We start from the raw sequence: 115343 nt of genomic DNA, 5'->3' as shown, positions 1-115343 counted from the left end.
ATAAAGCAGTAAAGCCGAACTTGTTCATGCGCATTGGCATGTTCGTCAAGCAAACTATCGATGAAACGCGCAAGGTTGTTGCTCCTCATGGCAAAGAGTTGTTCGCTTGGTCTATAGCTGTGTTCATATTCGTTGTATTCTTAATGGCTTTCGTAACCTGCATGGATCTTGGCTTAGGCAAGTTCGTAATGTGGTTGTTCGGCTGAGTTGAAATTTTGAAGGTGTATAAAATATGACTGATGAGTTCAATCCCGAAGAAGCAGAAGCTGTAGAAGTTGCAGATGCTGTAGAAGATGTTGAAGCCGTAGATGCAGCTCCAGTTGACGATGCTGATGATGCCGCTGCCGCTGAAGCCGCTGTTGCATCTCTTGATGCAGATAACACTGAAGCTGAAGCTGGCGCAACTGATTCCGAATCAACTGAAGACGATCCAACTGATGCCGGCGCAATTGCTGTAGCTGAGTTTTCTAAGAAGCTGCGCACTTTGGAAGGCAAGTGGTATGTGCTTCACACTTACTCTGGCTATGAGAAGCGCGTAAAAACTAACGTTGAATCTCGTGTGCAGAACTTTGGTTTGGAAGATAAGATTTTCCAGATTGAAGTTCCAATGGAAGAAGTTGAGAAGCATACGGAAAAGGGTAAGAAAGTTATTACCCGCGTGCGTGTGCCAGGTTATGTGCTGATTCGCATGTGGCCGGATGAAAACGCTCGTCGCATTGTGCGCGAAACTGAGGGCGTGACTGGTTTCGTTGGACCTTCTAGAGAGCCAGCTCCATTGAGCCGCAAGGAAGTTGTGGCAATGATGGCTCCTATGATTGCTTCCGAAGCTTTGAAGAATGCTGGAGATAAGCCTGCAGCTGCACGTAAGCGCAAGGTTGAAGTTGCTTACAAGGTTGGCGATCAGGTTACTGTTACAGACGGTCCATTCTCTACTATGGCTGCTGTGGTTTCGGACGTGGAGCCTACAACTCAGAAGCTTACAGTGTTGGTTTCCATCTTTGGTCGTGAAACTCCTGTGGAGCTTGGTTTCAACCAGGTTGAGCCGATTGTTTGAGCTGAAATCCTGAGCAGAAGTCTTAAGCCGAAATCTTAAGTTTTTATAGCTTTCACAAACCGGGGCGCGTTAATTTGCGCTCCGGTTTTGTTTATTTACTGAGCCATGGCATATTTTGTGAATATTTATAGGTAGCCTCATATTAAGCATGTATGTGAAAATATGTTGCTGCTAAATTGTTAAGAATTGCAGCTGTCGTAATGCAGCGTGTCGCGAAGATGTGGCATAATAGGAAGGCTTGTGACTGGAGGAGTAATCCGCTAGCACAGCACAGCAATACAAGATGCGGGAGGATGCTGCAAAACGGCTTTATATCAACGTTTGTAGCAACCGTTTGAACCGCTTGTACAAGAAAGAAGAACCATATTATGGCTCCGAAAAAGAAAGTCTCCGCGCTTATTAAGCTCGAGATTCAGGCTGGTAAAGCAAATCCAGCCCCACCACTGGGTCCAGCATTAGGCTCCCACGGCGTGAACATCATGGACTTCTGCAAGGCCTATAACGACCAAACGAAGGACAAGATGGGTCAGATCGTCCCAGTAGAGATCACCGTTTACGAAGATCGTTCCTTCACCTTCATTTTGAAGACCCCACCAGCCGCTGCTTTGTTGCTTAAGGCTGCTGGCATTCAGAAGGGCACCGAGAATCCATTGACTCACAAGGTTGGTTCTGTGACCAAGGCTCAGGTGCGCGAAATCGCCGAAATTAAGATGCCTGACCTCTCCGCACGTGACGTCGAGGCCGGTATGAAGATCATCGCGGGCACCGCTCGCTCGATGGGTATTACCGTTACCGACTGAAAGGGAGTGTAGAAATGGCTAAGCGTTCTAAGAAGTATCGTGAAGCGGCTGAGAAGATCGACCGCAATAACCTGTACACCCCAGCTGAAGCTATTGCTTTGTTGCAGAGCATGCCAAAGCACGCTTTCGACGAGTCCGTTGAGGCTGTTATGCGCCTTAATGTGGATCCTCGCAAGGCTGATCAGTTGGTCCGTGGCGTTGTGAACTTGCCAAACGGCACCGGTAAAACCGCTAAGGTTTTGGTGTTCGCTCGTGGTCCAAAGGCTACTGAGGCTCAGGAAGCTGGCGCAGACATTGTTGGTGATGACGAGCTTATCGAAAAGGTTGCCGGTGGCTTCCTTGACTTCGATGCAGTCGTTGCAACCCCAGACATGATGGGTAAGGTTGGCCGCTTGGGTCGTGTTCTCGGTCCTCGTAGCTTGATGCCAAATCCAAAGACTGGCACCGTGACCATGGATGTTGCCAAGGCTGTTGCCGACATTAAGGGCGGCAAGATTGAGTTCCGCGTGGATCGCCAGGGCAACCTGTCCTTCCTCTTCGGCAAGCTCTCCTTCGATGCCAAGGCTCTTGAAGAAAACTTCAAGGCTGTTGCAGACGAAATCCGCCGTTTGAAGCCAAGCACCATTAAGGGTCGTTACATTACTAAGGTAACTGTGACTTCCACGATGGCTCCTGGTATTCCAGTGGATATTGCAAGCATCGCTGCCTGATTTATTGCTGAATTTATTGCCTGCGTAATTTTGCGCACAATATAATTAAGCGCTAAGGCTTAAACGCTGAAAATGTGCTCTTTTTGAGTTACGTTTTCAGCGTTTTTTTTTGTTACTTATGTCGCTGCGTTTCTGCATTAGTAACAAATAAATGGTGTTTTGTGTTGTTATTGCAGTAGACAATCTGCGCTAGTAACGAATAATTGCGATTTAGCGTTGTTATTGCAGTAGACAATCTGCGTTAGTAACGAATAGGTGACGAGAGAGGTTGCGGCGCGTGTGGTCTTCGCGCGTGTCGCGGGGAAAGCGGCGGTTTTTCAAGGGTTTGCGGGCGGTGCGGGGGAGCTGCCGCGAGTTTCCTGAGAGTTTTCTGAGAAAAATCTTTGAAAATCGTGAAATAGTATTTTTTACGATTAAACAGTGCTGTTTAGCGTATTTTTTGTGGTTTTATGCGCTTTTACTTGAATATTTTTGTAATTTTGTTGATGGTTTCTGTGTTGGATGCATATTTTTGCTCTTGACTTTTTCGAACGGGGGGGGGGTATGTTAATAACAGCTTTCAGCTAGATACTCTATCTGAAAGTTATCCACAAGAGATTGATTTTGTGGGTTTATGTTTTTCACTGCGTTTTAAGCGTGGTGGAGAAGAAGAAAGGAAAATATTATGTTTAACAAGAAGGCTATCGCCGCACTCGCTGCTGGCGCCACCCTCGTTTCCGGCTTGGCTTTTGCTGCTCCAGCAATGGCTCAAGATCCTGATTTTAGCCCATTGCTCGTGCAGGATGTTAATGCTGCTAAGGTTGCTAAGGCTAAGGAAGATCTCAAGAAGGATCAGAAGACTCTCGATGATGCTAAGAAGGATCTCGAGGAGAAGCAGAAGGAATTGAAGACTGCTGAGGCTGAAGAGGCTGCTAAGAAGACTGCTCTTGATAACGCCGATGAGGCTGGTAAGGATGCTGCTCAGACTGCTTACGATCAGACTAAGGGAGCAACCAAGGCTAAGAAGACTGCTGTTGAGAAAGCTAAGAAGGCTGTCACTAATGCTCAGAATAAGGTTGATTCTGATAATGATGTGATTAATGCTGGTAAGCCATCTAACACCACTCCAACCACTCCAACCACCCCAACCACTCCAAAGGATGATAAGAAGCTTGATCTTATTAATCTTTTGAAGGGTGGCGATGAGCCATCTGGCGCTACCATGGTTTCCCCATTCGGTACCAGCACTCTTTACACCAACTACAAGGGTTTGACCGCTGAACTTATCAAGAAGGGTATCACCAACATTGCTGCTTACGATGCTCTTCTCGACAAGCTCGAGTTCGGTTTGAAGCAGTCCGGTTGGGCTAACATCATTAAGAACTTCGGTGGTGACAACTGCGCTTACTTGGCTAAGCTTCGTCGTCAGCTCCAGAAGGCTGTAAAGCACTACGGCCACGTTGAGGCTGCTGTGAAGGATATCCTTGCAGAGCTTAACGAGGATTACAATGATGCTAAGGCTGCTGAGGATTGGGATGCAGCTAAGGTAATCAAGGGTAAGATTGCTCAGGCTAAGGGCTTGCTTGAGGTTGCTCATCACAACCGCACTCGCGCTGAAGCTATCTTGGATTCCGCTAATGATCACGCTCGTGATTTGAGCTGCGATACTGGCGCCAAGGATGTCTTGAAGGCTCTCAAGGGTGCTAAGGCCGACAAGAAGGCTGACAAGAAGGCTGATGCTAAGAAGGCTGCTCCATTGGCTAAGACCGGTGCTGTTGTAGCTTTGGCTGCTGTTGCTGCTTCCGTGCTTGCTGGCATGGGTGTTGCTCTCCGCAAGATTCGTCACTAAGCTGTTAGCACACTAAGTGTGCTGATCGTTTAATGATTTGTTTGTGAGCGTGCCGTATGTGAGTATGGTGCGCTCACTTGTTAAATCTTTCACTCAACGTGCTGCAAATGCTGTTTAGTGTTTTGCGGCGGGTTTGCTTTCGGGCTTTTGCATGATTCTACTGTTTTGCCAAATCTCTTTCTTCACGGTAGTGTTGTGCGCCGGTTTTCGATGGCGTGACTGTTGAGTGTTTGGCTGGCTTGTTTGTTAGGGAAACGAGTCGGTTTTGTTAAAGGGCTTGGGTTTGGTGCTACTAGGGGCATCAGGCTCCAGGCCCTTTCTTTTTATGTGTCTGCTTGCTGTGGTGTGAGTACTGCTTGCTGTTGCGATGCGACCAAAACGACTAAACTGTGAGTAGTTTATGTCGCCTGCGCTTTTAGTGACCAACTTGTCTAGCGGTTTACTTGCTTGCTTACTCATCTGCTCACTAATCTACACATCTATCTACCTATCTAATTAACAATCCTCCAACAAGCCTATTTACTCTTCCTGCTTCTCATGTTCTTTTTTATACTTGAATCATTAAATAAAAAATAAATAGTTTTGTTAAATTTGTGTTGGGCTATTTTAGTTGTGGATGGGGGTGTTTTATGTTAAAGACAGAGCAACTTATAGATAAACTAAAAAATAAGGGTGTTGCTTTTCAAGAATGTACAGTTGAGGATGCTGTTTCATTTTTGAATGAGCATAATTATTATGTTAAAGTTACTGCCTATAAGGCAAATTTTCATAAGCATAATGGTAAATATGTGGGTCTTGATTTTATGGCTCTAAAAGATTTATCTACTATTGATATGTATTTACGACGTTGGATTATTAGTGCAAGTCTTAGCGTGGAACATTCTTTAAAAGTCAATATATTAAAAGATATACAAGAAAAAAATATTGATGAATTCAATATAGTAAGTGAATATATTGCAAAATATCTTCGTATTATAGCAGAGCTTGATAATAGACGATCTACTGCGTATGTGAAAACCCTATTAGGTAAGTATAATCACCCTAATTATCCTATATATGTTTTTCTAGAAGTGATTCCATTTGGAGAATTTGTTAATTTTTATAAGTATTACTGTGCAAAGTATGAATATGATGGATTTAATTGTACATTGCTGGACAATATAAGAAATATACGGAATGCTGCAGCTCATAGCAATTGTGTTATTCATGATTTAACAAATAAAGCTGGGTTTTACAATAATTATTTAGTTTCTCGAGTTGTTAAGTTGTTGGCAGGTGTGAAAAAGAGAACTATTCAAGACAGGTTGAAAAATAAATGCGTGCAAGATTTTATTTCGCTGCTTATTGCGGTGGATGATGTTATAAAGAGTGAGGATTTAAAGAATCATTGTTTACAGGAAATCAAGGAATTGTTTGACGGTAGGATGGTTAGGAATAAGGATTTGTACAAGTCGTCTACGTCATTGCAGCAGATGTATATTTTTTGTAAAGAGATTGTACATAATGTACAGCCATCATAGTAATTTATTGAATACGATTTGAAAACGAAAGTTTTGCGGGCGATGCATTTATGCGTCGCCCGATTTTTTTGATTATTCCTGAATTGGTTAGTGGTATTTTTGCTGGAGGTGCGTATGACAACAATCTTTAACGTGGCATCGTACATCCTTGATATTACTGGAACTATTACCACTATGAAGCTTCAGAAGTTAGCTTACTATTCGCAAGCGTATTCTTTGGCTACTACTGGATATCCGTTATTTGACGAGGATTTTCAGGCATGGAGGAATGGCCCTGTTTGCCCAGAATTATTCGCGATGCATCGCGGGAAGTTTTTGATTCGTAAAGGTGAGCTTGTAATTCCCAATACTGAGAAGCTTCAGGATAATTCTTTAACAGATGTCCAAAAGATTCTTGTGGAAAAGGTATGCGAAAAGTTTGCTGGATATTCTGGTAGTGATTTGAGTGCTATGACGCATAGTGAAGATCCATGGAAGAATGCTTATGATGGTGCTAATGGTTCGGCAATATGCGTTCAAAAAATTACTAAAGATTCTTTGAAAGATTACTATTCAACTCATAATTTTTTGCGGTAAGCGTTGAGTAGTTTAGGTCGCGCGTCTTTATTATTGTGCACTTCGTTTAGTGCGAATCGCGAATGCGGCCAATTGTTATTGCCGTTTGCAGCACATAAGCTGCGCGCGGATCCGTCGCATCCCAACCTGTAGTTTGCGCAACCTTACGCAAACGGTATCTCACAGTATTTGGATGCACATTCAGCTCGTGCGCAGTCTGATCAAGAGCGCCGCCAAAACGCAAGAACATATCAATCGTTTCAAGAGTTGGATCATCACTACTGTATGGCGCCAAACTTTGATACACCTTGTTATACAAAGTATTAAAAGCAGTAGAATCGCCAATAAGCGCGCGTTCTGGAAGCACGTCATCAGTATGAATAACCTGTGGCAAATGTTTAATCGCCGGCGCAACAGCAATCGACGCAAGAGTTGCGGTAAGTTCGGAAGAAATCTCACTAACTCCTTCAACTAAACTACTTACGCAAATAGGCTTTTTAGAAGGAGCAAACACGCTGCAAATCTTCTCTAAAGCTTGTTCGCTAGGTTCTTCACGCACGGCAAGCAAAATAATATGCGAAGGCGTAGCAAAGGCAGCGGAATCGTTAATATTTTTAGCAAAAGACTTAGTTGCCTGCCATGCTTTAGAAATGCGTTGCAATGCGCTACTTTGCACGCGCTCAACAATAGCGTCGTAGGCGTTGCAGCTTCCGAGTTGCGGCCAAATATTGCGACGTAAAGCATCCGTATTGTCGGCAGGAGCTACGGGAGCTGGTTTTCGATTTGGGCCGTCGTCCGGAGTGATTTCCTTGCCAAAAGTTCCGGCAATAATAACTATTTTTGGAAAGTCGGGCCACTGAAGCAAATGCATAAAAGCGTCAATTCTAGAATCGCAAATGCCGTTCATTAAGCAAGTTGCAATTAAAGTGTGCAGACGAAGGCGCATAGCTGAGTCGAAAATTTGGCCGTCGCGAGTGTCAAAAATGCCAAAGTCGGTGGATTTAGGAGCGCTAGGTAGGGGAGTAAAATGCGGGGCGGAGTTTGCGGAAGATTGAGTATCTTTGACTTTAGCGTCTTTGCTTTTATTATCTTTGTTCTGATTTGCAGAAAGCCTATGCCACAAATGGTGACGATGCTTTTCTTCATTAGATTTGGTTTCTGCAATAGCATTTTCAGTCTGATTGGTTGCAGTCTGATTGGTTTCAGTCTGGCTAAATTCAGCCTTATTAGTTTCAGCTTGGCTAGCTTCAGCCTTATTAGTTTCGTAAGATTGCACGCTGGCTAGAAGCGAGAGAAAATCAAGATCTTCAGAAGGTACGAGTGAAGCGCGCTCGCTGCTATTTTGCGCAAACTGCTGTGTATGCTTCTCGTCCATCTTGTGCCTTTAACTCTAAACATTCTTTACCATTATAGCGCGTGCGAGTAGAAGTATCTCTCCAAAAAGTAAGAGCAACAAAGCAGAAAGCAAAAGCAATAGGCAGCATGTGACGCTCAAAATTATTCGCAGGTGCCAAAATCATTACTCCAATAAGCAAAGCCAAAGGCATATGCCACAAAACCGTGCGCCAGCGGCGAAGAATAATTTCCGCAACCCCAATCAGCAGCGTTGCAATAACAAAAGTATTTCCGTGAATAGGCCAGCCGATAACTGGAATATCGCTCCAAGTGCTTATGGAATCTGCAAAGTCTGTGCGGAACTGAGGATTCCAGTAGCGAATCCAATCGGAATTGCGAATATTATCCGTGTTAATATAGTATTCTGGACCAACGTATGGGCGGTCAAAAATATCGAAATAGCCGTAAGATTTCGCAAGAAAAGCATCCGTTGCCACAAGCGGACTATGTGTTACCATTTGCCACCATGCAATATTTAATTTGCTAATATTTTCGCGACTAACGTAGCGCCAGCGGTAACTTACTTTCTTTGATTGCAATCCGGAAGATTTTACAGGGTCGGCATCGTAAGGCTTGTATGCTTCGGCGGTTTGATCGAGGTTAAAAATAGGTGCAATAATGCGTTTTGCGCTTTTAGGAATGCTGTGTGGGTCGAGTTTTGCAATGCGCGCGATTTGCTGCAATTGCACGCCGCGGCTTTCAATAGGGTCGCCATTAATAATTGCGCCACTAGAAATAAGAAGCAGCAGAGCGCCGTGAATAATAATTGTTGGAAGCAAAATAGTGCAGAGCCACAGACGCCAGCGTTTGCGCATGAATATAAGCAGAAGCACGCATTGTATAAGTAGAATATACCATGCATATTTTGCGGCAATAAGCATGACGCATACAGAAATAAGAAGCTCTAAAACGGTGTGCCAATTGGGTTTTGTGTAGTTTTGTGTAGTTTTGCTGGAGATTGAATATGCGCTGCTTGTGTTTGAATATGCGCTGCTGAGTTCATAATTTATGCCGAACCACCACAGGAATGCGAAGGCAAAAAGTGGCGATTTTGTGAGCGCAATTGTGGAGCACACAACAAGCGGGCTTAGCAAGAACATTAGTAAGACGGCAAATCTTGCGAACGTTGGGGTTTGCTGCGATTGCTGGGATTGCTGCGATTGTTGCGATTGTTGTGCTTGCACAATTTTTAACCAAGGTCTATTTAAGAAGCGATTCGCGCTCGCTGCAACGCACCAAGCTGCAAATACAAACTGTATAAAAGCTAAAAGTATAATTCCGGCATCGTTGGAATCGGTAAAATATCGTGAAACTGCGGTTGTAGCACCGTAAATAACGGTTAGCACAATGTTGTGCTGATCGGTTAAATACGTTGGCTTCGAAGGCCAAAGGTAGTGAGCTGTGGGGTAAATGTCCATTGGAACGAAGCTAAAGAAGCCAATATAGGGCTGATTTAAGCCGGTAACCTGATTCCAAGCCCAACTGTACTCGCGAATTTGCGAGCAGATATCGGCGCCGTACGCGGCAAGCAAAGTGACTGGAGCCCAAAGCCAACCTAGGAAGAAAGTGAGGAAAAGATTGCGGCGATTTCGTGTGGAATGCTTAATAAACCAGAGTGCGGCGTTATAAAAACGCTTAGAAATGTTGCGAATTAGGCGGCAGATTGCGGATGTGTGGTGCTTTTTTCTAAAAATCGACTTAATCCACGCCCCAAAACAGCTGTATTGCTTAGGAAAAGCCGCATGCTTGCCGTAATAAACAATCGTCCACAAAATAATCGCGTATATTGCGAACGCGGCAATAAAAATCAGCGCGTTAATCCAAGAAAAATCAGTAATAGAGCCTAAATGAACCTTAATATCTTGGTTGCGAAAGATTGGGCCGAGGCTTGTGCAAAGTGCAAGAATAAAGCAAAGTATGGTGGAAAGTGCAGCGCATGCTATGCGGAAACATTTGCCGTGTAGTTTTCCGGCGTTTGTTGTCGTTTCGGCGTTATTCGGAAACATTTGCCGTATTATTTTCCGGCAATTGTTGTCGCTTTGAATGTTTTTGACCACATTTGCCGTATTATTTTCCGGCGTTTGTTTCTGTTCTGAATGTTTTTGACCACATTTGCCGTGTAATTTTACGGCGTTTGTTGTCGTTTTGGCAGATTCGCAGGATTCGCTACGCGTGCTACGTGCGTTACGTGCGCTATTCATAATCAACACCTGCTTAAAAAATTTAATAAAACTGCACATATGCTTATTAAATCTGGCTTGTCTGTACATTTCGACGCACCAGAGCATAAGCATATAATCTGATGTAAATTATACCTATGACTACTTTTTCTTCGCAAAGTGTGGCATTGATGCCGCGCACGTCAAATGTAGCAGATTTAGTAAAATATTTCGCAATCACGGATTCTACGCAAAATATTGCGCGCGAAATCATACAAAAAGGCGAAATAATTTCGCGAGATGACGGAAAACCAACAATATTTGCGATTGTTGCAGACGAGCAAACAGCTGGTCGCGGCAGGCTTGGACGCGCGTGGGTGAGTAGGCCTGGGGAAAGTTTTTTGGTATCTTTCGTAACTTTGCTGCCAAAAACTATAGTTATGGACGAAAGCAGAAACGGCTGGTTGCCAATAATTGCAGGACTTTCGGCGCGAGATGCTCTGCTGGAAACGTTCCGAGAATATAAGAGTTCGCCGATTCATGCGGATGCATGCGCGCTTAAACTTAAATGGCCAAACGACGTATTTTTGCACGACTGCAAAGAGGGCGGAATCTTAACAGAAATTGTGGCTGATCCAAGCAAGGATGATGTTGTTGGAGTAGTTTTTGGAATCGGATTGAATTTGCATGTGCCGCAAGAAGTATTGCCGATTAAGATGGCAACTTCGCTGCAAATGCACATGAGCGGGCTGCCGAAAGCTATAGAATTGCGTGATGCGATTGCTGCAAAAATCGTTACTGGATTGCGAGTGAGATTATGCGATTTTATTCGTGATTATCCAAGTAATTGCGCCGGTTTACTTAAAGGATTAAGCGATGTGTGCTGGACTCTTGGTCGCAAAGTGAATGTGCATCCGGTTGATGGAAGCATTGTGACAGGAACGGCTGTGAAAATTGGGGAGGATGCGTCTCTTACGATTCGCAAAGATTCCGGCGAGGAGATTGTGGTAAAAAGCGGCGATGTGCAGGCCGTTGCGTATGAAGAGTGAGATTTAAAGAAAGCAGACGCGATGACTTGCTTTCTGCGCGCGTGTCTATGGTTGGTTGTTTTCGGACATTCGTGCAGTCGTCGTTCTGCGCTAGTGTCTCATTTTGCTTGTTTTGAGACACTGGTGCAGATGAGTTACTGCGCACGTGTCTGAAGACCGTAGTAGTGAAACATTTGCCGTATTATTTTCCAGCGTTTGTTGTCGTTTTGGACATATTTGACCACATTTGCCGGAGTTTTTTCCCGGCGTTTGTTGTCGTTTTTGTGTTTTGTGGAAACATTTGCCGGAGATTTTCCGACAAATGTTCCCGTTTAGAGTATTTAGATTTATTCGTTACGCGCGCTTTTTGTTAAGTGCATTGTACAAGCCGGAGCAAGCCGCGCTCGCAACAAAAGCCTTAATCAAATCGCCAATCATGAAGATAATTAAGGTTGCTGCAGCAGTAGAAAGTGGCATGCCGGTAAGTAAGCTCTGACCAAAAATGCCGAATGCGTAAATCACAATCGTGCCGATTATGGAAGCAACTGAGTAAGTGCAGAAGCGTGCGAAAGTCTTCTTAAACGAGCGTTCCGGCATCATTGCGTCAAGAGCAACGTCGAATACGCGCTTCAAAGCGGCAGTTGCAGCCACGCCAAAAATAAAGCCAACGAGGAAGCCAGCAGTAGGACCTACGAATACGGCCCAGCCGCCCTTAAATCCAGCGAACACAGGCAAACCTGCAGCGCCCAAAGCCAAATACATTACAACGGAAGCAACGCCCTTGCGCCAGCTCAAAGTCAAACCAATAATGCACAAAACAAGAGTCTGCAACGTAATCGGCACAGGAGTAATAGGCAAATAAATTGCGCCTGCCATAGTAGAAAGTGCCAAAAGCGCTGTTAGAAGAACCGGCTTAGCAAGCCAAGTTGCGGCTGCCTTTACTTTACTAACGGTTGCATTAGATGTTGCAGTTGCAGTTGTTGCTGCATTATTTTGATTCATGTTAGTCATGAAAACCTTCTTTTGGTTATTGCCGGCATGCTTTGAGTAGTTTGCAACTTAAGTATTTCGCTACTCAAGACTTAAGCCTTTGCCGGCTGTTTTCCGTTTCGCTAATCACAATACGTGCCACAAAAATCATGTGCATTGGAGAAGTGTACAAAATTTTGCTCTAGCTTTTGTGTATGTCGGCTCATACGTAAACGCAACTTTTCTAATATCTTGTAACGTATGGTTACGAATATCAAAAAAATTCTCATCGCAAACCGCGGTGAAATCGCTTTGCGAGTTATTCGAACGGCTCACGAAATGGGCATTTCTACTGTTGCAATTTACGCGCCGACTGATCGAAACGCGCAGTTTGTAGAAATGGCAGACGAAGCGTACGCACTTTCCGGAGACACGTATCGCGACACTTATTTAAACGAGGACGCAATTCTTGACATTATTAAAAGAAGTGGCACGGATGCTGTGCACCCGGGTTATGGTTTTCTTTCGGAAGTTGCGTCTTTTGCGAAGAAAGTCAACGATGCTGGAGTTATTTGGATTGGTCCTCGTCCAGAAGCGCTTATTGATTTGGGAGATAAGATTACGGCTCGTCGAGTGGCTGTGCGCGCGAAAGTGCCTCCAGTTCCGGGAATTTCTGAGCCGGTAAAAGATATTCGAGAACTTTTAACTTTTGCGCAAACACACGGCTATCCTGTGATGATGAAGCGCACGGATGGCGGCGGCGGACGCGGCATTACAGTCGTTCGTAACGACGACGAGTTGCGAGGCTTTTATATGAATCACGACGCTCTTCAGGGCGGCGACTTAGACGAATATTTTATTGAGCGTTTTATTGACAAGGCTCGCCACGTAGAAACGCAGTGCGGCCGCGACGCTCACGGAAATTTCACCGTATATTCCACGCGCGATTGCTCGGTGCAGCGCCGAAACCAAAAGCTGGTTGAGGAAGCTCCGGCACCGTTCTTGACTGACGATGAAAAAGATCAGCTTTACCGATATTCTCGTAACCTATTTGAAGCTGTTGACTACGTTGGTCTTGGCACGTGCGAATATATGGTGACTTCTCAGCATAAAGTCTATTTCCTCGAAGTTAATCCGCGATTGCAAGTTGAGCACACGGTTAGTGAGGAAGTTAGCGGGCTTGATTTGGTGCGCGAGCAGCTCAATATTGCTGACGGCGGCGAGTTGACTAAGGATCCAGAGCCTCGCGGACACAGCTTTGAACTTCGTATTACTTCGGAAGATCCTGCTACTAATTTGACTCCAAGTTCCGGAACTTTGACGAAGATTAAGTGGCCTTCCGGACCTGGTATTCGCGTCGATTTTGGTGTTGAAGTTGGAGACAATATTTCACCAAAATTCGATTCCATGATGGGCAAGCTTATTATTACTGCGCAAAGTCGCGAAACCGCTGTTGCTCGCGTGCGTCGCGCTTTGAAGGAACTTTGTATTGAGGGCGTGCCAACTCCAGCAAAACTTTTTGAGCAGATTTTTAACGACCCTGAGTTTACTGCGGAAAATCACAGTTTTGACGTGTCTACTAAGTGGATGGAACGCAAGTATTTGAACCGCGTTCCTGCAGCTTCCTTGGGTGGCCAGCCTGCTTCGCTTGTTTCTGGAAAGTCTGTGGATGAATCCGAAAATAAGCAGCCTGCAATGGAATCCTTCATTATTGAGGTTGATAATAAGCGCGTAAAGCTTACAATTCCGCAAGATATTGTTGACAATTTGACTGGCTCGGCGCGAGTTTGTAGCGTTTCTAGAGCTTCGCAGCCTCTTCGCGGACGTTCGCTTCGCGGAAGTACTCACAAATCTGAGGAACAAAAGCAGATTCCTGGCGTAATTGCAGCGCCTATGCAAGCTGTTATTACGCGCGTGAATGTGGCTGAAGGTCAGCAGGTTGCCAAGGGTGATTTGCTTGTGGTGCTTGAGTCTATGAAAATGGAAAATTACGTTTACGCTCCTGCAGCTGGTACTGTTACCGGAATTTTTGTGGGGCCTGGTGACGGCGTGGAATCGGGCGCAAAGCTTGTGACGATTGATCTTGCTGGAGATAAAAGCGCGGATAAAAGCGCAGAAAAATCTTCCGAAAAAAGCGATGAAAAGTCGGAAGGAGAGCAGAAATGAGCACTTTAGCAAAAGAAAAGTCTGAAATTTCTGGAACTTCAGAGAAAACAGTTAATAGCTCTTCTGTTAATAGCTCTGCTGACGCAACAAACTTGCAGCCTCGTCGCGGAAAAGCAGCTGTTCAGCACGCAGCACAACTTGCTCGTGATGCAGAACAAAAAGCTTTAGAGCGTCAGCACGCAAAAGGTAAAAGCACTGCTCGCGAGCGTCTCGACTTGCTTTTTGATACCGGCTCATTCGTGGAAATCGGACGTTTTAACGGCGGTGACATAAATAACGACGTTGCCGGATGCGCTGTAATCACCGGCTTTGGCGAAGTTTATGGCAGAAAAGTTGCAGTTTACGCTCAAGACTTTTCTGTGCGCGGCGGAACTTTAGGCAAAGCTGAAGGCGAAAAAATCTGCCATCTTTTGGACATGGCTGTTGAGCTTCGCGTGCCAGTTGTGTCAGTAATTGATTCTGGCGGCGCTCGCATTCAAGAAGGCGTTAGCGCGCTTATGCAATACGGTCGCATCTTCAAAAAAACTTGCGAAGCAAGCGGCTTGATTCCGCAAATCTCAATTATTCTAGGCCCTTGCGCTGGCGGCGCTGTGTACTGCCCTGCGTTGACAGATTTTATTATTATGACGCGCGAACATTCGAACATGTTCGTTACCGGTCCGGATGTTGTTAAAGCTGCAACCGGCGAGGCTATTAGCATGGACGATTTGGGCGGCGGACTTGTGCATAACGCAACTTCCGGCGTCGCTCACTATTTGGGCGAAGATGAAGCGGACGCAATTGACTACGCTCGCACAATTCTCGCTTACTTGCCATCTAGCTGCGAAGTAGAGCCTCCAACTTTTGCTTATGCTGCAACGCGCGCGGATCGCGAAACTGCTCGAGAGTTGGCAAGTATTGTTCCGGATAACGATCGTCAGCCTTACGATGTGCTCGACGTGATTCGCAGAATAGTTGATTACGGCGAGTTTGTACAAGTGCAGGAATTGTATGCTGCGTCTGCAGTGGTTGGTTTCGCTTGCATTGAGGGGCATCCTGTTGGAATCGTGGCAAATCAGCCAAAAGTGAACGCGGGTATTTTGGATGTAAATTCTTCCGAAAAAGTTGCGCGGTTCGTGCGATTGTGCGATGCGTTTAATTTGCCTGTTGTGACTTTGGTTGATACTCCAGGTTACAAGCCTGGTTCGGATCAAGAGCACGCAGGAATTATTCGCCGAGGTGCAAAAGTGATTTATGCGTACGCGAATGCGCAAGTTCCGCTTGTTACTGTGATTTTGCGCAAAGCTTTCGGCGGAGCTTACATTGTGATGGGCTCGAAGTCGATGGGTGCGGACGTAAATTACGCGTGGCCAACCAGTCAGATTGCAGTTTTGGGTGCGCAAGGTGCTGTGAATATTATTCATCGTAAAGATTTGCAAAAAGCTAAAGAGCGTGGACAAGACGTTGCGGCTCTTAGAAAACAGCTGGTTGACGAATATGAAGCGACTACTGTGAACGCAAATCTTTCGCTGGAAACTGGTCAGATTGATGCGATGATTGATCCGGAGCAGACTCGCGATATGATTGCGGGCTCATTGAAGCTTTTGCGAAGTAAAAAGCGCGTTTCTAGAACTGGCAAGCATCACGGAAATCAGCCAATGTAGAAATCTACAGAAATTACAGAAATCTACAGAAATTACAGAAATCGCAAAACTTATAAAACTTATAAAAATTTATAAAACTTATTCAAATCGACGAGAAGGAACTACTATGACAACCTACTTTTTCGACCAACTCGCTAATGATCCACACGCACTCGTGTTTGCAGGGCAGTCAACTCCGTGGGTTGAAGCTTTGCGTGAGCTTAGTTCAGACGAAGAATTAAACGCAGAACTTCACGAGTATGAAGCAGGCGCAAAAGCTTTACTCGCGCCAATTTATGCCGAGCTTTTGGCCAACGCCGGCGGCGACATAAACGTGTTTGACGCGCTAGAAAATAAGCATATTAATGCTGCAAACGCGCTTCTTAGTGTTCCTGGAATTACGCTTGCACAGTTCGGTGCAGTGCGCGACTTAACAAATCTTGGATACAACTTTGAAGTAAACAAGCCGTGCGCAGTTTTGGGTCATTCTCAAGGCGTAATCGCAGCAGAAATTGTAAAAGCGCGACTGAAAGCAAAATCTTGGCAGAAGGCTCGCGCTCAAATCGAAGAACTTCTTGCAATCGCATACTTAATCGGAGCTGCAGGGGATCGCGAATCTCGTATGCTTGAAATTACTGGAGATGGTGAGCGCACTCCAATGCTGTCTCTTAAAGGAGTTACTAAAAAGCAGGCAGAAGCCTTGATTTCCCGCGTAGAGCGCACGCGAGGAGAAATCTCAATTGCTGTTAAAAACGCTTACAATCACGTTGTTATTGCAGGCTACCCAGAAGATATGGAAGCTGTTGCAAACGAAGCGCAAAAAGAAACAAAGCGTTCGCAAAAATTGCGCGAAATGAAAGTTCGCGGCGGAGCCGTGTTTGCGCCGGTTGCCGAATATTTGGATGTTACTGTGCCATTCCATTCGCCAATGCTTCAATCCGCTGTTGAGCAGGTAGTAGAGTGGGCTAGTGAGGCTGGTTTGAACACTACAGTTGCGCGCGAATTGGCTGATGCTGTGCTTGTAACTCCTGTTGATTGGGCTGCGCAAATTGGCGAAGTTTTGGAGCAGAACGATGCGCGTTCGCTTTGGATTTTAGATATGGGCCCTAGCGAAGTGCTTGGAAAGCTTACGGGAGTGCTTGTGCAAGGTACGGGCGCTGGAGTTGTGGAAGCTGCTACAATGCGTTCTCGCGCCGAGCTTTCAACTGCTGACTCTGCTTCTGAGCTTCAACGCACCGGCTGCTGGGCTGATTTTGCGCCTCGAGTAATCAACACTCCTTCCGGACGCAAAGTTCTTACTAAATTTAGCAAGCTTACCGGCAAAGCTCCTGTGCTTCTTGCTGGTATGACACCAACAACAGTAGAGCCGGAAATCGTTGCTGCAGCAGCAAATGCAGGCTATTGGGCTGAGCTTGCTGGCGGCGGTCAGGTAACTGCGGAAGTTTTCGATCGCCATATGAAGTCGCTTGAAAATCAGCTTCGTGAAGGCGCAACTGTTGAATTTAACGCCATGTTTATGGATCGCTACCTGTGGAATTTGCAGTTTGGTTCGAAACGAATCGTAGCAAAAAAGAGGCAATCTGGTGCTCCAATTGATGGCGTAGTTATTTCTGCTGGCATTCCAGAACTTGACGAAGCTAAGGAATTGGTAGCGTCTTTGCAAAAGGACGGATTCCCTTACGTAACTTTTAAGCCGGGAACAGTCGACCAAATTCGTCAAGTTGTGCGAATTGCTAAGGCGGTTGCTCCTGCCACGATTATTGTGCAGGTTGAAGGCGGTGCTGCAGGCGGCCACCATTCGTGGGAATCTCTTGACGATTTGCTTATGACAACTTACGCACAAGTGCGTGAATGCAATAATTTGGTGCTTGTTGCAGGCGGTGGTATTGGCACTCCTGAGCGTGCTGCAGACTACATTTCTGGCGAGTGGGCAAATGAATACGGTTTGCCGAATATGCCTGTTGATGCTGTGATGATTGGTACAGCTGCAATGACAGCAAAAGAGGCGCACACAAGCCCTGAAGTAAAGCGTATGCTCGTTGAAACTCCGGGTATTGTGATGCCAAAAGCTTCAAGCGTTGAAGGTTTTGATGAGGATCCGTTCGCACCAATGGGTGAGCGTTGGGTTCCTTCTGGAAAAGTTGTTGGCGGTGTTACTAGTGGCTTAAGTCATTTGCACGCGGATATTTACGAGCTTGAAAACGCTTCTGCACGCTGCGGACGCTTGCTTGTTCACATGATGAAGCATCCTGAAGAGCTTGAAACTCGACGCGATGAAGTAATAGAAGCGCTTAACTCTACTGCAAAACCATATTTTGGTGACGTAGAAAGCATGACTTACGCTCAATTTGCGCAGCGTTTCCTCGATTTGGCATACCCGTGGGTGGATCCTACTTACGCAGATCGTTATCTTCACTTATTGCAGCGTATTGAAGCGCGATTAGTGAGCCAAGATTCCGGCGAATTTACGTCGATTTTACCAACTCGTGCGCAAGTTAGCGAAAAGCCGCAAGCTGCTTTAGACGCACTTTTGCAAGCGTTGCCTCAAGCTCTAGAGATGAACGTTGTGCCAATGGATGCCGCATGGTTCCCAACTTTGGTGCGCGAATACCCGAAGCCAATGCCTTTCGTGCCAGTTATTGACAACGATTTGCTTCGCTGGTGGGGTCAAGATCAGCTTTGGCAGTCGGAAGATTCGCGCTACTCAGCTGACGCTGTGCGCGTAATTCCAGGTCCTATTTCCGTTGCTGGAATTACGACTATGGATGAGCCTATTGCGGATATTCTTGGTCGCTTTGAGAAGGCTATGCTAAATCGTGCGGAAAGCGCGGAAATTGCTGGAAGTGCTGGAAGCGCGGATAATAGCGCGAAAAATAATGCAAATCAGTCTGCATTCAGCCAAATTGCAGCAGCTGCAAACGTGGAAGCTTACGTGCGCGCATGCCCGAATATTTCTTGGGTTGGTCACGTAACTGCAAATCCGGCTTATGCAAGCGCTATGGGTGACGAAAATTACGTAATTACTGTAACTTCTACAAATAACGACGTAATTTCTCTCGATTTAGATATTAAGTTAGATACTTTCTGGGATAATCAAGAAAATCAGGAAGCACAGAATGCTGCTAAAAATGCTGCTAAAAACGCTGCAAACTCGCCAAAACGCAAGCACGCAGTTAGAGATATTGTAATTCCGCTTACAGTTGATGCAAGTAAAGCTGGAAGTATTCCGGTAGTTGACCGCGAGCGTCTTCCAAAGCACGTGTACGAAATGCTTGCAGCAACCGCTGGTATTGGAAATACTGCGATTACAGGCGATGTGCTTGACGCAATGCCAAAGGTTGAAACATTAAAAGAAGATGGCAGTTTGGCGAAATTGCCGGAAGATTTGCTGGAAGAAGGGTATAGAGATTTCCCATTCGGCTTGGTTCACTCTTCTTATACTTTCTCTCGCAATCTTGGAATTGATCACGAGTCGGCTACTGCTGGCCGATTGCCAGACGGACTTCTCGCTTCTCGCATTGTGCCAGACGCGTTAGTCGGTCCTGCTTGGCCAACAATTTACTCGGCTTTGGGTTCCGTAATGGTTGATGGCTACCCGATTATTGAAGGCTTGCTTAATGCGGTTCACTTGGATCACCTGGTTGAGCTTGATGTTGATGCTGAAGATTTCCGCAAGTATGTTGATAAGCGAATTAATTTGCTAGGCTGGGCAGAACCTTACGCAGAATCTGCTTCCGGACGCGTTGTAACAATTCACGTTGTGCACACTGCTGCTGACGGAACTCGACTTGCGCACGAAACCGAGCGCTTTGCTATTCGTGGCCGCAGCTTTAGCAACGCTCTTCCGGAGCCTGCTGCTGAATATGGCGACGCAGAAGGCTTGCATGGCTACGAAATTGAAGACACTCCTCGCAGAGCTTTGCGCAGAGTAGTAGTTCGCGCGCCTCACGATATGACCGCTTTCGCGCGCACTTCTGGAGATTTCAACCCAATTCACACTTCTAAGCGAGGTGCCGCAATTTCCGGGCTTTCCGCGCCACTCGTGCACGGCATGTGGCTTTCTGCAACAGCTCAGCACGTGGCTCAAGCTTTGGACGAAAAGGGCGCTCGTTACGAGCTAATCGGCTGGTCCTACAACATGTACGGCATGGTTCAGCTGGATGACGAAGTAGAAATCACAGTTGAGCGCGTTGGTAAAGTTCGCCGTGGCGGACTCGCTTTGGAAGTTACGTGCCGAGTTGATGGGCAAATCGTGTCTAAAGCAAGCGCACTTACTCGCGCTCCACGCGCAGCATTCGTATACCCAGGTCAGGGTATACAAAAGCAAGGAATGTCGCTTGATGAGCGCGCAAAGTCGCCGGCTGTGCGCGATACTTGGGAAAGGGCAGATAAGCTTACTCGCGAAAAGCTTGGATTCTCAATTCTCGCAGTCGTGCGTGATAATCCGAAGGAACTTACAGCTCACGGAGTAACATATCGTCACCCTGAAGGACTGCTGAATTTGACGCAATTTACGCAAGTTGCGCTCGCAACAGTAGCGTTTGCACAAACCGCGCGTTTGCGTGAATCCGGATGCGATATTTGGCCAGCTTACTTTGCCGGCCACTCGCTTGGAGAATACAACGCTTTAAGCTCCTTCGCGCAGATTATTCCGCTCGAAACTGTGCTTGAATTGGTGTTCCACCGCGGGTCTACTATGCATCATTTGATTGAGCGCGACGAGAAAGGCCGCTCGAACTACCGCATGGGCGCGCTTCGACCAAACCAGTTCGGAGTTGGTGACGAAGGCGTGAACGCTTACGTTGAAGGAATTTCCAAGGCTACCGGCGAATTCTTGCAGATTGTAAACTACAATTTGGCCGGCCAGCAGTACGCAATTGCTGGAACGATTAAGGGCTTGAAAGCTTTGCAAGCAGACGCTTCTAAACGTGCGAAAGAATACGGTGGAAAGCCGCCGTTCATGCTAGTGCCTGGAATTGACGTGCCGTTCCATTCTCGCATTCTTCGAAAGGGTGTGCCGGAATTCCGCGATAAGCTCGATTCGCTTCTGCCAAAGTATATTGACTACTCTGTGCTTGTGGATCGCTACATTCCAAACCTCGTGGCATGCCCGTTTGAGCTTACTCGCGAATTTGCGCAAAAGATTTTGGACGTTGTGCCATCCGAGCGTATTGAAGCAGCTTTGGAAGACGAAGCAACCTGGAAGTCTTACGCAGACGATGAGCAGAAGCTTGGTAGATTGCTTCTTACGGAGCTGCTTTCGTGGCAGTTCGCATCTCCAGTTCGCTGGATTGAAACGCAGGCTCTTATGTTTGCCGATCGCGCTCGCGGCGGTCTTGGCGTTGAAGAGTACGTGGAAGTTGGTTTAGGAAACGCGCCAACTTTGGCAAATCTTGGTGCTAAAACTCTTGCTTTGCCGGAATTTAGTGGCGAAAAAGTGACTGTTTATAACGTTGGTCGAGATGAAGGTCGCGTTTATATGACAGATACTGATTCGCTTGTGCCGGAAGTGTTTGATGAGGAGGATAGCGCGACTGAAGCTGCACCTGCTGCAACTTCCGCTGCAACTTCTGCACCTTCTGCTCCTGCTCCTGCGGCTTCTGCTCCTGCAGCTCCTGCAGCAGCAAGCGGACCTGTAGCAGACTTGCCATTCAAAGCATCCGACGCAATCTCAATGCTTATTGCGTATAGTGCAAAAATCCGTCTTGACCAAATCGGCGACACTGATACAACTGATACGCTTACAAACGGCGTATCTTCCCGCAGAAACCAGCTTCTTATGGATATTAGTTCCGAGCTTGGCGTGGCAAGCGTGGACGGTGCTGCAGAGGCTCCAATGAGCGCATTGCGAAAGCTTGTAGACTCGGTTGCTCCGCGCTACAAGGCTTTTGGTGCCGTACTTTCCGACATTGTGCGCGAACGTTTGCGTGCGCTTTTCGGCGCTGCAGGCGTGAAACCTGCACAAATCGACAAGCGTATTTCGGAAGTTTGGCAGCTTGGCGAAGGCTGGCGTGCGCATGTGCTTGCAGCTTTGGTTTTGCAAACTCGCGAAGGTGCAAGCGTGCGCGGCGAAAATCTTGCGCAACTTTCTACGGATCCTGCAAAGAATACTGCTGCAGCTGACGCTTTAATCGACGCAGCAATTCAACAGGTTGCTCAAGCTCACGGCGTTAGCGTTTCCAAGCCTGGTGCGTCTGGTGGCGCTGGTGGTGCTGTGGTTGATTCTGCAGCTCTTGACGCTTTCGCTCAGCAGGTTGTTGGTGCTGACGGCGTGCTTGCCGCAACCGCTAAGTTTGTTTTAGCAAAGCTCGGCGTTGAGGCTCCTCAAGCAGAAAGTGAAGCTGACGAAAATGCGGCTGTTGTTGCTGCTGTTGAAGCTGAGCTTGGTGCGGATTGGCCAAAGCAGGTGGAGCCTCGATTTGATGAGCGAAAGGCGATTCTTTTCGACGATCGTTGGGCTTCTGCTCGCGAGGACGTTGCGCGCTTGTACTACGAGCATGCAGTAAAGAATGAAGATGTGCAAGCAGATGAAGTTTCTGCAATTGCAAGTCGATTCGGCAGCTTCTTGAGTGCAGGTGAAGCTGTAGCTTCGGAAGCTGAATGGTTCGCTGGTCTCGCAAAATCGCGCGAACTCAACAATCTTGCAACCATATTTAATGGTATTTCTTGCGATGCTCGCACGAAACTTTCGCAAAGTAACGCTTCTGAAGATGCTGCTTACGCAACTCGTTTCGCGGGAGAAGTTGCGGTTGTAACTGGCGTTGCACCAAACTCAATCGCAGCTCGCGTAGTAACAGGCTTGCTCGCAGGCGGTGCCACTGTTATTGCAACTTCTCACAGCTTCAAGCCGAGCGTTAAGTCTTGGGCGAAGAAAGCGTATCGCGAAAACGCTTCGATGGGCGCAAAACTTTGGCTTGTGCCAGCAAACTTGTCTAGCTACCGCGATGTTGACGCGCTTGTGAAGTGGGTTGGCACGGTTTCGAAGAAAGTAAGCGGTGCAACTACCACAATTTTGAAGCCTGCTTACGAGCCGAGCATGTTCTTCCCGTTCGCAGCACCTCCAGTTCACGGCACTTTGGCTGATTCTGGTTCGCTTTTTGAATCGCAATCGCGCTTAATGCTTTGGGGTGTGGAGCGTGCAATCGCTGGATTTGCGCAAATTGGAGCAGACACGGATGTGCAACATCGTATGCACGTTGTGTTACCTGGCTCTCCAAACCGCGGTATGTTTGGCGGCGACGGCGCTTACGGCGAAGTCAAGAGTGCGTTTGATGCGATTGTGAACCGTGCGCATGCGGAAAGCGTGTGGTCGGATCGCGTGACGTTTGCGCATCCTAAGATTGGATGGGTGCGTGGAACTGGCTTAATGGGCGGTAATGATCCGCTTGTTGCCGTAGTTGAACGTCATGGCTTAACTACCTACTCTACGCAAGAAATGGCAGATCGTTTGCTTGATTTGTGCACTCGCGAGGCGCGTAAGCAGGCTGCAATTGAGCCTTTGGACGTAGATTTTACTGGTGGATTAGGCAAGGAGCCTCTTGATTTGAACGCGCTTCGTGCAGAAGCGTTGGAAGATCAAAAGCGTGCTGAAGCTGCGGAAGAAGCTGTTGAAAATGCGGCGGAAGCTGTAGAAGAAGCTACAGAATCTTCTGCTAAATCAACTGCTAAATCAACCAACAAAGCACTTCCTACCCCTTACGTACCAACTCAGCCGCAAGTCAACTTGGCTGATTGGAAGAACGTAACAGCTCGACCAGAAGACGAAATCGTAATCGTATCAGTCGGTGAGCTTGGACCATGGGGTTCTGGACGTACTCGTTTCGAAGCAGAGCTTGGAATTAAGGAAGACGGTTCCGTAAAACTTTCTGCAGGGGCAGTACTGGAATTGGCTTGGAATATGGGCTTGCTTACTTGGCAGGATTCGCCAAAGCCGGGCTGGTATGATGCTGACGGCACGCTTGTTCCAGAAGAAGATATTGCAGAAAAGTATGCTGACGAAGTAGTAGCACGCTCCGGAATTCGACCATTCGAAACCGGCATGGGCGGCGACTACAAGGAAGGAGCGAACGAAGAAGAAGCAGAAATCTTCCTTGATCACGACGTAACTTTCAGCGTGCCAACAGAAACGATTGCGCGCGAATACGTGGCGCTCGACGAAACACACACTGCAATTGCTCGCGATGCAGAATCTGGCGAATGGACAGTTACTCGCAAGGCAGGTTCTATGATTCGCGTGCCACGCAGGGCTGCGATGACCAGAACCGTCGGCGGACAATTCCCTAAGGGCTTCGATCCGCTCAAGTGGGGAATTCCAGCTTCAATGGTTGGGAGCGTTGACACGATTGCGCTGTGGAATATCGTCACAACCGTGGACGCTTACATTTCCGCCGGTTTCACGCCTTCGGAAATTTTGCAAGCCGTGCATCCTTCGCTTGTTGCCTCAACGCAAGGTACCGGTTTCGGTGGCATGAGCTCAATGCGAAAACTGTACTTGGATCGCTTCCTGAACCACGAAATTCCTACCGACGTGCTGCAAGAAGCGCTACCAAACGTTGTGGCAGCTCACGTAATGCAAACATATATCGGCGGCTACGGAAACATGGTTCAGCCGGTGTCGGCTTGCGCAACTGCGGCGGTTTCGCTCGAAGAAGGCGTCGATAAGATTGCGCTCGGCAAAGCGGACTTCGTTGTAACTGGCGCAATCGACGATATTGGCGTGGAATCCGTAGTTGGCTTCGGCAACATGAACGCAACTGCCAATAGCGAAGAAATGTACGCGAAGGGCATAAGTCCACGATTCTTCTCGCGTGCGAACGATCGCAGACGCGGCGGCTTCCTTGAAGCGCAAGGCGGCGGCACGATTTTGATTACGCGCGGCGATATTGCGCTGAAGCTTGGTTTGCCGGTTGCTGGCGTGGTTGGTTTCATTCACTCCTACGCTGACGGCATTCACACTTCTATTCCTGCACCTGGCTTGGGTGCTTTGGCTGCAGGTATGGGCGGCGCAAAGTCTAAGCTCGTGCGCGATTTGGCGGCGCTTGGCGTGACTCCGGACGATATTACTGTGGTTTCTAAGCACGATACTTCCACGAATGCCAACGATCCGAACGAATCCGAGCTGCACAATACTCTTGCGCACGCAATCGGACGCACGGACGGAAATCCGCTGTTCGTAATCAGCCAAAAGACGCTAACCGGACACGCAAAGGGCGGCGCGTGCATCTTCCAAATCAACGGTTTGACGCAGCTGTTTAGAAGTGGCGTAATTCCGGCGAATGCGTCGCTTGATTGCGTGGATCCTAAGCTTGCGCGCGACGATCATATGGTTTGGTTGCGTGAGCCGATGCGCGTTGGTTGCGGAACAGTCAAGGCAGCGCTTGCAACTTCGCTCGGCTTCGGCCACGTGAGCGGATTTGTGGCGTTGGTTCACCCTGGTGCTTTCGAAGCTGCTGTGGCTGCTGCCGATGGCACTGAGACGCTGGAGGAGTGGCGCAAGCGTGCGAATGCGCGCTTGGCGGCCGGTCAGAGAAGGCTTGAGGAAGGCATGATGGGCCACGCGCCGCTGTTTGAGCCAGTGGAAAATCGCCACTTGCTTAAGGATGGCACGCGCCTTCCGGACGGCACTCGCTACGACGGTCACGAGGCAGAAAAGGCGATGCTGCTTAATCCTGAAGCTCGTCTTAACGCCGACGGCTACTACTGCTGATCTGCTGGTTTAGATGGTTTTGACTGCAAACGCCGGGGAATTTTCTCCGGCGTTTGTTGTCGTTTTGGCGTTATGCGGAAACATTTGCTGTGTTATTCCACGGCGTTTGTTTTCGCTCTGGTTTTATTTGACCACATTTGCCGGGAATATCCCCGGCGTTTGTTGCGGTTTTGGGACACTCGTGCAGTTGGCACTCGCGCTGATTACGCTCAGGCAGGTCGTCGCGCTACGTATTTAGCGCGTTTTACAGCGATTCGCCAGGAATCGAAGACCAGTCGAAAGGTTCTTCCACAAGATAGTACGCGTTCGAATCATCCGGGGTAGGCGCGAACGGAACTGCTCGTCCTTTTATAGTAGGAATAAACGGACTCCAATCAGGATAAGTATTTTTAGGTAAATCAACTCGCGTTTGCTTATACAATTTAGGATTTCTGCGCAAAATAAATGGTCGCGTCAAATCCGGCTTATTCTCAACTTTTCCAGCGAAATATCCGCTATTTAAAAGCTCGTCAAACTTCGCACCAACAGGCACAACCACCATAAAATCTTGCATAACGTAGTAGTATCCAGTGTTGATACCTGGACTTTGGTCCATTTCATCACGATAATCGCTGTCGTCTAAAAGCCTTTCTCCGTCAATGTACTTACCGTCTACGCACAGTGAAGGGTCATCAAAATTATGAATAATGTGGCCATCGCAGCGCGCCGAATCCCTTCCGGCATACAATTCAACTGCGCCTGTATCTCCAGAAACAAGATTGTTCTTCATGTATTTTGTATTTTCAATATTTTTATCATATATAGCATAATCAGAAGGATCTTGACCCCAGGTACTCATATAAAGAACGTCTATATCGTTGTTGACAATTGAACTGCTATTAACAGAACCACTTTTGGCAACCTCTTCCGTCATAACGCCATGAATATCTTCTTCCTCGTAACCATTTGTAGCTACATATGGAAGAAGATTTATGCAGTTGCCACTCTTCGTGCACCATTTGCCAACGAAAGAACCGGCACGTTGCACGAGATAAGTAGCCGTTTTATCATCACCATATATTGGCTTAGTCACCATATCTTTTGTTTTGGATGCGTCAACACCATAGTAAAGCGTTACGGCTTTAGGATTTCCTTTAGTGCCCAAAGCTGGGTAGGCGCCAACGATTTTGCCGAAATATTTTGCAGACGAGAACTTCGGTCGAAGATCTACGGCGAAAGGCTTAGAAGACAACATGTCTTTGGCTTTGTCTTTATCTAAGCCAAACACGTCAACCGGAACGCCATCGCACTTTTCACCAACCGCAATATTTATTACACCGTCTTTGCCAACAGCGTTTCCAGGCATAGGGCTAGACGCAACAATCTTACCGTCGGCAGCATCGGTAGAAGGAACGTGATGCAGTTTTACTGGAACGCCCATTGACTTCACAATTTTCTTGGCATTGTCTAAACTTGCGCCAACAACGCCTTTCGCAGGAACGCCCGGGCCTTTAGATCTTAAAATTTTCACAACTGTTTTAGTTGACACTTTAGAACCCGGCTTAACGTTTTCGTATCGAAGGAAGTTGCCCTTCTTTTCGGCGCCAAATTCGTCTATAACTTTCGTACGGAAACCCTTATTTTCCAAGGACTTTACGACTTCATACGTATCGTCTCCAGCTTTTGCTTTAGGAATTACTTCCGATTTTGAGTTAAAGACTGTAAAAGCTACATGAGTATTCCTTGTGAAATACCAAACTGTTCCAGTAATCGCAAGCACTATGGTTAGCACAATGCTAGTAATCATAATTGCAAGACGTTTGCGATTGTTAAGAAGATTCGCTTTATTTGGGCTTGGTTGTTTCGATTGAGTTGGCTGAGTTGGTTGAGTTGGCTGGACTTGCGGTTGTGGTTGAGGTTGTGTTTGTGGTTGCTGTGTTTGCGGTTGCTGCTGGTTATATTGGAGTTGCTGGTTTGCTTGATGTTGCTGCTCCTGCTCTACATTTTCAACAGGTGCTCCACAAAAACTGCAGAACTTATCGCCAGCGTCAATCTTATTTCCGCAATTTATGCAAAACATCGCAACCTTCTCTCATACGCGCAGCAATCTCATTTACAGAAAAATCTGCTTTCTATACTACAACTACTTACGCAATTTTCGCGCGCGAGCGTAATCCGTGCGAGCGCTGACTGCACGAGTGTCCCAAAACCGCAACAAACGTCATGTAATTTCTCCGGCGTTTGTGTTTACAGGATTTCTAGTATGGCAACAGCGGATGCGACTGCTGTATTGTTCTGCACTGATCCGTCATGAGTTAGCGAGATATGCCAACGAATTGTGTTACGAATATCTCTATGTGAATTTGGAAGATTCGTAAGATTAGTCGAATCCGAAAGTTCTGGAGAAAGTTCTGGAGAAAGTTCTGTAGAAAGTTCTGGAGAAAGTTCTGGAGAAAGTTTTTGCGAAACTGATTCGTAAACTGATTCGTAAAGCTTATTCTGCACTTCTTGCGCAAGTTCCACGCGTGGGCAGCCATGCGAATCGTCAAGAATCTCAATGCCAGCCCATGGCATGTTATCGAGAGTATAGGGGTATTCGGTGGGGTAGCCGGTATTGCAGTTCATTAACGCCTCGCACCACGCTTTAATCACGGCTTCCTTTCCAGCCCAGCGCGCCGCAATATGCAAAGCTTCGTCGTCGTGCTTCGTATCGGAACGCAAACTGCACTGCCGAAGTTCGCGCACAGAAAACAGCGTGCGCCAACCATTGCTTTCGCGCATCTGCTCAGCAAATTGCGCAACATTCACCACATCGTGACCTAATCCTGCAATCATGCGCTCTCCTTACTAATCTGCGCTCACAAACTGATATGTACCCTTTCTGGATACGTATCTCTTTTTACTTAATCATATCGCCGCGCGAATGCAAACTTGCTCTATGTCGTAAGCTTCTGTATACTTAAACAAGTTGCTATTTTGCGGACGTAGCTCAATGGTAGAGTCTCAGTCTTCCAAACTGATTACGCGGGTTCGATTCCCGTCGTCCGCTCCACTTTTTGAAATTCGTTTTTGCTCTATATCTTTTCCTATATATTGTTTTGTTCTGTATTTTTTATTGCGTTTCTAATATTTCCCTTCATCCATCATGAGTTTGCAATATACTTGCATATCAAAGGGCATAAAGAATTTATAGTTGATTAGGAATACGGAATTGCAAAAATTTTTAGAAAAATTTTTAGAAAAAAATAACGCAATACGAAAAATATTACCTTTCGTAACAATATTTGTAATAACTGGTCTTATTGCAATTGCATTCTTCAGCAACCTGTATCTTGCGTACAATTCACGTAATTACGCGCAAAAACCTCTTGTTTTAAGCAAAGCAATCATACCGGATTCCAGCAGTTACAACGAGCAAACCGGTGAAAAAAATAATAGAGAACAAGCGCAAATTATCGGCAATTCCATTTCTATCCCAAATTCGGGAGCAGACGTAATATTAAGCGGAATTAACGAAAATACTAAAGCTTTGAAAATCGAGTTGCAGCAAGAAAAGCCTTCAACTTTCGTCACCGGCACGTTGGAAATTGAAGACTTTGGAATTGCGCCAAACGCCTACACTTTAGCGGATTCTTTCCAAATGTCTACCGGAAAGCACAATACTAGAGTTCTTCGTTTTGAAAGTCACGGAACTGCGTACAAAGCTAAGCTTCATTTTAATCAAACCGGAGCTCCTTTTACGCTCAAAGCTGTAACAGTAAATCCGCCTTTTGCGCTGCACGTAAACTTTGGAATGTGGGCAATACTTTTCGTTGTAAGCTCGCTTATGTTCTTGGTATATAAGAAAAAGTGGTACTTGCTTAATTACGACCGCCACAATCTTACGCAAAATATAGTTTTTTGGGCAGTATGCGCAATTCTTATGGGATTCTCGCTATATCTTTGCTTTATTGTGTACCGCGGTCACGGAATTCGCGTGCCATTCCCTTCCGATTTATACGATCGCGTCAACGGCAATCCGTACACCGAACAGCTTAAAGCTTGGAAATCAAACTCTTTAGCTTTGTTGCAGCAGCCGCCTAAAGAATTAGTAGAATCCGCAAACCCGTTTAGCTGGGGCGAGCGCATGGACTTGGGCTCTAAAGGAGCATCCATACCTTGGGATGTTGTGCTCCACAATAATCACTACTACTGCTACTTTGGCATAGTGCCGTTCCTGCTCACTTACTTGCCTTTTAATCTGCTCTTCCCGCACGCAGTTCCTTCAGCAATATTAGTTGTTACAGTATTTGCGGTTGCGATTATTCCGTCTATGTTCGCGCTTCTTAGAGAAGTTGTTGAATTCTTTGCAATACGCGCCAATTACTGCCTGTTTTTGCTTGCTGCAGCAGCTTTCCCGTTTGGTTGCTTAATCTTCTACTTGCAATCTTCAGCATCCCTCTACTATATGCCGCTTCTTAGTGCAATACTGTTTGGAATCTTATTCGTATACGCTTCTCTTAAAGCTGTGCGTCTTTACACAACTCATTCGCGCGCGGGGTACGCGCTTTTTGCGCTCGCTGGCATAAGTCTTGCTTTACAATGCGGATCTAGGCCAAACGCGTGTATTCCGGTTGTTGCTTTTATAGCGCCGTTGTTTATTGCGATACTATTTGATGCAAAGCGAAGTATTTTAAATCGCGTTGCTGCAGCTTCAAGCTTCCTTGTTCCTGCGATTGTAGGCGTAACTGGAATATTAACTTATAATTACTTGCGTTTTAAGTCTTTCTTTAATTTTGGAAATGAAGAGCAACTTACGAATTTTGATTTGCGATTTAATAGTAAATCTTTTGATCCTACTAAGATTCGCGATATTTTCCTTAATTATTTCTTAAAACCTTTTAATATTTCGGAGAATTTCCCATATATCTCTATACCTTGGGCAAATAATCAAGGCTACGGTAATTCTTTCTACACGCATATGATTTTCGGTCTTATGATGATTCCGCTTTTCTGGTGGTTGTTCACATTAAGACGTAGGTTTATGCAAAAAATTGAGTATATTATGACGGTTGTTGGATTAGTAGCATCCTTCTTGCTGCTGTATCTTAACTACTGTTTAGGTGGCAATTTGTACCGTTACTATTGCGATTCGATTATTATATTTATTTTGATTGCAATAATGAGTATGCTTCACAGAGTTAAGCCTTATAGCAAAGATCTTGATGTTACTTGTGAAGAAGATTGCGCAATTGCTGAGCAATCATCTTTGCATTTGTATATTCCGGCTGTGCTTTGTGCAGCGGCAACTATTGTAATAGTTGGTTTATTAGTATTCAGTAATCATACTGAGCCGTCTGCTGATATACAAAACGTAAACCCTGATTTATTCCTTAAGTGGAGTGATTTATTTACGATTGGTCGCTGATTTACGTATTGCGCGTCGCTCCAAACGTGAGGAACTTATCTCGCATTTGGAGGGTTTAGCTTCGTGAATCGCTCCAAACGCGAGGAACTTACCCCGCATTTGGAGGGTTTAGCTTCGTGAATCGCTCCAAACGCGAGGAACTTACCCCGCATTTGGAGCGCACAAGTATCCACATGAATGAATGACGAAGCAATTAATATGCAAAACAAACTATATAAAAATGGCCGGCATGCTGTTTAGCACACCGGCCACTTTATTAGATTAGTAAACTTAATTACTTAGCTTGCAATATAGCCTTTTGGCAAGTCTGACGCCAAATACCATTGCCGTCGTAATGCTCGTCTTCAACAGGGGCGCCAACTTTAGCGAAATCGCCGCGAGCGTAGTAATCTTTACGAAGATTGAACATAAGAACAAACTTCTTATATTTACCTTGCGTCCAAACGTCTCCGTTCTTGCAGCGTTGACGCCACCAGCCTCCGCCCATGTTTTCCTCTTCAGCAACAGGAGCGCCAAGCCAAGCAGCACCGCGATGTCCGTTATAAGAGTCGCGTAACTCAAACTGAATCACGTACTTAATGTCTTTGCCTTGAGTCCAAACGTCACCGTTCTTGCAGCGTTGACGCCACCAGCCTCCGCCCATGTTCTCCTCGTCGGAAATAGGCGATCCAAGTCGCGAATAGCTTCCGTGCTTGTAGTAGGAGTCGCGCAATTCGTACTGGATTACGTACTTCTTATCTCGGCCTTGCGTAAACACGTCGCCGTTCTTGCAGTGCTGACGCCACCAGCCGCCGCCCAAGTTTTCTTCGTCTGCAATAGGAGCGCCAAGACGAGTGAATCCTCCGTGCTTGTAGTAGGAGTCGCGCAATTCGTACTGAATTACGTATTTCTTATCTCGGCCTTGCGTAATAACGTCGCCGTTCTTGCAGCGTTGACGCCACCAGCCGCCGCCCAAGTTTTCTTCGTCTGCAACAGGGGCGCCAAGGCGAGCGTATCCGCCGTGACCGTAGTAGGAGTCGCGCAATTCATACTGCAGAATAAAGCTTTTATCTCCGTTGGTCCAAAGATCGCGGCGATTCGCTTTCTTGCTTACTTTCCAGCCGTCTCCAACATCTTGCGAAGAATTCGCGCTGGTATTAGTAATCGTGTTACCAAACTCAGAAACGCCATTGATTTCGCCGCCATCAGCCATTCCAAATGCGTTCAAATCAACGCGACCCTCAATGCCGTTCACACTGCCGCTTGACGTATACTGCCATCCGCGCAAAGCTGTAGAAATAGGGAAGCCTACGCGAGAACCGTAGCTAGCAACCCAGCTTGTGCGCTCGTGAATATACTGAGAATTTAATGGTCCTCTCAAATAATTCGTATAAGAGTAAACGCCGAGCTTATGGTAGCCTGCAGAAACTAACTGATTCCACCATGAAGCAACAATATCCTGGTAAACGTATGGGGATGTTGGTGGTTTATGACCGCTCCAGCTCCACCTTTCCAAGTCGTAGTAAACAGGGTAAGTCAAATCTTCAGGATCAACTCCAGCGCCCTTCAAAAGACTGACAATATCTGCACCTTCAGCTGCACCATCTTCCGGCTTTTCTGCGTAAGAATACATGTAAATGCCAAATGGAATACCAAGACGCTTGCACTCGCTAATATTGCGCAAAGCCTGCTTGTCGTAGCCATTACCCCAACCGTAGCTAATGCGAATAATCGCGCCGTCTATGCCGGAATCTTTTACAGCATCCCAATCAATTAAATGCTGATGCTCAGAAACGTCAATAACACCTTTGGCGTTTTTAACGAATTCGTCACCGTTTCCGTCAATAAAAGCAGGTGAACCATCGGAATCTTCCCAATGAGCTCCATATTCATTTTCAGAAAGCGATGTTTGACGCACAACGCCGGAAGCATGAGGTTGCACTATAGTATTTGCAACATTATTTTTCAAAGCGCCAGTAGGCAATGAGGTCTGCTTAGGTGCTACAACGTTCATAGTAAATGCGGTAGCAATTGAAGCTAATCCAGCTAATACACGCACGATAATCTGTCCCACGAGTCCTCCAGACATGTTTTTTACGTGTTTATCTGCTACTACCATAGCAACAGCACCATAAAATTGGCGCAAAATCAACAGAAATGTCGTTTTTTATTTTTCTATGTGACTTTAGATTCTTGTACTAGACTATACTGTCTACTTGTAAATACAGTTTCTGGAGATTGTTAGATTATGAATACTTCGTTAAACAGCGCGCATGAAAGTGTGCCAATTTTGTACATTGTTGTACCTTGCTTTAACGAGGAAGAAGGTCTTTCTAAAACGGCGACTGTTCTTCAAAATAAGATGACTAATCTTATGAATCAGAAACTTATTCATTCGTACAGTCGCGTAATTTTTGTTGACGATGGTTCAAAAGATTCTACTTGGAATTTAATCGCCTCATTTAATCGCAAAAATCCTTCACTTTTTGGCGGTGTAAAGCTTGCGCATAATCGCGGTCACCAAAATGCGCTGTATGCGGGTCTTATGTATGCGCGCGAGCAAGGTTGTGATGCAGCAATTTCTATGGATTCCGATTTGCAAGATGATGTAAACGCTGTTGATGAAATGCTTAAAAAGTTTGCGCAAGATGGTTGCGAAATTGTTTACGGCGTTCGCTCTTCGCGCAAAAAAGACACTTGGTTTAAGCGAAATACAGCCTTGGCTTTTTATAAGATTTTTGCCTCAATGGGTGCAGAAGTTGTGCCAAACCATGCGGATTATCGTTTAATGAGTTCGATTGCGTTGGATGCTCTTTCTGAGTACAGCGAAGTCAACTTATTCTTGCGCGGAATTGTGCCAATGCTTGGTTTTAAAACCGCAAAAGTTTATTACGAGCGTGGAGTAAGAACGGCTGGCGTTTCTAAGTATCCTTTGAAAAAGATGATTTCCTTTGCTTTAGAGGGAATTACATCGTTTTCTGTTAAGCCGCTGAAATTAGTTACGTATATGGGATTGCTTTCTATTGTTATTGGTTTCGCAATGTTTATTTACGTAATTGCGTCGCTGTTTACTAATCACACTGCTGTTGGTTGGTCTTCGCTTATGTGCTCAATATGGTTTATTGGCGGATTCCTTATGATTTCTATGGGTATTCTTGGAAGTTATATTGGCAAGATTTATTTGGAATCGAAGCATCGTCCGCGCTACTATATTGAGCAATCTTTGTAAATATAATATAAATATAATTTTGTAAATACGATTTTTGTAAATACGATTTTTATAAATAATCTTTGTAAAGGCACTTTGTAAAAGTAATCTTTTAAAGGGGTTTGAAAGTATGGTTAAGTGTTTGCAGAATATAAGCGTAATGCTTGGGCGCTTTTTTAGTACTGCCGCACTTTGGTGCGCTGCAGTATTTTTCAGCGCATTATCCTTGCTTAATCTAGTTATTTCAGCTCATCTTTTACCAGGCGACTACACTCTTGAATTTTTATGGTTCCAGGCTCCATTCGTAATTGCTATAAGCGCAGCAATATTCTTTATTATTGCGTTTTTACGAAAACGTGAGCTTATTAATAAGTTGCGTATACGCTACGTTGCGGCCGCTGTTTTTGCTTATGTTTTTGTGGCAGGTTTAATTTGGGTACATGTTACTCACGCGTGGCCGGAGTGGGATCCAGCATACCTGTTTAGCGCAGCGCAATATTATGCAGATCCTAATAGAACTCCTGTGGTTTGTGGAGTTGACACTTCGGAATTATCTTGGATTGTGTGCCCGGGCGGTTACTTGACTCGCTTCCCATTCCAATTCCCGCTTCTTTCTCTTATGCGATTTTTGGTAATAGTTTTTGGCCCTAACGCATACACTGCGTTTGAAGTTTTGAACGTACTATGTGCGGCTATTACTGGCGTTCTTATTGCGTACTACGTGAATTTATTATTCCGCAATAAAAATGTGACGATTCTTTCTTTGCTTTTTTATGCAGCATTTTTGCCTATGATTTTTTACGCGACTTTTGCTTACGGCAATACGCTTTGCTTGCCGTTTGTGTTTGGAGCGCTTATTTTTCACGCAAAAAATATTCGTGGTGGCAGTTGGCGTGATGCAATGCAATCGTTGATTTGCATATTCTTTGCAATATTACTTAAGTCTACTATGGTTTATTGCTTACTTGGCATGATTGTTGTGTGGATTGTGTCTGCTTTGCGTTCTAAAAAGTGGGAGCATGCTGTTTGCGTGTTGCTTGCAATCGCGTTCTTTGCTTTAAGTAATGTTACGGTTGCGGATGCAGCTAATTCTTTTGGTCATAGTGCAAAAGATGGTTTGCCTTCTACAGTTTGGCTTGCGATGGCAACGGATCCTGCCAGAAAAGGCGGTCCAAATAATCCTGGCTGGTATAACGGATACCCAACTAGCTTTGACGTTGCAACCTATAATAAAGAGACTATAAAGAAGGAATCTACTGAATTTTTACGCAAAAATATTAATTTCTTCTTAAAAAATCCTAAGCAAATAGCGACTTTCTTTACTAAAAAGTTTGCGGGAGAGTGGCTTGAACCAACTTACGAATCTTTGCTTGCAAGCAGTTGGAAGTGGAACGGTCCGTACAGGCAGGTTTTAATTGATCGCAAAATGAATCCTGCTTTACGCTCGCTTTATTCTGGAAAGTTAAATATGGTTGTTTTTACCTTCCTAGATGCTCTTCAATTTATGCTTGTTGCGTTTACAACAGTATTTCTGTGCGTATTGTTGCGTAAAAGAAAGTCGCCTTCTTCTTTGTCTAAGATTTCTTGCGAATTTTCTTACGAATACTTGACTCCGCTTTTGACTCCGCTTGTTATAGTGCTAGGAATGGCAGTTTTGTACATTGTTTGGGAAGCGCAGTCGCAGTATATTCTTCCTGCGTATTTGCTTATGATTCCGTTTGCAGCTCGCGGCTTTGATATGTTACTGACGTGCTACGAAAACCGTGCTGCACATAATAGTAATGCAGCAAATCCAAGCCAAAACTGACGGCATTGTGCATGAGATTATTGCTGTTACTATCATGCTCCAAGCTGCGTAAGTAACGTTTGCAGCCATTGCGCGAGATGCTCCAACTTTCGCAATACCGCGGTAATAGCAAAGGTACGAGCTCACTCCAAGAAGGCCGACAATAATCGCCATTCCTGCTATTTTGAAAGCTTGAAGCGAGCTTGTGTTTAGTGAAATATAGGATTCTAATCCTGTAGAAGTGACTGCAGAAGTGCCTGCAGAAGTGCCTGCAGAAGAGACAAATATACTAGAAGTAATCGCAATAATCGCAATAATAACGTAAGCAAATGCGGATGTAGTTTGGCGAATATGAAGTATTATTTCGTCGTCTATGCTTTTTTGGTGCGTAGCCCAAGCGCACACAACAGCTTCGCTTCCCCAACCAACTACGCTTAAAATTGCTCCGGCTAAACCAAGTATTGTGTTTGAATTTGCGTAAGATTGAGCATCTTGAGCGCAAGAAAAGTATCCTAAAGCAGAAACCGCAATAAGAGCTAACGCAAAAGCTGCATATTTTGACGCACTTAAGCGCTCGCGAAGTATTAACGCAGAAAGTACAGTTCCAACTGCAGGGTAGAAGGCGGAAATTGCAGCAGCGTATCCAGCTCCTATATTGCTTGCTGCTAAAACGTATCCGCTCATGCCGAGTGGTCCGCCAAGTAAAGATCCTACGATAATAAGTGCCAGAATCCGTGGTTTATTTAGTATTTCAAGCGTTTTATGCCATTTTTTTCGAGTACTTATGTAAATCCACATAAAAATTGCGCATACAGCGTCGTGGAGTAGAGCTCCAAGAATACCAACGAATATTACTGAATTAGTGCTGCTGTTATAGCTAAGAAATGTGGTTAAAACTGCAAGTAAGGCAGTGTCAATTCCCCAAAGGAATCCGCTTAAAAACGCGTATTTCATAAGTACCTAATTTCGTGTTTTAATTTTCGTACATTTTAAGAGCTTCATTAATATAGCGTTTTGCGTACCGGTAGTAGGTATACATGCAAGTTCCTATGTTCTCGCCTTCCGCTTCTTTAACAAGCGACCACAAATGCCAACACCATCCTGCGAATCCCACAAAAGCCAGCAAATGACGCTTTTCTTGAGTTGACGGAGTGTGTGCTAAATAAATAGGCATAGCTTCGTTTATTTCAGTATCGCTAAATTCGTCCGAAACGCATAAAGTGCCAAAATCTTGCGCATAATCAGACATTCCGGCATATTCCCAATCAATAAGATGGTATCGATTTTGTTTGTCGATTAAAATATTTGCTCCCAAAACATCGTTATGGCAAGGACAGTAGTTTTGTGGATCCTTAGATACTACTAATTCGTGAAGCTTTTTTGCGCTCAATCCCAGATCAATAATTTTTTGCGGAATCGTAACTTTTCTATTATTTAATTCGCTTATGTAACGTTGAGATTCTAAGTAAAAATCGAAAGTTCTAAGCATCTTTCTGTTGCTTTCGTGTAATAAGCGCACTAAAGCCAATCCCTCTTTAAGCTCTTTCAAATTGTGCATATTAGCTGTTTTGCAATCGGGCAAAAAGTGCGAAATCTTCCAGCCAACAGTTTCGTCTGCTGCAATAAAAGTGCCGTCTAAACCAATCTGCTTAGCAAGATTTAAAGCTTCAACTTCCGCCTTTCGATTAATAAGCACGTCTGTGCCAACGCCAGGATGTCTATAAACGTACTCGCTTTTTCCAACTGAAAAATGGCAAGATAAATTAGTGAGACCATTTTTTAGTGGATACACGTTATAAATATCGGATTTCTTGCAATTAAGCGTTTTAGTAATATGATCAAAAATTGCGCTATCAATATTTTCTAGGAAAAGCGGATCAAATTCGCGCAACTCGTCAATAGAATCAAATTCGTGAATAATTGGCGGATCGTATTTGCGCATTTGCATATCTAGCTCGTCAATATGTTCAATAAAAATATCTTCCCAAAGTTTTCCTGCAGTTTGCGGCAAATCGTATTCTTTGCGAAGAATTTGCACAAATCGCTTAGAAAATTCGGTGTCGAAATACACGTGACCAATCATGTACCAAGCGTCACTTCCGCCAATCGTAACTTTTGTAATGCGATTATGTGCTCCGCAAGTCATGCACCATTCTTTAGTGTATCCTTGCTGGAATTGTGCGGAATAATAAGCTTTCCAAACGTATTTTTCAAAGGGATTTTCGTCAAAATAGTTGTCTGATGAGCAAATATAAGTGTTAGATAACTGGTTCGCTACAGCCATAAGCGAACTGTTATTATTGCGAGTGTTGTATTCGCTATTTGGCACGATTTTTACGTTAAAAGCGTCTTCTAAGTAGAAAAACTGCTCCTGTTTGTAGCCAACAACAACAGTTATATCGTTAATCCCAGCTTCGTGAAGTTGCTTGATTTGGCGCTCAATAAGAACTTCGCCTTTTACTGTAAGCAAGCCTTTTGGAGTTTCGTACGAAACTGGTGAGAATCTTGACGAAAATCCTGCGGCCATAATAATAGCGTTTTTAACTTTGTGCGGCTCAAGTTCAGCAAGACCTTTAGGTGTAATTTGCAATGTTTCTGCCGCTTTAATAAGATGCTTATTTTCTGCGCTTTTGATTGCAGAATTTACAGTTCCGAGCGAAATTCCTGCGCGCGTGGCAATATCTCGCTGACTTATTTGCTGGGAGTTGTTTGTGTTATTTAGTAGGGCAGTAAGTAGCCTAAATTCGTTGTGATTAATAGCCATGCGCATCTCACTTGTGATTGGTGTTTTGTTCATTATATAACAAGCGTTCAAAAATAGCTATTGAATCTTTATTTTGAACAGTGAGAGTATAAATCCGACCAAAACAACTCAGCTGTGTAAAGAATAGGTCGCCCGCAAGCAACAAAGCGTATATAATGAATAACCATATGACTTATCGAGAGTAAAAGTGGAGAAACATACAGAAGGTGTGAATTATGGCGTCAGTATTTCGTAGATTATTCCGTGGGCTTATTGACCGTTGTCCTTCCTCTAAGCGTTCAATAAGAGATCTTCGCGCACAAGTTGGCGATTTGCAGACTCGCTTAACTCGCATGCAGGAAATTCTCGACGGTCAGCTGGTACATATACTAGAAAATCAGCGTATGCTGCACGTCGATATGCTTACGAATCGTGAGCATTCGTCACTTTTAGGTTGGTCTAATTACAGGCGTGACAATGAAAGCGATTTGGACGCGCGTAAGCGTTTTTACTATTCGCTTCCTAAAGCAACAGGTTCTGTGCGACTTATTCAACGAGGTTGCGCTAGTCTTTTAAGCGAGTTTGCTGAAATTGCGCGCGAACATAATCTTCAATATTGGGCTGATTTTGGAACTTTGCTTGGTGTTGTTCGTCATCGCGGATTTATTCCATGGGATGATGATGTTGATCTTGGAATGATTAGAGAAGATATTGATACCTTACTCAATCTTCTTCAAAATGATGAGGAGTTGTCGAAACGCTACCGTGCAGTTCTTGTTTTTGATCCTTACGTATGTTGCAGGCAGTTGCGTTTGCGCTACAAAAATCCTGAAAATCCTAGCTTTATAGATATTTTCTTCTACGATTATTTGCCTGAGTACAATGAGCAGATTAGACGAAGATTTATTGAGATTCGTAAAACTTTGCAAGATGATTTGCGCTCGCAGCCATTCTATGATGAGTGGCTTAAAGGCGGGTATCGTGAAGATGGTGCTAAGTTTACTAGAGAAATCGAAAGTATTTTTACAAAGTATCGCGAAATTGCGCAAAACGAAAATATTATTTCTAAATCTTCAACTAATGAAACTTATGGCGTTATTTACGGTATTGATAATGTTGATGCAGAATCCATATATATGGTTAGCTGCAAAAACATGTTCCCGCTAAATCAAGATCAATTTGAAGATTTTTCAGTATGTGTGCCAAATGATGCGCAAAAAATTCTGTACAGTTATTACGGGAATATTTATCAGCTTCCAGCAGACATGTTCTCGCACTTCCAGCATGTTAGTCGCGATTGCCTTGAGAATCAGTGCATTATAAATGCGATTGAGGAAGATATAGCAACAAATCCTTACGCAACTAAGTAAATTATTTGCTATTTCGCCTCATAAGACGGAACTTTTTCTGCAATTTTGCAATAAACATAGGAAGAGTTATCTTTTTTGCTGCCGTCACGATTTTCTCGCCAATAACGTAGCGTGCAGAAGTGCGAATACTGCTAATTTCCTGCTCGTAGTTTAGAGTTTTGCTCTCAAATTTAAGCATGCGCTCTTTAAGCCACAAAGTGCGTGAAGCGGTATTTAGCTGCAACTTTTGGAATTCGTTATACGAAAGCTCATCGTAGAAGTAGCTTGGCAAATTCTTAGAAATTTGATCATAATCCATAATTTGTATCACTTCTTGAAGCTTATTATGAACAATATCTGCCAAAGATTCAGACGTTACTCGTGTATGGCAGTCGTGAACAAAACTGTTCACAAGCGAATTTACGTATCCGCGATTGTATTGATCAAGCAAGCCTTCGCTTTTAAGCCATTCTCCGGTTTCGATTACGGAATCAACTTCAAGAGGCGATTCATCTTGAGTAGCGTGATGCTCAATAGAAAGCCAGAAGTTTTCTGGAATATTAGTGTGGTGAAGGTTTTCGAATCCTTCGTCAGCTCCAACACTGAATCTTCCATAAGCATCTTCGTAAGTTTTAGACAAATCGCAATACAGTATTTTCTGTGCTTTTAATGCTGCGCGAGTTGTAAAAGTCATTAAAGTTGAAGGCAGGTCGTGTTCTCCAGCTTCAGCTTTAGAAGCTTTCAAAAAGTCGGTTCGCCAAATTTTTTGCCAGCCATAACTGTAGCAGCTGTCTAACAAAAGTTCCGGAATATCGCTAGCTTTATAAAGACCGTAACTTACGTCTTTATTAGCATCTTCCGAATTTGTTGGCATAATAAACTGCTGGCGCAAAATATTAGATTCTTTAGTTTTTGCGCTATTTTTTAATGCACAATCAATCAAATAATCGCTGTGTTTGCTTTTATTGTTGAAGAAAGCGAGGTCGACGCTGGCTGTTTTACTATCATTTTTATTCGTGACTTGGGCAGCGTTTTTGGCTGCATATTTAGCCGCATCTTCTCCATTTTTTTCACAAATTTCGTTATAATACTGCACCTGATTTAGCGCTTCAGATAGCACTTTTTCGTTAATTATGTAGCTTGAAGGCATAAACATTGTGTATGTGCCGTGAGCGTAAGAAATTGCTTTAGAAAGCATATCTTTAATACTTGCGGTATCTTCATGCGACTGAATTGTAAAACGCTTATCTTTGCTAGTAAACTTTTGGGCAATTGCAAGCGTACTGTCGTTTGAATGCGAGTCAACAATAATAAATTCGCAAGGAATACTGCTTATTGAGCTGCAAGCTTTAAGCGAATCAACAATCCAAGAATGAGCATTATGCGTAAATATTACGAGCGAAAGCTTAGGATTTGCCTCTGCTTTTTGTTGCTTAACTTCGTATGATGAGCCGAGGAAATCCATGTAATAATCCATAAATTCTGGCTTAAGGCGTGATGCCATAAGGAAAACTTCTTTTGAATCCATGGAACTAAAAACTTCATAAATAAGTTTGCGGATTTCCGGATTCTTATCGTCAAAACCAAACTCTGTAATCAAGGAGTTTACGTAATCAAATTCGCGAGAATAAAAAGCGTGCAAAATTTCGCGAGAAATATTCTGCTTACTAAGAAACTCGCGCATATCTCGCAAACGGTCGAAAGGAAGATGGAAATCCTTCAATAAGCTAGATGCGCCCGGATTAGTTTGACGATAATAGTAGTACTTTCCAGGATTCCAGCAGATTTTATTTGCTAAAACCATAGTTTGTGCAAAGAAAGGATTATCGGTCCATCCGGCTCCAGGAATTGGCTTAAAACGTATGATTTCGTGATTGCGGTTATCTCCGTTAAGAAAATCTTTGCGGTAAATAGCCGACCAAATAGAAGGATGATGGTAGAAAGGCTCAGCAAATTCGCTAAGATTAAAAATAGTGCGATGCTCAGGCATGAAATAGCACAAGTTTGGCGTTTCTACAGCCGACTTATAACCATCTTTGCCGTCGTAAAAAAGCCAGTATCCGCCTTTGATAATATCTAGTGTTGAGCCAGTTTCGCCGACTTTGCCAGAATTTTTTACAGCAATCTCAACATTGCTTAGCAAACGCTCATACATATGCGGATCAATAAAATCATCAGGCTCAATAATGCTAATCCACTCGCCTTTAGCGCGTTCCAAACCGCGATTGCAAGTAGCTCCGTAGCCCTCGTTTTCTTTTTCAATTACCACAAAGCGACTATCTTTTTTTGCAAAAGACTTCATAATATCGATGGAACCATCTTTGCTTCCATCCGAAAACATCAAACATTCCCAATCTTTAAAAGTTTGATTTTGAATAGACTCTAAACATTCTGGTAAAAAGGCTTCAACGTTATAAATTGGAACAATAATCGATACTTTCGGCATACGTACGATGTTAGCATAAGTGGTTTATGAATGTTGATTTAGTGTATTCAAATGCAGCGCTCAATTGTTATTACTAAAGCCTATTTTCAACTATAAGCTCGTTTTAGCAATAAGCTCATTTAGGCTAAAGTATCATTTCAATTAAAACATTCAATTACAACATAACTGATATTATTAAGAGCGTGAAAAATCTCATGGCTCGTTGTCGTAAAAAGTACGCGTATGCAAATATCGTGCTTCGCGGTTTAGTAAAAACCGATTTTAAGCTGCGTTACCAAGGCTCTTTCTTGGGTGTGGCGTGGTCGGCGTTGAAGCCGTTGATGATGTTTTGCGTTATGTATCTTATTTTTGGCAAGTTTTTGCGAATGACAGACGGCACGCCAACATACCCTGTGGTTCTTTTGATGGGAATTAGCGCGTGGCAGTTTGTGCAAGAATCAACTTCGATTGGTTTGCGCTCACTTGTAGATCGTGGCGATTTGTTGCGCAAAATCCATTTTCCAAACTACATTGTGGTTGTTTCGGCAACGGTTGGATCTTTAATAAGCTTTTTGATTAATTTAGTAGTCGTGCTTATTTTTGCGATTATTGGCGGAGTGCATTTTACGTGGAGAGTGATTCTGCTTCCAATAAGTCTGATTCAGCTTTATGCAATTGCAATCGGAATGGCGCTAATAATGTCTACTATGTACGTGTTCTTCCGCGATATTTTGCATATTTGGGAAGTGGCTCAGCAGCTGCTGTTCTACGGAATGCCGATTATTTATCCGCTTAGTTACGTGATTAATAAGGGCGGTATTTTTGCGGTGCTGGCAAAGCTTGAGCTGCTTAATCCTATAGCGCAATGTATTCAGGATATGCGACACAATATGCTGGCTCCCGAAACGCAACCAACCGTGTGGAGTGAATTTGGATTCTCGTGGATGTCTTGCGTGCCGCTTTTGCTTACCGTGCTAATAGTGTGGCTTGGAGTGTATATATTCCGAAAAAATAGTCGCACTTTTGTAGAAATTATGTAGCGTGCTAAATTTACGAAAAATTTTACGATATTTATGACAGTTACGATGGGGAAGTGAAATTTATGAGTAAGTTGCAGGAAGAAGCGGCGGAAGTGCAAGAAGCGCAAGCAGCGCAAGTGCGTGATGACGATATTGTTTTATCAGTCAATCACGTAGGAAAATATTTTAAGTTACCAACCGAGCAAGCAACCGGCTTAAAGCAAGCGTTTATAAATCTTACTAAGGGTATTAAAGGCTACAAAATTCAGAACGTTCTTAAAGACATAAGCTTCGACGTGCATCGCGGCGAATTCTTTGGCATAGTCGGGCGAAATGGCGGAGGCAAATCAACCCTCTTAAAAATTATTTCGCAAATCTACTATCCAAATACTGGAAGTGTAAAAGTAAAAGGCAAGCTTGTGCCGTTTATTGAGCTTGGTGTTGGTTTTAACCCGGAACTTACCGGCCGCGAAAACGTGTATCTTAACGGAGCTTTACTTGGATTTACTCGCGCAGAAATCGACGCAATGTACGACGATATTGTGGAATTTGCTGAGCTTGAAGACTTTATGGATCAAAAGTTAAAGAATTACTCTTCGGGCATGCAAGTTCGCTTAGCGTTTTCTGTGGCAATTAAAGCGCAGGGAGATATTTTAGTTCTTGACGAAGTTTTGGCCGTTGGAGACGAAGCTTTTCAGCGCAAGTGTGACGCGTTCTTTACAGATATTCGTAAAGATCCAACTAAAACCGTTATTCTTGTTACGCACGATATGAATGCTGTGAAACGCTATTGCACGCGTGCGATGATGATTAGTGACGGTGAAGTTGCAGCAATTGGAAACACTGAGTCCGTGGCAGATCAATATACTTTGGCAAATATTGAGGCAGAGCGCGAAAAGCAAAATAAGCTTGGTGAAAAGCTAGGCAAGGGGCAGTATGCTCAAGGTTTGAACGCAAAGTGTCCGCTGCTTAGAACCTATGCTTTGGAAGACAAGATTTACAAGAGCAGCGATACTTTCCGTTTTGCTGTGGAATATCAGTACGACGAGCCGGGTGACTTCTATTTAGCGATTGCTTTGCATGACATTCGGCGCGGAGGAATTACTTACGATACTGGTTCTAAAGTGCTGAAAATGCAGAAGCGCGGGCATCAAACAGTGTATTTTGAAATGCCGCTAAATTTGTTTAACAATGGCGAGTTTACGCTGTTTACTTCCTTGCGCACGCCTAGCCCAACTGAGGACGACTACACGGATTTGCTTGCCGTGGCAGTGGATGCGAACGCTTGCACGTTTGTGATTAGAGATAGTCGAAATCGCGACTATGCTTTGCTAAGCGATCGCGCGATGATGATTAAGCAGGTTTCGTGAAACATTTGCCGGAAAATTACCGGCAAATGTTTCCTATGTCGCTGTTACTTGTTGCTAGCTCGGAAGATTTGCTCCCAACTTTCAACGCTCGCCATATCGTAGCTGCGATACTCCCGAGAAAGCTTCTTCCACTTACGCAACATTTTTAACGCCAAAAGTGCGTCCGCACGCAACATTTTACGGAATAACTTGCTATCTCGCTGGAAAAGATTAAGAGTAGTGCCATCTGGAGCCGTAACGATTGCAGTATTAACTCCCACAAACGATGGCCAAGAAACGTCTTGCGCTGGAATCGCAACTTCCGGACGAGGATTCTTCGTATGCTTTTCGTGAGCAAACAAAGCCTTAATCGTAGCGCGCTTCTGCGTCTTACGCAAAGCCTTAGCATCATGCGCAGTAAACGGACTTACGTGCTCTCGCAAAACCTCGCTAATAAGCGCTTCGTCACTTACAGGCTGCGTATCGCTAAAGGATTGACGTGCTTTACGAACCTCGCCAAGCTTTTGAGGCATTGAATCAACAATATATTGTGGTCCGCGCAAAATATCCTGCAATCCCATATGATGCAAACGCATAGCAGAATACGCAAGTTTTAAGCCGGAAGCCAAGTCGCTTCGAAGCATTTCAATCGCAAAACGTAAGCTTGGACGAGTGCAATGAAGCAGTCCGCAAATCCAACGATTGCGCTGGAAGAAATACTCTTCCCAAGTGCGCGAAGGATCCTTATCGTGCCAAGCCTGGTGCCAAACTGCCACTCCCGGCAGGCAAATCGTGTGATACCCGTGCTCAAGCGCTCTAATCGAATACTCAGTATCATCAAACTTAATAAACACAGGAAGCGAAAGACCGATTTCTTTCATAATCGCAGTCGGAATAAGACTCATCCACCAACCGTTGTAATCAGTGTCTATTCGCTGATGGCGCTCAGGGCAATCTTGCAAAGTAATAGCTGCAAAATCATGATTGTAATCAAGATTCTGTGAAGGCTTCATCCACACGTTGTTGCGAGTGAATCGTTCGCCTTGAGTGTAAAGAACCGTGCGATTGTCAAGATGAAGCATCCCTCCGCCAATAATAGCAGGCTTAATTGTGTAGTCGGCAAACTGAAGCGCGCGAAGAATGCACTCTGTTTCGCTAATTGCGTCGTCGTCGAGAAGCATAGTGTAGCTGCTTTTTCCTGCTTTAAGCGTTTCAAACATGCCTCGCGAGAATCCGCCGGAACCGCCTAAATTAGCCTGCTGAATGTAGGTAAGTTGGCTGCCAAGATTTGCGCTTGTTTCGTTAAATCCAGGTTGATTCTTTACTAAATCCGTGCCCTGATCTGTGCAATAAATTGTGTCAAGTCGCGCGCGAAGTGCTTTGTTTTCTGCTATTGCCTTCAGCTGATTATGGCAGTATGAAGGGCGGTTAAAGGTAGTAATAGCAATAGAAAAAGTGCTATTTGATTGCGGTTGTTTTCCTGATTGCACTTTATTTGTGCGCGGTACGCTCCACTCAGCATCGCTAACAGTAAAGCAGCTAGAATCGCTCGCTTTCGCATCAAACCAAAAATATCCGCCGTCTGCAAGACCAGTCATAGGAATTTCGTAGCTAATAACTTGAGCTGGCTGATTTGTTTGATTGCTAGAATCAAACTCAAACTTTTGCACCGGATACGTAAGTCCGCGACCGGTCGAACGCATAAGTTGCAACGCGCCTGCTCCCTCAACGCGAGCAGTAAACTTAACAGTTTTTACGCGCGTCCAATGCTGCCAATAGCTTGCAGGAAAAGCGTTAAAGAAAGTGCAAAGTGACACGTGCTTTCCGGCGGCAACGCAAAGTGAGTTGCGCGAAAGAACAGTGCAAATGCCTTGAGTTTCAACATTTGGTAGGTGGCTGCTAGTATCTGCAAGAAGCTTTTTGAAATCAGTGAGATTTAGATTATTTATATCGATTGCGCGCGTATTCATACGAGGATCGAGCACAGTGCGCTGCAAGTAGGAGCGATGCCAAGGAATTACGTAAAGTGGCATAGTAATTTCCGCGTCTTTTACAGGGTAAACAACGCGATTTACAACTTCCCAGCCCTCGTTGCTGCTATTTGCGCTGCTAGTATCTTGCTTTTTTTGCATTGCTTGTTTATCTTTGGTTTCTGCACTCGTTGCCTTAGTCATATTAGACATTATATATACGTATATATACGCTTAAGCCTATTCTTAAAGTGTATTGTGCGTAAAACAACCGAAAGTACGAAAGGTAAATAATATGACGCAGGCAGCAACCTCCCAAAATACAACTTACCCAGATTTAGTAGTTGTTGGAGCGGGCTTGTTTGGTTTAACTGTAGCTCAACAAGCAGTGGAGCATACTGGCGCTCGCGTTGAAATTATTGATGTTCGTAATCACATTGGTGGAAACGCTTACTCGTATTTTGACAAGGGCACGGGAATTGAAATTCACAAGTACGGCGCGCATCTTTTCCACACAAGCAACAAGCGCGTATGGGATTATGTGAATCGTTTTACAACGTTTACTAACTACGTGCATCGCGTTTATGCAACGCATGACGGCGAAGTTTATCCGCTGCCAATCAACTTGGGTACAATTAACCAATTCTTCCATGCACACTACACTCCAGAAGAAGCGAAGGCTTTGATTGCAAGCCAAGCGGGGGAGTTGGCTGGTAAAGATCCGCAAAATTTGAACGATAAAGGCATTAGCTTAATTGGGCGACCGCTTTACGAAGCGTTTATTAAAAACTACACGGCAAAGCAGTGGCAAACGGATCCTTCCGAGCTTCCTGCTGGAATTATTAAGCGCTTGCCTGTGCGATTTAACTACAATAATCGCTACTTTAAAGACACTTGGGAAGGCTTGCCTACTGACGGCTACACAGCTTGGATGCAGCGCATGATTGACGATCCTAGAATTCACGTTTCTCTTGGCGTAGACTTTTTCGACGAATCGCAGCCGTTTAATAAGCGTGCGTTGGCTGAGGCTGGAGTTCCAGTGGTTTATACAGGTCCGGTTGATAGGTATTTTGACTATAAGCTTGGCGAGCTAAAGTGGCGTACCGTGGACTTTAAGGAAGTGCGTTACGAGGAGAGCGACCACTTTGGTTGCCCAGTTATGAATTATTCGGATGCGGACGTTCCGTTTACGCGCGCGATTGAGTTTAAGAACTTTAATCCAGAGCGTGAGGAAGTTGAGGGCGTTGCTGGTGAGACTAGTGGTGAAGCTGATTTCGTGCCGGGTAAAAGCGTGAAAGCTGGGGAGACTGTTGTGTGGCAGGAGTATTCGCGCGCTGCAACTCGTGAGGATGAGCCTTACTATCCTGTGAATACTGAGGAAGATAAAGCCTTGTATGCACGCTATGCGGAGCTTGCAGCAGCTGAGCCGAACACTGTTTTCGGCGGTAGGCTTGGTACTTACAGCTACTACGATATGCACAACGTAATCGACATGGCTTTGCGTGCTTACGAAACGCAAGTAGCGCCTTTGATTAAGTAATCTCAACTTTCGTTGTCGCGGCGCGCGCGAGTTTGCAATATCTCAAATTCGTGGTATTCTGTTTAAGTTGTTTGCTTGGCGGGTGATTTGCTTGCTAAGTTAGCAGTTTGGAGAATTCGCCTAGTGGTCTATGGCGCACGCTTGGAAAGCGTGTTGGTGTAACAGCCTCACGAGTTCGAATCTCGTATTCTCCGCGCTTAAGCTTCTGACGCTGATTTAGCGTCGGGAGCTTTTTGTTTTCCAAGTTATGCTGCTTACCCCGTTTGCGCGCGTGCAATATTAGTTGGGCGCGCGTGCAATAATTGCTGCATAATCGCTTGTTTTGGGGATGCGAGGTGAATCTGATATGTCTAAGCTTAAGTTACAAACTGGCTCTAAAACTTTCGACACTTCAAAATCCGCTGCAAAAGCAATAGCGAGTACGCCGGATCGCCCTAATCCTGCATTCAACCATTCAACGAACGCCATACTCATCGGCATTTTGTTAACTCTTTTAGGCGGCGCATTCTGGGGCGCAAACGCAACAGTTTCAAAAATCCTCATGTCAACGTATCACGTATCTCCTTTGCAAATCGCTTGCGTTCGTCAAATTGCAGCCGGCATATTGTTTAGCATTACTGCAGCAGCTTGCACGCCGAAAAAGCTTACAGGAGCAGTAAAATCTGGCCGCACGTGGATTTCAATGGCTGTTACTGGCGTAGTTTGCGTGCTGCTTACGCAAGTTTCGTACTTGTGCACAATCGACTGGACTAATTCCGGAACCGCAACTGTGCTTCAAAGCCTTAATCTTCTATTCGTGCTGGTTTATGCGTGCTTGCATACTCGCCGCGTGCCAACTATTCGCGAAACAATTGGCGTTGTTCTAGCTTTTGCAGGAACTGCTTTAATGGCAACGGGTGGCAATCTTTCTTCGCTTTCCCTGCCGATTATGGGTTTGCTTTGGGGATTGGCAGATGCTGCAAGTACTGCGGCGCTCGCGATTATGCCGGTGAAGTTGATTGCAAAATGGGGAAATCTTACTGTAAACGGCATTACTTTTATTATTTCGGGGCTGATTATGCTTCCGTTTGTGCGCCCGTGGGAAACTATGCCTCCGCTTGATTGGCGCGCGCTTTTGCTGTTTACTTTTACAGTTGTTGCAGGCACTTTTGGAGCCTACTGGTTGTTTCTTGAGGGTATTATGCGCGTAGGTTCTGTGAAAGGAACGCTTCTTGGCGCGAGCGAGCCGGTTACTGCTGCGATTACGGCCGTTATGTTTACGGGCGCTGTTTTTTCGTGGGCGGATTTCGTGGGCTTCGGGCTTATCTTCATAATGATGATTCTTCTGTGCAAGCGTACTGACTGACTTAGGTTATAAAATAAAAATCAAACAAAGAAAGGAATTTTGATGCGCTACCACGATACTTTAGACTCGCTGGATGTATTAGAAAAAGTGAAGGCTGATGACTGCGTCAAGTCTGCGATTGCAGTGGTTGGCTCAATGAACGCCGACTACACGATTGTTGCCGACCGTCTTCCAAAACCAGGCGAAACAGTTAATGGTGGCGAATTGAAGGTTCTTCCTGGAGGAAAGTCTGGAAATCAGGCTGTTTCGGCGGCAAAAATTGGCGCGCATGTGCGCATGTTTGGTGCTGTTGGCAGCGATAAAAACGCCGACTTTTTACTTAATTCTTTGAACAATGCTGGTGTTGACACCACTAATATTTTGCACGTCGATAACACTCCTAGCGGCGCAACGGTTATTACGGTTGATGCTCAGGGCGGCGAAAATACGATTGTTTACGCGCCTGGTTCTAATGCGCACGTTACGGTTGCGTATATTGAGTCTGTTAAAAGTGCTTTGACTAGCGCTCGCGTACTTGGCCTTTGCTTGGAAAGCCCGATGGAAACTGTTACAGCGGCGGCGAAAATTGCGCACGATGCTGGTGTAAAAGTTTTGCTTAATAATTCTCCTTTTGTGCCTACTTTGCCGAAGGATTTGATTGATGCTGCTGACATTTTGCTTGTGAATGAGCATGAGATGGCGCAGTTGCTTAATATTGATGAGCCAGAAGATGGCAATTGGGATGGTTTTGATTGGAATCATGCTGCTGAAGTTATGCACAACTTTGGTTTTGATGAGGCTGTTGTGACTTTAGGCGGCGATGGTTCTGTTGTTTTGCAGTATGCTGAGGAAGATCCTGTTTGCCGTATTGCTGCACAGCGTGTTAATGCTCAAGACACTACCGGTTGCGGAGATGCGTTTATGGGTACAATTTTGGCTGGTTTGGCTGCTTCAATGTCATTGCCGGAAGCGGCAGCTTTAGCATCCTATGTTTCTGCGTATGCTGCAACTCGCTTTGGCGCTCAGGCTTCTTACGGAACTGCAGACGAAATTCGCGCGTATTTTTCTAAGTAATTTAAGTAATTATTAAGTAATTATTAAATAATTATTTGCGTAATTTATGCGTAAATCACCGGCTGTGTCTAATCCGGCGCGTTACCTGCTAAAATAAAAAGCGACTCTGTCACTGTACATGCAAGTTTGCAAACGGGAAGGCAATCATGTCAACAATTCTTGAAGGCAATCCAAAAAAGCAGATGATGCTTGTTACCGGTCGTGCGTATCCGGAACTTGCTGCGGAAACTGCAAAATATCTTGGTATTGATGTGCTTGAGACTACTGCCTACGATTTTGCGAATGGCGAAATGTACGTGCGTTTTACTCAGCCAGTTCGTGGATCGGATGTGTTTGTGCTTCAAGCGCATACGAATCCTATTAACAATTGGATTATGGAACAGCTGCTTATGGTTGATTCCTTGCGTCGCGCTTCTGCTCGCAGTATTAACGTGGTTGCGCCGTTCTTTGGATATTCGCGTCAGGATAAAAAGCATCAGGGTCGTGAGCCTATTACAGCGCGTCTTATGTTTGATTTATTCCGTGCTGCCGGTGCGACTCGTATTTTGACGGTTGACATGCATGCAACTCAGGAGCAGGGTTTCTTTGACGGTCCGGTTGATCATTTAACTGCTATGCCTGTGCTTATTGATTATGTGCGTAATTCTATGAAGCTCGACAACGCAACTATTGTTTCTCCTGATGCTGGGCGAATTAAAGTTTCTGAACAGTGGGCTGCAAAACTTGGCAATTTGCCTCTTGCTTTTATTCATAAAACGCGCGATATTACTCGTCCAAATCATGCTGAAGCTCATGGAATTATCGGTGATATTCAGGGGCGTGACTGCATTGTTGTTGACGACATGATTGATACTGCTGGCACGATTTGTGAAGCTGTGCGCACTTTGCGCGAGGCGGGCGCTAAGTCTGTGACGTTGGTTGCAACTCATGCTTTGCTTTCCGGTCCTGCTGTTGAGCGTTTGAAAGATGCTGGTGTTCGCGAAATTATTGTGACGGATACTGTTCCTGTGCCGGAAGAAAAGCGTCTTAAGAATATGACTGTTCTTTCGATTGCTCCTCTTCTTGCTGCTGGTATTCGTTCTGTGTTCCGTTCCGGATCGCTTGTGTCGCTTCGAAATGCGCTGCCGGAAGATATGAAGCAGCATAATATTTATGCATAAAAATAATTAGTGAAAAGCTAATGCAAAATTAACACAGTAATAAATTAACACAGCAATAAATACACACAGCAATACAGCAGGAGGCAAATATGGTCGCCAATACTACAATTGCACAAAATCAGGAATCGCTTTCTAAAGGCGACGCTTCTAAGGCGATTATTACAGTTGTTGGCTGCGATACAGTTGGTATTATTGCAAAAGTAACTTCGCATGCAGCTAATCATAACGTCAATATTTTGAATATTTCTCAGACTATTGTTGACGGATTCTTCAATATGATGATGATTGTTGATGTGGCGACTATGGACTGTGAATTTGGTGAGTTTGCGGACGGATTAGAAGCGCTCGGTAACGAAATCGGCGTGCGTATTCGCTGCCAGCGTAGCAATATTTTCACCGCAATGCACAGAATCTAAAATTCGTAGCAAACTCGTAGCAATATCGTAGCAATCTAAGTAAATGTAAGGAAGTACGCCATGCTCAACCTGATGGAAGTAAGCGAAACTAATTCGATGATTGAGCAAGAACAGCTCGACGTTCGTACAATCACAATGGGAATTAACTTGCTTGATTGCGCTTGCGAAAATTTGCAAGATGTGTGCCGCAATGTTGAAGAAAAAATCACGCGTCTTGCAAAAGATCTCGTAAAAACTGGCAACGATATTTCGCACGATTACGGCATTCCGATTGTAAATAAGAGAATTACCGTAACGCCGATTTCGCTTGTTGGAGCGTCGTCTTGCAAAAAGCCTGAAGATTTTGTGCAAATTGCGCACGCTTTAGACAGGGCAGCGCACGCAGTTGGAGTTGATTTAATCGGCGGATATTCCGCTCTTCCTGCTAAGTCGATGACCGCAGCTGACCGCATGCTTATTGAGTCTCTTCCGCAAGCCTTAAGCGAGACGGAAATTGTGTGCTCGTCTGTGAATGTTGGCTCAACTCGCACTGGAATCGACATGGATTGCGTGGAGTTGCTTGGGCGCACGATTAAAAAGATTGCAGAGTCGACTGCTAGCAAAGATTCTTACGGCTGTGTTAAATTCGTGGCTTTTTGCAACGCTCCTGACGATAATCCGTTCATGGCAGGCGGCTTCCACGGAGTTACTGAAGGCGATGCTGTGATTAACGTTGGTGTTTCCGGACCGGGCGTCGTGTCGAGCGCACTCGACGCGGCTAAAGGCAAAGATTTTGCTTTTCTATGTGAAACTATTAAGCGCACTGCTTTTAAGATTACGCGAGTGGGGCAGTTGGTTGCACAAGAGGCTTCTCGTAGGCTTGGAGTGCCGTTTGGAATTATTGATTTGTCGCTTGCACCAACGCCTGCAGTTGGAGATTCAGTTGGTGAAGTGCTTGAAAAGATTGGTTTGGATCAGGTTGGAGCTCCTGGCACAACTGCTGCGCTTGCAATGCTGAACGATCAGGTTAAGAAGGGCGGAATTATGGCCAGCAGCTATGTTGGTGGTCTTTCCGGAGCGTTCATACCTGTTTCTGAAGATGCGAACATGATTGCTGCAGCAAAGTCTGGTTGTTTGACTATTGAAAAGCTTGAGGCAATGACTTGCGTGTGCTCGGTTGGTCTTGACATGATTGCTATTCCGGGAGAAACGTCCGCAGCTACTATTTCTGGAATGATTGCTGACGAATCCGCAATAGGAATGATCAATCAGAAAACTACCGCAGTGCGCATTATTCCTGTGATTGGAAAGGGCGTTGGGCAGATGGCTAACTTCGGCGGTTTAATGGGATATGCGCCTATTATTCCGGTGAATCAGACCAGTTGCGAAGCTTTCGTAACGCGAGGCGGGCGTATTCCGGCCCCAGTGCACAGCTTTAAGAATTAGTGATTACTCAGTAATCACTGAGTAATCACTGAGTAATCACTAAGTAATTATTTAGTAATCACGCTTTTAAGCTCGCGCGCTACTTTTCCAGCATCCTCAGCGCACATGAGCGCCGATACAGTGCAAACTCCGTCAAGCTCAAGATCGCGAATAGGGAACACCGTATTCTCATGGATTCCACCAATTGCCAATGTTTTTACACCCATAGAGTGCGCAACTTTCGCAACTTCGTTCACGCCTTCAACTCCAAGAGGCGGCACGTCATGAGCCTTCGTATGCGTCTCGAAAGCGGCACCTATGCCAATCACATCCGGCAGCGGAACGTCGTTTTCTTTGCACTCTAGGTAAGCTTTCTCCATCAAATCAGGCCGCGCGCAAGAAAGACCAACCATCCACTCAGCCGGCATAGCCTTTCGCGCCTCAACAAACGGAGTATCTTTTTGCCCAACGTGCAAGTTGAAACCAAGCTTAGCTGCGCAATCAACATGATCGTCTATGAACACAGGCACGTCGCCGTGGCCGGAATCAATAAGCGCATGACGCAACTTTTTCGCCTTTGCTGAAATCTCATCATCGTCGGAATACTTATCGCGCAATTGCACAACTGTAACTCCGCCTTCAACCGACTCCACAGCCACTTCTTCTTCTGGACGATTTCCCATGCGTGGATCCGTTACCAAATACAGTGTCCAATCCGCAGGCTCAACGGTGAACTCAATATTTGTCAAACTAAACATGTCGTTTACGCTAAGAGTTGAAAGCGCGTCCATCCACAGCGTTCGGAAAGTTCCGGGAGCTGTGGTTTGGCGAGCTGCCCAAGTTCCAGCAGCTGCTGCATGCACGTGCGCTGCAACAGTTGCTGCGAGCGGACGTTCTGGGTTTGCACCAACGTATGCTGCAACTATCGCGCCTAGAGCGCAACCGGTTCCAACTACTTTGGTCATAGCTTTGTGACCGCCTGTTACACGAGCTAAACATCCGTGGCCGTAAATCGCATCTTTTTCGCCGGAAATAGCCACTACTGAGCCATACTTTTTTGCTAGTTCGCGCGCGGCTTGAAGAGCATCGTTTACGCTATCGTGAGAATCTACGCCTTTTCCGTTGCTTTCTTTTCCTGCAAGCGCCATGATTTCGGAGGCGTTTGCGCGAATTACAGTAGGGTGGTGCTTAATAATTTCGTGTATAAAGCGAGTGCGTGGAGCAAGTGCCGGCACGCCAATTCCAACCGGGTCAAGAACCCATGGGGTATCTGCTTTTTCGCAACCTTCAACGGCTGCGCGCATGTACTCTGAAGTTTCAGGCTGATGGAACGTGCCTACGTTTATTAGCACGCCGGAGGCAATTTGTGCGAGTGCGTGCGCTTCTTCCGGATCTGTGACCATAATTGGCGAGGCGCCTGCGGCAAGCAGTGCGTTTGCGGTTATGTCTTGTACGATTACGTTCGTTATGCAGTGTGTAAGAGGCTGCTGTGCGCGTACGCGTTCGATGCATTGGCGAACGTCGTTAAGGAACATTCGACGTCGCGCACGCACGGAAAATAGTGTGTCTACTTTTGTTGCTGTTGCAGCTGACTCAGTAGTAGATGCGTAAGTTTTTTGCGAGCTGTTGTTTGCTTCTGCAGCGTTATCTATTGTCATAATGTTTCCCTTCGCTAGCACTATCTAGATCAGGTCCTACGGATGTAATCTCAGCGCCGCCCGCGATTTTGCGGCGATTGCGCACTCCGAACCATCCTTCGACTATATCTTTTGTTCGTGACTTACTTGCTTTTGCTGGTTACGTGCGTGTTAGGTTCTAAGCTCGTGCTACAAACGTGCGCGACTTTTCGCGTGTTTGGAGAGTTTGGCCTGACATATTGCTCCAAACGTGCGCGACTTTTCCCGCGTTTGGAGTGTTTGGCGTGGCGTTTTGCTCCAAATGTGGGGAACTTTTCTCGCGTTTGGAGAGTTTGGCCTGACATATTGCTCCAAATGCGGGGAACTTTTCTCGCGTTTGGAGCGTCGCCGCGCGCTTTGCACGAATCTACAAAAATCTCGCCGCATTTTTGCAACTTTTTCTACAGATTTTCGCTTTCCTGTAGTGTAAACATAAATATGGTAAGTAAGTAGTCTATAAATTACCTAATCGACATACGTTACGAAAGCGAGTCAACATGGCAAACAACTCCATTCTAGAGCAACAAACCACAGCTGCTGCGAATCCTCTCGATGTGCGTGAATACGCCACGCGCACTGTAATTCGAGCAATCGCAATAATCGCGTCCGTTTGCGGAATGGCAGCTTCGTGGCAAGGTCTTATGACTTTTACTTACTTTACAAATCTTTCTAATCTTATGATTTGTGTAGCTTTGGCTGGTTCTCTTGTGCTAGACACTACAGCTTTTATGCGCGCTCGTAATTCTGTAGATTCAGCTGCGCAGCCAGATTCTGCAGAATCTTTCGCATGGTTCGACTCAAAATCTAACGCTTGGTACGTTTTTAAATTCATGATGACAATCGCCATTGCAGTAACATTTACGCTTTATCTTTGCTTCTTAGCTCCTACGAATAAGTTAGGTTTTGTTGGTGCGTATATGAGCAACGGTTGTAGCAGTCTTTGCGTTCACGCAATTGCACCGCTTCTTGCAATCGTAGATTTTATACTTTTTGACTATCGCTTCCGTTCAACCAGCGCACACATTTATTTTGCTACGATTCCGCCTTTAGCTTATGTTGCTTATGCTGCAATGCTTAGCGAGTTTGCTGGTGTGCGTTGGGGTGTTCACGCAATGCGTGCGCCTTACAATTTCCTTAATTATGGTGCTCCTGCAGGCTGGTTTGGTTTTGCTCCTCAGACTTTTAACGCCACTACTTTAGGTGTTGGAGTTGCTTATTTGCTTGTTGTGTTTACGCTTATTTTTATTGGTGTAGGTCGCGTATTTCTTGCGTTGAAGGATGCGCGCGCTCGAGCTGTTTTGCAAAATTAGTCAAAACTTGAGCGCCACTATTGCCCAATTGGTAGAATTGAGCGTATGTGTGAGGATTCTGCATTACAAGCGCTATTTGATGGCACGTTACGCAATTGTGCTGGGAATTTGACCAGTACGCTGCTAGTTTATGGCGCTCCAAATACTGGAAAAACACAGTTTGCTGTGCGTGCAACAATTGCGGGATACCAGCGCTGGCCTCATAACATAACAGCAATGGCAGTGCAAAACAGAAATTTGGCTGCAAGTATTGACAATATTATTATTCGTTCTATTGGAGTAAGTGAGCAGTCGCGTCCGGTTGGAACGTTGGAATCGCTTGCTTTTCGTATTATTTCAGCCAATTGTAAGTTGCAGCATAAGCCTAATCCTAAGCTTCTTAATGGCGCTGAGCAGGATGCTCTTCTTCGCAAAGTTGTTCGTGAGCATATTGAGCATGTTTTTAGGGGAGACAATGGTGATTGCGATGTTTGCCAGCTTTTTCAGGATTATTTTGGGACTCCGCTTTGGGTTTCGCCTTTAACTGGCGTTGGAAATGATTCTGATGCTTCGCTAAATTCTAAAGACTCAGGCGGCAGCGTTGAAACCAGCAACGACGAAGATAGTAGTGTTGAAACTAGCAACGCATTTATGCATCAGCTCAGAGATATGCTTGCGCGTTTGGATGAGCTTGGAATTAACGATTCTTCCGACGAACAGTCTGTTTTAGATTCTCTTGATTTTGCAAAATCTACCGCAGAATCTGAAAATATTTTGCCAACTTCTCTTCTGACTGACCGTCGCAGCATGCAGTGGCGTCTTGTTTTTGCGCTTAGATCTGAGTATCGCAAAATGCTTGCAGACACTTATAAAGGGTCGTTCCGTTTGGATGCTTCTGAGCTTTTGGTTGAAGGTTCAAAAGCTGCTCGCTTGCTTGGTGAAGCGTCTAACATAAATTCTTCAGAAATCCCAGCTCTTCTTGTTGTTGACGATTATCAAGATATTACTCTTGCCGGCTTGAGTTTTGTGGAAACTTTGCTTAATCTTGGGACGCGTTTGGTTTTGATTGCCAACCCGGACGAGTCCGTTCAAACATTTAGGGGAGCGTACCCGGATTATGCAATTTCGGTTGCTTTGCGTGTGTTTAATGCAGCTGAGCAAACTCTGGAATATGCGATTTCTTCCGATTCTTCTGTTTCTTCCGCGCTAACTTCCGATTCTTCTTCAAATCAGATTTCAGCGCCTTCAATGCGTGATTTGCTTGCTGCTCGCGTTTCTCTTTCCTTGACTTCGCAGTTAAGTACTGCGGTTGCGCTTCCAAATCGACCTTGGAAAATGCCTGCTTTTGTTGGTGCTTTTCCATTGCAGCCGTTGGATCAGCTTATAGATCAGCTTACTGATCAGCTTACAGATCAGCCTCAAGCGCAGAATCAAGAGAATGCTCAAAATCAACCTCAAAATCTTCAGAATTCTCAAGATGTGCAAAAATATTTACGGTTAGATGAAGATGGAACAGTAAATACTGCACTTTATCGTTCACAGCGTGAAGAATTAGATTCTGTTATTTGGCAAATGAAGCACGCTCATGTAAAAAATCATCGCAAGTGGAGCGATATGGCGCTTATTGCGCACGATAATTCCACCGTTCGTCTTTTTGGTGAGCAGCTTCGCGCGGACGGTGTTCCAGTGCGTTATTCACTAGTAACTCGACCGTTAAAGGACGAGCCGTTCGTGCAAGGATTGTTTGCGCTTATTGAGCTTGCTCAGTTTGCTCAACATTGCATTTCTGGGAATCTTGTATCTTGCATTTCGTATAAAATTCAGCGCGGCAAAAGTTTAAAAAATATAGCATTTTGGCTGCAATCTCGCGTTAAGTGCATTATGGAAAGTCCTCTTGCGTCAATAGTTCGTAGCTCTCGCGACTATGTCACTCGCGACTATAACAATCATTCTTATGGTGATTGCGAGTTTGAAACTCCTTCGCAGCTTAAAAATGTTGAGTCGCTTATGCGATCTTTGGCTTCTCTGTCTGCGGTTTTAGATGAGCAAAAAGACGAAAATAATTCGCTTAGCAATCAAAATATTCCTTTAAGAAAGCTTAAGGATTCGTGGGATGAATTTAGGAGTAATCTGAATAACGCCTCTAATAACAGCTCTAATGGTGATTCTAATGTTAATTTAGTTATCAATTTAGATGACGATATTAACGAAGATATGAGTGCTCTTTCGCTAGAGGCATGCTATCTTCTTTGTTTTGCAGATGTAGCACATTGCAATACTGATTCCCAGCAGTCTGATTCAACAGTGCTAAGTATTTTGCAAAATATGGCTCCTCGAAATCCTAATGTTGCAGCCTTTGTAAAAATCTGGAAAAATGTGCAAACTTTGGCTTTGAAATTTGCCTCTCGCCCAGATTTACGCAACGCTAAATATGCTCTTGGTGAAGCGTGGAATGTTTGCAATGTTGCTGAACGTTGGCAGCGCACGGCTTTGCAGCACAATCGTGAAGGCTATAGGGCAAACGATCGCCTAGATGCTGCAATGCGTCTTTTTGACTACGTTTCTTCGTACAGCGATGAGAAAAGTTACGGTTTTGAAGCAGATTTGCAAAATAGCAGCGTTTCATTAGATTTTGACGACGAAAATTCTGCACTTCCAGCTGATATTAGCGATTTTATAGCGCAGGTTCGTGGCATGGAAATTGAGGCAGATTCTTTAGCTCGAGTCGCTCCTGTGCCAGATGCTGTAACGCTTACAACTCCTGCAGGTGCTGCAGGAAAGCATTGGCCGCTTGTTTGGATGCCAACTTTGCAGCAGCGTGTGTGGCCAAATCTTGCTTCTCGCAGCACAATGTTCGGCGCGGAAAGTTTGGCAAGTATTATGTTGGATTCCAAGCAGCGAGCTATGAGTCAGCAGTTTAATGCGAATGCTACTAATAAATTATCTAAATCGCCTCTATTTATATCTGCAAATCTTCTTGCAGCAAACGATAAATCCTCTGTTTTTGCTGGCGAGCAGCGTAGCTTTTTGCTATCTATTACTCGTGCTACTGAAAGTTTGTATATTAGCGCGCAGTACAGCGATAGTGCTGTTCCAAGCGATTTTCTTTACTATTATTTGCCTGAACGCTACTACAATAACGAAAATTCACGCACGCCTTTTACCGATTTTAAAATTCCTTTCGCAGGCTTAGATATGGATGTTCGCGGATTGGTTTGTGCCGCGCGTGCAAAACTTGTGCGAGATGCTGCCAGTAAGAATAATTGTGATAATGCGAATGAAAATAGCGGAGTTTTAGACGCTGCTAAAGCATTGCGATTATTGCGAGACTCTGGAGTTGATTGCGCTGATTGCAGTCAATGGGATTTTATGAGCGAAATTACAGAAAATTCTTCTGTAGAAAATTCTTCTGTAGAAAATATTTCTACTAAAGCTAACAGCACTGTGGTGAGCTTGTCTCCTTCTGCTGTAGACAGTTTATGGGCTTGCCCGGTGTGTGGATTACTGAATCGTCAACTTGCAGGTCCTCAGCCAGGAAGTGCTGCAACGTATTTTGGTACGTTAATTCACGAAACTGCAAGGTGGGCTAGTGAAAATAAGCACTACGATTTTATGGACACTGTGCTTGAAGAATCGCCTGTTAAGGAAGTTGAATCTAAAGAAGTTTCTGTAGATGATTCCCAGTATTCCCAGTATTCTGCGCAAGTGAGCCGCATAAACGAAATTGCAAATCGCATGGAAGAGTATTACGAAAGTATTGCTCCCGAACTTGCCGATATTCGAGATGCAAAAGAGCGATATTCTGCGCTTTCTAGGCAATCTAATATAAGTCGTGCTCTTCATACGATTGCACAATATTTCGTTACATCTTTTAGTCAGGAAACTTATAATTTTGACGCAAAAAAGTCAGATGATGGCGTTGTTGAATCTCTTACGCCAAGCGAAAAATCTTTAGACAGTAGCATTGGAAGTCTTTTAGAAGCCTGCTGTGAGATGCCAACAAGCGCTCATTTTGGTTTTGATGACATTGCGCGCGTGCTGAACAATACTTTTAAGGCTTCAAATCTGCAAACCGTTTCTGTTCGCGACTGTTACGAGTTGATGGGAGCATTGGTAGGCGGTTGGCCGGATGGTGCGTGCGAAGATTTGCAATTGCATATTCACGGCAGAATTGATCGACTTGAAAAGCGAAAAAATGCGGACGGTTCAGAAAATATTCGCTTACTTGACTATAAAACCGGAAAAGTTCCTCCTTCAACAGGAGTTTTTAATGATTTGCAGTTAGTTTGCTACCAGCTTGCTTTGCTTTTTGCAGACGAAAATCCACTTATTTCCGACTCTAATGCGCCAACAATTGCAAGAAGTGTGCTATTTCATGTAGTTGACAACGATTACCCGGCTCAAGACCACAGCGTTGCAGAAAACTTGTATCAACCGCCTCTTTGCATTGCTGACGCTTTGAACAATAAGCCGCTTGAAAGTCGAGCTGGATTCAAAAATATGGCAAGATTGTTGGATTGCCCGCAGTTGGAAGAAATTATGAAAACATGCCCGAAAGGTGTAACTGAGCAAGCCTGGCAGTCATTCCGGTGTTTAAGTGAAACTGCAAAATGGTCTCTTACTATGATTTCGCGCGTTTTCTACGCGGCTGCTGCAGTTCGATCTAAGCAAATTATTGCGCATCCAACTTCGCAGCATTTGAAATATTGCCGTGCAAAACAAGTCTGCCCAGCTTGCGCAGGCCGCATAGATACCGTATATGAGGTGCGTCAATCATGATTGATGAAATGAATAACAAATCTTTGCACGAAAAAGCTCTTCGCGAAGATGCCATTCGCGCAAAATCTCCTCGCAAAAACACGGATAGTGCAGAACAGTCTGCAGCAATTACAGCGCCCGCAAACAAGAATATGATTATTGTTGCTGGAGCTGGCAGCGGAAAAACCTATACTATGACACGTCGTGTTATTGATCTTATTGACCGCGGTGTTGCTCCAGAAAGCATTTTAGGACTTACATTTACGAATAAAGCTGCGTCGGAATTGTTGGCAAGAGTTGCGCAAGCTGTAAGTCAACATGCGAACGTAGGTAAACAAAGCAGCGTGAATGCGTCATATTCAAACGCATTTTTGAAGCCAGAAGTAATGACTTATGACGCATTCTTTCAGTCAATTGTGCGCCAATATGGTTTGCTAGTTGGTTTTGATCACAATACGCAGCCTCTTAGCGATGCTGGTGCGCGCGAACTAATTAAGCCTCTAGTAAACGAGTATGTTGATAAGCATCCGGAAATTGTGAAATTGTACAAATTTGATGCTCTTGTTGATGACGTTCTTGCGCTCGCCGCAGATATTTCCTGCTCGATGATTGGCCTAAATAGTAGGGGTGAGTCTTTAGACAGCACTTCTTCAGCTGTTTTAGAAATTCAAAATTGGAATAACGCGTGGATTGAACATTTGCAAAAAGCGCTGAGTTCAGCCGAAACCACTAAGATTGTTGCCAAAAAGCCGAGTGCTGTTAAATTGCGTCGCGCAAAAACAGAATCAGACGAAAAATATTTCAAAAAATGCGAAAATTACGGAAAAGAATACGTTGAATACTTAAATATTACGCTAAAAAATACGTGTTATGATTCTTGCAATAAATTATTTGAAGCCGCTAAAAAGCGTGCTGCTTTGCTCGACTTAGTTCTATCTTTTGATTCTGCAAAACGTAGCGCAAATATGGCTCAATTTAGCGATTTTACGATTGCTGCATACCGTTTGGTAACGCATTTTCCTTCTATTGCGGCGCAATATCGAAGGCAGTACAGTCAAGTTTTGTTAGACGAGTATCAGGATACTTCCACAACGCAGGCAATGCTGATTGCGACGCTGTTCCATAACTCAAGCGTAGCAATCGGTAAGAGTAGTGAGAGTAATGATAGTTGTGAGAATACTTTAGTTGGAGATTCTTTCGTTAATCAGCAAACACATATTGCTGCAGTTGGAGATCCTTTCCAAGCAATTTACTCATTTAGAGGAGCAAGCTCGGGTGCTTTTAGAAAACTTCAGCAAGCGCTTAATATTGACCAATCAAGCGAGTTTTCTCTTACTCAAACGCGTCGCAATTCTAAGCTTATTTTGCAGGCGGCAAACGCTATTACAAAACCATTGCGTATGCCGTCTCTTCGCAAAAGTAGTTCGTTGGCTTCGGAAGTAGAAGTCAAAAATCTTCAATATCTTGAAAATGCTCCGCAAGGCAGCGTTAGCGTGCTAAATATGCCTACGCAATATCAAGAAATTGAAGCAGTTGTGCGCTTCGTAAAATATGTAAAACAAAATGCTTTAGCGCAAAACGACAATATTCTAGCTTCTGGCTTACAAGCGAGAGCCGCTGTGCTATTTCGCAGCAAAACCAATATTGCAATGTATGAAGAAGCCTTGCAAAAAGCAGGTTTGCGCACTTTAACTGTTGGCTATTGCGCTCTTCTTGAAAAACCGGAAGTAAAAGACGTTCTTGCTCTTCTTTCTGCTGTTGCAGATCACACGAATACTTCCGCGCTAATGCGACTTCTTGCCACGCCTCGATTTGCGCTTAGTACTGACGATTTAGAGGCTTTAGCTAATGCTGCAACCGATGAAAACGTTGAGTATGTTTTCAACGCTTTGGCTCAAGCAGGTTTAGTGGATTCTAAAGCTCCGCGCGCATCTTGGGCAAAGCTTGTGCGCGAACAGCAGTCTAAAGGCGCTCAAACTAATAGTGTTCACGGCGGAGTGTTTATTGCGGATGTTCTTCTTGAAGTCTTTAATTCTACTGTATTTGCAAAAAATTCTACGAAAGACACGCTTAATCATCTTAAAAATAAGCTGAGTAGTAAAGCAAATGCAGCAATTCTTCGCGCAGGCAAAGTTCTTGACGCTGTGGAGCGTGCTCAATCTGGAAGCTTGCATGATGTTGTTCGTACTGCTGTTGAAGCGTTAAATATTGATATTGATGTGGCTGTTTCGCGTGCGCTTATGAATGAAAATTCAAGTAATTCAACGCTTCTTAACGATATGCACAGCACGCTTGACGCAATTTCTTCGCTTGCTGACGCGTATTTGCAAGAAATGAGTGATTTTATGCAGCCTACTTTGCGCGGATTTATTGCTTGGATCCAAAATATTGACAAAATTGACGATCAGCCTGCTTCAGTTGACGAGCCTGCAGACGTGGTTTTGATGACGATTCACCAGTCGAAGGGTTTGGAATGGCCTGCTGTTGCAATAGTGGGGCTTAACGAAGGTGCTTTCCCAAGTAGTCAGGGAGATGGTTTGCGCGTAAAGCAAACCAAGCAGGATGGCGTGTATTTTGAAAGCGCGTACGCAACTCTTGAAATCGCATCAAAAGTGCCTGTGCCAATTAGAGTCGATGCGGATATTTTGCCGCGATTTCCTCACAATGCAGATTTGAGCGTTAGTATGAATCCGCAAGAATCCTTGAAAAATATGGAAACCGTTGAAAAAATCGATGCGGAAATCTACGGTTCTCGCGCGCAAGCAATGCTTGATTTAGCCGAAAAATTCTATGAGCGTGAAGATGTTCCAGAAGGAGCAATTCCTGTAGAAGCGCGTCAAATTTACGATGCTGCAATGAAAACAGGAACTCTTCCTCTTTCGCAAGTAGAGGAGCGTGGACGAGCTTTGCACGTTGATGAGAGGCATCTTATGTATGTGGCGTTGACGCGAGCGAAATTTGCGGCTTTGCTTACGTGCAGTCAGTCTAGTGCTATGACGGCGGATGTTAATGGGGAAGATAGTGAAGATGGTGCAGCAAACGCTGCTGGTTCTGCTTCTGGTTCTGCTTCTGGTTCTGCTTCCAATACTTCATCTTCGCGCTCAAAAAAGCCTTCTGTTTTTTGGAATGAAGTATTTAAAGAAATGCAAGAATCTTGCGGATCTGTTGCCGAAGTAAAAGTTGATTTAGATGAAGTTGGTTATGCTATTGGCGAGTCTGCTTCTCAGTTTGCTGAATTATTTAGTGAGCCTAGCGAAATTCCTAGCGAAAACAACAATCAGCCATTAGCTTGGCCGAGTGCGTCAAGTGAATATGTGCGAGATGCGCTTAATAAGTCTGCTGAATATTCTGAAATTGCTGAGATTGGTGCAATTGACAAGGCTTGCGAAAGTGACAAGCTTGACGAAAATTCACTACTTTCTAGGGCAGAAGCTTTGTTGCAGGATGCAGATTTGATGCCGAAAATTGATTGGTATCACAATACAGTTGCGCTTAAAAAGAGGGCGGATCAGCTTTCAAAAGTTGAAAATGTAAATGTTACGGCTGTGCAGCGCAGGGCAGTATTTAATCAAAATGCTGACGAAAATAACAACTCTTTCGAAGCGAAAGAAGCTAATCGTTTGCGAAGTGAGTGGATGGCAATTATTCGTCCTATTCCGCGGACTGCTTCTCCTGCATCTGATTTGGGTACGAGATTCCATGCGTGGGCGGAGCAGTTTGTAAATGCGGGTTGCTTGAATAAAAATTCCACTCAAGATGATGTTGTTGAAAATATTTCTGAAAAACTTGCGCAAATCGAAAAAACTGCGCAAATCGAAAAAACTGCGCAAGCCGAAAAATCAGCTGAACACAAATTGCTAATCTGGGAAAAACGTTTAGCTACTTCAAAATGGGCTTATCGTCGACCTATAGCAGCAGAGCAGCCGATTGTTGCACACGTGCCAGAATTAGGCGATCAAATTATTAATGGCAAAATTGATGCAATCTTTGCAGGTGGTTTGAATCCAGAAGATTCAAGCAAATTGTATACAATAGTTGATTGGAAAACTGGTCGTAAGCCAACTGATCCGCAAGATATTGCGTTAAAACTCGGTCAGCTTGATTGGTATCGTCTGCTTCTTTCGCTTATGACGAACTCTCCACTCGAGGCTATCGATGCCACCCTTTATTATGTGAACGTATCGGATGAAAAACAACGTGAAATTCATGCCGAAGCAAAAACAAAAGATGAAATCCTTGCCGAGTTACACTCTGGCACGTTAATTTCCCTCGATGATGATGACGCATAAATGTTGCTATTGCAATCATTTTGCCGCAACTTATTTGCTGCAATTTTTGTTTGCTGTGCCAGATTTTGCGCCGCGATTGAAACGCATCGTGCATCACTTCGAAAACGTGCAGATTCCTCGTGCAGTGTGTGTGGGCGGGCATACGCACAACATCGATTTGAGTATGAAGTAAGGAAGAATCAGAATTATGAACGTAGAGTTCCGTCCTGTAAAACTTAGCGATATTGACGCAATCGTAAAAGAATACGAACGTACTTGGGGTATTTCGCAACAAGTTGGGAAAGAGGCTTCGTTAAGCCTTTCTCGCCGCTGTGTGTTGCACTATTTGAAGCCTTCAACTCACGGTACTATTGCACAACTCGACGGAAAGTTTATGGGTCTGCTTTTGGCACGCGTTTTCGACGCTCCAGTTTTGTTCCCAGAAGTAAGTCAAATGCTTTTAGAGCAGGATTCTTTTATGAAAGCGAAGACAGACAAAAATTACGCTCGCGCTTTAGAAGAAGCTCATGGCATGCGCGCTTTGGAAACAAAACTTGAAGCGAAATCGCATATTAATGATTTAACTCAAGCAGAATTGGAGCTTTTCCTTGTATCTCCAGATGCTCGAGGGCACGGTGTTGGCGGCGGATTGTGGAAGCATACAATGCATTTGCTTAGAAATAATGGTGTAAATCGCTACTATTTGCACACAGATTCGGCATGTGACGTAAGTTTTTACGATTATCACGGTCTTAGAAAAGATGCTTCTTGGAAGCGCGAGGATCATATGCTAGAAGCGAAGAATATGAAATCTTTGGTAGATGATTTGTACATTTACTCTGGTGAGCCAATGATTCGTTCAAAGCGCGCAAAAATGGCAACCGCTAGATCTCAAACTAGAGCGTAAACGTAACTTCGAGAAGCTTATTCGTAAGTTTATTTGCGAGTTTATTTGCGAATGTAAAAGTAACAGTTGGGTAATTAAAAAGGAGTAATAAAATTTATGTCGTTTAAAGCGGCAGCAAAGTCTAAAGAAAAAGCAAAGTCTAAAGAAGACATGGAGAAATCCTCAATAATTTCTAAATATTCTAGACTTTTTTCATTGAGCGGCGCTAAAGCGTTTTGTATTTCGGGGGCAATTGCGCGCTTACCAATGTCAATGATCGGTTTGGGAATTGTTTTGGCATTAAACCATTTGTATAACAATTGGACTGTAGCTGGAGCAATGGCCGCATCCTACGTTCTTGCGCAGGCTGCAGTAACGCCAGTTTATGCAAAACTTTTTGACAGATTTGGTCAGCGAAAAGTTGGTGTTATTGCGCTTAGTGCACAGGTTATTGCAATGATTTCGTTTGCGTTTGCGGCCTTGTTTAGAGTTCCGCTAGCGCTGCTTTTTGTTCTTGCGATTGCGATGGGTGTGACGCAATTTGCTTTTGGAGCGTTGGTGCGTACTCGTTGGGCTTACACTCTGCGCGCGGAAGATGACGATTCTCTATTAAATGTTGCGTATGCGCTTGAGTCTGGAATTGATGAAATTGTGTTTATTCTAGGCCCTATTTTGGCAGCATGGCTGGCTACTTCCGTGCACCCAGTTTCGCAATTATTTGTGCCAGTTTTAGCGAGCGGACTGGGTGGAGCCTGGTTCTTTTCGTTAAAAAATACTCAGCCTGCAGTGCTTAAAATCGTGGAAGTGCCAACGGCTGCAGCCGAAGATGTAGACGTTATGATTGCATCTCAAAAAGAAAGCGAAATCTCTGCAGCCGAATCAGAATCGCAAAAACAAAATCCTAAGCGCAAGTTTATTGACAAATTCAGTCTTAAACAATTGCATAATCATCATGCAAAAAAGAGCGGTAAAAACGTGCTTTTATACCGTGGAATTATTCCTCTTGTACTCATGTTTGTTGTGTTCAACATGAGCTTTAGCGCGTTTGACGTGTCAGTGACGGCTGCAATGAAATCGCAAGGTCTTGATCATTTTATTGGCATGCAGCTTGCACTTTTTGCGTGCGGATCTCTTGTGGGCGCAATAATTTTCGGATCGCACAAATTCCGCGGATCTAACTGGTCGCATCTTATTGTATTTTTGACGGTGCTGACTATTGGTTACGTGCTTATGAACTTGAATATTGACAGGCTTATGCTTATGAGCGTTTTTGAGGTGCTTTCTGGACTTTGCGTATCGCCAATTTTCGCAACTGGAAATCTTATTGTGAAGGCAACCGTACCTGAAGAATCGCTTACGGAAGGTCTTTCGTGGCTGCCGACAGCTTCTGCGGTAGGAGCATCTCTTGGGTCGATGGCGGCAGGTACTGCAATTGACGCATGGGATTCGCACGGCGGAATGATGGTTCCGTGGATGTCTACTCTGGTTGCAATTCCTATAGCCGCGTTTGGTTGGTTTATTGTGGTTGTGCTTAAACGACCTAAAACTGCGCAAGTGTGAGTAGTTTATGCCGATTTAGAAGTAAAAGCTGAGTTGAGTCCTAACGGTACACTAGAAAGAAGTGCGCAATAGCGCAAGATGTAGTGAGATGAATATGACAACTGAATTAAAAAAGAATACAGAAACCCGCAAAGAAAAGGGTAATTCCTCGCGTCGAAATGCAAATGCGCTGCCTCCTGTAGTGAACGATCAGCGTGAAGGAGCGCTTATTGCTCCACCAAAATATCGCAAAGGTTCAATGCGAATCGTACCTCTTGGCGGTTTGGGTGAAATCGGCCGAAATATGAACGTAATTGAATATAACGGCCACATACTTCTTATTGATTGCGGTGTGCTGTTTCCGGAAGAAGAGCAGCCTGGCGTTGATTTGATTTTGCCTGATTTCCACTATATTCAAGATCGTCTTGATAAAGTTGAAGCTTTAGTTTTGACGCACGGTCACGAAGATCATATTGGTGGCGTGCCGTATCTTCTTAAGATGCGACCGGATATTCCGCTGATTGGCTCTAAGCTTACTTTGGCTTTTGTTGAAGCAAAGTGCCAGGAGCATCATATTGAGCCGAAACTTACTCGCGTTGAAGGCCGAGATAAGATGAAAGTAGGTCCGTTTAATCTTGAGTTTATTACGGTGACGCATTCGATTCCGGATGCTCTTGCTGTTTGTGTTAAAACGCCTGCTGGAACTTTGATAGATACTGGCGACATTAAGCTAGATCAGCTTCCTCTTGACCATCGCATTACTGATTTAGTTGAGTTCGGGCGTTTAGGCGAGCAGGGCATAGATTTACTTATGGCTGATTCCACAAACGCTGAAGTTCCGGGATTTGTGAAGCCTGAAACTTCGATTGGTCCGGCTTTGGATCGCGCTTTTGCTGAAGCTACGCGCAAAATTATTGTTGCCAGCTTCTCAAGCCACGTGCATCGCGTGCAGCAAGTGGTTGACGCAGCTCACAAGTTTGGCAGAAAAGTTGTGTTTGTTGGCCGCTCAATGGTTCGCAATATGTCTATTGCAGCAGACCTTGGTTACTTGCATATTCCTGAAAACACGGTTGTGGATTTAAAGCAGGCCAAGGATGTTCAAGACGACAAGCTTGTTTACATGTGCACCGGTTCTCAAGGAGAGCCAATGGCAGCTCTTGGGCGTATTGCGGATGGAAATCACCGAGATATTACTGTTAATGAGTTTGACACTGTTATTCTTGCAAGCTCGCTTATTCCAGGAAACGAGCACGAAGTTTATAAGGTTATTAACAAGCTTGTGCAGTTGGGTGCGCGCGTAATCAACAAAGATAACGCTGCAATTCACGTGTCTGGTCACTGCAACGAAGGCGAGTTGCTGTACTTGTACAACATTGTGAAACCAAAGTGCGCTATGCCAATTCACGGCGAGCATCGTCACTTGGTTGCAAACGGATTGATTGCTGTAAAAACTGGCGTTGATCCAAAGAATGTTGTTTTGGCAGAAGATGGTGACGTGGTTGATTTGTACCACGGAAACGCTGCAGTTGTTGGCTCTGTGCCTTGCGGATACGTTTATGTTGATGGCGATTCTGTGGGTGAGCTTACAGACGAGGAGCTTGAAAAGCGCAGGATTTTGGGCACGGAAGGCTTTGTTTCAAGCTTTGTTGTGGTTGATACCGCCAATGCGAATGTGGTTTCTGGCCCGAAGATCTTCTTGAACGCTGTTGCTGAAGACGAGGCTGATTTTGAGAAGGTTCGTCACCAGATTGTTGAGCAGTTGCAGGATGCGATGATGCGCGGTGAGCACGATACTTATAAGTTGCAGCAGATTATGCGACGCACTTTGGGTAGTTGGGTTGCTCGCGCTTTGCGCAGGAAGCCAATGCTTGTGCCGGTAGTTGCGGATATTGCAGAAAATAATCAAATATAATCAAAAATATCAAAAATAAAGAAAATATTCGCAATTATTCGTAAATAGCTGAAAATAATCGTAAATATAATCAAAAATAAGAAAAATATAAGGAAGGTATATATGCCAGGAGCAAATCTGACTCGTGTAGAAGCTAAAGAGCGTTTCGACGCTATCAAAATGCCAATTCATTACGATGTTGCGCTTGATTTAGGAAAGGGTGGCAGTGATTTTACTTCGCGCACGAAGATTGAGTTCGACGCTAAAGCTGGTAGCACAAGCTTCCTTGATTTGATTGCAAACAGCGTAGAATCCGTAGTGTTAAACGGCACTTCTCTTGACGTTTCTAAAGTTTTTGCAGACAGCCGAATTGAGCTTAAAAATCTTCTTGAACACAATACTGTAGAAGTTGTAGCAAACTGCCAGTATTCCAACACGGGCGAAGGTTTGCACAGAAGCGTGGATCCTTCCGACGGAAACGTTTATTTGTATACTCAGTTCGAAGTGCCGGATGCTCGCCGCGTTTATGCTGTGTTTGATCAGCCAGATTTAAAGGCTGTTTTTGATTTTAGCGTGGACGCTCCAGAAAGCTGGATTGTGACTTCCAATATGCCAGTTAAAAGCGAAACTGCGATTGAAGGACGCAAGACGGAAGATGGCACTTTGGAAAATGGCGCTGTAGAAGGCATGAAGCGCTGGGTATTTGAGTCAACTCCAAAGATGAGCTCCTACCTAACTGCTATTTGCGCAGGACCTTACGCCGAATGGCACACGTCTTACAACAATGAGGATGGCCGCGTAGTGCCAATGGCAATGTACTGCCGTCAGGCACTTAAAGACGCTTTTGCAAAAGACGTTGACTACTTGTTCGATATTACAAAGAAGGGCTTTGCTTTCTACGCTAAGACTTGGGGAGTGCCGTATCCGTACGCAAAGTACGATCAGATTTACGTGCCAGAATACAACGCTGGAGCTATGGAAAACATTGGTATGGTTACGATTCGCGACCAATACGTGTTTGAATCCAAAGTTACGGACGCGTATGCTGAGCGCCGCGTTGTAACCGTTTTGCACGAGCTTGCGCACATGTGGTTCGGCGACTACGTGACCATGAAGTGGTGGAACGACTTGTGGCTTAACGAATCCTTCGCAGAATTCACTTCTACTCTTGCGACTGCTGAAGCAACGGAATGGCATGACGCTTGGAGCACTTTCAATTCCGGCGAAAAAAGCTGGGCGCTTAATCAAGATCAGCTTCCAACAACGCACCCAATCGTGGCTCCAATCAACGATTTGAACGACACTTCCGTCAACTTCGACGGCATCACCTACGCAAAGGGCGCTTCCGTATTGAAGCAACTTGTGGCGTATGTTGGTCGCGAAAAGTTCTTTGAAGGAATTCACAACTACTTGAGCAAGCACGCTTATAGCAACGCAACTCTGGCTGATTTGTTGCACGAGTTAGAGCTTACAAGCGGACGCGATCTTAAGTCTTGGAGTGCGCAATGGCTTGAAAAGGCTGGAATTAACACGATTTCTACCGAAGTAGAAGAAGCTGACGGTACTATTGCTTCCTTGCGTTTGCGTCAGAGCGCTCCAGCTGAGCATCCTGTTCTTCGTGCACACCGTTTGGCTGTTGGATTCTACAATGTAGATGAAGCAACTGGCGAAATTAAGCGCACAAAGCGAATCGAACTTGACGTTGACGGCGAAGTGACGGAAGTTGTTGAGGCGCGCGGCGAAAAAATGCCAGCGCTTATTCTTGTAAACGACGACGATTTAACTTACACGAAGCTGCGTTTTGACGAAAAGTCGCTTGAATTTGCTGCAGAAAACTTGTATCGTTTCAAGGATTCTTTGACTCGCTCGCTTATTTGGCTCGCATTGTGGGATATGACTCGAGACGCAGAATTCCCAGCAGAACGCTTTGTGGAACTCAGCCTTAAAGCTTTGGCAACTGAGCGCGAATCAACTACTTTCCGCTACGCACTTGGCCAAGTAAAGGTAACTGCAAGCCACTACGTTGTTCCAGAGCGTCAAGCAGAAGTTGCAAAGCATGTTGCTCACGAATTGTGGCAGTTGGCTTTAGCGGCTAACGCAGGTTCGGATGAACAGTTCCAGTTGCTCAAGGCTTATCTTGGATACGGCGAAGTGGGAGATGCTGAGTTTGTGCGCGTAGCTAACGGATTGCTCGACGGTTCCGTGAGTTTGGAAGGCTTGGAAATCGACAACGACTTGCGTTGGAGCATTCTTATTGCGCTCGCAGGCGTGAATGCTTTGGACGAAGCTGGAATTGACGCGGAACTTCAAAAGCGCGACACGACTGAGAATCGTGAGTATGCATATCAGGCTCGTGCAGCTCGCTCAACTGCAGAAGCTAAGGATTGGGCTTTTGAACAGGCTTTGCGCAATCTTGATTTGACTAATATGCAGATGGGCGCTGTGGTTGCTGGATTTGCAAGCACATCTAAAGGCGATTTGGTTAAGCCTTATGTTGAGCGCTACTTTGCTGAAGTTGAGTGGATTTGGAAGAATCGCACATTCCATATGGCTGAGGCTCTGATTGAGGGCTTGTATCCTGTGTATGCACCGGTTGAGGAACTGGTTGAGCGCGGTGAAAAGTGGCTTGAGGAGCATAAGGATGCGGATCAGGCTTTGCGTCGCATGGTGCTCGGCGGTCTCGATTCTTCTCGCCGCACGCTTAAAGTGCAGCGCTACAACGCTTCCTTGCGCTAGCGCGTCATGTAATGCTACGAGTAAGATTGCAAGCAGTGTGTGACGCGCTAGTATGCAATGTTGTTTGCTTGCGCGCAGGATGAAGTGATTTTTGCGAAAGAGGCTTTATTATGCCAAGGATGTTTGGTACGGATGGCGTGCGTGGATTAGCAAATCGCGATTTAACAGCGCAACTTGCGTTAGATTTAGGCGACGCTGCAGTTCGAGTTTTAGGCGATAAGCATGCGCCGGTTTCGTCTAGTGCTACTGAAAGCGATACTTCATCTCACGCTCGTCGCCGCGCACTTATTGGCAGAGATACGCGCGTTTCCGGAGATTTTCTAGCTTCTGCTCTTGCTGCTGGCATGAGCGCTGGCGGTTTTGATGTTATTGATGCCGGAATTATTCCAACTCCTGGCGTTGCATTCTTAACTTCCGTGCTAAACGTTGAAATGGGTGCGGTTATTTCCGCCTCGCATAATCCGATGCCAGATAACGGCATTAAATTCTTTGCGCGCGGCGGTTTTAAGCTTCCAGATAGCAAGGAAGATGAGATTGAGGCTGTTCTTGGTCAAGATTGGGAGCGCCCAACAGGCGCCGGTGTTGGTCGAGTCAGCCACGATACTACTACCGCAACAAACCTTTATATTGATCACTTGGTTTCTGCTGTTGCGCCTTTAAGTAATGGTTCTACTACGCGTCCAAAGCCTCTTGCAGGTTTGCGTGTTGTGGCAGATTGTGCCAATGGCGCTACTTCCGTTGTAGCTCCTGAAGCTCTTCGCAGAGCAGGCGCGGAAGTAATCGTAATTAACGCTTCTCCTGACGGATACAATATTAACGATCACGCAGGTTCGACTCATCCCGAGCAGTTGCAAGCCATGGTTAAAGCTTCTAAGGCTGATTTAGGTGTTGCGTTTGACGGTGACGCCGACCGTTGCTTAGCTGTTGACGAGAACGGCAATATGGTTAATGGTGATCAGATTATGGGCATTCTTGCGCGCGCAAAGCAGGCTGAAGGTAAGCTGAATCACGATACGCTTGTTGTAACAGTAATGAGCAATCTCGGCTTAAAACTTGCTCTTAAAGATATGGGTATTGCAACCGTTCAAACAAACGTAGGCGATCGCTACGTTTTGGAAGAAATGCTTAAGCACGATTATTCGCTCGGTGGCGAGCAGTCTGGTCACGTTATTAATCGTGAATTTGCAACCACCGGCGATGGCACTCTTACGGCTTTAACTTTGTGCCGTGAAGTTGTGCGTTCGGGCAAGAAACTTTCGCAAATGGCTGCAGACTTCCCGCAGCTTCCGCAAGCTCTTGTAAACGTTCCAAATGTAGACAAAATGGCTTCCAAAACTAACGCTGCTGTTCTTGCGGCGGTGGAGAAAGAGTCGAAACTTCTTGGAGATACAGGTCGCGTTCTTCTTCGTCCTAGTGGTACTGAGCCGCTTGTGCGCGTTATGTGCGAGGCTGCAACTCAGACTCAAGCAGATGAGGTTTGTGCTCGTCTTGCTCAAGTTGTGGTTGATAATCTGAAGTTATAAGTTTGCTTATTTTTGCGCCTGCTATTTGCTCACATTCCACTCGGCTCTAGCAGTGCGCAAATAATTTTGATACACTTATATCTTTAGTGCTGCTTTCAAATTCTGCTCGCGGCATGTAAATTTTGTAGATTTTCGCGTTACTGTGCGCGTTACTTAAAACGGTGAAAAGGAGTCCTATGTTTACGCATCACGCAAGTGTCGATACTAAGCTCAGTCGCGCTGTTGAGCGCTTGCTTGATTCCGCTACAGAAGATGGTATTTTGCCGATTGTGCAAGCTGGTGAGCCAGTTCTTCGTCAGCGCACTGTTGCTTATGACGGCCAGCTTACACGTGCAACTCTTACTAAGCTAATTTCGTTAATGCACAGCACAATGTTGGAAGCTCCGGGAGTTGGTTTGGCTGCTCCACAGATTGGTTTAGGTCTTGCGATTGCCGTTATTGAAGATCATGTTCGTGACGATGAAGACGATCCTCGAGACATTGCAGAGCTTCCGTTTAGAGCTATTATTAACCCGCATTATGAGCCTATTGGTACTCAAACTCGCAGTTTTTACGAAGGCTGCTTAAGTGTTTCCGGCTATCAGGCTGTTCGTCAGCGTTGGCTTGACGTTCAGGCAACTTGGCAGGATGAGGACGGCAAACAACATTCCGAGCGTTTGCACGGTTGGCCTGCGCGTATTTTCCAGCATGAAACTGATCATCTTCGCGGCGAACTTTATATTGATCGTGCAGAAATGCGTTCGCTTTCTACCGACGAGAACCTTGAAGATTATTGGGCAGATGAAGCAGTTCCAGTAGCTGCCGCTCGCACGCTCGGTTTTGCAATCTGAATATTTTTTATTCTTTTATTCTTTTGTAATAGTCGTAGCTAGAATATCGTTTTTTATATTTTAGAAAATTATTTGCGATATTAAGTTTGTTCATTGCAATAGTGTAATAGAATATTTGTATGCGTTTTTACTTTTTAAGGTATGCGCGCGTGATTGTTACGTTATTAAAGAAGGATTGAAGAGTGAAAGTATGTAATAAATGCGGTACTCAAAATATTGATGCTGCAAAATTCTGCAAAGGATGCGGTAATAAATTAGAGGCATCGCAAGGTACGCCAGCTCAGCAAGGTGCAGGCATGCAGATGCCACAAGGTGCACAGATGCCTCAAGGTATGCGTCCAACTAATCAGCCAATGCGCGCACCTATGAATATGCCAAATAATATGCCGATGCAAGCTAGTATGAATGCGCAAATGCAGGCTCCTAATCAGCATCCTAATCAGGCTCCAATGCAGCAGCCAGCTCATGCTCCTATTAATGCTCCTATGCAAGCTCAAGAGCAGTATACTACGCAGTTCCCAGTGCAGCGTCCGATGCATGCTCCGACTCAGCCTAATCCAATGAGTGTTGATCAGACTCAGAAGTTTAATCAACCTAATAGTGAGCCTGCTTCTAACTTGCAAAATTTGGTTGCAGAATCTGAAAATAAGCTTGATAAGCCGATTGAAGAAACTAAGACTTTTGAGGAAGTTAAGCCGGTTGAAACTAAGCCGGTTGAAGATGTAAAACCAGAAGTTTCTGCTAAGCCGGAAGATTCTTCTAAGCCAAATGAGTCTGCTAAGGCGGAAGATTCTTCTAAGCCAAATGAGTCTGCTAAGGCGGATGTTAAACCAACGAACGAACAGCAAATTCATCAGCCTATGCCGGGTCAGCCTATGAATGGTAAGCCTGCACCTGAAAATCCTATGCATGGCAATCCTATGCCAGCAAATCCTATGCAGGGCCGACCAGCCCAGATGCCTGGCCAGCCTATGGGAAGACCGGGTCAGCCAATGCAAGCTCGTCCAGCAAATCCTATGCAGGGTCGTCCAATGCCTGGCCAACCAATGCCTGGCCAACCAATGCCTGGCCAACCAATGCCTGGCCATCCTATGCAAGCAAATCCTATGCCGGGCCGTCCAGTCCAACCAATGCAGGGCCGTCCTGGTCAGCCTATGCAAGCTCGTCCAGGTAATCCTATGCAGGGTCGTCCAATGCCTGGCCAACCAATGCCTGGTCGCCCAATGCCTGGTCAACCTATGCCACAACCTATGCCAGGGCATCCAATGCCGGGCCAATTTGGTTTCCCTGCAAATCAGCCGCATCAAGGACAAGAAATTAACTTCTTCGTTTGGGTTATGAATGTTTTGAAGAATCCTTCTCGCCAATACAATGTGTCTACTTTATATGCCGGTTGTGTTTTTGCTGTAAGCGCATTGCTGTCTGGCATTCAGTCCTATTTAACAGCGCACTATGGTGTGACTGCATTAAGTTCCTTGATTAGCTCAGGCGGCAATTTTGGAACTTCGTTTGCGCAGTCAGCAAGTTTTGCAAGCGGAATGCCTCCTATTTCCGTCTTCATTGCTCAGCTTGTGTCTTCGATTCTTTTCACATACATAACTTTCGCTGTTGCGATTATGGGTGCAAAAATGTTTGGAGACGAAATTCCTATTCCTATTTTGCATATGCAGTTTGCACACAAGATGATTCCTATAGTTGCAATTCAGATTTGCGCAGTGCTTCTAAGCGTTGTTACATTAGCAGTTCCTTCTATTTTTGTGCAGAGCTTTGCTTCAATTTTGTTGCTTCTGCTGCCGTTCTCGTTTGTAAGCCATTCGAGATACACGCGCAAGATGGACCGCGGATGGATGTGGATTATCTTCGTATTTACTGTGGTTGTTATTTTCGTTATTTTGTACGTAATGACTGCAGGAATAGTAGGAAGTATGATGTCTTAACGCTTTAGCTTAAGTAAAAAGCCGACCCCACAAAATCGTAGGGCCGGCTTTTTGCATATAGAAGTTATAAGTGTGCATATGTTATACTGGCATACTGTATGTTTTCATACTATATACAATTATTTTTTCAATGAGGAAAGGTAGTCGATGACGTTTATCTCTCGTGCAATACGCTACATTCTGAGGAAACGAATAAAAACATTAATAGTTTTCATTATTCTATTTCTTATTTCAACATTATTATTTGCAATTTCTGCCGTTTCGAGTGCTGCTAATAAAGAGGGGCAAAAAGTTGAAGCTCAAGCGGAATCTAGTTTCGTACTTGCAAATAATCCGCAAGTAAATCCTGGAACTCCTAGAGGAGCTGGAACTGTAAAACCTAAAGATGTGCAAGCAATCGCAAAGTTGCAGGGAGTTTCCTCGTACGTAGTTCGCCAAAATGTAACAGCGGATTTAGTTAATGCTAAAGCTGCAAGAATCCCAGGCGTTCAGGATTATGATCAAAAGCGAGAGCAGCAGTTTGGCAATGCAGTTAATATTGAGGGCACTAATAATTCTACGGGTCTTAATGCGTTTAAAACAAAAGCAATAACTGTGTCTAAAGGTAAGCATTTAATCACTAGTAATATTCATGCATCTCTTATTCATGAAGATCTCGCTAAAGCTAATGGATTGAATGTAGGAGATACTCTTACGCTTCGCGCTAACCCTTACGATGCCGACAATATTAACCAATCGACCGCAACTGTAAAAACTCGTATTGTTGGAATTTATTCTGGAGCTAATAAGCGTCAAGTTGCAACTAGGGCGGAACTTACTGCCAATACTGTATATACAGATTTGCAGACTACGCGCGAATTGTATAAATATAAGCCAGGAAAAGAAATATATCAGGATGCAAGTTTTAAGGTAAAGCGCGGTGAGGATGCAGATAATATTATTGCGCAGGCTGCTAAATTGCCTATTGATTTGCAAAATTATCAGCTAACTCGTGACGATCAGTTCGTTGCTGGCTTATTGAGAGTCGCCAAAGGCGTTCATTTAATGATGACTATTACGACGATTGCTGTAATATCTTTCGCTATTATTGTGCTTGGATTGGTGCTTTTGTTGTGGATGAATGAGCGGCGTCGTGAGATTGGTGTATTTACGGCGATTGGCAAAAGCAAGTTGTCTATAGCTGGTCAGTATGTTACTGAGATTTTGCTTATTGCAATACCTGCGCTAGTTGTTGGATACCTTTTTGCAAAAATCATAGCTCCATGGATGGGTACTGCTGCGCTCGGATCCGTAAAATCTGCAGCTGCTAATGATTTGAGCACTATGGGTCAAGCTGGTGGGAATCTTGAATCAACGTTGGCAACCAGAACTTTGGACAAACTTATTGTGCAAGTAGACTTGCAATGCTTTGTTGGAGTTTCGGCAATAGTATGCGCGGTAGTTGTTGTTTCGGTAGTGCTGTCTTATTTGCCAATGATGTGCAAATCTCCTCGAGAACTGCTTGGATTGCAGAAGTAAAACTATTGCGTATTTTTTAGCAAGTTTTAGCTAGTTTTAGCAAAGTTTATAAAAGTTTATTTGGAGTGATTATGAGTGTTGATGTAATTTCTCTATGCTCTAGAGCATGGCTTGCAATATCTCGCAAGCCTCGGCGCAACGCAATAATTGTGCTGATTATGACTCTTGTTTTAAGCGCGCTAGTCTCACAAGCTGGTATTAGTGCTTCTGTTGATGATGCTAGAAATCGTCTTCAATCCAGTATTACTTTAGGCTTTACTGTACGAGCAAAAACTCGAGGTGAAACTCTTCCAGAGAAAAGTAATGCAAATTCTAATTCTGTTGCTACGTCTAATTCTCCAATTCCGCAAGATTTGGGCGCGAATGAAGGAATTGACTCTAGTCAAATTCGTAAATTTGCTGCGATTTCGGGCGTAAAAACTGTAGTGGAAGAGCGCGATGTTTTAGCTACGCCTGTTGGGAAGCAACTTGTGCTTCCTTTGCAAGGTCCAAGATTAGACGATGATGTTTTGGCTCATGCTGCAGGAATTACTGGTACAACGGATTCTCGATTATCTCAGGGTTTTCAAGAAGGATTGTACCGTTTAGTGCAGGGTGAGCATATTACTAATCGTTCTGCGGGTAGTGCAATAGTGCATCGCGATTTTGCTAAGAAGAATAATCTTAAGATTGGCTCTACTATAACTCTTAAGCAGGGGTTTAATGTAAAAGTTCGTGTTGTTGGCATTTTTGCTGGCAAATTGCAAACTAAGGGAGCGCTTCCTTCGGATACTTCAGAAAATCGCATATTTACTGACTTAAGTTCGGCGTTGTCTTTGGCTGGCTCTGCTAAGCGAAGTGTTTTGCGCTGTGCTGTTGAGCGTTCTGATTCGTTAGCTAGCTCAATACGCGATGCTAAAAGTGTTGCTGGAAAGTGGGCGGATGTAGAGCAGAACGCTTCGCAATTGTCTGGTGTAATAACTTCAGTTAATTCTGTGCAACAACTTGTGCGAATGATTTTTGTTGCGCTAAGTTTTGTTGGCGTTTTAGTGCTTGGGCTTGTACTAGTGTTCTGGGTTAGGGCGCGTATGCACGAGATTGGCGTACTTATGTCTATTGGATTGTCGAAAGCAGTAATAGTTAGCCAATTGCTTGTTGAAATAGTGATACTCAATATTGTGTCATTCGTTATTTCGCTGGGCTTGGGTGCTGCTTTTTCTGGCGTTATTGGTTCTGCGATTTTGCATAGTGTAAATTCGTCATTTATTGCGGATGGTGTTCCAGTATTGCCATTGACTCAAACATTTACTGCTTTTGTTATTGGTTTGTTTATTTCAATAGTGGCGTTAATTATTTCTGTAATACCTATGTTTATAAAGAAGCCTCGGCAAATACTAAGTGCTATGAGTTAGCAGAAATGTAGTTGCGTATGCGAATTTTCTACTAAAAGCGCAATCGCATAAATGAAACAAATCGTATAAATCATATTTAAATTATGTAAGAATAAGGAGCTTATTATGTCGGATTTATTGCAATTAAAAAATGTGAAGTACACTTACGGACCTGCAAATATTGCTGTACTAAATGACGTTAATGCGGAGTTCGAAACTGGCAAAATGTACAGCATTATGGGAGCTTCTGGAGCTGGAAAGTCTACTATTCTTTCGCTTTTAGCTGGATTAGATACTCCGTATAGTGGAGAAGTGCTTTTTAACGGTGAAAATATTGCAAAAACAGGGTATTGTGAGCATCGCAAAAAGCATATCTCGCTTGTTTTTCAAAATTTTAATCTTATTGACTATTTGACACCATTAGAAAATTTGCGATTAGTAAATTCGCGTGCGGATGCTCAAGTACTAGTAGATCTTGGGTTGATTGAGGAAGAAATAAATCGCAATATTACGCAACTTTCCGGCGGTCAGCAGCAGCGCGTTGCAATTGGGCGAGCTTTGGTATCTTCTGCTCCGGTAATTTTGGCGGATGAGCCTACGGGCAGCCTTGACCCTGCCACGACTAAAGAAGTTATTTCAATATTAAAGAATCTTGCTAGCGAGCATGGCAAATGTGTGATTGTTGTTACGCACGATTCGAAAGTTGCGTCTGAAGCTGATGTGAAATACGTGCTAGAAAATAAGAAGCTGACGCAGCAATCTGCTTGATCGCCAAAGCAGGCGTCGCGCAAAAAAGCCGACCCCGCGAAATCGTAGGGCCGGCTTTTCGTTAGCTTAGATTAACTTAGCTTATCTTAACTTAACTGCAAATCAGATGTGGAAGTAAAGCTCATACTCCAAAGGCGTTGGAGCCAAGCGAGCCATATCCATTTCACCATGCTTCAAATCAAGCCAAGTATCAATCAAATCGCTAGTAAACACATCGCCTTGCATAAGGAAGTCGTGATCTTCTTCCAAAGCCTGCAAAGCTTCACCAAGCGAAGAAGGAACCTGCTTAATTCCGTCGTGCTCTTCTGGAGGAAGCTCGTACAAATCCTTATCAACAGGGGCAGGAGGCTCAATGTGGTTCATAATGCCATCCAAGCCTGCCATCAGCTGAGCGGAGAACGCCAAGAATGGGTTGCAAGAAGGATCCGGAGCGCGGAACTCAATACGCTTAGCAGCAGGAGCATCTCCAGCAAGAGGAATACGAATAGCTGCAGAACGGTTACGAGCAGAGTAAACCAAGTTGACTGGAGCTTCGTAGCCTGGAACAAGACGATGATAAGAGTTAAGCGAAGGATTAGTAAAAGCAAGCACAGAAGAAGCGTGCTTAATCAAGCCGCCAATGTACCAGCGCGCAATATCAGAAAGCTGAGCGTAGCCGGTTTCTGCATAGAACAATGGCTTGCCATCCTTCCAAAGCGACTGATGGCAGTGCATACCAGTGCCGTTATCTCCAGCAATTGGCTTAGGCATAAAGGTTGCAGCCTTACCAGCCAAAGCAGCAGTTTCGTGAACAACGTACTTGTACTTCATCAAATCGTCGCCAGCGTGAACAAGCGTATTGTAACGGTAGTTGATTTCCTGCTGACCTGCGCCGCCAACTTCGTGGTGAGAGCGCTCAAGAATCAAACCGACCTTTTGCAAGTTATAAACCATGTCATCGCGCAAATCTTGATTGTGATCTACTGGTGGCACAGGGAAGTAGCCGTGCTTTACGCGATTCTTAAAACCAATGTTGTTGCTGCCATCGTCTTCGGTATCAATTCCCGAATTCCAAGGAGCTTCGTTTGAGTCCACCTCGTAGAAGGAACGCTGCATGTCGTTTGCAAAACGAACCTTGTCGAAAATAAAGAACTCTGCTTCCGGTGCAAAGCTTGCGGTATCTGCAATTCCGGTAGCCTTCAAATAAGCTTCAGCTTTAATAGCAACCTGACGAGGATCCCTAGAATAAGGCTCGTCTGTTACAGGATCGACAATCGAAAAAGCAACGTTCAAAGTCTTATGCTTGCGGAATGGATCAATGTAGGCAGTATCAACATCCGGAATAAGCTTCATATCGGATTCGTTAATAGCTTGGAAGCCCTGCATTGAGGAGCCGTCGAAAGCCATTCCGTCAGTAAATGCGCTGTGCAAGAACTCGTCGGCTGGAACTGTAAAATGCTGCTGCACGCCAATCAAATCAGTAAATCGCACAGAAACATACTCGATGCCTTCCTTTTCAATAAGGGCTGCTGCATCTTCTTTCGTTTGCAAAGTGGTCATGGAAACACATTCCTTTCTTAAAACTCATTAACGAGTTTAGAACTTTAGATTTATTTTTGGATTTCAGCGACTCGACTATCTCGTTACGTTTGTGTTACATGCTGTTGTTTTTATGTACGCGCCGTTACATGCCGTAAATACTGTTCATCAGTTCGCACAAGTACAATAGTGCGTATGACGTATCAAGAGCCGCAATCGCAGTCGCAATCGCAATCTCAGTCGCCGCGTGAGCATGAAATGCATAATTCAAGTGAGCATGGCGGGAATAAGTTAGATTTAGCTTCGCTTTTCCCTGCAAAAGGTGACGATAGGCGTCCGCCGGACTGGCTTGGCCGCGCGCTTATTTACGTTGCGATTGTTGCTTTTGTGTCTATTTTCTTATGGTTTGCATGGGGAAGCATTTCCTTCATTGTTTTCGACGTTATTATTTCGATTTTTATAGCGCTCGCAATGGAGCCTCTTGTAATCAAATTAGTTAGGCATGGTTGGCGTCGTGGTGTTGCTTCCGGTTTTACGCTAACAGGTCTTCTTGCTATTATTGGCTTACTTTTGGGCTTGTTTGGTAATTTGTTTGCCCAGCAGGCTGTTTCTATGGCTTTGGGTTTGCCAGATTTATACAATCAGTTTGCTGGATTTGTGCTTCATTCCACTGGTTTTAGAATGCCGAATATTGAGCAGCTTGGTATGGAAATTTTGAAGCATGTGCAGACTTCTTGGGTTGTTGATTTTGCTGGTCAAGCTTTGAATACCACTTGGGGTGTGCTTACCTTCTTGCTTGATTTGCTCACAATTCTTATGGTGACTTATTACATTTCTGCAGCCGGCCCTAAAATGCGCAGAAGCATGTGCCGCTGGATGAATCCTCAGTCTCAGCGCAGATTCCTATTTATTTGGTCGGTTGTGCAGGAGCAGATTTCCAGCTTCCTGTTTTCGCGAATTATTTTAGCCGCAATCAACGCAGCTGGAACCGCAATTTTCCTCGTAATAATGGGCGTTCCTTACTGGCTGCCTTTGTCTTTGTTCTGCGGAATTGTTTCGCAATTTGTACCAACTGTTGGTACTTATCTTGGTGGAGCGTTGCCGATTCTTTTTGCTTGGGGTTCTAAAGGTTTTGGTGCAGCTCTTGCAACGTTAATTTTTATTACGATTTATCAGCAGATTGAAAATATGGTGATTTCTCCTAAGATTTCCGAAAAAACTATGGATTTGAATCCTGCTGTTGCGTTTCTTTCTGTTCTTATATTGGGCGCTGTTTTTGGTGCTCTTGGAGCGTTCTTGGCTTTGCCGGTTACTGCAAGTTTGCAGGCGATTTTTAAGGTTTGCACGAAGCAGTATCATTTGGTTTCTTCGCCTCTTATGGACGATCCAAAGCCTGAGCATAAGTCGATTATGGTAAAGTGCTTTGAATCTATTAGACGCAACTTCATGAAGCCTGTAAGCGATAGTGTTCAGCGCGTTATGAAGGGCACAAGTTCGCGCGTTTCTATGAATGAAGATATTTTGTACTGGTACAAGCAAGCGTATGTTGCTGATTCGGAAGATGTGAATGACGATAACGCAACTTCTTCTGATTCGGATCAGCTTGATGCGTTAGAAACGATGCCGATTTCGCGCGAAATATTAGATCAAGTAAATAAAGATGTTGCTTTGAATAGTAGGAAGCGCGTGAATCACAAGAAACGAGCTGGTAGCCAGCAGCGAACTAGTGGTCAGCAGCGTGCTAGTAGCGAAAAAAATACTAAAAACGTAAAAAATAACGTAAAAAATAATCCACGGAGCGGTTGGAAGCAATGATTTTTCTATCAATATTTGACGTATTAGTAATAATTATCGGCATAAGCAGCGTTGTTTACCAGGGTGTGTGTGCTGTGGCGTCGCTATTTGCTAAGCCTATTGTTTTTCCAGACGCTCCAATGGATAAGCATTACGCAGTTCTTATTTCTGCCCGAAATGAGGAAGCTGTAATAGGAAATCTTATTCACTGTATTCAAACGCAAACCTACCCGCATAATCTAATTGATATTTGGCTTGTGGCCGACAATTGCACAGACGAAACCGCTAAAGTTGGGCGAGACGCCGGCTGCAATGTAATCGAGCGCTTCGATAAGGAGCATATTGGCAAGGGTTTTGCGCTCAGCTATTTGCTTGACCACATTATGAAAATTGGTGCGGATAAGGTTTATGACGCGTATTTTGTTTTTGACGCGGACAATAAGCTAGATCCTCACTATTTTGAGGAGATGAATAAGGGATTCCACGCTGGCTACCAGATTTTAACCAGCTACCGAAATTCCGTAAATCTTTCCGACAACTGGGTTTCTTCCGGATCTGCGCTTTGGTTTATTCGAGAGTCGCGCTTTACTAACAACTCGCGCATGCTTTTTGGATCAAGCTGCCACGCAGGTGGCACTGGCTTCATGTTCTCGCGTGAAATTATGCACAGAAATCGCGGATGGAAATTCCATCTTCTTACCGAAGATCTTGAGTTTACAATGGATTCAATTCTTCACGGAGACAAGGTTGGCTACTGCGGTTCTGCTGTGCTTTACGACGAGCAGCCAGTGTCGTTTAGGCAAAGTTGGAGACAGCGCCTTCGCTGGAGTAAAGGCTTTTTGCAAGTCTTCCGCTACTATGGAGCAGCTCTTATTCGCCACGGTATTCGTGAGCGTGATTTTTCTTCCGTGGACTTTACTCTTATGCTTTGCCCGTTTATGGTGTTGGCGATTGTGCGATTAATTTTGGGATTCGTGTTTGCTGCCTTCGGCTTCGTAACGTGGACGAGTCAAATAGAGTCTTCGCTAAACCTTATAACCACTACTGTTACAAGCGTTTTTGGAATGATGGTGTTCGTGTCGCTTACGATTTTAGTTGAGCACGATAAACTTGGGGCCACGAATAAGGAGCTGTTTGCGTACGCTCTTAGCTTCCCGATTTTTATGCTTTCGTACGTGCCGATTGCGTTCCAAGCTATTTTCTCCAAGAGCGAGTGGAAGCCGATTCAGCACACCGGTCACTGAGCGAAAGAATCAAATTCTCTAGTGTGGCGCGAGTTTCTTGCTTGCTGTGGCGCGATTGCGCAAAAATTGCGAGTGTGAGATAATAGAAGTCCTGGTGTAAACGTGCGATTGCGCAATTAATGTGGCGCAATGCGTGCGTTTATCTGTATCTTGCGAGGTTTCTATGGTAGATTCTGTTCCTTATGCAAATCCTGCTGGCAGTGCTTCAGAAAGTGCTTCTGCTGGTAGCATTCCAGTTTTTGGCGCAAACACTTACGCCGCTGACAGCGAAGAAGTTCAAGCAGTTTCTATTCGCGGATTTGTTAAAACTTTCGGCAAGAAAGTTGCTGTAGATAATCTTTCGTTGAGCATTCCAGCAGGATCCTTCTACGGATTAGTAGGCCCTAATGGTGCTGGCAAAACCACTACGATTAAAATGCTTACAGGCTTGCTTATGCCAGATGCTGGCTCGGCTTCGATTTTTGGCAACGATGTTTGGAGCGATGTAAATAGCGCTAAGCGCACAATCGGTTTAATGCCTCAAGCAGACGAGATTTTTAAGACGATTACCGGCCTTCAGCTTTTAACTTACGCTGGCATGCTTCGCGAGATGAGCCGCGCTGAGGCTGTTCGTCGCGCAAACGACTTGCTTTCTGCTTTCGACTTAACAGAAGCTGCAAACACTATGGTTTCTGACTATTCAACTGGTATGACTAAGAAGATTTGCCTTGCAACAGCTATGATTCATAGCCCTCGCGTGCTTGTGCTCGATGAGCCTTTTGAGGCAGTGGACCCTGTTTCTAGCGCAAATTTGAAGGATATTCTCGCCGAATATGTTTCTACTGGCGGAACGGTGATTATTTCTTCGCACGTTATGGAATTGGTTGAAAAAATGTGCTCGCACGTGGCAATTATTAACGAAGGTCATGTTGCAGCTGCTGGCACTCTTGAAGAGGTGGCTCAGGGCAAGAATCTTGAAGATCGATTCATGGAGCTTGTTGGCGGACGTCACGCTGCTGCGCGCATCGACTGGCTTAACGGCGGCAATAGCGCAACACCAATCGCAAGTAATTACAACGCGTGAGCGAAAGGCGGTAAGTAATCATGTCTATGATTTTTACAATGGTTCGCCTTCGCTGGGCGCTTACTTTTTCTGTTATGCGAAAGTCTATTTGGCAAAAAATCGGCTTTGGTATAGCAATTGTTTTTGGACTTGCGCTTATATGCGCTCTTGGCTTTGCAGGCTGGGAAGCAGGAAAGTATCTTGATCCAGGCATGCTTCCAGATACTAAAAATTGGCAGGAATTCCAAGCTCTTCCAATAATGGTTGCGTCTATTGTGTCAATTTTTACGCTTTTTATAAACCTGTTTATGTTTGGAAGTGACACAACACTAAAGTCGCGTAGTTTTGCGCTTTACGGTATTCCTTACGTAAAGCAGCAAGCAGGTATGCTTCTTGGCTCTCTTTTTGGAGCGCTTTCTATAAGCAGCACAATCGCGCTTGTTTTGTGGTCTTTAGCGTACAGAAGCTTTGGAATTGTGCCAGTTTTAGTAAGCGTAATCGCGGCTCCGCTTTACGTTGCAACAATCGTGTCTTTAAGCAAAATGCTTATTGAACTTTTAGACACTATTTTAATAAACAAGCATTCAAGAAACATTTTTTACTTTGCTATTTTTATAGCGTACATGATTTTTGTTGCATCAATGAACGGGCATGGTAGTTCACAAAATAAAATTTTGATCAGCTCAAGTTTGTGCTCTGTATCTGCTTTTACGCCATTAAGTGCAGCTATGGCTTTGCCGCTCGATGCTATTAATGGAAATTGGCTTGCCCTTGCTACTCGCTTCCTTATTTGCGTTGTAACCATTGCTGTTTGCTTTGCAATCTCTGTATTTTGTGCAAAATTAGAGCCGAAGTTGCTTCGTGGTGAGCAAAAAACAGTTGTTAAAACTAAGGGAATTGGCTTATTTGCAGCAGTTCCAGACAACACAGTCGGTGCGATTATTGCGCGAATTATTAGCGTTATGAGAAGAGATATGCGCCAGCTATTTTTGCTTCTTATGCCTCTTTTTATGCTGGTAATTCCAACTGCGAGTGTTGCTGGTGGCATAGGCTTTGAGAGTTTGGCAGATGGTTTAGGCGTATCTGGCTGGCTTACGTATGCTGCTTTGATGATTGGCATGGTTGTTGGAAACAATATTGCTTACGACGGCACAGCTTTTACTATGCACGCTATTATTGGCGTAAAAGGCGTGCACGATCGATTAGCGCATACAATAGTTTGGTCCGTGATTTGCGTTGTGTATTTTGCTCTTCTTGGATTAGGATTTTACGTTTTCCTTTTCCTTGTAGCAAATATTCAACAAAGTGTAAATGCGGTTATCTTCCAGACTCTTTCGCCAATCGGAGTAGCTTTTGCTTCCATAGGTATTGGCTCAGTTTCTTCGTGCATTGCAATGTACCCTGTAGCGTCAATCGAAAAGCCATTTTCTAGGCCGCAAGGTTCTGCAGGCGCTAGATCCGTTGCTCCAATAGGTTTTACGCTTCTTGCTGCAGTATGCATGATTCCTTCGGTTGCGGCTGCGATTGCGTTTATGATTCTTGCGCCGCAACTGCTGTGGATTGCAAGCATTTTGTTTGTAGTAAACGGCTTGGTTGTTCTAGTTGTTGGCGTGATTCTTGGCGGCAAAGTAATGGATAAGCGCATAATTCGCATTGTAGAAAACTTGCGCAGATTCGCTTCGATTACTGCGTAATTTACGCACGCTTTGTTGCAAGCGCAATGTATAGTTAAGCGCGGTATTTGCAATCGATTTAAAGGTGTGCTCGCATGGAAAGTGGTAAAGGCTCAAATGATGCCTTAAATACTCTTAATGCGAGTGCACCAAAATCGAGCGATTCTTTAGAACAAATCGATTCTAAAAAACCAAGCAAATATGCTGCTATGGTTTTAAGAAGCCAGTATCCATCTCGTTGGCGTTTTCTTATTGCAAGTTTGTCTGCAATACTTAGCCTTGTGATTATGGTTACTTATGTTTCGCTTGACGTATGCGATATTTTGCCAGGTCCGTTAACTTTGCGCTTGCAACACAAATCAACTGTTGTGTCTTCTCCGCGCGCTTTGCTTAGTGTTCCTTCTTTAGCAAAAGGTGCAACTTACGGAAAGCCTATTAATCGCGAGCAATCTCAGAAGCTTATTGACGCTTTAATTGCTGATCCTTCAATAAGTGATAATACTTCTGTAGTAATCATGGATGCTAATGGAAGTGTGATTGCTTCTCACGAAGCGAATACTCCTCGAGAACCTGCGTCAACTCTTAAAACCCTAACTGCAGCCGTTGCTTCAAGAACTTTGGATATGGGTTCAACTCTTGATACTCAAGTATTTTTGCTGCCTAAATCAGTTAAAGATTCTGAGCAATCTTCCGGCTCAAAGTCAGTCTCAAAGTTAGGCTCAAACTTACGTAAAATTGTGCTTCGCGGCAATGGTGATATGCTTCTTGGGGTTGGTGAAAACGATTGGTCTCACGTAAACGGTAGGGCTGGTTTAACAACTTTAGCTAAAAGAACTGCAGCCGCCTTAAAGCTCGATAATATTCACGAAGTTTCTCTTTCGCTTGATGATTCGCTTTTTGGTGCAAAGCGCGCTCCTGCTCTCGTTTACGAAACGGATACTGAACGCCGGTTTTATGCCGAAACTTCGTCTATGGCTATTGACGATGCTCGTCAGCGTGATCTTCAAATTCTTGGTATTGATGCCGATGCAATAACAGATTTTCCGCTTTCGGATCCCCATCCTGCTTTAAGCGTAGGCCAAGTTTTTGCAAGGTTGCTTATTAAGCAAGGAATTGAAGTACGAAATTATTCCGATAAAACAGATAAAAAGGCGGAAAATTCTACTGAAAACTCCTTGGATAGTAGCAAAAATTCCGAAGATGAAAATAAGTCGGAAGATTCTCAAAATCCTGAAATTGAAGTAAGTGAAACACGCCCGCTAATATCCGAAAATTCGCGTCTTCTTGCGCAAGTTTCTTCAGCGCCTCTTAATGAAGTTATGTCTTATATGCTTAGACTTTCAGATAACACGTTGGCGGAAGAATTTGGCCGTTTAACTGCTATTGCGGCTCATAAAAGCAATTCTCCGAAAGGTGCGGTTCAAGCGGTAGAAGAAGGCTTGCGTAAGCTTAAAATCAGCACGCGCGGATTGAATATGTCTGATTGTTCGGGATTATCTCCAAAATCTCATGTTCTTGTTACAACTTTGGCAAAAGTTCAGGTGCTAAATATTAATGCAGATTCTGGGGGAGCTGCTTCTTCTGAAGGATTGTCCTTGCCGGGCTTAGTTGGCACTTCTCGAAAGCGTTTGGCGGATGAGTCCGCTGCAGGACTTTTGCGCGTAAAAACCGGTTCCTTAAGCGAAGTAAGTTCCATGTCTGGAAACGTATCTCGAAAAAGCGGTGGCGTTTTAACTTTCGCTGTTGTTGCAAATCAACCCTACGATTTTTGGGGAGCTTTTGTTGCGATTAACAAGTTCATGGCTCAGCTTCCAAACCTCTAATATTTAATATTTTTCTTGGTTATTTTCTGCTACTAATCGCGCTACACTAGACGATATGGTTTACTCGTCTTGTATGCGCGCAGGAATCGGCGCAATAAATCGTTGCTTCGACAAGCTTTCGCTTCAAAGCCAAGATTCGTGTTTTAATGAGCACGGCACGCATGAGACTGCACTCGATGCTCCTTTAGTTCTTGTCGCTTGCTCCGGAGGCAGGGATTCGCTCGCTCTTACAGCGCTTAGTTCTATTGTTTGCGCGTCTCGAGGGCTTCGTTGTGGCGTAGTAATTGTTGACCACCATATTCAGCCTAATTCAACACAAGTTGCCGGCGAAGCTGCTAAACGCTGTATTCAGGCTGGAATAAACGAAAAATACGTTTTTATTAAGTCTGTTCAAGTAAAAGATTCTGGCGAAGGTGAAGAATCTGCAGCAAGGTTTGCGCGTTACGAAGCTATTATTGAAGTCGCAAAAATTCATAAAGCAGCCGTAGTTCTACTAGCTCATACTGCTAACGATCAAGCAGAAACAGTGCTTATTGGATTAAAAGATTCTGCAGGATTAGAAGCAGTTGCTGGTATGAAAGCTGTAACTTTGCGCCAAAACGTGCGTTTTGCGCGTCCGCTTATTGAGCTTACTCGCAATCAAACTACTGGAATTTGCGAAGATTTGGGAATTTCTTGGTGGGATGATCCTACTAATGGAGACACGTCTGCACAAAATCTTGAACTTTGCGAAAATTACCCTTTGCGCTCTAGGATTAGACACACTCTTATGCCTTATATTTCTCGCTTTTTACAAGCAGATATGGTGACTATACTTTCCCGAGGCGCCGATTTTGCTCAAGATGATCTTGACTACATAAATTCTAAAGTTGACGAAGCTTATGAAACTATTTTGCAAGCTAACGAAAAATCTCAAGAAATAGTTTTGGACGCAAAAAAATTAGCACAGTATCATCCTTCAATTCGCCGTCGTGTTATAGCAAGAGCTTTAACAGCGCTTTTACTGCGTTTTTCTTCAAGTCACATAAAAGCAATCGACGAACTTAGTGTAAATTGGCACGGACAAAAGCCTATTTCGTTACCGAATCATTATGAAGCGTTGCGGCACGCTCGTAATATCGTCATTCGTTTATGCCAAGATAGTGAACATGCAAGTTGCAGATATACGAGATGACATTGACTATGAATTAATCAGCCACGAAGACCTTATGAAGCGTATTCGTGAGGTTGCAAAGCAAGTGAGCGAAGATTACAAAAATCGTAATATTTTGCTCGTAGCAGTGCTTAAAGGCGCTGTTAATACGCTTGCTGTTTTTTCTCAAGAGCTGAGCGTTAATGCGCCAATGGACTTTATGAGTTTGTCAAGCTACGGCAGTGGTACTCAAACTAGCGGGCAGATTAAGGTTCGTGAAGATTTAAGTACGGATGTTCGCGGCAAAGATATTCTTATTGTTGAAGATATTGTTGATTCCGGTCGAACTCTCGATTGGTTGGTAAACGAGTTGAAGGGTCGCGGAGCTAACAGCGTTAAAGTTTTTGCGCTGCTAAGCAAACCAGCTCGCCGCGAAGTTGACGTTAAAATCGACTACACGGGATTTGAAATTCCGGATGCTTTCGTCGTCGGCTTTGGCATGGACTATGACGAACGTTACCGCAATCTCAATAGTATTGCAGTATTAAAGCCATCTGTTTATGGCAATTAAGCTTTGTGTATAGAGCTTACTTTATTCTTTATTCAAAATTCTTACCTGAATTTTTATAGAAATTAGGGAGTTTGAAAGGAGCCTTATTACATGGGCGCTTCTCCTATGACACCGCAAGGCCCAATGGGTGGTCCTGGGCGCGGAAATAACGGAAATAATCCGTTCTTAACCCCGCTAAATCCTAGGAATTCTCGAAATAACGGCCAGCGTAACAACAATAAAGGCAATAATGACGGCAATGACGGCAATGATGGCAACAATAAGTCTCGTCGCCCAATCTGGCAGTCTCCATGGACGTGGATTGTTCTGCTAGTACTTCTTGCTGTAGTCGGCTTCCAAATGTTTGCAAAAACAGGTTCGCAAACTATTGATACCCAAGACGGTATTGAGTTATTGCGCTCGCATAAAGCAAACTATGCCGAAATTATTGATAACAAGCAGCTTGTGAAGCTTACTCTCGACAAAAAGTTTAGTAAGTATAATAAGCGAGATAAGCAGAAGCATGATTACGGCAAGGATGTGCAATTCTACTACACTATTGCTCAAGGTAAGTCGATTATTCAGGAAGTTGAAAAAGCTAAGCCGTCTAATGGTTGGACTGCAAACTTGCAATCTTCCGGAATTTTCTCCTATCTTGTAACTTCGCTTGTGCCTATTCTTTTCTTCCTTGGCATGATTTGGTTCATGTTTAGTCGCATTGGTGGCGCCGGCGGCGGAATGCTTGGAATGGGCGGCGGTCGCGGCCGCGGAAAGCTTGTTGAAGGTCAAACTCCTAAGACTAAGTTTGCAGATGTTGCTGGCGAGCAGGCTGCTGTTGAAGAAGTTGAGGAAATTAAGGACTTCTTAAAGGATCCTTCACGATACAAGGCTTTGGGTGCGCGTATTCCTCGAGGCGTTCTTCTTTACGGCCCTCCAGGAACTGGTAAAACATTGCTTGCGCGCGCTATTGCAGGCGAAGCTGGAGTGCCGTTCTACGCAATGGCAGGTTCTGACTTCGTGGAAATGTTCGTAGGCTTGGGTGCGTCTCGTGTTCGTGAGCTTTTTGACGAGGCTAAGAAGAATGCTCCTGCAATCATCTTTATTGATGAGATTGATGCTGTTGGTCGTCGTCGCGGAAGCGGCATGACTGGCGGCCACGATGAGCGTGAGCAGACACTTAATCAGCTGCTTGTGGAAATGGATGGCTTTGACAACGACACTAATTTGATTATTATTGCCGCAACTAACCGTCCGGATGTGCTCGATTCTGCACTTCTTCGCCCTGGCCGCTTTGACCGTCAGGTTGCTGTTGAAGCTCCTGATTTGGAAGGCCGCGAAGCAATTTTGAAGGTTCACGCAAAGGGTAAGCCTTTCGTTCCAGACGTTGATCTTCATATGGTTGCTGTGCGCACTCCTGGTTTTACAGGTGCAGATTTGGCTAACGTTCTTAACGAGGCTGCTTTGCTTTGTGCTCGCTCTGGCGCGCAATACATTGATAATCGCGCTATTGATGAGGCAATTGACCGCGTTCAGGCGGGTCCTCGCAGGAAGTCTAAGGGCATGGCTTTGGACGAGTTGCGTAATACCGCTTACCACGAGGGTGGTCACGCTTTGGTTGCTGCGGCTTTGCATAATACGGATCCTGTTACAAAGGTGACTATTTTGCCACGAGGCCACGCACTTGGCTACACGGCTGTTATGCCAACTGCGGATCGTTATTCCCAGTCGCGAAACGAGCTTCTTGATCAAATGGCTTATGCTATGGGCGGTCGTACGGCTGAGGAAGTTGTGTTCCACGATCCAACAACCGGAGCTTCTAACGATATTGAAAAAGCTACGGCTATTGCTCGCAAGATGGTTGTGGAGTTTGGTTTCTCTGCAAAGCTTGGAGCAGTTAAGTGGATGGACGCGGACGATGACGCTTCCGGATCTCTTGACTCTTTGCAGCCACGCAAGTTCTCGAACCGCACGGCTGAAGTTATTGATGAGGAAGTTCATAAGCTTATTGAAACTGCTCATACTGAAGCGTGGGAGATTATTAACAATAATCGCGACGTTTTAGACGAGCTGGTTCGTCAGCTTCTTGAAAAAGAAACGCTTAACGAGAAGGAGCTTAAGGAAATCTTTAGTAAGATTCGCAAGGCTCCGGAGCGTACTCTTTGGCTTTCTAACGACCAGCGTCCGGATTCAGATATTCCGCCTGTGGAAATTCCGGAAAGTTTAAGACGAAATGTAGAAGGAAAATCTGAGTAAAATTAGGTATTTTCATTTTGCATCTAGTAGAATGTAACAAAACGCTGGTTTGCGCAAACAAAGTCAAAAACAAAAGCGCAAATCAAAAATAAAACCAAAAAGTAAAAATCGAATATTAAAACTGAGAAAGCAGCACAACAGCAATCGTAAATATTGCTATTGTGCGCTTTCTCGTATAGGCGGGGAGAAAAGCAGTGGAAGAAAATAGTTATAGCCTTATACGGCTTAACGGTGTGAGGCCTAATGTTAACGACATTGTTATTGGCTTATACACGAATATTCGCATTGACGCGGTTCTAAAAGTTGATTTGAGCAGAGCGTTTGCTGGTAACGATACTCACGCAATTGATATTCCGCAATTGACGGATCGTCTTGCTTTTTCGTTAAGGCAGTGCGAGCACGATGACGAAATTGAAGATAATCCATCAATCGCCTTGGAGCTTATAACCAATAAGGTTGCGGATTCTGTTATGCGCACATGGCAGGTTGTGGAAGCAGATGTTACTGTTCGCGCTTCGGTTCGCAGCAACTACTACGGTTTGCAAAGCGAAGTTGACGACGTTGCTATTACTGTGCATCGTGTTGCTAAAAGAGAGTACGACATGTCTAACAGAGCAGTTCCCGAAAGTATTGCGCATGTTGCTGTTAGAAGTGGAAAAGTTGATATTGATGATTTAGAAGATAGTCCGAATGCAGACTACTTCCGTAAGCTTATAGAACAGAACGAAGAAGAAAATAAGCGTATTGAAGATGCAGAAGCTGCTGCAGCGGCTCAAGCAGCTATAGATATTGCGAATGCTGCTGCTGAAGATTATATGGGTAATTCTGCAGAAGGTGACGCTGCTAATAAGTCTTGCAATGCTGATGGCGAGGCTGAAAAAGTTGAGAATTCTTGCGAAAATGCATGCGAGAAGACTTGCGAGAATGACGGCGAAAATACTTGCGAAAACCTGGGCGAAAAACTGTACGAAAAACTGTACGAAAACCTGTACGAAAACCAATTAAATAATCCGGGAAACGAAATGGCTGCGGGCGAAGAAAGACACCGATTTTTCGACGTAGACCCGCTTCAAATGCGCACAACTTTGGTAATCTCAATGAGGGGTGTCGCTAATCATGCTACGCGTTCTGCTATGCTGAAAATAGTTGCACTTCTTGAGCAAGATGGAAAAACTCGTGTAGACGGCATATCTGCGTTATATGTTGCAAATGCGCTTGATGCTGACTACTACACCTGCGTTTTCCTTCTTTCCTCAACTGTCGACGAGTATGAAATGTTGCGTTTAGTTCGTATTGTTTCTTGTTCAGATAAAGACAAAATAACTCTTCGCGTTCTAGGCTCTCGTTCATACGGAGCACCTGCTACGGAAACTGAATCAATAAATCCGGAAGGGCTGCCGCAAGAAATTGCGCAAATGGTAACAGTGGATCCTAAATCACCTGAACTTATGCCATGGATGCAAATTGAGTCGGACGCTGCTTTGGATCACAACCCGCTTTCGTATTCTTTAGCTCTTGCTTTGGATACTCAAACTGTTGGTATATACTCAGATCAATGGCTTTTAGGGGATGATTATTAATGAAAGCGTATCGCACACCTTGGTGGTATCTGGTATTAGGTCTGCTGTTTGGCTTTGTACTAGGCGCATTTCTTGTGTCGTCAACAGAGTCTAGTGCTATGTCTCTTGCCGGAGCTCCGTGGGTTGTTATATCAATTATGGTAGTTGCCGGTGTTGCAACATTTGTTATGGCTTTGCAAACTCACTTAAGTGTTAGTGAAAAAGCTAAGAAAAACAATAAGCATACAAGCCCGCAGTTTGCTGTTGCCGCTTTGATGTTGTCGAAGTCATTGGGAATGGCTGGATCTATTTTGGCTGGCTGGTATATAGGCCAGTTGCTAATGAGTTTGCCGCACAGTGAAATGGTATTTTATAATTCTGTTGTTGTGCGCGAGTGTTCTATTGCAGGATTCGTTTGCTTTGTAGATATGCTTGTTGGCATTTTGGGCGAATTTCTTTGTCAGTTGCCACCGGAAGATGGTGCAGAGTCTACAAAAAAGTCTGACCGCACTCCGGCAACATGCTAGTTTTACGTAATGCTATTTAGTTTTGCGTAATGCTGTTTAGTTTCGCTCAATAACTTATTGCTTTGCATAAAGCAGTAAACGCTGGAATTTCAACGTTTATAAGGATGGTATATTACTTTGGCTGAATTTATCTATCAGATGATTAAAGCGCGTAAGTCTTATGGAGATCGCGTAATTCTCGACGACGTTACTTTAAGCTTCCTTCCGGGCGCAAAAATTGGTGTTGTTGGCCCGAACGGCATGGGTAAGTCTACGCTGCTGAAAATTATGGCCGGCTTGGAAAATGTTACAAACGGCGAAGCTTCTTTGACTCCGGGCTATACGGTAGGTATTTTGCAGCAGGAGCCGCCGTTGGACGATACTAAGACAGTTGGCGAAAATATTAAGATGGCGTTTGGTGAGATTGCGCAAAAAGTAGCGCGCTTTAACCAAATCGGCGAAGAAATGGCCAATCCTGACGCTGATTTTGATGCGTTAATGGAAGAAATGGGCAAGTTGCAGACTGAAATTGATGCTGCAAACGGCTGGGATTTGGATTCGCAGCTTGAGCAGGCAATGGATGCTTTGCAATGCCCGGATCCGGATTCTCCCGTTTCTGTGTGCTCTGGTGGTGAGCGCAGGCGAGTGGCATTGTGCAAGCTTCTGCTTGAAGCTCCAGACTTGCTGCTTTTGGACGAGCCTACGAACCATTTGGATGCAGAGTCAATTCTTTGGCTGGAACAGTTCTTGCACAAGTACGAGGGCGCTGTTATTGCTGTTACCCACGACCGTTACTTTATGGACAACGTTGCAGAGTGGATTTGCGAAGTTGACCGCGGCCAGCTTTACCCGTACAAGGGCAACTATTCCACGTACTTGGAAACCAAGGCCAAGCGTATGGAAATTCAGGGCGCTAAGGATGCCAAGCTTGCTAAGCGTTTGAAGAACGAACTTGACTGGGTGCGTAGTTCGCCGAAGGCTCGCCAAGCAAAGAACAAGGCTCGTTTGGAACGCTACGATCAAATGGAGCAGGAAGCACGCAATTCTAAGAAGCTTGATTTTTCCGAAATCCAGATTCCAGCAGGCCCACGCTTGGGTTCGCAAGTTTTGGAAGCGAAGCATATTCACAAGGCTTTTGGCGACCGTGTGTTAATCGACGACTTGTCGTTTACTTTGCCGCGTAACGGTATTGTTGGCGTGATTGGCCCGAACGGTGTTGGTAAGTCTACGCTGTTTAAGACGATTGTTGGCTTGGAGCCGCTTTCCGGCGGCGAGCTTATTGTTGGCGATACGGTGAAGATTTCTTACGTTGACCAGAATCGTGCAGGATTGGATCCAAGCAAGAACTTGTGGGAAGCTGTTTCCGGCGGACTTGATTTTATTGAAGTTGCAGGCGTTGAAATTCCTACGCGCGCATACGTTGCAAGCTTTGGTTTTAAAGGTTCGGATCAGCAGAAGCTTACTGGCGTGCTTTCCGGCGGTGAACGTAACCGTTTGAACTTGGCTTTGACGCTTAAGCAGGGTGGAAACTTACTTCTTCTCGATGAGCCTACGAACGATTTGGATGTTGAGACTTTGGAAAGCTTGGAAAATGCTCTGATTGAGTTCCCAGGCTGCGCTGTTGTGGTTTCGCACGATCGCTGGTTCCTTGACCGAGTTGCTACGCATATTCTTGCGTGGGAAGGCGACGACGAGAATCCTGCAAAATGGTACTGGTTCGAAGGTAACTTCCAGGCTTACGAAGAGAACAAGATTGCGCGCTTGGGCGAGGAAGCTGCTCGTCCGCATCGTTTGCACAGAAAGCTTACGCGCTGATTTGCTGATTTGCTGATTTTGCTTACGCGGCGTGTTATGTACTCGTCGGGTTGCTTACTATCTGATTTGCTGATTTGCTGATTTGCGCATAAAGTGACGAAAGTCACAAAATTGTAATACTTGAAATGTATAAAATTTTGAGTATTATACACACTGTACTATTTCAACCGCAGTATTAAGTCATTTGGCTTATATTCAAAGTTATAACCAATGTTATAACTGTTATAACCAAAGCATTTATACTGCGGTTGAAGACTATTGTTATAAACGCTAATTTTTCTACTGCTGCCGAAATACGCATTAAGCAGTGATAGTCGAATAAACGGAGTGAAGAAAAAATGAAGAAGATTAATGAAGCGAATAATTTTGCTGCTTTAGTAAAGTCTGCTCAAAATGCTAAGTATGCACCTATTTCTAAGAGCGTGTGTGCGGCTATGCTTGCAGGTGCTATGGTGCTCGGGGGGGGGGTATTCGTTTCTACTCCTGCATACGCTGACGGTTATGTAGACGGTACTGGAAACAACATTTATTACGGTTATAAAACAGACGCAAGTTATAGCGAAGCTCGTTTCCACATTGAGGTGGATTATTACGACACACTTGAGCATGCTAAGGTGGGCGGTACGACAGGCAAAAACCCGCTTGGCAAGTTTGTACGCGTTCATTATCTTTCTAATTGCGACCAAAAGGACGGTACAGCCGACGACTGGCGATTCCGTCCAATGTGGTGGTTCGGTGTTCCTGCTGGATTAAAAGAGCCGCAATATATTCATTTTAAGCGTACTGAAAAGTTAACAGATAAAGGCAATACGCAGGTTAAGCCTGCTGGTTCTTCTCAATATGTTGATACTGACGAAAACGGATACGGCGTAGTGTCTGATCGTTATTATGCAACTGCAAAAGAATGGAACGGTATTTCTAATTTCTACTTGAGCGATAGTAATAAAATTAACAGTGAAGCATGGAAGAAATTTGTTGGCGTTAATGGCGGCCAATACGACGATACTGGTAAAACGAAGGACAAGTGGACAACGTATCAACAAGATTCTTCCGGTCTTAAAAGCATTTTCGTAGACTGGGAGTCTGCAGGTACGCGCTACTATGACATGACTTACGTTGGCGAGATGACCAAGGAAGCTTGGGAGAATCGCGATGAGCATCCGCTTCGTTTTGCTGCTGGCGTTTACCGTTTTGCTGGTAACTGGCATTATGCGGCTGGTCAAAAGCACAATACGCCAAAGATTGCGGATCATTTGACGCTTAAGTATCCTGCTGTAACACTTGTTAAGAATCCTAGCAAGCTTAGCGAAGACGAGAACAAGGCCGTTAAGAAGGCTATTGAGGACGCTAATAAAGATACTAAGTACTATTCGAAATTAGTAGATAAAGTAGAGGTGTCTGATAAGGGTGTAGCAACTATTACCTTTAAGGACAAGACAACTCGCACAATTCCTGCAAACATTCTTGTTGCAAAGGGCGAATCCGATAGTGATAAGTACAAGCCAAAGATGCCTGATCGCATACCAGTGGTGAAGCCGTCTAAGCTGACAAAAGAGGATAAAGAAGCAGTTATTAAGGCGTTTAAGAAGGCGAACGAAAATAATACAGATTTTAACAGTCATCTTGCTGATTCCGATGGAATTAAGTTTGATGATAAGGGCGAAAACCTTGTTGTGACTTACAAAGATGGCTCAAAGCTTGAAATTTCTGCCTCTGAACTTGTGTATCAGGGAGCAACCATTGCCGATTGGGCGCCTTACGTTGTGCCAGACACGATTGAGGTTGATGACCTTAAGAAGCTTAAGCAAGACGAAATAAACCAAATTATCAAGGCTTTTGATGATGCCAACACTGGTATTACTCCTTATGATGCGTCAAAGACTCAAAACGGTAATAAAGCACCTGTAACGGTTTCTGAGACTGGTGACGTAACTATAACCTGGAAAGACGGCTCTACAACAGTTATTGACGCATGGCAGTTCCTTAAGGAAAAGAAGAATCAAACTCAAGAACCACAAACTCCAACGAGTGAAGAAAAAACCTTCATCGTCGAAAGTTCTGATAAGCCAATAGTGGTTACTTTTGATCCATTCAAAACAACGAGTGCAGAAATAACTACGGGCAATGTTAAAACTCAGCTTGATGGTCTTAAAGACACATTAAAGAAACTAAAGGGTAAAGATTCTAAGGATAACACCAAAGAAGTAACTATTACTGACGTTGAATATAGCGTTGAAAACGGTGTAGGATACATCACCTTTAAGGCGAAGGACTACAAACCAGCTAAGTATCCGATGGGTGCGTTCTTTAAGCAGAATTCCAATAATAAGGTGCTGCCTCAAACGGGTACTACTACCACTAGCAACACAAACAAAAAAGGCTATAAGTGGAATTATACAAAATTTAAGATTCAGGGTACAACACCAACTCCAGCAGAGAAAAATGCTGCTGTTAAACAATTTGTGCGTGATAACTATGATGGCCAGGTAAATGACTGTAGTAATGGAAAGTACGTTCTTAACCAAGGACTTACCCCTAAGACTGGTTCAACATCAGGTCTTACTTTAAATGGTAATTCGGGGCTTAGTTATGTTCAGGCAAGCGATACCGACATAAAAGTTTATGACAAATCAGGCAATGCTGTAATTACCATTAGTGATCCGTATGAAAAGAATCAAGGTCAAACGGGTGGTGCTGATACCACGATTGCGGATTTGAAGAAGCAAGCAAAAGCTCTTCTTCAACAGAAGCGTGATACTGACAAGCTGAGCAACAATGATCTCGAGCGTGCTGGTATTGCAAATGCTGATCAGCTTAATGATAGCAAGATTGACAGCATGAATGACGAAAAGGAGCTTCGCAAGCTCATCCGCCAGCTTACCGATGCCGCAAAGGCTGTGTATAAGTACAATACAAATCCGCTCGAAATTGAAAATGACCCTAACGATTCAGGTTTTGGTCCGAACGATAATCAGTTCAAAGATGCCGTTAAGAACTTCCTGAAAGCTAATTACGACGACACAAACAGCAATAATAAGATTGATAATATCGAAATTAGCAACAATAGCTTGACGCTTGATAGTAAGGGATGGACGCCAAAGACTGGCACTTCCGACATGGAGCTTAAGTCTACGTCGGCACCGTATGGCATTTCTTCTCTGGCCATGGGTGATGACGGCAAGAGCCTTATATTCAAGAATGGCGAAACGACACTGTTCACCGTATCTAAAGAGCAGCTCTTTAAGAAGAAGACTGAATCAAAGCCGTCTGGAGATAAAGACAAGCTTCCTGAAATGAAGAAAAAGGCGAAAGAAGCGATTGAGCGCAATCCAAACCTTACGCCTGAACAGAAGAAGCAGTTCGAGGATCAGATTGATCAAGCTCAAACTCCCGATGCGATTAAGACAATTCTCAAGAATGCTGCTGATAAGGGCAAAGAGAATCAAAACGATCCGTCAAAGAAGCAAACTATAACCGACAACAAGAATGGTGGTAACGCCAAGAAAGAGAAGGAAAAGGAGCAGAAAAAAGAGGAAGATAAAAAGCAGGAGGATCAGAAGAAGCAAGAGCTAGAGGATAAGAAAAAGAAAGCTTCTGAGGAGATTGATAAGCTCGATAATCTAACTAGTGACGAAAAGCAGAAGCTTAAAGATCAGATTAACGGTAATGGTACTACCGAAAATCTAACTGGCGTTGCCACACCTGAGGAAGTTCAGAAGATTTTGGATGACGCTAAGAATCTTAACGAAGCGCACAAGCTTGTTAAGGTTGGGGAGCTTCCGTTCCTTGATCACGGCACTGGTAATGGTGAAGATAAAGCTCTCAATGACATTCTTGGTTCTAAATCTGCTAAAGATTCCGTCCTTACAACTTTGGAAGAAAAGATAAAGGCTGGCTCAGCTGCCACTGCAGAAGATATTAAGACTGCTCTTGACGCCGCCAAGCGCCAGAACACTATCAATGAGGCTAACGCCAAGAATGCTGGTATTGCGAAGCTTGAAGCTAAGAAGGCAGAACTTGATGCAGCATATAATGCATTGAATGATGAGCAGAAAGCGAAAGTCAATGATAAGTACAACGCTGCTATTACTGCAATCACTAATGCTGAATCTGCTGTTAACAAAGCAACAAAGCCTTCTCAGATTAAGAATGCGCTGAACATCGACGCAACCATCAAGGATGCAAAAGATGCAATCAACACTCAGGTGAGCACCACTCAAAAAGGCAATAGCTCCAATCAAAATACTGAAAATCAGTCTGAGCTCGAAAAAGAAAAGAAAGCTCAGGAGAAACGCATTAACGATAGTGATCTTCCAGAAGCCGAAAAGCAGAAGGCTATTGATGATATCAATGCTGCCACTAAGCTTGGCGACCCAACTGCTATCGCTAATCGCGTGCTGAAGGCCCAGAAGATTGAAGATGCTCTAAAGAAGATTGATGAATTTAAGCATTTAAACAAGGCTCAAAAGGATGCTTTCAAGGCGATCATCAATGGCACTGATGCTGGTAATCACACCAATGATGACGGTACAACTTCTGACGACATCGACGACGCGCTCGCAAATGCCACTGCAACCGATACTGCTATGTCTCGCCTTGAGAAGCTGAAAAAGACAGCTGATGATTTCTCCAACGGAAAGACATACAAGAATTTCGCCGATCAAACTAAGAAGGATGCGTTTGACGCCGCTTACAAAGCTGCTAAGGATGTTCTTGATAAGGCCAAGGGTGACGCCAAGAGCGCAGATGGCGTTAATACTTTGTACAAGGATCTTCTTAAGGCAATGCAGGCGATTGATACGAACGCAAAGGGCGCTGGTGTTAACACCGATGCTCTTGCTGCTGAGATTAAGTCAGATAAGGGCTTGAAGCCAGATACAACTTCTGATACTAAGACTCCAGGCGATTCGGTTTATACCACCGCTTCTGCAGATAAGAAGACTGCGTTTGATCAGGCTTTGAATGAGGCTCAAACTGCTTTGAACAATGCCAAGAATGCTGACGTGTCTACTGCTGAGAATGAAGCAACTGCTCAGAAGGCTATTGACGATGCTCTTGACAAGCTTATTAGGGCTCGCCTTGCTTTGGATGGTGTTAACACCAAGCCGTTGCAAGATGAGATTGGTAAGGAAAACGATGTTAAGAGCAATGTGAAGTACACCAATGCTGATGCTGATAAGAAGCAGGCGTACGATGATGCTCTTGCAGCTGCTAAGAAGCTCATAACTGATTTGACTACTCCTAGCGCTGCTGGTGCCTCTACACCTCAGTATGGTGATATCACATTGAACAACAAGGATAATAAGCAGAAGGCTTTGGATGAGGCTTTGAAGGCTTTGCAGAAGGCTTATAACGAGCTAAACGGCGTAGCTCCAACTCCAGCGCCGACCCCAACTCCTGCTGCTGTTGATAAGACTGCTTTGGCTGCTGAGATTGCTTTGGATAGTACTATTGGCCGTCGCATGTCTTACACTGTTTCGCCTTCGGATAAGCAGCTCGCGTACGATAGGGCTCTTTCTAAGGCTCGTGCAGTGTATGCTGACCCGTCTGCCATGCAGGATGATGTTAATGCTGCTGTTGAGGCTTTGCGTGCTGCGGCTCGAGCTTTGAGTGGTTATGGTTCTGTTGATAATGATGTGAACCCGCTTCCAACTCCAAGCCCAGTCCCTGGTGGCGCTGGTTTTGGTGTGAATGATAATGCGCCTACTACTGTGGATAAGGGTGAGTTGAACGTTCAGATTGATAGTGCTGAATCTGATTCTCAGCCTGGTAATGCTGGCAACGGTAACGCTGGTAACGGTAACGCTGGCAACACAAACGCTGGTGCTGGTGCAAACTCTGGTAATGCTGGCAACGCAAACGCCAACGCTGCTAACGCCAACAATAATGCTGCTAATGCTGCAAATTCTGCTGCTGTGAATGCTGCGGTTGAAAATTCGCCGGCTGTGAAGCAGGCTGATGCTCAAGTTGCTAAAGCTCAGGCGGCTTTGGACTCTGCTTTGGCTGAGGCTAAGAAGGTGGCTGCTGATCCTAACGCAACTCAGGCTCAGGTTGATGCTGCAGCTCAGAAGCTTTCTGCTGCTCGTAAGGCTTTGGCGTCTGCTAAGGCTCATGCGGCTCAGGTGCGTGCTTCTGTGCGCGCTCAGGTGTTGAAGAGTGGTGTGTCTCAGCTTAGTAAGACTGGTAGCAACGTGTCTGTGATTGGCTTGCTTGCTACGGTTGCTGCTGCTGGTGCTGCGTTCTTCGTGAGCAAGCGCCGCGGAATCTCTCGCCATAGCAACAACTAGGCGAGAGGCTGCAAATCCTGCAAAGCTCTTAGTCAAGCTGCTAAATTCGCGCGATTTTCGTAAGCTGGCGTGCGTTTAGCAAGCTTACTTAATCGCATAAGTAAAAATAAAGCCCCGCCTGTGATTCTTTACGGTGGGGCTTTTTGCTTTCCTTCATTGCCGGAAACATTTGCCGTGTTTTCACTCGGCGTTTGTTGTCGTTTTGGCTGCATTTGACCACATTTGCCGTGTTTTTTCTCCGGCATTTGTTGTCGTTTTCATCATTTTTGACCACATTTGCCGTGTAATTATTCGGCGTTTGTTGTCGTTTTGGCTGTGTTTGACCACATTTGCCGTGTTTTTTCTCTTGCATTTGTTTTCGTTTCGGCCGCATTTGACCACAAACGCCGTGATTGTGCGGCGCGTGTGCTAGGCTCAGTTAGTTCACGGTTTGAAATTTATTTGAATCACATTTTTTACGAAAGGCTATTGTGCCGCATACTCATAATGCTGCGTCTCGTCAAAAGCGAGGCGCGAAGAATAATCATCACGAATTTAATGCGCGTAGAGAGCGCAATCGTAAGGCAGAAAAGGCTCGTGAAAAGGCGCGTCAGAAAGCTTTGCGCTACGAGGAGACTGCAATTCGCGAGGCTGAGCAGGATTTCGCTAAGAAAGAAAATAGTAAAAAAGGTTTCGCTAAAAAAGGTTTTGCTAAAAAAGATTTCGCTAAAAAAGAAAATAATAAAAAAGATTTCGCTAAAAACAATAAATCTTCTCAAAATTCAGTAATTATTCCGGATTCCGCAATTGAATCGCGCGAAAATTACAGAGACGACGTAACTTTTACGCAGCTTGGCGTGCCAGATCCTCTTGTAGAAGTCTTGCGCGCAGATGGCAAAACCACAGCCTTCCCAATTCAGCAGGCCACGCTTCCGGATTCTTTGCAAGGCGCGAATATTCTAGGCCGCGGTCGCACAGGAAGCGGCAAAACCTTAGCATTTTCGATTCCGTTGGTTGCGCGATTGGCAGAAAATTTCGTTGATTTAATCAACCACGGAAAAAATAGTCGTAAAAACGAAAGTGGCGATATTCCAGCTCCTCGCGCAATGATTTTGGCGCCAACGCGCGAACTTGTGCATCAAATTGATGATGTAATCGCTCCTCTTGCAGCGGCTTACGGCATGCGCACGGTGACGGTGTACGGCGGAGTTAGATACCAGCGTCAGGTGTCGCAGCTTAAGAAGGGTGCGCAAATCGTGCTCGCTTGCCCTGGTCGTTTGGAAGATTTGATTCGGCAGGGCGCGTTAACTCTTGAAAAAGTGATGGTTAGCGTGCTTGACGAGGCTGATGAAATGGCTGATATGGGCTTTTTGCCGGCTGTTACGCGACTTCTTGAGCAGGTGGATTCTAACGGTCAGCGCATGCTGTTTTCTGCCACGCTCGACAAGCAAGTTTCAACTCTTGTAAATCGATTCCTTCCTAACGCTGTGATTCATGCGGTTGACGATGCTGATTCGCAAGTTGACACTATGACTCACCACATTTTTGCTGTGTCTTCGGGAGATAAGTACGAGGTTTTGCGCAAGCTGGCTTCCGGATGCAAGCGTTCCATATTCTTTACGCGCACGAAGTATCAGGCGAAGAATATGGCGAAAAAGTTCGTGCAGCAGGGCATTCCTGCGGTTGATTTGCAAGGTAATTTGTCGCAAAATCAGCGAGATAGGCATTTGGCTGTATTCTCGGAAGGCTTAGTGCGTGTGCTGGTTGCGACGGACGTTGCGGCGCGAGGCATTGATATTAGTGACGTTGCGTTGGTTGTGCAAACTGAACCGCCGGAAGACCCGAAGTCGTTCTTGCACCGTTCGGGTCGTACCGCTCGTGCAGGTGAGGAAGGCGATGTTGTTACTCTTGTGCTGCCTAATCAGAAGCGCGCGGCGCACACTATGCTTCGTCGAGCCGGAATTAACGCTAAGGCGGAAGACGTAAATCCTGCGTCGCCTGTTTTAGATGAGATTGTGGGAGATGCGGCTGAGCTTCAGGAAGGCTGGAGCATGCCGGAGCCTGAGCAGCAGAAGCGCAAAGGTCGCGGGCGAGGGCGCGGACACGGTGGAAGAAGTCGAGATCGTGGCAATCGTGGCGGAAGAGAACGGGCGGCGAGGAAGTAGCTACATTTGCCGGGAATTTTCCGGCAAATGTGGTCAAGAATGATGAAAACGACAACAAACGCCAGAGAAAAAACACGGCAAATGTGGTCAAATGCAGCCAAAACGACAACAAATGCCGTGAATTTTCCGGCATTTGTTTCATAAAAGCGCGAAAGTGACAATTACTTTACGTGCTTGTATAAAAAATAACGCAATCTCGCCAAATATCGACAATTGCCCTACGTGAGTGTAAAGAAACTGTCGTCGCTTTACTTGCTGACTGCTTACTGCTTGCTTACTTGCTTTGACCTTTGCCGAAGGCGCGCAACTGAATTCCGTTCCAATCTGCGCTTACAGTTAAAGGCGTTGCGGCGTTCATTCCGGCCGTCTTTGCTGCAGATTGTACGGTGCTAGAACTTGGGGAACCTTCGCGACCAGGCTTAGGTGTTAGAACCCACATAGGAGCGTCGTCGTCAAGCATATTTGTGGCATCCATAATGGTGTCCGCAAGCTCGTCTTCATCGTCGCCGTCACGCCACCAAATAATTACGCCATCAACAGCAGCATCGTAATCTTCGTCTACCAATTCTTCGCCGGTAAGCTGTTCGATACTTTCGCAAATTGTTTCGTCAACATCGTCGTCCCAGAGCCATTGTTGCACAATGTCTCCTGGTTGGAATCCGAATTCCTGTGCATGCTGAAAAGCTATCTGTTCCACGTGACTCAATATATCAAAGCGTCACGAAGTGAGCGCCCATAACGGCGTGTATTATATTTGTGCTTATTTTTGTTAATCAGAGAACACTAGCATTCATGCTGCCGCACACACTACACCAGGCACTCATACCTACGCACACCACCGCAGATTAATTGCGATACTTTAGTGTAGGAATATTCGTGTGGTGAGATTTGAGATTTTTCGCACTGAGCGAGGCGAACGTCAGAGCCGAAGGCTGCTGATTCGTCGAGCGAAGAAGAAAAATCGAAAAATCTCTGCGATTAGCACGGTTATTAACGAATTAGCATGCAGAGTTTGGGGGATTTCTTTACGAGCACTAAAAGAGGACTGGGCGCATTGACTTGCCGGAGCGCTTAAAGCGTAGCGCGCGGAGGTACTTCAATGCGGAAACTCGCTTAGGTTGGAAGTCCAGTGGACTTCCAACGCGAGTTTCGCAAGCGAGCGTAGTAAAACGCGAGCGTATCGTTAAAAACGTTTAAGAATAAAGCGCCCGAAGGAACGCTCGCGCGGTCTAGGCGCGCTCGCTACTGAGCTTGCGTTGAAAGCACACTGTGCTTTCAACTTGAGCAAGCTCACGCTCCGAGTTGCTTTCGCGCGCACAATGCTGCGCTCAAGCAGGTCGTCGCGCATGCGAGGAAAGAAATCCCCCAAAACTCGCGCAACAGCAAACACGAGCGTAGCGCTGCGAGATAAGTAATTCCCATTGCTCACATTTTGCCAAAGAAACTTAACACGCCAGCAATCAAGCCTACCTCATCCTCGACACGCCTCAAAAATCGCGAATGTGAAATAAATCACTATATATAGTTTGTTATCTTTGCGTTTCTCCCTAGATATTGGGCATGAGTTGAGTTATAGTAGAGCAAGTCGTTGCGAATATAATGCTTTTGCAGCGAGAGAACGGTTAGAAGAACAGTGTTATGAGAAAGGTCTGTACCGATGCAGGTTTTGGAAGAAACTGACGCCAAGAGCGCAGCAATTCGCATGGATGATGACTTAGTTGCAGCTCCAGTTTCCCGCGTGCAGGTCGAAAAGCGCGATGGTCGCGTAGTTGATTTCGATTCGATGAATATCATTATGGCTATTAAGGCTGCTTTTAAGGACTTAGGTAAGGAAGTTGGTCCTCAGGAAGAGCAGATGATTCGCGGTATTTCGGATCGTATTGAGGCTGAAATTCAAGATCGTTACAATGGTCCAGCAAAAATTGAGGATATTCAGACCCTGGTTGAGCACGGCCTTATTGAAAATCATCTTTACGAGGTTGCCCGCTGCTACACAAGCTACCGTTTGAACCGAGATATTGATCGTGCAAAGGCTACCGATATTAACGAAGCTGTTAATCGCCTTGTGAATCGTGACGAAACGCTTGTGCGCGAAAATGCAAATAAGGATTCCAACGTTTACGCCACTCAGCGTGATCTTCTTGCAGGCGCTGTTTCTAAGGCTTCTGCCTTCTCTATGCTTCCTCACGCGGTTTCTAACGCGCATATGAAGGGTGATATTCACTTCCACGACGCTGATTATTCGCCATTTACTTGCATGAGCAACTGCTCGCTTCCTGATTTTGGCGATATGCTTGCTAAGGGATTTGCGCTTGGTAACGCAATGATGGATAGTCCAAAGTCTATTGGCACTGCCGCAACTCAGGTTACGCAGATTATTAAGGATATTGCTGGCGCGCAATACGGTGGTCAGACTGTTAATCGCGCTGACGAAATGCTTGAGCCTTACGCTAAGTGCGATTATGAGAAGAATTTGGCAATGGCCCACGCTATGATTCCAGATTCTACGCCGATTGAAGTTGCGAAGGATATGATTGACGGTTTGAAGGCTCAGGAGCCTAAGAATCTTCACTGCTCAGACAGAGATCCGCTTCCTGCTGACACTCCTTTTGATGAGAAATTGAGTGAGCTTGATCAGCTTCGCGAAGTTTATGCAAAGATTATGACGCGTAAAGCTATTTACGATGCTATGCAGACGATGGAATATCAGATTAATTCCAACCGCGTTTCTAATGGCCAGACTCCGTTTGTAACCGTTGGCTTTGGCTTGGGTACTTCTTGGTTTGCTCGCGAAATTCAGCGCGCTATTTTGCTGAATCGTATTCGCGGCCTCGGCAAGGATCGTCACACTGCTATCTTCCCTAAGCTTGTGTTTACTATTAAGCACGGTGTAAACGCCGACGCAGGTGACCCGAACTACGATTTGAAGCAGCTGGCTCTTGAGTGCTCTACTAAGCGCATGTATCCAGATGTTGTGTTCTACGAGAACATTGTTAAGATTACTGGCTCCTTCAAGGCTCCTATGGGCTGCCGCTCCTTCCTTCAGGGTTGGATTGATCCAAAGACTGGTAAGGATGTTGAAGACGGCCGTATGAATCTTGGCGTTGTAACGGTTAACATGCCGCGTATTGCTCTTGAATCTCACGGCGATGTGACTCGCTTCTGGAAGCTTTTTGACGAGCGTATGGAAGTTGCTCACCAGGCTTTGCGATTCCGCATTATGCGTTGCAAGCAGGCAACTCCTGTGAACGCTCCAACGCTGTTCCGCTACGGTGCTTTTGGTCGTTTGGAAGCTAATGAGAGTGTTGATCAGCTGTTCCGTAATGAGCGCGCAACTGTTTCGCTTGGTTACATTGGTTTGTATGAAACTACGGCAGTGTTCTTTGGCAAGGATTGGATGAAGGATCACAGCTGGAATGAGGATGGCAAGCAGTTTGCGCTTTCTTTGGTTCGCCGCATGAATAAGCTTTGCCAGCAGTGGTCGAAGGCGGAAGGCTACCACTATTCCGTTTACTCAACTCCTGCAGAGTCTTTGACTGACCGCTTTAACCGCATGGATCGTCAGAAGTTCGGCCGCATTGAAGGCGTTACCGATCACGACTTCTACACTAATTCCTTCCATTACCCGGTTTGGTTGCAGCCAACTCCTATGGAGAAGCTTCGTTACGAGGTTGACTTCCCGTATCTTGCTTCCGGCGGCTTTATTAACTACTGCGAGTTCCCATGCTTGCAGGCGAATCCTAAGGCTTTGGAAGCTGTTTGGGATTACGCTTATAAGATTGGCATTGGCTACTTGGGTACGAATACGCCTATTGATCACTGCTTCGTTTGTGGATTCCAGGGCGATTTTGAGCCAACGAAGGAAGGCTTCCGTTGCCCAGAGTGCGGCAACAGCGACCCAGATAAGTGCAATGTTACTAAGCGCACTTGCGGCTACTTGGGCAATCCTGTTCAACGCCCAATGGTTCACGGCCGCCACGAGGAGATTGCGCACCGCGTAAAGCACATGTCTGGCGAAACTGGTCACGTTACGCTGGATAATGGCGAATCTCGTGAATGGTACGAGGAAGCAAAATAATCTTAGCTAATTAACTATGTTGAAACTTAGTAAAATAAGTTGAATAGATAATTAAGATAGATAAATAGCTTTTCTTGTGTTTGTTGTTTGGTGATAATCTAGCCGTTAGAAATGATTGCATTTTGTGATTACAATTTCTAGCGGCTGGATTTATTTTATTTTCGCAAATTTTGGTCGTTTGTTTGGTTTTGAAGGGGGTTGGATATGGCTCGCATTACTTTGCATGATTTTGCGCCTGCAGATGTGAATCGTGGTCCGTGGATTCCTACCTCACTTTCTAATAATCCTCGCGCTGGCCAATGGTCTAGCGAGCGCATGAGCCAGGGCATGATTGCCGATTACAAGCGTTTTTTGATGACAGACGGCGAGGGTATTCGCTGCTCGCTTTACGTTTCGGGATGTCCTTTTCACTGCGTTGAGTGTTATAACGAGTCGATTTGGGATTTTCGCGCAGGTCACCCTTATACTCAAAAGCTTGAAGATCAGATTATGGAAGATTTGGCGCAGCCTTATGTGCAAGGTTTGACTTTGTTGGGTGGTGAGCCGCTGCTTAATACTGGTATTTTGCTGCCTCTTTGCAAGCGTATTAGAAGCGAATTTGGTCATACTAAAGATATTTGGAGTTGGACTGGATACACGTGGGAAGAGCTTATGCGCCCGGGGGAGACTCCGGATAAGCTTGAGTTGCTACGTTACATTGATATTCTTGTTGACGGCCGCTATATGAAGAATTTGCACGATTCGCTTCTGCAATTTCGCGGCTCTAGCAATCAGCGAATTATTGACGTTCCAAAGTCTTTGGAAAATCCGCAAAATCCTCCTGTAATTTGGGAAAAGCTTCACGATCAGGAGCGTTTTATTCCGTCGATTTACGGAAAAGATCGCGTACAAGGCGAAGGCGATGCTTCATAAATCCCTAAATTTAACCACAAATGTGAGCAAAGTTTCTCGTGTTTGGAGTGTTGTTGTGTGTTGAACGCTCCAAACGCGGGGAATTTACCAGGCTTTTCTTGCTGCTTGGTTCACTTAACCCCTGCCTGCCTTATATTCAAAAGTGATATCATTAAAGAATAAGTATTTAATTTAGAGTAGGGGAAGAATGGCAGAGAAGTCTGAGAAGCCAAGTAAGTTTGATGAATCAAAAAAAGATTCTCATAAAAAAGATTATGCCCCTCGAGCACTTCGAACGATACTAGGTTCTTTAAAAAGGTATCGTTTTCTTGGCGTTTTAACAGCTGTTACTATTCTCGTTGAAGCTGCTATGCAAATTGAGATCCCTACAGTAATGTCAAATCTTATTGATTTTGGTATTATGTCACGTTCTCAAGAATCTGTGCAATATTATGGTTTGCAATTGCTTATTTTTGCTGCAATCGCAATGATTGCAGGCGTTATTTCTGGTATTTGTTGCGCTCATTCTAGTGCTGGTTTTGGTAAAAATTTGCGCCACAACATGTTTTCACGCTTGCAAAGTTTAAGTTTTTCTGATTTAGATAAGTTTTCTAGCGGTACTGTTGTTACGCGTATGACTAGCGATGTGTCAAATGTGCAATTTGCTTACCAAATGATTATTCGCTCTGGTATTCGCAGCGTTATGATTATCATCACTGCTTGGTGGTTTACTTTTTCAATTAGCCCTGCCATCTCGTGGGTTTTTCTTTCATTTGTGCCTATTATTGGTGCAATTGGCGCTGTTGGAGCTAGTATAGTTGCTCCAGCATTTTCTCGAATTTATCGAATGATTGACGAGATGAATAATAGAGTTGGTGAGAATTTGCATAATATTCGCGTCGTAAAGTCTTATGTGCGTTCTGATTATGAAATAAGTCGTTTTACGCGTATTTCACATAAAATCTATGATTATTTTATTAAAGCTGAGTATGTGTTAAATTGTAGTATTCCTTTATTTAACTTATGTTTTTATTCTGGCATGCTGCTTATTGCATGGTTGGCTTCGCACGAAATTGTGGCTTCAGGAAATAATCCTGCTTTTGGTTTAACAACGGGAAATCTTGCTGCATTAGTAGTGTATGCTTTGCAAATTTTGTTTGCTTTAGCGAATTTAGTTGCAGTTTTTGTAATGTCGTTAACAGCTCGAGCTTCGATGCATCGTATTTCACATGTTTTGCAATCTCGAAATACTGAAGTTGTTTCCAAGCATCCACTTACAAAGCTTTCTGACGCTTCTGTGCGTTTTGAAAATGTTTCGTTACGCTATCCTCAATCAGATAATACAGATGAATCCACTCCAGCAGAACAGGAAATTTTACATGATATAAATATATCTATTCCTTCTGGAGCAACTGTTGGTATTGTTGGTGCAACGGGATCTGGAAAATCAAGTTTAGTGCAATTAATTGCAAGACTTTATGACGTAACTTCTGGCGCTCTTTTTGTAGGCGGAAAAGATATTCGCGATTATGATTCTTCTAGTTTGCGTGAAGAAGTTGGTGTTGTTCTACAAAAAAATATTTTGTTTAGTGGCACAATTGCAGAAAATCTTCGCTGGGGTAGGGCGGAAGCAAGCGATAATGATTTGCGTCAAGCTTGCGAAATTGCTTGTGCTGATGAGTTTATTAAAGATTTACCAGACGGCTACAATACGCATATTGACCAGGGTGGTAAGAATGTTTCCGGTGGTCAGCGACAGCGTTTGTGCATTGCGCGCGCACTTTTGAGGAAGCCGAAAATTTTAATCCTCGACGACTCGATGAGTGCGGTTGATATGAAAACGGATAGTAAAATTCGCGATGGCTTGAAAAAGTTTATGCCTGATTCTACGCAAATTATCGTTGCTCAGCGCATATCTTCAATCGAACATGCGGATATTATTGTTGTTCTTAAAGATGGTCGTGTTGTTGCTAACGGTTCGCATGATGAATTATTTAAATCTTGTGAAATTTACAGAAATATGGCGGTTTCTCAAGAAAAAAGTCGAATAACTAGCGCAACTAAAGAAGAAGGAGCTAAATAACAATGGCTAATAATAAAACGGCTCACTCTTCTAAAAATGATTCAGCTATTAGTTGGAAAACTCTTAGCAGACTTGCCTCTTATGTGCTTGTGTATCGAGTTAAAATTTGCGTAATTATTGCATCAATAATAGTTAGCGCAATCGTGCAAGCTGTAAGTGCAGTGTTTTTGCAATCTCTTGTTGACTCGTATATTCTTCCGCTTGTCGGTAAGCATAATCAGGATTGGACGCCTCTTGTTCGCATGATTATTCTGATGGCAAGTGTTTACGCTGTTGGTGTGTTTTGTTCTTGGCTTTGGAGCAGGCTTGTTGCGAATATATCTGAAAGTGTTATGCGTGATTTGCGAGATTCTATGTTTAAGCATCAGCAGAAGCTTTCATTGCGTTACTTAGATTCTCAAGGTTACGGCGATATTATGAGCCGTTACACAAACGATACTGAGGTTCTTCGTGAGGCAATTTCGTGGGCTTTTCCGGACTCTTTTTCTGCATTAATGTCGATTTTGGCAGCGTTTATATCTATTATGTGCTTATCGCTTCCGGTTGCAGTTTTTGTAGCTATATTTACTGCAATGTTGCTTTATTTAGTGCGTTTTATGCTAAAGAAATCTGGCAGTTTATTTGAGCAATTCCAGCATGCATTAGGCGAGTTAAATGAGTTTGTTGAAGAATCTGCAACAGGCAGCAAAGTGATTAAAATTTTTAATCATGAGACAGATTCTATTGAAAAATTAGATAATTGCATAGAAAAAGTGCAAAAAATTTCTGCAAGTGCGAATTCTTATGCAAATAACGTAATGCCTGTTATTAGTAATGCAAGCTATTTGCTTTATGTATTAATTGCTTTACTTGGTGCGTGGGCTGCTTCAGCTGGTTTGCCAACGCTGGGATTATCTGGATCTAGTACTCTTACATTGGGTACGCTTATATCTTTGCTGGCACTTTCGCGCGCATTTATTAACCCTATTGGCGAAATTACAATGCAAGCTAACGCACTTATGATGGCTCTTGCAGGAGCTTCTCGTATTTTTGAGTTACTTGATGAAAAGCCAGAACTTGATTCTGGCAGTGTGCAATTAGTTAAAGTGCGTGTACTTCAGTCTGCTGAAGATCTTGGAGAAAAATCAGCATTTGATGTGCTTGAAGAAGTAGACGAACAATCTGAAGGAAGCAATATTTATTGGGCTTGGAAAAGGTCAAAGCAAGATAATGGCACTAAAGCTAAAAAGCGCGCTCAAAACTTAAGTGAAATGGCTCAAGAGATTGTGTGCCATGCAAAGCGAGATGCTCGCACTTCTAAGGATGGCCGCTATACTTTGCTTCGAGGCGACGTGCGCTTTACAGATGTTGTGTTTGGCTACGATTCCAAAAAACCTGTTTTGCATGATATTACTTGGTTTGCAAAGCCGGGGCAAAAAGTTGCTTTAGTTGGTGCTACGGGTGCTGGCAAAACTACTATTGCTAATTTGCTTACGCGTTTTTACGATATTGACGACGGTCAGATTTTGTACGACGGAATTGACGTGCGAGATATTCTAAAAACGGATTTGCGTTACGCTATTGGCACAGTTCTTCAGGACGTGAACTTATTTACAGGCACAATAATGGATAATATTCGCTACGGAAACCTAGAGGCTAGCGATGAAGATTGTGTTAATGCTGCAAAATTAGCTCATGCCGATGCTTTTATTTCTAAACTTAAAGATGGTTATAATACGGAGCTTACTGGCGGAGGAGAAGATCTTTCGCAAGGTCAAAAGCAGCTTATTGCGATTGCTCGCGCGGCTGTTGCAAATCCGCCGGTGCTTATTTTGGATGAGGCAACTTCTTCAATCGATACTCATACTGAGGCCTTAGTGCAGCACGGCATGGATTCGCTTATGGAAGGGCGCACTGTGTTTGTAATTGCGCACAGGCTTTCTACGGTCCGCAATGCGGATGTGATTATGGTTTTGAATCACGGCCAAATTATTGAGCGTGGTTCTCACGAGGAGTTGTTAGCTAAGCGCGGTGAATATTATCAGCTTTGCACTGGCGCGATTGAGCTTGAGTAGCGTTTTATTTGTGGGCAACACGCCGAAAGAGCTGAGCACTTGCTTTTTGGCGAGGATTCTGTAAGATAGTGACTCGGCTGTTCGAGAGAATAAGCCACGGCCCCGTAGCTCAGTTGGTTAGAGCGCCGCCCTGTCACGGCGGAGGTCACCGGTTCAAGTCCGGCCGGGGTCGCGATTAGTAAAGGCCCGGTTCGCCGGGTTTTTTATTCATCATGGCTCTGTAGCTCAGTTGGTAGAGCGAGCGACTGAAAATCGCTAGGTCAG

67 protein-coding genes, 4 tRNA genes and 1 riboswitch (2 of these 72 cut by a window edge) are annotated in these 115343 nt (G+C 44.6%); of the genes, 57 read left to right on the top strand and 14 right to left on the bottom strand.

Annotated elements, in window-relative coordinates; genetic code table 11:
- The 7 genes from secE to ACLD5M_RS02460 form a co-directional block, all read left to right on the top strand.
- Positions 1 to 206, top strand: the 3' portion of a protein-coding gene (gene secE, locus ACLD5M_RS02490) for a preprotein translocase subunit SecE (protein ID WP_004135588.1). Its footprint begins 22 nt before the window's first position; only the last 206 of its 228 coding nucleotides appear in the window; its start codon lies off the left edge, out of view; the stop codon is at positions 204 to 206.
- 26 nt (positions 207 to 232) lie between these two features.
- A complete protein-coding gene (nusG, locus tag ACLD5M_RS02485; RefSeq protein WP_410314525.1) occupies positions 233 to 1054 on the top strand; it encodes a transcription termination/antitermination protein NusG in 822 nt (273 codons plus the stop codon).
- Between the two features lie 368 nt (positions 1055 to 1422).
- Complete coding sequence (gene rplK / locus ACLD5M_RS02480) at positions 1423 to 1854, top strand: 50S ribosomal protein L11 (protein ID WP_004118588.1); 432 nt, start codon at positions 1423 to 1425, stop codon at positions 1852 to 1854.
- 14 nt (positions 1855 to 1868) lie between these two features.
- The gene (gene rplA, locus ACLD5M_RS02475) at positions 1869 to 2564 is read left to right on the top strand and encodes a 50S ribosomal protein L1 (RefSeq protein ID WP_410314524.1); all 696 of its coding nucleotides are present in this window, start codon (positions 1869 to 1871) and stop codon (positions 2562 to 2564) included.
- A 664-nt stretch (positions 2565 to 3228) separates the two neighbouring features.
- Complete coding sequence (locus ACLD5M_RS02470) at positions 3229 to 4392, top strand: hypothetical protein (RefSeq protein ID WP_410314523.1); 1164 nt, start codon at positions 3229 to 3231, stop codon at positions 4390 to 4392.
- Positions 4393 to 5021: 629 nt separating this feature from the next.
- Positions 5022 to 5912, top strand: coding sequence for an Abi family protein (locus ACLD5M_RS02465; protein WP_410314522.1), 891 nt, complete (start codon positions 5022 to 5024; stop codon positions 5910 to 5912).
- A gap of 114 nt (positions 5913 to 6026) precedes the next feature.
- Positions 6027 to 6488: a Panacea domain-containing protein gene (locus tag ACLD5M_RS02460; RefSeq protein WP_308583134.1), complete on the top strand. Its 462-nt coding sequence runs from the start codon at positions 6027 to 6029 to the stop codon at positions 6486 to 6488.
- A 46-nt stretch (positions 6489 to 6534) separates the two neighbouring features.
- Here the strand turns inward: ACLD5M_RS02460 and ACLD5M_RS02455 are convergent, their stop codons facing one another.
- Positions 6535 to 7842, bottom strand: coding sequence for a PucR family transcriptional regulator (locus ACLD5M_RS02455; protein ID WP_410314521.1), 1308 nt, complete (start codon positions 7840 to 7842; stop codon positions 6535 to 6537).
- On the bottom strand, positions 7805 to 9868 hold the full coding sequence (locus tag ACLD5M_RS02450; RefSeq protein WP_410314520.1) for a DUF6020 family protein: 2064 nt from the start codon (positions 9866 to 9868) through the stop codon (positions 7805 to 7807). Before ACLD5M_RS02450 ends, ACLD5M_RS02455 begins: the two co-directional genes overlap by 38 nt.
- Positions 9869 to 10179: 311 nt before the next feature.
- Here ACLD5M_RS02450 and ACLD5M_RS02445 point away from each other — a divergent pair, with 311 nt between their 5' ends.
- Positions 10180 to 11070, top strand: a complete 891-nt coding sequence (locus tag ACLD5M_RS02445; RefSeq protein ID WP_410314519.1) for a biotin--[acetyl-CoA-carboxylase] ligase — start codon at positions 10180 to 10182, stop codon at positions 11068 to 11070.
- A 333-nt stretch (positions 11071 to 11403) separates the two neighbouring features.
- Here ACLD5M_RS02445 and ACLD5M_RS02440 read toward each other — a convergent pair whose 3' ends face one another.
- Positions 11404 to 12060, bottom strand: a complete 657-nt coding sequence (locus tag ACLD5M_RS02440) for a biotin transporter BioY (protein WP_004133737.1) — start codon at positions 12058 to 12060, stop codon at positions 11404 to 11406.
- Between the two features lie 219 nt (positions 12061 to 12279).
- Between ACLD5M_RS02440 and ACLD5M_RS02435 the strand changes: the two genes are divergently transcribed.
- From ACLD5M_RS02435 to ACLD5M_RS02425, 3 genes are all read left to right on the top strand, one after another.
- Complete coding sequence (locus ACLD5M_RS02435) at positions 12280 to 14184, top strand: biotin carboxylase N-terminal domain-containing protein (protein WP_410314518.1); 1905 nt, start codon at positions 12280 to 12282, stop codon at positions 14182 to 14184.
- Complete coding sequence (locus tag ACLD5M_RS02430) at positions 14181 to 15827, top strand: acyl-CoA carboxylase subunit beta (protein ID WP_410314517.1); 1647 nt, start codon at positions 14181 to 14183, stop codon at positions 15825 to 15827. The genes ACLD5M_RS02435 and ACLD5M_RS02430 overlap by 4 nt, the downstream gene beginning before the upstream one ends.
- Before the next feature lie 106 nt (positions 15828 to 15933).
- On the top strand, positions 15934 to 25512 hold the full coding sequence (locus ACLD5M_RS02425) for a fatty acid synthase subunit beta domain-containing protein (protein WP_410314516.1): 9579 nt from the start codon (positions 15934 to 15936) through the stop codon (positions 25510 to 25512).
- Between the two features lie 244 nt (positions 25513 to 25756).
- On the opposite strand, the gene ACLD5M_RS02420 is transcribed toward ACLD5M_RS02425, so the two are convergent.
- Both ACLD5M_RS02420 and ACLD5M_RS02415 read right to left on the bottom strand, forming a co-directional pair.
- Positions 25757 to 27571 (bottom strand): PASTA domain-containing protein, encoded by a 1815-nt coding sequence (locus tag ACLD5M_RS02420; RefSeq protein WP_410314515.1) that lies wholly within the window; start codon positions 27569 to 27571, stop codon positions 25757 to 25759.
- Positions 27572 to 27738: 167 nt separating this feature from the next.
- A complete protein-coding gene (locus tag ACLD5M_RS02415; RefSeq protein WP_410314514.1) occupies positions 27739 to 28326 on the bottom strand; it encodes a 4'-phosphopantetheinyl transferase superfamily protein in 588 nt (195 codons plus the stop codon).
- Positions 28327 to 28469: 143 nt separating this feature from the next.
- Between ACLD5M_RS02415 and ACLD5M_RS02410 the strand changes: the two genes are divergently transcribed.
- A tRNA-Gly gene (locus tag ACLD5M_RS02410) sits at positions 28470 to 28543 on the top strand.
- Positions 28544 to 28702: 159 nt separating this feature from the next.
- Positions 28703 to 30898 carry a hypothetical protein gene (locus ACLD5M_RS02405; protein ID WP_410314546.1) on the top strand — a complete coding sequence of 732 codons (2196 nt, stop codon included), beginning with the start codon at positions 28703 to 28705 and terminating at the stop codon, positions 30896 to 30898.
- A gap of 274 nt (positions 30899 to 31172) precedes the next feature.
- Here ACLD5M_RS02405 and ACLD5M_RS02400 read toward each other — a convergent pair whose 3' ends face one another.
- Positions 31173 to 32996: a glycoside hydrolase family 25 protein gene (locus ACLD5M_RS02400; protein ID WP_410314513.1), complete on the bottom strand. Its 1824-nt coding sequence runs from the start codon at positions 32994 to 32996 to the stop codon at positions 31173 to 31175.
- Positions 32997 to 33125: 129 nt separating this feature from the next.
- Between ACLD5M_RS02400 and ACLD5M_RS02395 the strand changes: the two genes are divergently transcribed.
- On the top strand, positions 33126 to 34106 hold the full coding sequence (locus ACLD5M_RS02395) for a glycosyltransferase family 2 protein (protein ID WP_410314512.1): 981 nt from the start codon (positions 33126 to 33128) through the stop codon (positions 34104 to 34106).
- Positions 34107 to 34215: 109 nt separating this feature from the next.
- Positions 34216 to 35892, top strand: a complete 1677-nt coding sequence (locus ACLD5M_RS02390) for a glycosyltransferase family 39 protein (protein WP_116794257.1) — start codon at positions 34216 to 34218, stop codon at positions 35890 to 35892.
- On the opposite strand, the gene ACLD5M_RS02385 is transcribed toward ACLD5M_RS02390, so the two are convergent.
- Both ACLD5M_RS02385 and ACLD5M_RS02380 read right to left on the bottom strand, forming a co-directional pair.
- Entirely contained in the window at positions 35827 to 36825 is a 999-nt protein-coding gene (locus ACLD5M_RS02385) for an EamA family transporter (RefSeq protein ID WP_410314511.1), read from the bottom strand. The two genes, ACLD5M_RS02390 and ACLD5M_RS02385, sit on opposite strands and share 66 nt — an antisense overlap.
- 19 nt (positions 36826 to 36844) lie before the next feature.
- The gene (locus ACLD5M_RS02380) at positions 36845 to 38635 is read right to left on the bottom strand and encodes an NTP transferase domain-containing protein (RefSeq protein ID WP_410314510.1); all 1791 of its coding nucleotides are present in this window, start codon (positions 38633 to 38635) and stop codon (positions 36845 to 36847) included.
- A gap of 215 nt (positions 38636 to 38850) precedes the next feature.
- Between ACLD5M_RS02380 and ACLD5M_RS02375 the strand changes: the two genes are divergently transcribed.
- Entirely contained in the window at positions 38851 to 39984 is a 1134-nt protein-coding gene (locus ACLD5M_RS02375; protein ID WP_410314509.1) for a phosphorylcholine transferase LicD, read from the top strand.
- Between the two features lies 1 nt (position 39985).
- Here the strand turns inward: ACLD5M_RS02375 and ACLD5M_RS02370 are convergent, their stop codons facing one another.
- Complete coding sequence (locus ACLD5M_RS02370) at positions 39986 to 42409, bottom strand: glycosyltransferase family 2 protein (protein ID WP_410314508.1); 2424 nt, start codon at positions 42407 to 42409, stop codon at positions 39986 to 39988.
- Positions 42410 to 42603: 194 nt separating this feature from the next.
- Here ACLD5M_RS02370 and ACLD5M_RS02365 point away from each other — a divergent pair, with 194 nt between their 5' ends.
- Entirely contained in the window at positions 42604 to 43428 is an 825-nt protein-coding gene (locus tag ACLD5M_RS02365) for an ABC transporter permease (RefSeq protein ID WP_004133710.1), read from the top strand.
- A 62-nt stretch (positions 43429 to 43490) separates the two neighbouring features.
- Entirely contained in the window at positions 43491 to 44777 is a 1287-nt protein-coding gene (locus ACLD5M_RS02360) for an ABC transporter ATP-binding protein (protein ID WP_375169298.1), read from the top strand.
- A gap of 44 nt (positions 44778 to 44821) precedes the next feature.
- On the opposite strand, the gene ACLD5M_RS02355 is transcribed toward ACLD5M_RS02360, so the two are convergent.
- Complete coding sequence (locus ACLD5M_RS02355; protein WP_410314507.1) at positions 44822 to 46930, bottom strand: glycosyltransferase; 2109 nt, start codon at positions 46928 to 46930, stop codon at positions 44822 to 44824.
- 91 nt (positions 46931 to 47021) lie between these two features.
- On the opposite strand from ACLD5M_RS02355, the gene glf reads away from it, so the two are divergent.
- The 7 genes from glf (at position 47022) to ACLD5M_RS02320 (ending at position 53665) form a co-directional block, all read left to right on the top strand.
- Positions 47022 to 48266, top strand: a complete 1245-nt coding sequence (gene glf, locus ACLD5M_RS02350) for a UDP-galactopyranose mutase (protein WP_410314506.1) — start codon at positions 47022 to 47024, stop codon at positions 48264 to 48266.
- Between the two features lie 109 nt (positions 48267 to 48375).
- A tRNA-Ser gene (locus ACLD5M_RS02345) sits at positions 48376 to 48460 on the top strand.
- 152 nt (positions 48461 to 48612) lie between these two features.
- Complete coding sequence (locus ACLD5M_RS02340; RefSeq protein ID WP_410314505.1) at positions 48613 to 49611, top strand: DMT family transporter; 999 nt, start codon at positions 48613 to 48615, stop codon at positions 49609 to 49611.
- 42 nt (positions 49612 to 49653) lie between these two features.
- Entirely contained in the window at positions 49654 to 50664 is a 1011-nt protein-coding gene (locus ACLD5M_RS02335; RefSeq protein ID WP_410314504.1) for a ribokinase, read from the top strand.
- A gap of 146 nt (positions 50665 to 50810) precedes the next feature.
- Positions 50811 to 51824: a ribose-phosphate diphosphokinase gene (locus tag ACLD5M_RS02330; protein WP_004136739.1), complete on the top strand. Its 1014-nt coding sequence runs from the start codon at positions 50811 to 50813 to the stop codon at positions 51822 to 51824.
- 89 nt (positions 51825 to 51913) lie between these two features.
- Positions 51914 to 52240 (top strand): ACT domain-containing protein, encoded by a 327-nt coding sequence (locus ACLD5M_RS02325; protein WP_004136741.1) that lies wholly within the window; start codon positions 51914 to 51916, stop codon positions 52238 to 52240.
- A 60-nt stretch (positions 52241 to 52300) separates the two neighbouring features.
- The gene (locus ACLD5M_RS02320; RefSeq protein WP_410314503.1) at positions 52301 to 53665 is read left to right on the top strand and encodes a PFL family protein; all 1365 of its coding nucleotides are present in this window, start codon (positions 52301 to 52303) and stop codon (positions 53663 to 53665) included.
- 47 nt (positions 53666 to 53712) lie between these two features.
- Here ACLD5M_RS02320 and thiM read toward each other — a convergent pair whose 3' ends face one another.
- Positions 53713 to 55179 carry a hydroxyethylthiazole kinase gene (gene thiM / locus ACLD5M_RS02315; protein ID WP_410314545.1) on the bottom strand — a complete coding sequence of 489 codons (1467 nt, stop codon included), beginning with the start codon at positions 55177 to 55179 and terminating at the stop codon, positions 53713 to 53715.
- A 112-nt stretch (positions 55180 to 55291) separates the two neighbouring features.
- Positions 55292 to 55401, bottom strand: a riboswitch (TPP riboswitch).
- A gap of 416 nt (positions 55402 to 55817) precedes the next feature.
- Between thiM and ACLD5M_RS02310 the strand changes: the two genes are divergently transcribed.
- The 13 genes from ACLD5M_RS02310 (at position 55818) to ACLD5M_RS02250 (ending at position 80633) form a co-directional block, all read left to right on the top strand.
- Positions 55818 to 56630: a hypothetical protein gene (locus ACLD5M_RS02310; protein ID WP_410314502.1), complete on the top strand. Its 813-nt coding sequence runs from the start codon at positions 55818 to 55820 to the stop codon at positions 56628 to 56630.
- A 45-nt stretch (positions 56631 to 56675) separates the two neighbouring features.
- The gene (locus ACLD5M_RS02305; protein ID WP_410314501.1) at positions 56676 to 61388 is read left to right on the top strand and encodes a PD-(D/E)XK nuclease family protein; all 4713 of its coding nucleotides are present in this window, start codon (positions 56676 to 56678) and stop codon (positions 61386 to 61388) included.
- Positions 61385 to 65656 (top strand): ATP-dependent DNA helicase, encoded by a 4272-nt coding sequence (locus ACLD5M_RS02300; protein ID WP_410314500.1) that lies wholly within the window; start codon positions 61385 to 61387, stop codon positions 65654 to 65656. Before ACLD5M_RS02305 ends, ACLD5M_RS02300 begins: the two co-directional genes overlap by 4 nt.
- Positions 65657 to 65843: 187 nt before the next feature.
- On the top strand, positions 65844 to 66542 hold the full coding sequence (locus tag ACLD5M_RS02295; protein WP_410314499.1) for a GNAT family N-acetyltransferase: 699 nt from the start codon (positions 65844 to 65846) through the stop codon (positions 66540 to 66542).
- A 150-nt stretch (positions 66543 to 66692) separates the two neighbouring features.
- Complete coding sequence (locus ACLD5M_RS02290; RefSeq protein ID WP_410314544.1) at positions 66693 to 68081, top strand: MFS transporter; 1389 nt, start codon at positions 66693 to 66695, stop codon at positions 68079 to 68081.
- A gap of 94 nt (positions 68082 to 68175) precedes the next feature.
- The gene (locus ACLD5M_RS02285) at positions 68176 to 69972 is read left to right on the top strand and encodes a ribonuclease J (RefSeq protein WP_004133687.1); all 1797 of its coding nucleotides are present in this window, start codon (positions 68176 to 68178) and stop codon (positions 69970 to 69972) included.
- Positions 69973 to 70074: 102 nt separating this feature from the next.
- Positions 70075 to 72687, top strand: coding sequence for an aminopeptidase N (pepN, locus tag ACLD5M_RS02280; RefSeq protein WP_410314498.1), 2613 nt, complete (start codon positions 70075 to 70077; stop codon positions 72685 to 72687).
- 110 nt (positions 72688 to 72797) lie between these two features.
- Positions 72798 to 74210 carry a phosphoglucosamine mutase gene (gene glmM, locus ACLD5M_RS02275; RefSeq protein WP_004136757.1) on the top strand — a complete coding sequence of 471 codons (1413 nt, stop codon included), beginning with the start codon at positions 72798 to 72800 and terminating at the stop codon, positions 74208 to 74210.
- Positions 74211 to 74386: 176 nt separating this feature from the next.
- Positions 74387 to 75040 (top strand): peptide deformylase, encoded by a 654-nt coding sequence (locus ACLD5M_RS02270; RefSeq protein WP_004127356.1) that lies wholly within the window; start codon positions 74387 to 74389, stop codon positions 75038 to 75040.
- A 182-nt stretch (positions 75041 to 75222) separates the two neighbouring features.
- Positions 75223 to 76977, top strand: coding sequence for a hypothetical protein (locus ACLD5M_RS02265; RefSeq protein WP_410314497.1), 1755 nt, complete (start codon positions 75223 to 75225; stop codon positions 76975 to 76977).
- 147 nt (positions 76978 to 77124) lie between these two features.
- Positions 77125 to 78495: an ABC transporter permease gene (locus ACLD5M_RS02260; protein ID WP_410314496.1), complete on the top strand. Its 1371-nt coding sequence runs from the start codon at positions 77125 to 77127 to the stop codon at positions 78493 to 78495.
- A 71-nt stretch (positions 78496 to 78566) separates the two neighbouring features.
- Positions 78567 to 79886, top strand: a complete 1320-nt coding sequence (locus ACLD5M_RS02255) for an ABC transporter permease (RefSeq protein WP_410314495.1) — start codon at positions 78567 to 78569, stop codon at positions 79884 to 79886.
- Between the two features lie 105 nt (positions 79887 to 79991).
- Positions 79992 to 80633 (top strand): ABC transporter ATP-binding protein, encoded by a 642-nt coding sequence (locus ACLD5M_RS02250; RefSeq protein WP_410314494.1) that lies wholly within the window; start codon positions 79992 to 79994, stop codon positions 80631 to 80633.
- A gap of 102 nt (positions 80634 to 80735) precedes the next feature.
- On the opposite strand, the gene glnA is transcribed toward ACLD5M_RS02250, so the two are convergent.
- A complete protein-coding gene (gene glnA, locus ACLD5M_RS02245; protein WP_004127691.1) occupies positions 80736 to 82172 on the bottom strand; it encodes a type I glutamate--ammonia ligase in 1437 nt (478 codons plus the stop codon).
- A 237-nt stretch (positions 82173 to 82409) separates the two neighbouring features.
- Between glnA and ACLD5M_RS02240 the strand changes: the two genes are divergently transcribed.
- From ACLD5M_RS02240 to ACLD5M_RS02185, 12 genes are all read left to right on the top strand, one after another.
- Positions 82410 to 83966, top strand: coding sequence for an AI-2E family transporter (locus tag ACLD5M_RS02240; RefSeq protein ID WP_410314543.1), 1557 nt, complete (start codon positions 82410 to 82412; stop codon positions 83964 to 83966).
- Positions 83963 to 85189, top strand: coding sequence for a glycosyltransferase family 2 protein (locus tag ACLD5M_RS02235; protein ID WP_116794233.1), 1227 nt, complete (start codon positions 83963 to 83965; stop codon positions 85187 to 85189). Before ACLD5M_RS02240 ends, ACLD5M_RS02235 begins: the two co-directional genes overlap by 4 nt.
- 163 nt (positions 85190 to 85352) lie before the next feature.
- Positions 85353 to 86252, top strand: coding sequence for an ABC transporter ATP-binding protein (locus tag ACLD5M_RS02230; RefSeq protein WP_410314542.1), 900 nt, complete (start codon positions 85353 to 85355; stop codon positions 86250 to 86252).
- Between the two features lie 20 nt (positions 86253 to 86272).
- On the top strand, positions 86273 to 87925 hold the full coding sequence (locus tag ACLD5M_RS02225; protein ID WP_004136775.1) for a hypothetical protein: 1653 nt from the start codon (positions 86273 to 86275) through the stop codon (positions 87923 to 87925).
- Positions 87926 to 87999: 74 nt separating this feature from the next.
- Positions 88000 to 89727, top strand: a complete 1728-nt coding sequence (locus ACLD5M_RS02220) for a D-alanyl-D-alanine carboxypeptidase/D-alanyl-D-alanine-endopeptidase (RefSeq protein ID WP_410314493.1) — start codon at positions 88000 to 88002, stop codon at positions 89725 to 89727.
- A gap of 55 nt (positions 89728 to 89782) precedes the next feature.
- Positions 89783 to 90901 (top strand): tRNA lysidine(34) synthetase TilS, encoded by a 1119-nt coding sequence (gene tilS / locus ACLD5M_RS02215; RefSeq protein ID WP_410314492.1) that lies wholly within the window; start codon positions 89783 to 89785, stop codon positions 90899 to 90901.
- Positions 90876 to 91430, top strand: coding sequence for a hypoxanthine phosphoribosyltransferase (gene hpt / locus ACLD5M_RS02210; RefSeq protein WP_004136780.1), 555 nt, complete (start codon positions 90876 to 90878; stop codon positions 91428 to 91430). Before tilS ends, hpt begins: the two co-directional genes overlap by 26 nt.
- A gap of 90 nt (positions 91431 to 91520) precedes the next feature.
- Entirely contained in the window at positions 91521 to 93662 is a 2142-nt protein-coding gene (ftsH, locus tag ACLD5M_RS02205; protein WP_410314491.1) for an ATP-dependent zinc metalloprotease FtsH, read from the top strand.
- A 194-nt stretch (positions 93663 to 93856) separates the two neighbouring features.
- Positions 93857 to 95242, top strand: coding sequence for a dihydroneopterin aldolase (locus ACLD5M_RS02200; protein WP_410314490.1), 1386 nt, complete (start codon positions 93857 to 93859; stop codon positions 95240 to 95242).
- Positions 95242 to 95748 (top strand): DUF3180 domain-containing protein, encoded by a 507-nt coding sequence (locus ACLD5M_RS02195; RefSeq protein ID WP_004136785.1) that lies wholly within the window; start codon positions 95242 to 95244, stop codon positions 95746 to 95748. Before ACLD5M_RS02200 ends, ACLD5M_RS02195 begins: the two co-directional genes overlap by 1 nt.
- A gap of 117 nt (positions 95749 to 95865) precedes the next feature.
- Entirely contained in the window at positions 95866 to 97542 is a 1677-nt protein-coding gene (gene ettA / locus ACLD5M_RS02190) for an energy-dependent translational throttle protein EttA (RefSeq protein WP_308583165.1), read from the top strand.
- Positions 97543 to 97880: 338 nt separating this feature from the next.
- Complete coding sequence (locus ACLD5M_RS02185) at positions 97881 to 103829, top strand: GA module (RefSeq protein ID WP_410314489.1); 5949 nt, start codon at positions 97881 to 97883, stop codon at positions 103827 to 103829.
- Between the two features lie 88 nt (positions 103830 to 103917).
- On the opposite strand, the gene ACLD5M_RS02180 is transcribed toward ACLD5M_RS02185, so the two are convergent.
- The gene (locus ACLD5M_RS02180) at positions 103918 to 104181 is read right to left on the bottom strand and encodes a hypothetical protein (protein ID WP_410314488.1); all 264 of its coding nucleotides are present in this window, start codon (positions 104179 to 104181) and stop codon (positions 103918 to 103920) included.
- Between the two features lie 118 nt (positions 104182 to 104299).
- Here ACLD5M_RS02180 and ACLD5M_RS02175 point away from each other — a divergent pair, with 118 nt between their 5' ends.
- A complete protein-coding gene (locus tag ACLD5M_RS02175) occupies positions 104300 to 105973 on the top strand; it encodes a DEAD/DEAH box helicase (protein ID WP_410314487.1) in 1674 nt (557 codons plus the stop codon).
- Positions 105974 to 106247: 274 nt separating this feature from the next.
- Here the strand turns inward: ACLD5M_RS02175 and ACLD5M_RS02170 are convergent, their stop codons facing one another.
- Positions 106248 to 106670, bottom strand: a complete 423-nt coding sequence (locus ACLD5M_RS02170) for a DUF3052 domain-containing protein (RefSeq protein ID WP_004127651.1) — start codon at positions 106668 to 106670, stop codon at positions 106248 to 106250.
- A gap of 1005 nt (positions 106671 to 107675) precedes the next feature.
- Between ACLD5M_RS02170 and nrdD the strand changes: the two genes are divergently transcribed.
- The 6 genes from nrdD to ACLD5M_RS02140 all read left to right on the top strand — a co-directional run.
- The gene (nrdD, locus tag ACLD5M_RS02165; RefSeq protein WP_410314541.1) at positions 107676 to 110051 is read left to right on the top strand and encodes an anaerobic ribonucleoside-triphosphate reductase; all 2376 of its coding nucleotides are present in this window, start codon (positions 107676 to 107678) and stop codon (positions 110049 to 110051) included.
- A 204-nt stretch (positions 110052 to 110255) separates the two neighbouring features.
- Complete coding sequence (nrdG, locus tag ACLD5M_RS02160; RefSeq protein WP_410314486.1) at positions 110256 to 110963, top strand: anaerobic ribonucleoside-triphosphate reductase activating protein; 708 nt, start codon at positions 110256 to 110258, stop codon at positions 110961 to 110963.
- Between the two features lie 187 nt (positions 110964 to 111150).
- On the top strand, positions 111151 to 113025 hold the full coding sequence (locus tag ACLD5M_RS02155) for an ABC transporter ATP-binding protein (RefSeq protein WP_116794223.1): 1875 nt from the start codon (positions 111151 to 111153) through the stop codon (positions 113023 to 113025).
- A gap of 2 nt (positions 113026 to 113027) precedes the next feature.
- Complete coding sequence (locus ACLD5M_RS02150; protein ID WP_116794222.1) at positions 113028 to 115079, top strand: ABC transporter ATP-binding protein; 2052 nt, start codon at positions 113028 to 113030, stop codon at positions 115077 to 115079.
- Between the two features lie 98 nt (positions 115080 to 115177).
- Positions 115178 to 115251: transfer RNA gene (locus ACLD5M_RS02145), tRNA-Asp, on the top strand.
- Positions 115252 to 115293: 42 nt separating this feature from the next.
- A tRNA-Phe gene (locus tag ACLD5M_RS02140) sits at positions 115294 to 115343 on the top strand (it continues 23 nt past the right edge of the window).

Source organism: Gardnerella sp. Marseille-Q9185 (genome assembly GCF_046508745.1).
In the GTDB taxonomy this organism is placed as follows: Bacteria; Actinomycetota; Actinomycetes; order Actinomycetales; family Bifidobacteriaceae; genus Bifidobacterium; species Bifidobacterium greenwoodii.
This window is presented reverse-complemented; position numbering and strand designations above follow the sequence as displayed.

Excerpts from the sequence above, each read along its gene's own strand:
- ACLD5M_RS02420 (WP_410314515.1), bottom strand. The coding sequence starts at position 27,571 with ATGTTTTGCATAAATTGCGGAAATAAGATTGACGCTGGCGATAAGTTC.
- ACLD5M_RS02440 (WP_004133737.1), bottom strand. The coding sequence starts at position 12,060 with ATGACTAACATGAATCAAAATAATGCAGCAACAACTGCAACTGCAACA.
- thiM (WP_410314545.1), bottom strand. The coding sequence starts at position 55,179 with ATGTTCCTTAACGACGTTCGCCAATGCATCGAACGCGTACGCGCACAG.
- ACLD5M_RS02195 (WP_004136785.1), top strand. The coding sequence starts at position 95,242 with ATGAAAGCGTATCGCACACCTTGGTGGTATCTGGTATTAGGTCTGCTG.
- ACLD5M_RS02150 (WP_116794222.1), top strand. The coding sequence starts at position 113,028 with ATGGCTAATAATAAAACGGCTCACTCTTCTAAAAATGATTCAGCTATT.
- ACLD5M_RS02375 (WP_410314509.1), top strand. The coding sequence starts at position 38,851 with ATGGCGTCAGTATTTCGTAGATTATTCCGTGGGCTTATTGACCGTTGT.
- ACLD5M_RS02310 (WP_410314502.1), top strand. The coding sequence starts at position 55,818 with ATGGCAAACAACTCCATTCTAGAGCAACAAACCACAGCTGCTGCGAAT.
- ACLD5M_RS02450 (WP_410314520.1), bottom strand. The coding sequence starts at position 9,868 with ATGTTTCCGAATAACGCCGAAACGACAACAAACGCCGGAAAACTACAC.
- glf (WP_410314506.1), top strand. The coding sequence starts at position 47,022 with ATGACGCAGGCAGCAACCTCCCAAAATACAACTTACCCAGATTTAGTA.
- glnA (WP_004127691.1), bottom strand. The coding sequence starts at position 82,172 with ATGACCACTTTGCAAACGAAAGAAGATGCAGCAGCCCTTATTGAAAAG.
- ACLD5M_RS02390 (WP_116794257.1), top strand. The coding sequence starts at position 34,216 with ATGGTTAAGTGTTTGCAGAATATAAGCGTAATGCTTGGGCGCTTTTTT.
- ACLD5M_RS02425 (WP_410314516.1), top strand. The coding sequence starts at position 15,934 with ATGACAACCTACTTTTTCGACCAACTCGCTAATGATCCACACGCACTC.
- ACLD5M_RS02260 (WP_410314496.1), top strand. The coding sequence starts at position 77,125 with ATGACGTTTATCTCTCGTGCAATACGCTACATTCTGAGGAAACGAATA.
- ACLD5M_RS02270 (WP_004127356.1), top strand. The coding sequence starts at position 74,387 with ATGTTTACGCATCACGCAAGTGTCGATACTAAGCTCAGTCGCGCTGTT.
- ACLD5M_RS02465 (WP_410314522.1), top strand. The coding sequence starts at position 5,022 with ATGTTAAAGACAGAGCAACTTATAGATAAACTAAAAAATAAGGGTGTT.
- nrdG (WP_410314486.1), top strand. The coding sequence starts at position 110,256 with ATGGCTCGCATTACTTTGCATGATTTTGCGCCTGCAGATGTGAATCGT.
- nusG (WP_410314525.1), top strand. The coding sequence starts at position 233 with ATGACTGATGAGTTCAATCCCGAAGAAGCAGAAGCTGTAGAAGTTGCA.
- rplK (WP_004118588.1), top strand. The coding sequence starts at position 1,423 with ATGGCTCCGAAAAAGAAAGTCTCCGCGCTTATTAAGCTCGAGATTCAG.
- ACLD5M_RS02285 (WP_004133687.1), top strand. The coding sequence starts at position 68,176 with ATGACAACTGAATTAAAAAAGAATACAGAAACCCGCAAAGAAAAGGGT.
- rplA (WP_410314524.1), top strand. The coding sequence starts at position 1,869 with ATGGCTAAGCGTTCTAAGAAGTATCGTGAAGCGGCTGAGAAGATCGAC.
- tilS (WP_410314492.1), top strand. The coding sequence starts at position 89,783 with ATGGTTTACTCGTCTTGTATGCGCGCAGGAATCGGCGCAATAAATCGT.
- ACLD5M_RS02225 (WP_004136775.1), top strand. The coding sequence starts at position 86,273 with ATGTCTATGATTTTTACAATGGTTCGCCTTCGCTGGGCGCTTACTTTT.
- ACLD5M_RS02330 (WP_004136739.1), top strand. The coding sequence starts at position 50,811 with ATGTCAACAATTCTTGAAGGCAATCCAAAAAAGCAGATGATGCTTGTT.
- ACLD5M_RS02290 (WP_410314544.1), top strand. The coding sequence starts at position 66,693 with ATGGAGAAATCCTCAATAATTTCTAAATATTCTAGACTTTTTTCATTG.
- ACLD5M_RS02320 (WP_410314503.1), top strand. The coding sequence starts at position 52,301 with ATGCTCAACCTGATGGAAGTAAGCGAAACTAATTCGATGATTGAGCAA.
- ACLD5M_RS02335 (WP_410314504.1), top strand. The coding sequence starts at position 49,654 with ATGCGCTACCACGATACTTTAGACTCGCTGGATGTATTAGAAAAAGTG.
- ACLD5M_RS02295 (WP_410314499.1), top strand. The coding sequence starts at position 65,844 with ATGAACGTAGAGTTCCGTCCTGTAAAACTTAGCGATATTGACGCAATC.
- ACLD5M_RS02435 (WP_410314518.1), top strand. The coding sequence starts at position 12,280 with ATGGTTACGAATATCAAAAAAATTCTCATCGCAAACCGCGGTGAAATC.
- ACLD5M_RS02325 (WP_004136741.1), top strand. The coding sequence starts at position 51,914 with ATGGTCGCCAATACTACAATTGCACAAAATCAGGAATCGCTTTCTAAA.
- ACLD5M_RS02255 (WP_410314495.1), top strand. The coding sequence starts at position 78,567 with ATGAGTGTTGATGTAATTTCTCTATGCTCTAGAGCATGGCTTGCAATA.
- ACLD5M_RS02355 (WP_410314507.1), bottom strand. The coding sequence starts at position 46,930 with ATGACTAAGGCAACGAGTGCAGAAACCAAAGATAAACAAGCAATGCAA.
- ACLD5M_RS02340 (WP_410314505.1), top strand. The coding sequence starts at position 48,613 with ATGTCTAAGCTTAAGTTACAAACTGGCTCTAAAACTTTCGACACTTCA.
- hpt (WP_004136780.1), top strand. The coding sequence starts at position 90,876 with ATGCAAGTTGCAGATATACGAGATGACATTGACTATGAATTAATCAGC.
- ftsH (WP_410314491.1), top strand. The coding sequence starts at position 91,521 with ATGGGCGCTTCTCCTATGACACCGCAAGGCCCAATGGGTGGTCCTGGG.
- ACLD5M_RS02370 (WP_410314508.1), bottom strand. The coding sequence starts at position 42,409 with ATGCCGAAAGTATCGATTATTGTTCCAATTTATAACGTTGAAGCCTTT.
- ACLD5M_RS02250 (WP_410314494.1), top strand. The coding sequence starts at position 79,992 with ATGTCGGATTTATTGCAATTAAAAAATGTGAAGTACACTTACGGACCT.
- ACLD5M_RS02365 (WP_004133710.1), top strand. The coding sequence starts at position 42,604 with ATGGCTCGTTGTCGTAAAAAGTACGCGTATGCAAATATCGTGCTTCGC.
- ACLD5M_RS02385 (WP_410314511.1), bottom strand. The coding sequence starts at position 36,825 with ATGAAATACGCGTTTTTAAGCGGATTCCTTTGGGGAATTGACACTGCC.
- ACLD5M_RS02445 (WP_410314519.1), top strand. The coding sequence starts at position 10,180 with ATGACTACTTTTTCTTCGCAAAGTGTGGCATTGATGCCGCGCACGTCA.
- ACLD5M_RS02155 (WP_116794223.1), top strand. The coding sequence starts at position 111,151 with ATGGCAGAGAAGTCTGAGAAGCCAAGTAAGTTTGATGAATCAAAAAAA.
- ACLD5M_RS02240 (WP_410314543.1), top strand. The coding sequence starts at position 82,410 with ATGCATAATTCAAGTGAGCATGGCGGGAATAAGTTAGATTTAGCTTCG.
- ACLD5M_RS02430 (WP_410314517.1), top strand. The coding sequence starts at position 14,181 with ATGAGCACTTTAGCAAAAGAAAAGTCTGAAATTTCTGGAACTTCAGAG.
- ACLD5M_RS02235 (WP_116794233.1), top strand. The coding sequence starts at position 83,963 with ATGATTTTTCTATCAATATTTGACGTATTAGTAATAATTATCGGCATA.
- ACLD5M_RS02360 (WP_375169298.1), top strand. The coding sequence starts at position 43,491 with ATGAGTAAGTTGCAGGAAGAAGCGGCGGAAGTGCAAGAAGCGCAAGCA.
- pepN (WP_410314498.1), top strand. The coding sequence starts at position 70,075 with ATGCCAGGAGCAAATCTGACTCGTGTAGAAGCTAAAGAGCGTTTCGAC.
- ACLD5M_RS02400 (WP_410314513.1), bottom strand. The coding sequence starts at position 32,996 with ATGGTAGTAGCAGATAAACACGTAAAAAACATGTCTGGAGGACTCGTG.
- ACLD5M_RS02470 (WP_410314523.1), top strand. The coding sequence starts at position 3,229 with ATGTTTAACAAGAAGGCTATCGCCGCACTCGCTGCTGGCGCCACCCTC.
- ACLD5M_RS02455 (WP_410314521.1), bottom strand. The coding sequence starts at position 7,842 with ATGGACGAGAAGCATACACAGCAGTTTGCGCAAAATAGCAGCGAGCGC.
- ACLD5M_RS02185 (WP_410314489.1), top strand. The coding sequence starts at position 97,881 with ATGAAGAAGATTAATGAAGCGAATAATTTTGCTGCTTTAGTAAAGTCT.
- glmM (WP_004136757.1), top strand. The coding sequence starts at position 72,798 with ATGCCAAGGATGTTTGGTACGGATGGCGTGCGTGGATTAGCAAATCGC.
- ACLD5M_RS02230 (WP_410314542.1), top strand. The coding sequence starts at position 85,353 with ATGGTAGATTCTGTTCCTTATGCAAATCCTGCTGGCAGTGCTTCAGAA.
- ACLD5M_RS02415 (WP_410314514.1), bottom strand. The coding sequence starts at position 28,326 with ATGATTGCAGGATTAGGTCACGATGTGGTGAATGTTGCGCAATTTGCT.
- ACLD5M_RS02305 (WP_410314501.1), top strand. The coding sequence starts at position 56,676 with ATGTGTGAGGATTCTGCATTACAAGCGCTATTTGATGGCACGTTACGC.
- ACLD5M_RS02300 (WP_410314500.1), top strand. The coding sequence starts at position 61,385 with ATGATTGATGAAATGAATAACAAATCTTTGCACGAAAAAGCTCTTCGC.
- ACLD5M_RS02380 (WP_410314510.1), bottom strand. The coding sequence starts at position 38,635 with ATGGCTATTAATCACAACGAATTTAGGCTACTTACTGCCCTACTAAAT.
- ACLD5M_RS02180 (WP_410314488.1), bottom strand. The coding sequence starts at position 104,181 with ATGCAAGAGAAAAAACACGGCAAATGTGGTCAAACACAGCCAAAACGA.
- nrdD (WP_410314541.1), top strand. The coding sequence starts at position 107,676 with ATGGATGATGACTTAGTTGCAGCTCCAGTTTCCCGCGTGCAGGTCGAA.
- ACLD5M_RS02220 (WP_410314493.1), top strand. The coding sequence starts at position 88,000 with ATGGAAAGTGGTAAAGGCTCAAATGATGCCTTAAATACTCTTAATGCG.
- ACLD5M_RS02395 (WP_410314512.1), top strand. The coding sequence starts at position 33,126 with ATGAATACTTCGTTAAACAGCGCGCATGAAAGTGTGCCAATTTTGTAC.
- ACLD5M_RS02460 (WP_308583134.1), top strand. The coding sequence starts at position 6,027 with ATGACAACAATCTTTAACGTGGCATCGTACATCCTTGATATTACTGGA.